Origin of the sequence: Vibrio sp. B172a, assembly GCF_030248355.1 — a bacterium.
GTDB classification, from domain to species: Bacteria; Pseudomonadota; Gammaproteobacteria; order Enterobacterales; family Vibrionaceae; genus Vibrio; species Vibrio owensii.
Map to the genome: position 1 here is coordinate 1 of NZ_JAHGAC010000007.1, position 115,343 is coordinate 115,343.

Annotated in this window: 98 protein-coding genes and 1 other annotated feature (1 of these 99 running past the window's edge); of the genes, 47 read left to right on the forward strand and 51 right to left on the reverse strand. The window is 46.4% G+C overall.

Features of this window, described 5'->3' with window-relative positions; translation table 11 throughout:
• Nucleotides 1-414: 414 nt before the first annotated feature.
• Genes pgsA through uvrY form a run of 3 tightly spaced genes read right to left on the reverse strand, consistent with a single transcriptional unit; the run spans nucleotide 415 to nucleotide 3,497 of the window.
• On the reverse strand, nucleotides 415-972 hold the full coding sequence (pgsA, locus tag KIT90_RS07995; protein ID WP_009706909.1) for a CDP-diacylglycerol--glycerol-3-phosphate 3-phosphatidyltransferase: 558 nt from the start codon (nucleotides 970-972) through the stop codon (nucleotides 415-417).
• A 46-nt stretch (nucleotides 973-1,018) separates the two neighbouring features.
• Nucleotides 1,019-2,851: an excinuclease ABC subunit UvrC gene (uvrC, locus tag KIT90_RS08000; RefSeq protein WP_285376131.1), complete on the reverse strand. Its 1,833-nt coding sequence runs from the start codon at nucleotides 2,849-2,851 to the stop codon at nucleotides 1,019-1,021.
• Nucleotide 2,852: 1 nt separating this feature from the next.
• Nucleotides 2,853-3,497: a UvrY/SirA/GacA family response regulator transcription factor gene (gene uvrY / locus KIT90_RS08005; RefSeq protein ID WP_005434947.1), complete on the reverse strand. Its 645-nt coding sequence runs from the start codon at nucleotides 3,495-3,497 to the stop codon at nucleotides 2,853-2,855.
• Nucleotides 3,498-3,930: 433 nt separating this feature from the next.
• Between uvrY and KIT90_RS08010 the strand changes: the two genes are divergently transcribed.
• A complete protein-coding gene (locus KIT90_RS08010; RefSeq protein ID WP_285376133.1) occupies nucleotides 3,931-6,294 on the forward strand; it encodes a DNA polymerase II in 2,364 nt (787 codons plus the stop codon).
• A 39-nt stretch (nucleotides 6,295-6,333) separates the two neighbouring features.
• Here the strand turns inward: KIT90_RS08010 and KIT90_RS08015 are convergent, their stop codons facing one another.
• Nucleotides 6,334-7,101 carry a nucleotidyltransferase domain-containing protein gene (locus tag KIT90_RS08015; protein WP_270050464.1) on the reverse strand — a complete coding sequence of 256 codons (768 nt, stop codon included), beginning with the start codon at nucleotides 7,099-7,101 and terminating at the stop codon, nucleotides 6,334-6,336.
• A gap of 187 nt (nucleotides 7,102-7,288) precedes the next feature.
• On the opposite strand from KIT90_RS08015, the gene yeiP reads away from it, so the two are divergent.
• Together yeiP and KIT90_RS08025 are read left to right on the forward strand one after the other, a co-directional pair.
• Nucleotides 7,289-7,855, forward strand: a complete 567-nt coding sequence (gene yeiP, locus KIT90_RS08020) for an elongation factor P-like protein YeiP (RefSeq protein WP_005431209.1) — start codon at nucleotides 7,289-7,291, stop codon at nucleotides 7,853-7,855.
• Nucleotides 7,856-7,857: 2 nt separating this feature from the next.
• Nucleotides 7,858-8,178 carry an HI1450 family dsDNA-mimic protein gene (locus tag KIT90_RS08025; RefSeq protein ID WP_005431208.1) on the forward strand — a complete coding sequence of 107 codons (321 nt, stop codon included), beginning with the start codon at nucleotides 7,858-7,860 and terminating at the stop codon, nucleotides 8,176-8,178.
• A 166-nt stretch (nucleotides 8,179-8,344) separates the two neighbouring features.
• On the opposite strand, the gene rluB is transcribed toward KIT90_RS08025, so the two are convergent.
• Nucleotides 8,345-9,283 (reverse strand): 23S rRNA pseudouridine(2605) synthase RluB, encoded by a 939-nt coding sequence (gene rluB / locus KIT90_RS08030; protein WP_005434955.1) that lies wholly within the window; start codon nucleotides 9,281-9,283, stop codon nucleotides 8,345-8,347.
• A gap of 346 nt (nucleotides 9,284-9,629) precedes the next feature.
• Here rluB and KIT90_RS08035 point away from each other — a divergent pair, with 346 nt between their 5' ends.
• The gene (locus KIT90_RS08035) at nucleotides 9,630-10,340 is read left to right on the forward strand and encodes a calcium-binding protein (RefSeq protein ID WP_009706913.1); all 711 of its coding nucleotides are present in this window, start codon (nucleotides 9,630-9,632) and stop codon (nucleotides 10,338-10,340) included.
• A gap of 96 nt (nucleotides 10,341-10,436) precedes the next feature.
• Here the strand turns inward: KIT90_RS08035 and KIT90_RS08040 are convergent, their stop codons facing one another.
• Nucleotides 10,437-11,057 carry an L-threonylcarbamoyladenylate synthase gene (locus tag KIT90_RS08040; protein ID WP_005434958.1) on the reverse strand — a complete coding sequence of 207 codons (621 nt, stop codon included), beginning with the start codon at nucleotides 11,055-11,057 and terminating at the stop codon, nucleotides 10,437-10,439.
• 38 nt (nucleotides 11,058-11,095) lie between these two features.
• Nucleotides 11,096-11,974, reverse strand: coding sequence for a PHP domain-containing protein (locus KIT90_RS08045; protein ID WP_208445036.1), 879 nt, complete (start codon nucleotides 11,972-11,974; stop codon nucleotides 11,096-11,098).
• Between the two features lie 95 nt (nucleotides 11,975-12,069).
• Between KIT90_RS08045 and KIT90_RS08050 the strand changes: the two genes are divergently transcribed.
• From KIT90_RS08050 to KIT90_RS08120, 15 genes are all read left to right on the forward strand, one after another.
• Complete coding sequence (locus KIT90_RS08050; RefSeq protein ID WP_009706915.1) at nucleotides 12,070-12,195, forward strand: tryptophan operon leader peptide family protein; 126 nt, start codon at nucleotides 12,070-12,072, stop codon at nucleotides 12,193-12,195.
• Nucleotides 12,142-12,245, forward strand: a sequence feature (Trp leader region). It overlaps the preceding gene by 54 nt.
• Nucleotides 12,246-12,371: 126 nt before the next feature.
• The gene (locus KIT90_RS08055; protein ID WP_285376138.1) at nucleotides 12,372-13,937 is read left to right on the forward strand and encodes an anthranilate synthase component 1; all 1,566 of its coding nucleotides are present in this window, start codon (nucleotides 12,372-12,374) and stop codon (nucleotides 13,935-13,937) included.
• Nucleotides 13,938-13,953: 16 nt separating this feature from the next.
• Complete coding sequence (locus KIT90_RS08060) at nucleotides 13,954-14,562, forward strand: aminodeoxychorismate/anthranilate synthase component II (protein WP_285376140.1); 609 nt, start codon at nucleotides 13,954-13,956, stop codon at nucleotides 14,560-14,562.
• A 37-nt stretch (nucleotides 14,563-14,599) separates the two neighbouring features.
• The gene (gene trpD, locus KIT90_RS08065) at nucleotides 14,600-15,610 is read left to right on the forward strand and encodes an anthranilate phosphoribosyltransferase (protein WP_285376143.1); all 1,011 of its coding nucleotides are present in this window, start codon (nucleotides 14,600-14,602) and stop codon (nucleotides 15,608-15,610) included.
• Between the two features lie 13 nt (nucleotides 15,611-15,623).
• The gene (gene trpCF / locus KIT90_RS08070) at nucleotides 15,624-17,063 is read left to right on the forward strand and encodes a bifunctional indole-3-glycerol-phosphate synthase TrpC/phosphoribosylanthranilate isomerase TrpF (protein ID WP_285376144.1); all 1,440 of its coding nucleotides are present in this window, start codon (nucleotides 15,624-15,626) and stop codon (nucleotides 17,061-17,063) included.
• Between the two features lie 64 nt (nucleotides 17,064-17,127).
• Nucleotides 17,128-18,318 (forward strand): tryptophan synthase subunit beta, encoded by a 1,191-nt coding sequence (gene trpB, locus KIT90_RS08075; protein ID WP_064368599.1) that lies wholly within the window; start codon nucleotides 17,128-17,130, stop codon nucleotides 18,316-18,318.
• Complete coding sequence (trpA, locus tag KIT90_RS08080) at nucleotides 18,318-19,124, forward strand: tryptophan synthase subunit alpha (protein ID WP_285376146.1); 807 nt, start codon at nucleotides 18,318-18,320, stop codon at nucleotides 19,122-19,124. The genes trpB and trpA overlap by 1 nt, the downstream gene beginning before the upstream one ends.
• A 336-nt stretch (nucleotides 19,125-19,460) precedes the next feature.
• Complete coding sequence (locus tag KIT90_RS08085) at nucleotides 19,461-20,720, forward strand: dicarboxylate/amino acid:cation symporter (RefSeq protein ID WP_009706921.1); 1,260 nt, start codon at nucleotides 19,461-19,463, stop codon at nucleotides 20,718-20,720.
• A 162-nt stretch (nucleotides 20,721-20,882) separates the two neighbouring features.
• Nucleotides 20,883-22,082: an acyl-homoserine-lactone synthase gene (locus KIT90_RS08090; RefSeq protein WP_285376149.1), complete on the forward strand. Its 1,200-nt coding sequence runs from the start codon at nucleotides 20,883-20,885 to the stop codon at nucleotides 22,080-22,082.
• Nucleotides 22,075-24,624, forward strand: a complete 2,550-nt coding sequence (locus tag KIT90_RS08095) for a hybrid sensor histidine kinase/response regulator (RefSeq protein WP_285376150.1) — start codon at nucleotides 22,075-22,077, stop codon at nucleotides 24,622-24,624. Before KIT90_RS08090 ends, KIT90_RS08095 begins: the two co-directional genes overlap by 8 nt.
• Nucleotides 24,625-24,718: 94 nt before the next feature.
• Nucleotides 24,719-24,961, forward strand: coding sequence for a hypothetical protein (locus KIT90_RS08100; protein WP_009706924.1), 243 nt, complete (start codon nucleotides 24,719-24,721; stop codon nucleotides 24,959-24,961).
• Between the two features lie 128 nt (nucleotides 24,962-25,089).
• Nucleotides 25,090-25,662, forward strand: a complete 573-nt coding sequence (locus KIT90_RS08105; RefSeq protein WP_005434973.1) for a septation protein A — start codon at nucleotides 25,090-25,092, stop codon at nucleotides 25,660-25,662.
• Between the two features lie 143 nt (nucleotides 25,663-25,805).
• The gene (yciA, locus tag KIT90_RS08110) at nucleotides 25,806-26,201 is read left to right on the forward strand and encodes an acyl-CoA thioester hydrolase YciA (RefSeq protein WP_009706926.1); all 396 of its coding nucleotides are present in this window, start codon (nucleotides 25,806-25,808) and stop codon (nucleotides 26,199-26,201) included.
• A gap of 120 nt (nucleotides 26,202-26,321) precedes the next feature.
• Nucleotides 26,322-26,618 carry a YciI family protein gene (locus KIT90_RS08115; protein ID WP_005434977.1) on the forward strand — a complete coding sequence of 99 codons (297 nt, stop codon included), beginning with the start codon at nucleotides 26,322-26,324 and terminating at the stop codon, nucleotides 26,616-26,618.
• Between the two features lie 3 nt (nucleotides 26,619-26,621).
• Entirely contained in the window at nucleotides 26,622-27,023 is a 402-nt protein-coding gene (locus KIT90_RS08120; protein WP_005434979.1) for a GspS/AspS pilotin family protein, read from the forward strand.
• A 94-nt stretch (nucleotides 27,024-27,117) separates the two neighbouring features.
• Here KIT90_RS08120 and metE read toward each other — a convergent pair whose 3' ends face one another.
• Complete coding sequence (gene metE / locus KIT90_RS08125; RefSeq protein WP_285376155.1) at nucleotides 27,118-29,400, reverse strand: 5-methyltetrahydropteroyltriglutamate--homocysteine S-methyltransferase; 2,283 nt, start codon at nucleotides 29,398-29,400, stop codon at nucleotides 27,118-27,120.
• Nucleotides 29,401-29,664: 264 nt separating this feature from the next.
• On the opposite strand from metE, the gene metR reads away from it, so the two are divergent.
• Nucleotides 29,665-30,576, forward strand: coding sequence for an HTH-type transcriptional regulator MetR (gene metR, locus KIT90_RS08130; protein ID WP_009706929.1), 912 nt, complete (start codon nucleotides 29,665-29,667; stop codon nucleotides 30,574-30,576).
• A gap of 22 nt (nucleotides 30,577-30,598) precedes the next feature.
• Here metR and KIT90_RS08135 read toward each other — a convergent pair whose 3' ends face one another.
• The 3 genes from KIT90_RS08135 to KIT90_RS08145 all read right to left on the reverse strand — a co-directional run bounded on the left by KIT90_RS08135 (nucleotide 30,599) and on the right by KIT90_RS08145 (nucleotide 34,239).
• A complete protein-coding gene (locus tag KIT90_RS08135) occupies nucleotides 30,599-30,799 on the reverse strand; it encodes a DUF4250 domain-containing protein (protein ID WP_009706930.1) in 201 nt (66 codons plus the stop codon).
• Nucleotides 30,800-30,983: 184 nt separating this feature from the next.
• Nucleotides 30,984-31,694, reverse strand: coding sequence for a hypothetical protein (locus tag KIT90_RS08140; RefSeq protein WP_285376157.1), 711 nt, complete (start codon nucleotides 31,692-31,694; stop codon nucleotides 30,984-30,986).
• Between the two features lie 88 nt (nucleotides 31,695-31,782).
• Nucleotides 31,783-34,239 (reverse strand): EAL domain-containing protein, encoded by a 2,457-nt coding sequence (locus KIT90_RS08145; protein ID WP_285376158.1) that lies wholly within the window; start codon nucleotides 34,237-34,239, stop codon nucleotides 31,783-31,785.
• Between the two features lie 413 nt (nucleotides 34,240-34,652).
• On the opposite strand from KIT90_RS08145, the gene KIT90_RS08150 reads away from it, so the two are divergent.
• From KIT90_RS08150 to KIT90_RS08170, 5 genes are all read left to right on the forward strand, one after another.
• Nucleotides 34,653-37,013 carry a YgiQ family radical SAM protein gene (locus KIT90_RS08150; RefSeq protein WP_285376160.1) on the forward strand — a complete coding sequence of 787 codons (2,361 nt, stop codon included), beginning with the start codon at nucleotides 34,653-34,655 and terminating at the stop codon, nucleotides 37,011-37,013.
• A 321-nt stretch (nucleotides 37,014-37,334) separates the two neighbouring features.
• Nucleotides 37,335-37,817 carry a hypothetical protein gene (locus KIT90_RS08155; protein ID WP_038895230.1) on the forward strand — a complete coding sequence of 161 codons (483 nt, stop codon included), beginning with the start codon at nucleotides 37,335-37,337 and terminating at the stop codon, nucleotides 37,815-37,817.
• A 378-nt stretch (nucleotides 37,818-38,195) separates the two neighbouring features.
• Complete coding sequence (locus tag KIT90_RS08160) at nucleotides 38,196-41,717, forward strand: T6SS effector BTH_I2691 family protein (RefSeq protein ID WP_285376162.1); 3,522 nt, start codon at nucleotides 38,196-38,198, stop codon at nucleotides 41,715-41,717.
• A gap of 3 nt (nucleotides 41,718-41,720) precedes the next feature.
• On the forward strand, nucleotides 41,721-42,668 hold the full coding sequence (locus KIT90_RS08165) for a hypothetical protein (protein WP_285376164.1): 948 nt from the start codon (nucleotides 41,721-41,723) through the stop codon (nucleotides 42,666-42,668).
• Nucleotides 42,669-42,671: 3 nt separating this feature from the next.
• Nucleotides 42,672-43,625 carry a hypothetical protein gene (locus tag KIT90_RS08170; RefSeq protein WP_285376166.1) on the forward strand — a complete coding sequence of 318 codons (954 nt, stop codon included), beginning with the start codon at nucleotides 42,672-42,674 and terminating at the stop codon, nucleotides 43,623-43,625.
• Nucleotides 43,626-43,706: 81 nt separating this feature from the next.
• On the opposite strand, the gene KIT90_RS08175 is transcribed toward KIT90_RS08170, so the two are convergent.
• From KIT90_RS08175 to KIT90_RS08210, 8 genes are all read right to left on the reverse strand, one after another.
• On the reverse strand, nucleotides 43,707-45,029 hold the full coding sequence (locus tag KIT90_RS08175) for a CoA-disulfide reductase (protein ID WP_017189417.1): 1,323 nt from the start codon (nucleotides 45,027-45,029) through the stop codon (nucleotides 43,707-43,709).
• 76 nt (nucleotides 45,030-45,105) lie between these two features.
• On the reverse strand, nucleotides 45,106-46,512 hold the full coding sequence (locus KIT90_RS08180; protein WP_020197900.1) for a cation:dicarboxylate symporter family transporter: 1,407 nt from the start codon (nucleotides 46,510-46,512) through the stop codon (nucleotides 45,106-45,108).
• A 40-nt stretch (nucleotides 46,513-46,552) separates the two neighbouring features.
• On the reverse strand, nucleotides 46,553-46,936 hold the full coding sequence (locus tag KIT90_RS08185) for a RidA family protein (RefSeq protein WP_005434996.1): 384 nt from the start codon (nucleotides 46,934-46,936) through the stop codon (nucleotides 46,553-46,555).
• Nucleotides 46,937-46,960: 24 nt separating this feature from the next.
• Nucleotides 46,961-47,629, reverse strand: a complete 669-nt coding sequence (locus KIT90_RS08190) for a transcriptional regulator (RefSeq protein WP_005434997.1) — start codon at nucleotides 47,627-47,629, stop codon at nucleotides 46,961-46,963.
• A gap of 552 nt (nucleotides 47,630-48,181) precedes the next feature.
• Nucleotides 48,182-50,278, reverse strand: coding sequence for a methyl-accepting chemotaxis protein (locus KIT90_RS08195; RefSeq protein WP_285376170.1), 2,097 nt, complete (start codon nucleotides 50,276-50,278; stop codon nucleotides 48,182-48,184).
• Nucleotides 50,279-50,668: 390 nt separating this feature from the next.
• Complete coding sequence (locus tag KIT90_RS08200; RefSeq protein ID WP_285376172.1) at nucleotides 50,669-51,091, reverse strand: GtrA family protein; 423 nt, start codon at nucleotides 51,089-51,091, stop codon at nucleotides 50,669-50,671.
• 4 nt (nucleotides 51,092-51,095) lie between these two features.
• The gene (locus KIT90_RS08205) at nucleotides 51,096-52,502 is read right to left on the reverse strand and encodes a glycosyltransferase family 39 protein (RefSeq protein WP_285376174.1); all 1,407 of its coding nucleotides are present in this window, start codon (nucleotides 52,500-52,502) and stop codon (nucleotides 51,096-51,098) included.
• Between the two features lie 2 nt (nucleotides 52,503-52,504).
• Nucleotides 52,505-53,545 carry a glycosyltransferase family 2 protein gene (locus tag KIT90_RS08210; RefSeq protein WP_285376176.1) on the reverse strand — a complete coding sequence of 347 codons (1,041 nt, stop codon included), beginning with the start codon at nucleotides 53,543-53,545 and terminating at the stop codon, nucleotides 52,505-52,507.
• 152 nt (nucleotides 53,546-53,697) lie between these two features.
• Here KIT90_RS08210 and KIT90_RS08215 point away from each other — a divergent pair, with 152 nt between their 5' ends.
• Both KIT90_RS08215 and KIT90_RS08220 read left to right on the forward strand, forming a co-directional pair.
• Nucleotides 53,698-54,375: a response regulator transcription factor gene (locus tag KIT90_RS08215; RefSeq protein ID WP_005389368.1), complete on the forward strand. Its 678-nt coding sequence runs from the start codon at nucleotides 53,698-53,700 to the stop codon at nucleotides 54,373-54,375.
• Nucleotides 54,372-55,670, forward strand: a complete 1,299-nt coding sequence (locus KIT90_RS08220) for a HAMP domain-containing sensor histidine kinase (protein WP_285376179.1) — start codon at nucleotides 54,372-54,374, stop codon at nucleotides 55,668-55,670. Before KIT90_RS08215 ends, KIT90_RS08220 begins: the two co-directional genes overlap by 4 nt.
• A 96-nt stretch (nucleotides 55,671-55,766) precedes the next feature.
• Here KIT90_RS08220 and KIT90_RS08225 read toward each other — a convergent pair whose 3' ends face one another.
• On the reverse strand, nucleotides 55,767-57,005 hold the full coding sequence (locus KIT90_RS08225) for a leucine-rich repeat-containing protein kinase family protein (RefSeq protein WP_285376475.1): 1,239 nt from the start codon (nucleotides 57,003-57,005) through the stop codon (nucleotides 55,767-55,769).
• Between the two features lie 221 nt (nucleotides 57,006-57,226).
• Between KIT90_RS08225 and KIT90_RS08230 the strand changes: the two genes are divergently transcribed.
• From KIT90_RS08230 to KIT90_RS08240, 3 genes are all read left to right on the forward strand, one after another.
• The gene (locus KIT90_RS08230) at nucleotides 57,227-58,123 is read left to right on the forward strand and encodes a 1-aminocyclopropane-1-carboxylate deaminase/D-cysteine desulfhydrase (protein WP_045412057.1); all 897 of its coding nucleotides are present in this window, start codon (nucleotides 57,227-57,229) and stop codon (nucleotides 58,121-58,123) included.
• 362 nt (nucleotides 58,124-58,485) lie between these two features.
• Entirely contained in the window at nucleotides 58,486-59,838 is a 1,353-nt protein-coding gene (locus tag KIT90_RS08235) for a LysM peptidoglycan-binding domain-containing protein (protein ID WP_285376181.1), read from the forward strand.
• A gap of 93 nt (nucleotides 59,839-59,931) precedes the next feature.
• Complete coding sequence (locus KIT90_RS08240; protein ID WP_285376183.1) at nucleotides 59,932-61,383, forward strand: hypothetical protein; 1,452 nt, start codon at nucleotides 59,932-59,934, stop codon at nucleotides 61,381-61,383.
• A gap of 81 nt (nucleotides 61,384-61,464) precedes the next feature.
• On the opposite strand, the gene KIT90_RS08245 is transcribed toward KIT90_RS08240, so the two are convergent.
• The 4 genes from KIT90_RS08245 to KIT90_RS08260 all read right to left on the reverse strand — a co-directional run bounded on the left by KIT90_RS08245 (nucleotide 61,465) and on the right by KIT90_RS08260 (nucleotide 64,090).
• Nucleotides 61,465-61,959, reverse strand: coding sequence for a GNAT family N-acetyltransferase (locus KIT90_RS08245; protein WP_285376185.1), 495 nt, complete (start codon nucleotides 61,957-61,959; stop codon nucleotides 61,465-61,467).
• Between the two features lie 82 nt (nucleotides 61,960-62,041).
• A complete protein-coding gene (locus KIT90_RS08250; protein ID WP_285376476.1) occupies nucleotides 62,042-62,518 on the reverse strand; it encodes a GNAT family N-acetyltransferase in 477 nt (158 codons plus the stop codon).
• A gap of 51 nt (nucleotides 62,519-62,569) precedes the next feature.
• Nucleotides 62,570-63,112, reverse strand: coding sequence for a hydrolase (locus tag KIT90_RS08255; protein WP_264403339.1), 543 nt, complete (start codon nucleotides 63,110-63,112; stop codon nucleotides 62,570-62,572).
• Between the two features lie 117 nt (nucleotides 63,113-63,229).
• Nucleotides 63,230-64,090 carry a LysR family transcriptional regulator gene (locus KIT90_RS08260; protein WP_038895249.1) on the reverse strand — a complete coding sequence of 287 codons (861 nt, stop codon included), beginning with the start codon at nucleotides 64,088-64,090 and terminating at the stop codon, nucleotides 63,230-63,232.
• A gap of 114 nt (nucleotides 64,091-64,204) precedes the next feature.
• Between KIT90_RS08260 and KIT90_RS08265 the strand changes: the two genes are divergently transcribed.
• From KIT90_RS08265 to KIT90_RS08275, 3 genes are all read left to right on the forward strand, one after another.
• Complete coding sequence (locus KIT90_RS08265; protein WP_285376189.1) at nucleotides 64,205-65,269, forward strand: HlyD family secretion protein; 1,065 nt, start codon at nucleotides 64,205-64,207, stop codon at nucleotides 65,267-65,269.
• 9 nt (nucleotides 65,270-65,278) lie between these two features.
• Entirely contained in the window at nucleotides 65,279-66,298 is a 1,020-nt protein-coding gene (locus KIT90_RS08270; RefSeq protein ID WP_020197915.1) for a DUF2955 domain-containing protein, read from the forward strand.
• 737 nt (nucleotides 66,299-67,035) lie between these two features.
• Nucleotides 67,036-67,539, forward strand: a complete 504-nt coding sequence (locus tag KIT90_RS08275; protein ID WP_045411627.1) for an ankyrin repeat domain-containing protein — start codon at nucleotides 67,036-67,038, stop codon at nucleotides 67,537-67,539.
• Between the two features lie 106 nt (nucleotides 67,540-67,645).
• On the opposite strand, the gene KIT90_RS08280 is transcribed toward KIT90_RS08275, so the two are convergent.
• The 3 genes from KIT90_RS08280 to KIT90_RS08290 form a co-directional block, all read right to left on the reverse strand.
• The gene (locus KIT90_RS08280) at nucleotides 67,646-68,674 is read right to left on the reverse strand and encodes a methionine synthase (protein ID WP_237303355.1); all 1,029 of its coding nucleotides are present in this window, start codon (nucleotides 68,672-68,674) and stop codon (nucleotides 67,646-67,648) included.
• 30 nt (nucleotides 68,675-68,704) lie between these two features.
• Nucleotides 68,705-69,679 (reverse strand): DUF1852 domain-containing protein, encoded by a 975-nt coding sequence (locus KIT90_RS08285; protein ID WP_285376196.1) that lies wholly within the window; start codon nucleotides 69,677-69,679, stop codon nucleotides 68,705-68,707.
• A 255-nt stretch (nucleotides 69,680-69,934) separates the two neighbouring features.
• Nucleotides 69,935-70,810, reverse strand: coding sequence for a LysR family transcriptional regulator (locus KIT90_RS08290; protein WP_285376198.1), 876 nt, complete (start codon nucleotides 70,808-70,810; stop codon nucleotides 69,935-69,937).
• A 112-nt stretch (nucleotides 70,811-70,922) separates the two neighbouring features.
• Here KIT90_RS08290 and eamB point away from each other — a divergent pair, with 112 nt between their 5' ends.
• Nucleotides 70,923-71,507: a cysteine/O-acetylserine transporter gene (gene eamB / locus KIT90_RS08295; RefSeq protein ID WP_285376200.1), complete on the forward strand. Its 585-nt coding sequence runs from the start codon at nucleotides 70,923-70,925 to the stop codon at nucleotides 71,505-71,507.
• A 238-nt stretch (nucleotides 71,508-71,745) separates the two neighbouring features.
• On the opposite strand, the gene KIT90_RS08300 is transcribed toward eamB, so the two are convergent.
• Entirely contained in the window at nucleotides 71,746-72,132 is a 387-nt protein-coding gene (locus KIT90_RS08300) for a hypothetical protein (RefSeq protein ID WP_052447890.1), read from the reverse strand.
• Between the two features lie 446 nt (nucleotides 72,133-72,578).
• The gene (locus tag KIT90_RS08305) at nucleotides 72,579-72,836 is read right to left on the reverse strand and encodes a hypothetical protein (protein ID WP_041058212.1); all 258 of its coding nucleotides are present in this window, start codon (nucleotides 72,834-72,836) and stop codon (nucleotides 72,579-72,581) included.
• A gap of 296 nt (nucleotides 72,837-73,132) precedes the next feature.
• Between KIT90_RS08305 and KIT90_RS08310 the strand changes: the two genes are divergently transcribed.
• A complete protein-coding gene (locus KIT90_RS08310) occupies nucleotides 73,133-73,747 on the forward strand; it encodes a PolC-type DNA polymerase III (protein ID WP_285376204.1) in 615 nt (204 codons plus the stop codon).
• A gap of 55 nt (nucleotides 73,748-73,802) precedes the next feature.
• Here the strand turns inward: KIT90_RS08310 and KIT90_RS08315 are convergent, their stop codons facing one another.
• The 11 genes from KIT90_RS08315 to KIT90_RS08365 all read right to left on the reverse strand — a co-directional run bounded on the left by KIT90_RS08315 (nucleotide 73,803) and on the right by KIT90_RS08365 (nucleotide 83,983).
• Nucleotides 73,803-74,495, reverse strand: coding sequence for an ABC transporter ATP-binding protein (locus KIT90_RS08315; RefSeq protein ID WP_285376206.1), 693 nt, complete (start codon nucleotides 74,493-74,495; stop codon nucleotides 73,803-73,805).
• Between the two features lie 22 nt (nucleotides 74,496-74,517).
• On the reverse strand, nucleotides 74,518-75,801 hold the full coding sequence (locus tag KIT90_RS08320; protein WP_045411645.1) for an ABC transporter permease: 1,284 nt from the start codon (nucleotides 75,799-75,801) through the stop codon (nucleotides 74,518-74,520).
• A gap of 2 nt (nucleotides 75,802-75,803) precedes the next feature.
• Nucleotides 75,804-77,018, reverse strand: a complete 1,215-nt coding sequence (locus KIT90_RS08325) for an ABC transporter permease (protein ID WP_285376209.1) — start codon at nucleotides 77,016-77,018, stop codon at nucleotides 75,804-75,806.
• A complete protein-coding gene (locus tag KIT90_RS08330) occupies nucleotides 77,015-78,286 on the reverse strand; it encodes a TolC family protein (protein WP_005443349.1) in 1,272 nt (423 codons plus the stop codon). Before KIT90_RS08330 ends, KIT90_RS08325 begins: the two co-directional genes overlap by 4 nt.
• Nucleotides 78,279-79,415 carry an efflux RND transporter periplasmic adaptor subunit gene (locus KIT90_RS08335; RefSeq protein ID WP_020197206.1) on the reverse strand — a complete coding sequence of 379 codons (1,137 nt, stop codon included), beginning with the start codon at nucleotides 79,413-79,415 and terminating at the stop codon, nucleotides 78,279-78,281. The genes KIT90_RS08330 and KIT90_RS08335 overlap by 8 nt, the downstream gene beginning before the upstream one ends.
• A 347-nt stretch (nucleotides 79,416-79,762) precedes the next feature.
• Entirely contained in the window at nucleotides 79,763-80,944 is a 1,182-nt protein-coding gene (locus KIT90_RS08340; RefSeq protein WP_199435903.1) for a carboxylesterase, read from the reverse strand.
• A 148-nt stretch (nucleotides 80,945-81,092) separates the two neighbouring features.
• Nucleotides 81,093-81,548 (reverse strand): GNAT family N-acetyltransferase, encoded by a 456-nt coding sequence (locus KIT90_RS08345; RefSeq protein WP_285376211.1) that lies wholly within the window; start codon nucleotides 81,546-81,548, stop codon nucleotides 81,093-81,095.
• Between the two features lie 75 nt (nucleotides 81,549-81,623).
• On the reverse strand, nucleotides 81,624-82,079 hold the full coding sequence (locus KIT90_RS08350) for a GNAT family N-acetyltransferase (protein WP_285376213.1): 456 nt from the start codon (nucleotides 82,077-82,079) through the stop codon (nucleotides 81,624-81,626).
• 50 nt (nucleotides 82,080-82,129) lie between these two features.
• A complete protein-coding gene (locus KIT90_RS08355; RefSeq protein ID WP_199435900.1) occupies nucleotides 82,130-82,600 on the reverse strand; it encodes a GNAT family N-acetyltransferase in 471 nt (156 codons plus the stop codon).
• Nucleotides 82,601-82,639: 39 nt separating this feature from the next.
• On the reverse strand, nucleotides 82,640-83,104 hold the full coding sequence (locus KIT90_RS08360) for an acyltransferase (RefSeq protein WP_039842259.1): 465 nt from the start codon (nucleotides 83,102-83,104) through the stop codon (nucleotides 82,640-82,642).
• A gap of 30 nt (nucleotides 83,105-83,134) precedes the next feature.
• Nucleotides 83,135-83,983 carry an MBL fold metallo-hydrolase gene (locus tag KIT90_RS08365; RefSeq protein ID WP_285376215.1) on the reverse strand — a complete coding sequence of 283 codons (849 nt, stop codon included), beginning with the start codon at nucleotides 83,981-83,983 and terminating at the stop codon, nucleotides 83,135-83,137.
• 257 nt (nucleotides 83,984-84,240) lie between these two features.
• On the opposite strand from KIT90_RS08365, the gene KIT90_RS08370 reads away from it, so the two are divergent.
• Together KIT90_RS08370 and KIT90_RS08375 are read left to right on the forward strand one after the other, a co-directional pair.
• Nucleotides 84,241-84,780, forward strand: a complete 540-nt coding sequence (locus KIT90_RS08370; RefSeq protein ID WP_171357652.1) for a TetR/AcrR family transcriptional regulator — start codon at nucleotides 84,241-84,243, stop codon at nucleotides 84,778-84,780.
• A 107-nt stretch (nucleotides 84,781-84,887) separates the two neighbouring features.
• Nucleotides 84,888-85,397 carry a GNAT family N-acetyltransferase gene (locus KIT90_RS08375; RefSeq protein ID WP_285376218.1) on the forward strand — a complete coding sequence of 170 codons (510 nt, stop codon included), beginning with the start codon at nucleotides 84,888-84,890 and terminating at the stop codon, nucleotides 85,395-85,397.
• A 60-nt stretch (nucleotides 85,398-85,457) separates the two neighbouring features.
• Here the strand turns inward: KIT90_RS08375 and KIT90_RS08380 are convergent, their stop codons facing one another.
• The 6 genes from KIT90_RS08380 to KIT90_RS08405 form a co-directional block, all read right to left on the reverse strand.
• Nucleotides 85,458-85,781 carry a helix-turn-helix domain-containing protein gene (locus KIT90_RS08380; RefSeq protein ID WP_285376219.1) on the reverse strand — a complete coding sequence of 108 codons (324 nt, stop codon included), beginning with the start codon at nucleotides 85,779-85,781 and terminating at the stop codon, nucleotides 85,458-85,460.
• A gap of 4 nt (nucleotides 85,782-85,785) precedes the next feature.
• On the reverse strand, nucleotides 85,786-86,154 hold the full coding sequence (locus KIT90_RS08385) for a hypothetical protein (protein ID WP_041058168.1): 369 nt from the start codon (nucleotides 86,152-86,154) through the stop codon (nucleotides 85,786-85,788).
• A gap of 249 nt (nucleotides 86,155-86,403) precedes the next feature.
• A complete protein-coding gene (locus KIT90_RS08390) occupies nucleotides 86,404-87,033 on the reverse strand; it encodes a class I SAM-dependent methyltransferase (protein ID WP_285376220.1) in 630 nt (209 codons plus the stop codon).
• A 106-nt stretch (nucleotides 87,034-87,139) separates the two neighbouring features.
• On the reverse strand, nucleotides 87,140-87,652 hold the full coding sequence (locus KIT90_RS08395; protein ID WP_038885079.1) for a protein disulfide oxidoreductase: 513 nt from the start codon (nucleotides 87,650-87,652) through the stop codon (nucleotides 87,140-87,142).
• Nucleotides 87,649-89,760: a protein-disulfide reductase DsbD gene (locus KIT90_RS08400; RefSeq protein WP_132698060.1), complete on the reverse strand. Its 2,112-nt coding sequence runs from the start codon at nucleotides 89,758-89,760 to the stop codon at nucleotides 87,649-87,651. Before KIT90_RS08400 ends, KIT90_RS08395 begins: the two co-directional genes overlap by 4 nt.
• A 61-nt stretch (nucleotides 89,761-89,821) precedes the next feature.
• Complete coding sequence (locus KIT90_RS08405) at nucleotides 89,822-90,220, reverse strand: hypothetical protein (protein ID WP_005438907.1); 399 nt, start codon at nucleotides 90,218-90,220, stop codon at nucleotides 89,822-89,824.
• Nucleotides 90,221-90,359: 139 nt separating this feature from the next.
• On the opposite strand from KIT90_RS08405, the gene KIT90_RS08410 reads away from it, so the two are divergent.
• Nucleotides 90,360-91,265: a LysR family transcriptional regulator gene (locus tag KIT90_RS08410; protein ID WP_285376222.1), complete on the forward strand. Its 906-nt coding sequence runs from the start codon at nucleotides 90,360-90,362 to the stop codon at nucleotides 91,263-91,265.
• 66 nt (nucleotides 91,266-91,331) lie between these two features.
• Here the strand turns inward: KIT90_RS08410 and KIT90_RS08415 are convergent, their stop codons facing one another.
• The 3 genes from KIT90_RS08415 to KIT90_RS08425 all read right to left on the reverse strand — a co-directional run bounded on the left by KIT90_RS08415 (nucleotide 91,332) and on the right by KIT90_RS08425 (nucleotide 98,531).
• Nucleotides 91,332-94,466 (reverse strand): HD domain-containing phosphohydrolase, encoded by a 3,135-nt coding sequence (locus KIT90_RS08415; RefSeq protein WP_285376224.1) that lies wholly within the window; start codon nucleotides 94,464-94,466, stop codon nucleotides 91,332-91,334.
• A gap of 178 nt (nucleotides 94,467-94,644) precedes the next feature.
• On the reverse strand, nucleotides 94,645-96,018 hold the full coding sequence (gene melB, locus KIT90_RS08420) for a melibiose:sodium transporter MelB (protein ID WP_005438913.1): 1,374 nt from the start codon (nucleotides 96,016-96,018) through the stop codon (nucleotides 94,645-94,647).
• A 395-nt stretch (nucleotides 96,019-96,413) separates the two neighbouring features.
• Nucleotides 96,414-98,531, reverse strand: a complete 2,118-nt coding sequence (locus KIT90_RS08425; protein ID WP_285376228.1) for an alpha-galactosidase — start codon at nucleotides 98,529-98,531, stop codon at nucleotides 96,414-96,416.
• 837 nt (nucleotides 98,532-99,368) lie between these two features.
• Between KIT90_RS08425 and KIT90_RS08430 the strand changes: the two genes are divergently transcribed.
• The 3 genes from KIT90_RS08430 (at nucleotide 99,369) to KIT90_RS08440 (ending at nucleotide 104,738) form a co-directional block, all read left to right on the forward strand.
• Nucleotides 99,369-100,610 (forward strand): carbohydrate porin, encoded by a 1,242-nt coding sequence (locus tag KIT90_RS08430; protein ID WP_285376229.1) that lies wholly within the window; start codon nucleotides 99,369-99,371, stop codon nucleotides 100,608-100,610.
• Between the two features lie 69 nt (nucleotides 100,611-100,679).
• Complete coding sequence (locus KIT90_RS08435; RefSeq protein WP_285376231.1) at nucleotides 100,680-101,555, forward strand: MalM family protein; 876 nt, start codon at nucleotides 100,680-100,682, stop codon at nucleotides 101,553-101,555.
• 90 nt (nucleotides 101,556-101,645) lie between these two features.
• A complete protein-coding gene (locus tag KIT90_RS08440; protein ID WP_285376233.1) occupies nucleotides 101,646-104,738 on the forward strand; it encodes a beta-galactosidase in 3,093 nt (1,030 codons plus the stop codon).
• Nucleotides 104,739-104,834: 96 nt separating this feature from the next.
• Here the strand turns inward: KIT90_RS08440 and KIT90_RS08445 are convergent, their stop codons facing one another.
• A complete protein-coding gene (locus KIT90_RS08445) occupies nucleotides 104,835-105,434 on the reverse strand; it encodes a response regulator transcription factor (RefSeq protein WP_005438923.1) in 600 nt (199 codons plus the stop codon).
• Nucleotides 105,427-107,319, reverse strand: a complete 1,893-nt coding sequence (locus KIT90_RS08450) for a sensor histidine kinase (protein ID WP_285376236.1) — start codon at nucleotides 107,317-107,319, stop codon at nucleotides 105,427-105,429. Before KIT90_RS08450 ends, KIT90_RS08445 begins: the two co-directional genes overlap by 8 nt.
• A 172-nt stretch (nucleotides 107,320-107,491) precedes the next feature.
• Here KIT90_RS08450 and dsrO point away from each other — a divergent pair, with 172 nt between their 5' ends.
• From dsrO to KIT90_RS08480, 6 genes are all read left to right on the forward strand, one after another.
• Complete coding sequence (gene dsrO, locus KIT90_RS08455; RefSeq protein WP_285376237.1) at nucleotides 107,492-108,259, forward strand: sulfate reduction electron transfer complex DsrMKJOP subunit DsrO; 768 nt, start codon at nucleotides 107,492-107,494, stop codon at nucleotides 108,257-108,259.
• Nucleotides 108,256-109,353, forward strand: coding sequence for an NrfD/PsrC family molybdoenzyme membrane anchor subunit (gene nrfD, locus KIT90_RS08460; RefSeq protein ID WP_285376239.1), 1,098 nt, complete (start codon nucleotides 108,256-108,258; stop codon nucleotides 109,351-109,353). The genes dsrO and nrfD overlap by 4 nt, the downstream gene beginning before the upstream one ends.
• A 17-nt stretch (nucleotides 109,354-109,370) precedes the next feature.
• The gene (locus KIT90_RS08465) at nucleotides 109,371-112,463 is read left to right on the forward strand and encodes a tetrathionate reductase subunit A (protein WP_285376241.1); all 3,093 of its coding nucleotides are present in this window, start codon (nucleotides 109,371-109,373) and stop codon (nucleotides 112,461-112,463) included.
• 175 nt (nucleotides 112,464-112,638) lie between these two features.
• On the forward strand, nucleotides 112,639-113,262 hold the full coding sequence (locus KIT90_RS08470; RefSeq protein ID WP_045405752.1) for a c-type cytochrome: 624 nt from the start codon (nucleotides 112,639-112,641) through the stop codon (nucleotides 113,260-113,262).
• Nucleotides 113,259-114,320 carry a c-type cytochrome gene (locus KIT90_RS08475; RefSeq protein ID WP_285376244.1) on the forward strand — a complete coding sequence of 354 codons (1,062 nt, stop codon included), beginning with the start codon at nucleotides 113,259-113,261 and terminating at the stop codon, nucleotides 114,318-114,320. Before KIT90_RS08470 ends, KIT90_RS08475 begins: the two co-directional genes overlap by 4 nt.
• Nucleotides 114,321-114,470: 150 nt before the next feature.
• Nucleotides 114,471-115,343, forward strand: partial view of a substrate-binding domain-containing protein gene (locus tag KIT90_RS08480; protein ID WP_039984366.1) — the 5' portion only. 132 nt of this gene lie beyond the right edge of the window; only the first 873 of its 1,005 coding nucleotides appear in the window; its start codon is at nucleotides 114,471-114,473; its stop codon lies beyond the right edge, outside the window.

Here is a 115,343-nt window from a genome sequence, read left to right on the forward strand (position 1 = left end):
CTGCCAAGGCGCCTCATTTGTGAAGTAAGCATTGCTTCTTTCACCACCCTTTCAAGCTGTGCTCTCTTGGGTACGGAATGCATTCTACGGATTCGGACGATCGAGTCAACACTATTTTTATTTTTTTAAATCGTTTGACCAGAATTTGTGCGAAAGACGGTAAATTGATTAGTTTTAATACTGAGATTAGCCCAAATACTCTTGTTTATCATGAATATCGAGCTACACCTTTCACCTATTCCGTGGTGTTCCTTCTTGTATTAACTATCGATAATTAAAGGAACAAACCGCACTAAGCGTTTAGTCGGATTAAAAACAAGACTTATGTCACATTTTTCTTCATCACAAATCCGAGGCATAAAAAAAGCAGGCTATATCGCCTGCTTCTTAAAATGCTATTTATGTGTTGTCTGATTAATGGTGTTCTTCGTTGAGCAAATCATCCTTCGCTGCCGCTAAGTATTGAACCATCGACCAATACGTTAGGAAAGTCGCGATATAAAGAGCGCCAAAGCCTAGCCATACCATCCAATCATCGTAACGCCAAATCAACACCCACAATGCGAACATTTGAGACACGGTTTTTACTTTACCGACCCAAGAAACCGCAACACTGGCTCGTTTGCCGATTTCTGCCATCCATTCACGCAATGCAGAGATGATGATTTCTCGCGCTATCATAGTTACCGCAGGAATGGTTACCCAAATCGTGTGGTAGTGCTCCGTAATCATAATCAGAGCAGTGGCGACTAAGACCTTATCAGCGACTGGGTCGATGAAGGCACCAAAACGAGAGGTTTGGCCTAACTTACGAGCTAGCATGCCGTCTAACCAATCGGTAAACCCTGCAACCCAGAAAACCATTGCTGCTGCAAAAGGAGCCCAAGAGTAAGGTAGATAGAAAACAACCACAAAAACTGGGATTAGGAACAGTCTTAGTAGAGATAGAATGTTCGGGATATTCAAACGCATTTTATTATTCTCTTACACATTGCGGCTTAATGTTGCGGGATTTTCCTTATTGTTTCAATGCTTGGAAAATAATTTCTGCCAAAGAGTGACTAATTCCCGGTACTTTGGCGATTTCTTCGACACTTGCACGCTTTAATTCCTGTAAACCACCCATGTATTTGAGCAAAGCTTGACGACGTTTTGGTCCAACGCCTTCAATTCCCTCTAAAGCACTGGTACGACGCGTTTTTCCACGTTTCGCTCTATGCCCTGCGATGGCATGGTTATGGCTCTCATCTCGAATATGTTGGATCAGGTGCAACGCTGGTGCATCACTTGGCAAGTTGAATTCTTCACCATCTACGGTAATTAAGGTTTCAAGACCTGGTTTACGTGTCACCCCTTTCGCGATACCAATCATAGTCGGACGCTTTGGCCAATCTCCCCAATACTGCGAAATGATTTCATGAGCACGATTCAATTGCCCTTTACCACCATCGATAAAGATAATGTCAGGTATCTTCTCTACATCAAGTTGCTTCGAATAACGACGCTCTAATGCCTGTCCCATCGCCGCGTAATCATCACCACCCGTAATGCCTGTGATGTTGTAGCGACGATACTCTTGCTTGACTGGACCTTCACTGTTGAACACCACACAGGAAGCAATAGTGCTCTCGCCCATCGTATGCGAGATATCGAAACACTCCATGCGAGCGATGGTTTCCATACCTAAGACTTCTCTCAGTGCTTTGAAACGCTGATTGATGGTCATCTTGTGATTGATCTTAGTGGTAATCGCCGTCAACGCATTGGTATTGGACAACTTGAGGTAACGACCACGCGATCCTGTCGGTGAGGTGTGGAATTGAACCTTACGCCCCGCTACGTCACTCAGAGCTTGCTGAATAGGCTCTATATCGCCACCTAGCTCTTGATTCAAGATAATGCGAGAAGGAATAGTACGCGCCTCGTTATGGCTTAAGTAGTACTGAGTAAGGAAGCTATCAAACACTTCTTGCTGACTGGTGTTCTGTGGAATCTTAGGGAAGTGACTGCGACTGCCTAGCACCTTACCCTGACGAATCATCAAGATATGGATACAAGCAATGCCGTTTTCTTGGGCAAAACCAAGCACGTCCATATCATCCATGCTGTCTTCTGACACGTACTGTTGTTCTTGTACGCGTCGAATCGCTTGGATCTGGTCGCGGAATTTGGCCGCATCTTCAAAACGAAGTTGTTGGCTTGCCACTTCCATCTTCTCAATGAGCTGCTCAAGTACTTGCTTATCTTTACCCTGTAAAAACAAACGAACAAAGCCCACCAGCTCGGCGTATTCTTCATCCGAAATAATCGTGCTCACACATGGGCCTGCACAGCGACCAATTTGATACATCAAACATGGACGGGTTCGGTTGGAATACACTGTGTCTTCACACTGGCGAACAGGGAGGGTTTTCTGCAAAAGGTGCAAGGTTTCTCGTACCGCGCCCGAATCTGGATACGGTCCAAAGTATTCACCTTTACGCTTTTTCGCACCACGATGCATAGACAATCGCGGATGTTTGTGACCGCTAATGAAAATATAAGGGTACGATTTATCGTCACGCAGAAGTACGTTGTATTTCGGTAAGTATTGCTTGATGTAGTTATGCTCAAGGATGAGCGCTTCCGTCTCGGTATGAGTGACCGTGACATCAATCTTAGCAATATTGCTTACGAGAGCGCGCGTTTTCTCGCTATCTACTTTTTTACGAAAGTAGCTTGAGAGGCGCTTTTTGAGATCTTTGGCTTTGCCTACATAAATGACAACAGCCTCGGCGTTGTACATTCTGTAAACGCCGGGCTGATGAGTTACTGTCTTGAGAAAGGAAGCCGAATCGAAGGGTTGATTCACACTAAAGGGTCTCGGTGTCCAGCATTCCGTGGCGGATCGCTAAGTGTGTTAACTCAACGTCACCATTAATGTCCAGTTTGCTAAACAGTCGGTAGCGGTAACTGTTGACTGTTTTTGGACTTAAATTCAATTGTTCAGAAATATCCGTTACTTTCTGGCCTTTGGTGATCATCATCATGATCTGCAGTTCGCGTTCAGAAAGGTCTTTAAATGGGTTTTCTGAGGCAGGTGAGAATTGACTCAATGCCATCTGCTGCGCAATCTCTGGCGAGATGTAACGCTGCCCACTGTTAACCACACGAATTGCGTTAACCATTTCATCAGGACCCGCGCCTTTAGTTAAATAACCAGAAGCACCCGCCTGCATCACTTTAGTTGGGAACGGATTTTCCGTATGAACGGTTAGTACGATGATTTTTACATCAGGATTCACGCGAAGAATCTTTTTCGTGGCTTCCAAGCCGCCTATTCCTGGCATGTTCATATCCATTAAAACGACGTCAGCATGATTACTACGACACCATTTTACTGCTTCTTCACCGCTGTCAGCTTCTCCTGCTACGTTCATTCCACGGACGTCTTCAATAATACGTCGTATCCCTGTGCGAACCAGCTCGTGATCATCTACAAGGAAAACATTTATCAAACTTGTATCTCCACACTTTTATTGGCTCTGCACCCACATAACATTTGTCAAATGTGGATATCAGTATGAGTGCCTATATACTAACGCATATGGCAAAAAATTGCTTTCTATGAATATGTGCTTAAACGCAAAGTTTGGCAAGAACTTATTCATAAACCACTCTATTATTTGAGTGCGCTCTGTGCAAAGCCGAATTTTAAGACAAGCTAATTAACAACATAAGCTCCAATAAATCAAGCAGCTAGATTTCACTTTGCTCAGCAAAACGCAATATCACCCATAAATGGTTATTTCATAAGCGACATATCTCAGCTTTTGTACACCCACGGCATCACGATTTAACCAGCAAAATAGAGCATTACTTTTCACTGGTTATTTTTACAGTTCTTAATGATAGAATACGTTCTTCACTGATTTACAAGGTTTCTCTCTATTGAACATCCAACAAGGCTTCCTTCTCACTCGCCAAGCCCGAGACATCAAAGGTCAAACTCAAATAGAGTTGTGGCTTTCGACCGAGAATGGTCCGACCCAATTGTTGATTCAAGGAGAAAGACCTGTCTTCTTTATTGAACAAGCGCAAATCGAACAAACCAAACAATTTGCCGCTGCTAAGCAAATTGCTGTCGACATACGCCCGCTAGAGTTAAAGAACTTCCAACTAACACCTTTAGCCGCCTGTTATACCCAGACCACAAAAGACGCGTTCGCCCTACAAGATGAACTTAAGCAAAATGACATAGTCCATTTCGAGGGCGATGTACGGCTTGCCGACCGTTATCTGATGGAACGCTTTATAAAAGGCAGCATGGAGTTTACCGGGAATCTGCAATCTCGAAACGGGTTCCAACGCGTCCAAAACGCAAAGTGCCGAACAGGTGAATACCAACCTAAGCTGCATGTGGTCTCTCTAGATTTGGAATGCTCAGAGAAAGGCATTCTTTATTCGATTGGTTTAGATAGCCCTGTTGATTCACGCGTGATTATGATTGGCGAACCGGAACAATCAGACACGCCAATTCAATGGGTAAAAGACGAGAAGGCTTTGCTCGATGCTTTAATCGCGTGGTTTAAGCAGTTCGACCCAGATGTGATTGTTGGGTGGAACGTTATCGACTTCGATTTTCGCCTGCTGCATAAACGCGCAGAGTGGCACAATATGAAGTTGATGTTAGGCCGAGCAGACCAACCGAGTTTTTTCCGTAGCTCCGCGCAAAGCCAACAAGGTTTTATCTCTATACCCGGTCGTGTAGTGCTGGATGGTATCGATACGCTGAAAACCGCGACGTACCACTTCCGCTCATGGTCATTAGAATCTGTCTCACAAGAACTGCTTGGCGAAGGTAAAGAGATCCATAACGTGCATGACCGAATGGATGAAATCAATCGCATGTACCGTTCAGACAAACCATCTTTGGCTAAATACAACCTGCAAGATTGTGTGTTGGTGAACAAGATTTTTGACCACACTCACCTACTCGACTTTGCGATTGAACGCTCTCGCCTCACAGGTGTAGAACTGGATCGCGTCGGAGGCTCAGTGGCCGCGTTTACCAATTTGTATTTGCCGCAAATCCACCGAGCCGGTTATGTTGCGCCAAATCTGCATCCAGAAAACTGGATAGCTAGCCCGGGCGGCTATGTGATGGACTCTATCCCTAACCTTTATGACTCCGTATTGGTGCTCGATTTTAAGAGTCTGTACCCCTCTATTATTCGCTCATTTCTGATTGACCCTATGGGCTTAGTCGAAGGTTTGCAGCTTGAAATCGGCAAAGCAGAAGATGAAGCCGTGCCGGGATTTCGTGGCGGTCAGTTCCATCGTTCAAAGCATTTCTTACCAGAGATGATCGAAAAGCTCTGGGCAGCGCGAGATGTTGCCAAGAAGAATAATGAGAAAGCCTTCTCACAAGCCATCAAAATCATCATGAACTCTTTCTATGGTGTGCTTGGTTCTTCCGGTTGTCGTTTCTTTGATACCCGCCTTGCTTCTAGCATCACCATGCGTGGGCACGAAATCATGAAGCAAACCAAAGTTCTGATTGAGGACAAAGGTTATCAAGTGATCTATGGCGACACCGACTCAACCTTTGTATCTTTAAATGGCGCATATAGCCAAGCAGACGCAGATAAAATTGGTAATGAACTGGTCGATTACATCAACCAATGGTGGAATGATCATCTGCGCAGTGAGTACAACCTCAACTCGATTCTTGAACTTGAATACGAAACCCATTACCGCAAGTTCTTGATGCCAACCATTCGAGGTGCGGAAACGGGCTCGAAAAAGCGCTACGCAGGCCTGATTGGTGAAGGCCAACAAGAACGCATCATCTTTAAAGGGTTAGAGAGCGCACGTACAGACTGGACACCGCTGGCGCAGCGATTCCAAAACACCTTGTACCAAATGATCTTCCACGGTGAAGACCCTAGTGATTACGTACGAGAGATGGTTGAGAAGACCAATGCCGGTGAGTTTGATGATCAGTTGGTGTATCAAAAGCGCTTGCGACGCAAATTGCATGAGTATCAGAAAAATATTCCGCCGCAAGTACGCGCTGCGCGTTTAGCCGACGACATCAATGCCAAACTCGGTCGCCCTCTGCAATATCAAAACCGAGGTCGAATAGAATACTTAATTACAGTGAATGGGCCTGAGCCACACGAGTATCTCAATAGCCCTATCGACTACCAGCATTACATTGATAAACAGCTAAAGCCGGTTGCGGATGCGATTTTGCCGTTTATTGGCACAGACTTCGAGCAGTTATCTGCGCCGCAGATGGGGCTGTTCTAAATCAGCTTCTAGATTGAATGGAGTTAACGCTAGCTGACGTTACCCAATACGAAATTCGGTCTTTTGGTACTGAGCCACCAACCACTCACCAAAACCGTCAATTAAACCAATCACAGAACGTTTCGGGATAGCACGACCAGAGAGCAAAATGCCAAGGCGTTCTATCTCAAGCTGCTTTTCTGGATGGTATCGTAAAAATTGCTCCCCGCATTCAAGCGGATCATCAAACCAACGTTTGTCTCGATACATGACAAGCGAGTACGACGCACGAAGTAACTTCTTAGCGATAGTCACTTGGGCACTGACCAGTTCTTCAATGCTTTGTGCTTGTACTATCTTAGTGCGATACACCGATAGCCAGTCTTCGACATCCATGTTCCAGTGCTTCGCAATCTCCCAACTTGGCACATAATCGCCAAAACAATCCGCCAGATCATCTCCGTAAACGCACACGCAGCAGTGTTTGAGCATAAAGCCCCAAGTAAAAATGCTGTCTAGGTTTGCGACCTCACTCACCAAGGCGGTACGAATCGATACCCCTTTAACGTGAGGGTACCCCTGTTGAGCACGCCATTTGATGGTGTTCAACAAAGTAGCGCGATTGTTTTCAAAGCTCGACTTAGTGACAACGACCATATCGAGATTCGATTTTCCTGCAACCGCCGACTTGCGTGCCACACTGCCATAGACGTAGACACTATGAAGATTGGCCCCTAGCCCGCCTTTAAGGCACGCCAGAACTTCTCTTAGCAGAGGTTCAAATTCAGGTTGGAATGGATGCTTTGGGTCGATGACAGGGAGAGACATTGAAGAAAACGCGATCTCAAGTTTTTAACGGACGATGGGCTATATGATCCACTAGCCTAGCGTTTGAATCAAGCCCATTAAAGCCCTTATTGACCTGCAAATTACTGTGCGGAATTTTGATGCCAGACAAGCAACTTAGCGCTATAATCACCAAGTTTTGCTTAATAAGTGTAAATAGGAAAATACAATGCCAAAGGCAAGTGAAATCAAAAAAGGCTTCGCAATCGAGTCTAATGGTAAAACTCTTCTAGTAAAAGACATCGAAGTAACCACTCCAGGTGGTCGTGGCGGCGCTAAAATCTACAAAATGCGCTGTACAGATCTAAACACTGGTGCGCGTGTAGACGAGCGTTACAAGTCTGATGACGTTGTTGAAACTGTAGAAATGAACAAACGTGCAGTTGTGTACTCATACGCTGATGGCGATGAGCACATCTTCATGGATAACGAAGACTACTCACAATACACATTCAAGCACAACGAAGTTGAAGATGAGCTTCTGTTCATCAACGAAGACACTCAAGGTATTCACCTTATCCTAATCAACGGCTCTGCTGTTGGTATCGAGCTTCCTTCTTCTGTTGAGCTAGTGATTGAAGAAACTGATCCTTCAATTAAAGGTGCATCTGCATCTGCACGTACTAAGCCTGCACGCTTTGCTTCAGGTCTTGTTATTCAAGTTCCTGAGTACATCGCGACTGGTGACCGTGTAATCATCAACACGACTGAACGTAAATACATGAGCCGAGCATAAGTATGTCTGATTTGATTTCTTACGACGACGTTATCGACGCTGCGTACGACATCTTCCTTGAGATGGCTCCAGATAACCTAGAGCCAGCTGATGTCATTCTGTTTACTGCGCAATTTGAAGATCGTGGTGCCGCAGAACTTGTTGAAACTGGTGATGACTGGGTTGAACACGTTGGCTTCGATATCGACAAAGAAGTGTATGCAGAAGTTCGAATCGGCTTAGTAAACGAGGAAAATGACGTACTTGATGACGTTTTTGCTCGTATGCTAATCAGTCGAGACCCAGAACATAAGTTCTGTCATATGCTTTGGAAACGTGATTAACGATTTCCTCATCATGATCAAAAACACCAGCCTCACGCTGGTGTTTTTTTATGCCTACGATTAACAGTTATTTGTGATTGGCAAAAACGAAAGATTGGGAACGCGAAACGCTAGATAAGAAAAAGGCTTGCCAATGTGGCAAGCCTTTCTGATTTTCTGCTATCGATTAACGATGCTTGTTACGTGCGCCTTGGTCACCGGCAGCCTTCTTCGGTTTACGACGAGAAGGATTGTTGCTGCGACCTTTTGGTGTGTTAACACGCTCTTCGTGACGCTTAACTGCGCGACGAATTTTTTGGCTACGAGCACGTTCACGCTTACGTGATGTGTTGTCTTTATTTAGATCAAGCATGGTTTCTTTCTCTGGACGAAGTTCTACAAGCTCACGCAGGTAGTTTACTTCTTTCAGGTCTAGTTCCATCCAACCGCCACGAGGCAGTTTCTTGTCTAGGAAGATATCACCGTAACGAACACGTTTTAGACGGCTAACCGTACATTCTTGAGATTCCCACAAACGACGAACCTCACGGTTACGACCTTCGTTAATCACTACGTAGAACGTGTGGTTCATACCTTCACCACCCGCATGTACTACGTCTTCAAAACGAGCCATACCATCTTCAAGTTCAACACCACTTACTAGGTTGCGAACTTTCTTTTCGTTCACTTCACCAAATACGCGTACTAGGTATTCACGCTCAACCTGGCGGCTTGGGTGCATTAGGCGGTTTGCCAACTCACCATCCGTTGTGAAAAGCAGCAGGCCAGATGTGTTCGCATCAAGACGACCAACTGAAATCCAACGAGAGCCACGAATTTTTGGCAGACGATCGAAAACAGTGCGACGACCTTCAGGATCGTGACGAGTACATAGTTCACCTTCTGGCTTGTAGTAAGCCAATACACGACAGATCACTTCTTCTTGTGCCTTCGCAGACACAATGTGACCGTCGATACGAACTACGCTGTTCTCATCTTCTAGTCTTTCACCAAGTTTAGCTACGATTCCGTTCACGCTAACGCGACCAGATTTAATTAACGATTCAATCTCACGACGAGAACCGTGTCCAGCACGTGCTAATACTTTTTGTAACTTTTCGCTCATTTATCTACCTATGTGTCGTCTTCACAGACGTCGAGACCAGAATTGGTCTTCAATTGTGCAAGTTACCCAACCTATTGGGATTTTTTCGGTCGGACATTATACGAGATTCTCTGATTTAATGTAAGCAAAATCGTCGATATTGTCACTGCAGAATGTCCTTCGGAAACTCACACTAAACTCATCATCTTCTCCAACTTAGTACCAGACTCATCGGCAGTAGAACCGCACTATTATGGGTCTGTGTCCACCTCTTAAAAAATCCCCTACCTGATAAAATTGTCAGGGCTATAAGAAAGATAACCCTACAGCTTGCTAGCTCCCTTAATCAGATGAAAAGGAATAATAAATGTCTCATACAAATCTTGACCTAAATTGGATATTTGGCACCTCAGAAGATGACAATATGACCGGCACAAAAGGCTCAGACACGACTGATATTTTTGTCGGCTTTGGCGGCGACGATAAGTTTGTTGGCTTTGGTGGAAACGACTATGTTTTCGGTGGTCGTGGTGACGATACCCTACTAGGTGGCAGAGGGAATGACCTACTCTCAGGCGGTTCAGGCGATGATTACTTGTCTGGCGGCTTAGGTAATGACCTATTATTTGGTGGTTGTGGTGACGATACAATTTTCGACTACTCAGGCAACAACTTTATCAATGCGGGATGGGGTGACGACACCGTAGTTGTCGGTGATGGTCATTCTGTGATTGCGGGTGGTTGCGGCGATGACACGTTCGTAATGACCAACCGTCTTGCTGTTGGCGTTCCCGATCAGCCTGTTTCTTCAAACGACATCGAAGTGAAATCAGAAATTCTCGACTTCAACATTTGTCACGACAAGCTTGTCTTTGATATGGGTTTAGATACTAACAACGATGGTATTCGCGATACATTCTTGGACTCGGCAGACGACTTAACACTGTCTTACAACGACTTTGGTTGGGCAGTCTACTCAAGTGACGAATTTAATGTAGAAGTGACACTGAAAGGTATTGATGCAGGCTACATCAACTACATTGAGCACCACGGCATCGACATCTTCGATTTCGCCTAAACTGACACCATTCCATTGAATCAAAAATAAGCGGATTCAAAGTAAAAAGGGAGGCATTCACGCCTCCCTTTCTTGTTTTGTTAAGAGTAAAACCAGTTACTCAAATGGTGCCGGGTCGCCAGAACCAACACGAGCAACAACCGCTTCACCTTCACTGAAGTCGATAACCGTTGTTGGTTGTTCACCTAAGTAACCACCGTTAAGGATCACGTCTACAGCATGCTCTAGTTTGTCACGAATATCTTCTGGGTCCGATTCCGTCACATCGCTTCCCGGTAGGATAAGTGACGTAGACATCATTGGTTCACCAAGCGCTTCCAACAGGTCTAGTGCAATGCGGTTATCGGGTACACGAATACCGATGGTCTTACGTTTTGCATTCATCAAACGACGCGGCACTTCTTTTGTGCCCTTGAAGATGAAAGTGTAAGGACCCGGCGTGTTATTTTTCAGTAGTCGGAATGCCGCGTTGTCTACGCGTGCGTACAAAGAAAGCTCCGACAAATCACGACACAACAAAGTAAAGTTGTGCTTATCATCCAGACGGCGGATCTGACAAATACGTTCCAACGCCTGTTTGTTTTCTAACTGACAGCCTAGTGCGTAACCTGAGTCGGTTGGGTAAACCACTACACCGCCGCTACGAATGATTGCTACTGCTTGATTGATCAAGCGAGCCTGTGGGTTTTCTGGGTGAACGTAAAAAAACTGGCTCATTGTAATTCCTCATTATCGAACCTCTCGGCTCTATATTTTTATAGGTTCTCGATTTCGTCTTGTTGAGCGTTATCCAACGAAGGATCAATACCCCAATCTTTCCAAACTGGTTCTACGCCCGCGGGTAACCAGAGGTTTCTTCCCAATTCCATCCACGGAGATGGATAGTGAAAGTCGCTGCCTTGAGAAGCTAATAGTTTGTATTGTATAGCATAATCGGCCAAGTTGCGTCTTTCTTGTTGCGCTTGTTGAGGCTGTGCCACTTCCATTGCATCCCCGCCCGCTTCAACAAACGCGGCTAATAGGCGTTTTACCCACTTCGCAGTCAGTTGATAACGACCCGGATGCGCAAGAACAGCAGAGCCTCCAGCAGCATGAATCGCATCAACCGCATCTTTCATGGAACACCAATTTGGTGGCACGTAACCTGGGTTAGAGCGGGTTAGAAATTTCTTGAACACCATCTGCATGTTTTTGGCATAACCATTATCCACCAACCACTTGGCAAAGTGTGCACGAGTGATCGGCGCATCACCCGCGATTTGCTGAACTTCTTCTAGCACACCTTCGCGAGTCGCTTTTTGCAAACGTTCAGCAATCATCTCTGCTCTGGCAACACGATGCGCTTTTTGCTGTTGAATCAGCTCAGCCAGCGCAGGACTTTCGGGATCGATGTTCAATCCAACAATATGGATGTCTTTGTTCTGCCAAACAGTCGAAATTTCTATACCGTTGATGATTTTTATCGGCAGATTATTCTCTTCAACGTACTGCTTGGCCGGAGCTAAGCCGTCAACCGTATCATGATCCGTGATCGCCAAAACCTCGATATCAAAACTCAATGCCCTATCCACTAAATCGTGTGGTGCAAATCGACCATCTGACGCGGTGGTGTGACTGTGTAAATCAATTCTCATCTTTTTGTCGTTTTAATGCTGTTTTGGGGTTGACTTTTCACCTCTGCACTAGTTAACTAGTACACAAATACGAAGTACCTAATTTAAGGCTCACCATGTTACAAGAATTTAACCAAAACCAGGAAGCGAAAGTTGCAGTTCGTCTGAATAAGATGAAATCTGCTGACCTTGCTTGGTGGCGCACTTGGACAAGTTCTTGGTGGGCGAACGTGTACTTCTAGTTTAGAGAATTAAATGTCACAAAGCCCGCTACTTCAGCGGGCTTTTTGTTTTGTCGTCCATCTCACATTCAACTGCTCAAACATTCATCGGATATGACCAAAACTTGATTGGGTGAACGTTTGCTTTATGCGACTATGTACGGCAGGAAGATGTAAAACAGCTATAAGGAGGTCTTGTGAACAAGGCCATTGAAATTAAGAAACTTGGACAGCTTGAAGTGCTAACGGCTTCCGTCCCTTATACTCAAGACCCGACTCGTTTGTTCCACACTTTATGTGAGAACAAAACTGACAGCCTGTTGCTGGAATCTGCTGAGATCGATTCGAAGCAAGATTTGAAATCCCTGCTGATCGTAGATTCAGCGGTTCGCATTGTCTGCTTTGGCCACACTGTTAGCATGCACGCCTTGACCAACAACGGTAAAAACCTACTGTCTCACCTAAACCAGAACATCCGTGGTGATGTTGAGAGTAAGTTCGATGGCGAAACGCTAACTTTGGAATTTAGCCAGCCATGCGACACGTTGGATGAAGACTCTCGCCTACGTGAAGCCTCTTCTTTCGATGCGCTGCGTTTGGTTCAGCATAGTTTTGATATTTCACAGCAAGACAAACACGCGATTTTCCTTGGTGGTCTGTTTGCCTACGACTTAGTCGCCAACTTCGAGCCGCTTGGTAATGCAGAAGCAACAAACCAGTGCCCAGATTACGTTTTCTACGTCGCGGAAACACTACTTGTTGTCGACCATCAAACGGAATCTTGCCAGCTTAAAGCGACGTTGTTTGTTGATGGTTCAGAGAAATCAGCGTTAGAGACTCGTATTGCAGAAATCAGCGCTCAGTGTGCAGCGCCAAAACTACTGCCAAGCGCAAAACAAATCGCTGACGTAACGGTAGAACCAAGCGTATCTGATGCAGACTTCTGCCAAACTGTTCGCGACTTAAAAGAGTTCGTAGTGAAAGGCGATGTATTCCAAGTCGTACCATCTCGCCGATTCACTCTACCTTGCCCTTCTCCACTAGCGGCTTACAAAGAACTGAAACAAAGTAACCCAAGCCCTTACATGTTCTACATGCAAGATGAGCTGTTCACTCTGTTTGGCGCATCACCAGAAAGTGCGCTTAAGTACGAAACCGACACTAACCAAATTGAAATCTACCCAATCGCAGGCACTCGTCGCCGCGGTAAGCGCCCTAACGGCGAGATTGATTTCGACCTAGATAGCCGCATCGAACTTGAACTGCGTACCGACATGAAAGAAAACGCAGAACACATGATGCTGGTTGACTTAGCGCGTAACGACGTTGCTCGTATTGCTCAAGCTGGTACTCGCCACGTAGCAGACCTTCTAAAAGTCGACCGCTACAGCCACGTAATGCACTTAGTATCTCGTGTGGTTGGTCAACTGCGTGAAGACCTAGACGCGCTGCATGCATACCAAGCATGTATGAACATGGGCACGCTCACTGGTGCACCAAAGATTCGTGCAATGCAGTTGATTCGCGATGTAGAAGGCGTACGACGCGGAAGCTACGGCGGTGCTGTGGGCTACCTCACTGGTGAAGGCACACTCGACACATGTATCGTAATTCGCTCAGCTTACGTAGAAAACGGCATTGCTCAAGTTCAAGCTGGTGCTGGCGTGGTGTTCGACTCTGATCCACAAGCGGAAGCAGACGAAACGCGCGGCAAAGCCCAAGCGGTAATCTCTGCTATCCAAGCAGCGCATAAGTCACAATAAGGAATAGGGTTCAGAGATGGCTAATATCATTTTTATCGACAACTTTGACTCGTTCACCTACAACCTTGTGGATCAATTCCGCTCGCTAGGTCACTCAGTCAAGATTTACCGAAACAACATCCCAGCAGAAACCATTGAACAAGCGGTAAACGCGCTTGAAAACCCAGTGGTCCTGCTATCGCCAGGCCCAGGCGCACCGTCAGAGGCAGGCTCAATGCCAGAGCTTATCCAACGCATGAAAGGCAAAGTGCCGATGATCGGGATTTGTCTTGGTCACCAAGCGATTGTTGAAGCATACGGCGGCACCGTTGCTGGCGCAGGCGAAATCATTCACGGTAAGGTCTCTATGATGGAGCACCAAAACCATGCGATTTACCAAAACCTACCATCACCACTTGCGATTGCACGTTACCACTCGCTGGTTGCGACCAAGGTTCCTGAGAGCCTAAACATCACAGCAGAAGTAGATGACTTGGTAATGTCTGTTGTACATGAAGAAGATAAAGTTTGCGGGTTCCAGTTCCACCCGGAATCTATTATGACGACCTACGGAGCAACACTGTTGGCCAATGCCATTGAATGGGCACTTGAAGAACAAACTTCAGCGAACCCACTCACTGCTTAAAAAGCACTTGGCACATAAGAAATTTAGGAGAGGAAATATGGAAGCAATCATCAACCCTATTATTACCAAACTGTACGAGCAAGAATCGCTTACTCAGGAAGAGAGCCAACAGCTATTCGACATCATTATCCGTGGTGAACTAGACCCAATTTTAATGGCGTCAGCACTGACTGCACTAAAGATCAAAGGCGAGACACCAGATGAAATTGCGGGCGCAGCGAAAGCACTGCTGGTAAACGCAAACCCATTCCCTCGTCCAGATTACGATTTCGCAGATATCGTAGGTACTGGTGGCGACGGTCACAACACCATCAACATTTCAACCACTGCGGCGTTTGTTGCTGCAGCATGTGGTCTAAAAGTAGCGAAACACGGTAACCGCAGCGTTTCAAGCAAATCTGGTTCTTCTGACCTTCTTGATTCATTTGGTATCAACCTAGCTATGAGCGCAGAAGATACGCGCAAAGCGGTAGACGATATTGGTGTCGCTTTCCTATTTGCACCTCAATACCACGGTGGTGTGCGCCATGCGATGCCAGTGCGTCAAACCATGAAAACACGCACCATCTTTAACATTCTTGGCCCACTGATTAACCCTGCTCGTCCTAACATCGAATTGATGGGCGTTTATAGTGAAGAACTGGTTCGTCCTATCGCAGAAACCATGCTACAAATGGGTATGAAGCGCGCAGCTGTAGTACACGGCAGTGGCTTGGATGAAGTGGCGATTCACGGTGAAACAACCGTTGCCGAAATCAAAGACGGTAAGATCACAGAATACAAACTAACGCCTGCAGATTTCGGTCTTGAAGCACACCCACTAGAAGCGATCAAAGGTGGCGATCCTGAAGAAAACAAAGCAATCATTACCAATATTCTGACGGGTAAAGGTACAGACGCACAATTGGGTGCAGTGGCAGTAAACGTTGCTCTGCTAATGCGTCTATTCGGCCACGAAGATTTAAAAGCCAACACGCAACAAGCGATTGAGGCAATGAATTCAGGCAAAGCGTACCATTTGGTACAACAACTTGCCGCACACGCTTAAGGAATTGAAGAAGATGACTGACTTCAACACTCAGCAAGCTGACAACCTGTCTGAACACGTTTCTAAGAAAGAAGCAGAAATGGCAGAAGTACTGGCGAAAATTGTCCGCGACAAATATCAGTGGGTAGCAGACCGTAAGGTGTCTCAACCGCTAAGCACATTTCAGTCTGATTTGCTGCCATCGGACCGCTGCTTCTACGATGCTCTGAGTGGCGAAAAGACGGCATTCATCACCGAATGTAAGAAGGCATCTCCTTCTAAAGGTTTGATTCGTGATCACTTCGACTTGGATTACATTGCGTCGGTTTACAACAACCATGCTGATGCGATTTCAGTCCTAACAGACGAGAAGTACTTCCAAGGCAACTTTGACTTTCTTCCTCAAGTGCGTGGTCAAGTCAAACAACCCGTTCTGTGCAAAGACTTTATGGTAGATACCTACCAAGTTTACCTAGCACGTCATTACAGTGCTGATGCTGTGCTATTGATGCTTTCTGTCCTGAATGACGAAGAGTACAAAGCGCTAGAAGAAGCAGCACACAGCCTGAACATGGGTATCCTGACCGAAGTGAGCAACGAAGAAGAGCTTCATCGTGCCGTTAAGCTAGGCGCACGCGTTATCGGCATCAATAACCGTAACCTTCGCGACCTAAGTACCGATTTGAATCGTACTAAAGAACTGGCACCGACAATTCGCGAACTAGCACCAAACGCGACGGTAATTTCAGAGTCTGGCATTTATACCCATCAACAAGTTCGTGATTTAGCGGAATACGCAGACGGCTTCTTGATTGGTAGTTCACTGATGGCGGAAGACAACCTAGAACTTGCTGTACGTAAAGTGACGTTAGGCGAAAACAAAGTCTGTGGCTTAACGCACCCAGATGACGCAGCAAAAGCATATCAAGCTGGCGCAGTATTTGGTGGCCTGATTTTTGTCGAGAAGTCGAAGCGTGCGGTCGACCTTGAAGGTGCGCGCTTAACCATGAGCGGTGCTCCACTGAACTACGTAGGCGTTTTCCAAAATCACGATATCGATTTTGTTGCTTCTGTCGTGACCTCTTTGGGTTTAAAAGCAGTGCAGCTGCACGGTCAAGAAGACCAAGCTTACGTAAACCAACTCAAAGCCGAACTGCCAGCAGCGGTAGAAATTTGGAAAGCTTACGGCGTGACTGATGCCAAGCCAGAACTACTTGCAGACAACATTGATCGCCATCTATTAGATGCGCAAGTTGGCACTCAAACTGGCGGAACCGGTCAAGTGTTCGACTGGTCACTGATCGGCGACCCAAGTCAAATTATGCTAGCGGGCGGACTGTCGCCAGAAAATGCTCAACAAGCAGCGACACTAGGTTGCTTGGGATTAGATTTAAACTCTGGTGTAGAAAGCGCACCAGGCAAAAAAGATTCACAGAAGTTGCTCGCGGCCTTCACCGCTATTCGCAACTACTAAAGCTGGATATCAGCTAAAAAATTTAAAGCTATTCGTAGCGAAAAATACGAGAAGGAATATAACGATGGCAAAACTGAATGCCTACTTTGGCGAATACGGCGGTCAGTACGTTCCGCAAATTCTAGTTCCAGCACTGGAGCAACTAGAGCAAGCGTTTATCGACGCGCAAGAAGATCCAGAATTCCGCAGTGAGTTCATGACGCTTCTTCAAGAGTATGCGGGCCGCCCAACGGCTTTAACTCTAACTCGTAACCTAACCAAAGGTACGAAAACCAAACTGTACCTAAAACGTGAAGACCTACTTCACGGTGGTGCCCACAAGACTAACCAAGTGTTGGGTCAAGCGCTACTTGCGAAACGCATGGGTAAAAACGAAATCATCGCAGAAACAGGCGCAGGCCAACACGGTGTTGCAACCGCACTAGCATGTGCACTACTTGGCCTTAAGTGTCGCGTTTACATGGGTGCAAAAGACGTTGAACGTCAAAGCCCGAACGTATTCCGTATGAAGCTTATGGGCGCAGAAGTTATTCCTGTCCACTCGGGTTCAGCGACACTTAAAGATGCATGTAACGAAGCGCTACGCGACTGGTCTGCAACTTATGAAGATGCGCACTACCTACTGGGTACAGCGGCAGGTCCTCACCCATTCCCAACCATCGTGCGTGACTTCCAACGCATGATTGGTGAAGAAACGAAGAATCAGATTTTGGCACGTGAAGGCCGTCTTCCTGATGCGGTTATCGCATGTGTGGGCGGTGGTTCAAACGCGATTGGTATGTTTGCTGACTTCATCGAAGAAGAAAGCGTTCGCCTGATTGGTGTTGAGCCAGCAGGTAAAGGTATCGATACTGACCAGCACGGTGCACCACTTAAGCATGGTAAAACAGGCATCTTCTTCGGTATGAAAGCGCCATTGATGCAAGATCCAAACGGCCAAGTTGAAGAATCTTACTCAGTATCTGCTGGTCTTGATTTCCCTTCAGTTGGTCCACAACACGCACACCTAAACGCAATTGGCCGTGCTGAATACGACAACGTGACAGACGATGAAGCGCTAGAAGCATTCCAGGAAATTGCGCGTAACGAAGGTATCATCCCTGCTCTAGAATCTTCTCACGCACTGGCTCATGCACTGCGTATGGCTCGTGAGAACCCAGAAAAAGAGCAATTGTTGGTTGTTAACCTATCTGGTCGTGGTGATAAAGATATCTTCACTGTACATGCCATCCTAGAAGAAAAAGGAGCAATCTAATGAGCCGTTATGAGAAGATGTTTGCGCGCCTAAACGAAAAGAACCAAGGCGCATTTGTACCGTTCGTAACGGTTTGCGATCCAAACGCAGAGCAATCTTACAAAATCATGGAAACACTGGTTGAGTCTGGCGCAGATGCCCTTGAACTTGGTATTCCATTCTCAGATCCGCTAGCCGATGGCCCAACCATCCAAGGCGCTAACATTCGCGCGTTAGATTCAGGCGCAACACCAGATATCTGCTTCGAGCAAATTGGTAAGATCCGAGCTAAGTACCCAGAGTTGCCTATTGGCCTTCTGATGTACGCGAACCTTGTTTACTCTCGTGGTATCGAGAACTTCTATGAGCGTTGTGCAAAAGCAGGTATCGATTCTGTTTTGATTGCAGACGTACCAACTAATGAAAGTGCTGAATTTGTTGCTGCTGCAGAAAAGTTTGGTATTCACCCAATCTTCATCGCACCACCAACGGCAAGTGATGAAACACTGAAGCAAGTATCAGAGTTGGGTGGCGGCTACACTTACCTACTCTCTCGTGCAGGTGTTACTGGCGCAGAAACCAAAGCAAACATGCCTGTAGGTCATATGCTCGATAGACTGAACCAATTTGGTGCACCACCAGCGCTACTTGGTTTTGGCATCTCTGAGCCTGCACAGGTGAAACAAGCACTAGAATCTGGTGCGGCTGGTGCAATTTCTGGTTCAGCCGTGGTAAAAATCATTGAAGCGAACGTTGAGCAGCCACAAATTATGCTCGACAAGCTAGGTGAATTCGTTTCTGCAATGAAAGCTGCAACACAAAAATAACGTATCACTAATTTAAAAATATGAGATCGATTCCTTATCAAACATTCGGAATCGATCTTTTTTTTAACATTCAGTTTCTAAAGCCGCCCCTCTATTACCATCCATTTTATAAACAATACCAACCAAAACCATTACCTCAAACAATAGCAAACGATTGCCATTGGTTAAAAAACTATCGTCAATCAATAAATTCTCAATTAGTCGGTGAGTTTGTACCGGAATTGTATTGCTAATTGTGAATGATAAGTGTAAAAAGCAAGGCGATATAATTATCCAAATAACAACTTTAGATTGGTGGGTAATTTTAGGATTTTACATTTTATTAGCACAGAGGTTATGGAAGTGTTAAAACAAAAGAGTTTGCTAAACAACATTGGCGTGCAAGTCGTCATTGCAATGATCGTAGGTACTGCCGTTGGTGCCTTTATGGGTCAAAGTGCGACTGTATTCGCGCCACTTGGTGCAATCTTTATCAACCTGATCAAGATGCTTGTGATCCCTTTGGTCGCAGTAGCGCTTATCTCAGGAGCAGCAGGTCTAGGCAACAGCCAATCTGCAGGTAAAGTGGGCTTGGTAACCCTAGGTTACTTTGGTCTGACATCCGCTCTAGCAGTAGCACTTGCGCTAGTCATGGGTGAAGTATTCCAACCGGGCATGGGTATCGACGTCTCTGGCGTTGAGGGCATGTTCTCAGCAGAATACGCTTCAAAAGGTGAGCTACCTACTTTCTGGGCAACCATCACTGGTATGATCCCAACTAACGTTTTCCAATCACTAAACGAAGCGAACATCCTTCAGATCCTTGTGTTCTGTATGTTCTTCGGTATCGCGATTTCAAAACAAGAAAAATCACGTCGCGAGCCAATCATCAATGGTGTTAACTGCATCGTTGACGCTATGGTTTGGATGATCAACAAGGTGATGATCATTGCTCCTATCGGTGTATTTGGTCTGATGGCTGAAGCGGTAGGTACGTTCGGTTTTGGTGCTCTGATGGTGGTATTCAAACTGTTCGTTGTTTACGTAGCGGCAATCCTAGTGTTCGGCTTCGTGGTTTACCCAGCAATGGTGCACGTGTTCACTAAGACATCGGCGAAGAAGTTCGTTTCAGCAATGAAAAAGCCACAAGCCGTTGCACTTTCTACAGCTTCTTCAATGGCGACACTGCCAGTAACAATGGATACGTGTGAGAAAGAGCTAGGTGTTCGCAACTCAACAGCATCATTTGTTCTGCCTCTTGGTGCGACAATCAACATGTCTGGTAACGCGATTTACTACGGCCTAGTAGCCATTTTCTTCGCGCAATTGTTCAACATCGACCTAGGCATGGGCGCATACATTGCGATCATCGTCACTTCTACACTAGGCGCTGTAGGCCAAGCTGGTGTTCCAGGTCCTTCATTCCTTGTTGTGGCTGTACTTCTAGCGGCAGGTATCCCAATTGAAGGTCTACCACTATTGTTCGCTCTTGACCGTATCTTCGATATGATTCGTACCGCACTAAACATCACCGGTGACGCAGCATGTGCCGTTATCGTTGATGCGCTAGTGGAAGAAGAAGCACAACAAGTTGAGCTTCAAAAGCAAGAAGCTTAAGCCTGAATGTAATTTAAACAAGCCGCTCAAAAGAGCGGCTTTTTTTCATCCCAAACCTGCCTTACGTAACCGTTTAAATAGAAACTGGTAGCATATTTTTTCTTTAGTGATATAAGGACGACACAAACATAAAAAATCAATAAACCTAGGCTAGGTTGTCCCATGAAATTAACCTTATCTTTAGGCTCACTGTCGGCTAACAGTTTGTCTATCGAACAAAAACAGCAAGCGCTGCTCGATCTTGTGATCAACGCTTATGAACCACATGAGCGCACCGCGCTTTTTCAAACCATTACGGATTACCGTAAAAACCAACTCACCTCTCTCTTCCCAGAGCATCAGCATAAAAGCTATTCCGTTCTCTTTGAGTTAATGGATTATCGCGATCTTATTCAACGCTATCCAAGCACACTATCAGAAGAAATTGCTCTACTTGAAGACGTTGTAGGACAGTGCTACATGCATTGGTTGGACTTTTGGTGTGAGTGTGAGATCGCTGCGATTAAAGCCAAGTTTCCATTAGAAGAATACGCTTCAACAGCACCCAAACTGCCCTTTGAAGACAGCGCTTATTACGGTGCGCTAATTGAGCGCGTAGAAGATGCTCAACTTATGGTACAAGCTCCGAGCCATCCGCAGGCAATGCCATTGAGTGATGCGATTGCACTCAGCAATCTTGAGCTTTTTATACAAGGTGAAAAGTGGTACGAAATGCTGCCACTGTTGTTTTTGTCCCAAGTTGGCAAACACTTCATCGTGTTAAAGCACCCAGACCAAGAGCCTTGCCCTACTCTCGTTGCTTCTGCACTTATCCAAGATTGGTCCATTCGTGATACTTGGCTCAGCTACGCGCCGCAGTTTAGTAATGAACAGTGGAATTACTGCTTTCCTAGTTATGGCTACTCCGAATTCACGCGTTTACAGCTATTTACACCATCTGCACTGTTAAAATGTTACTCTCTCCCAGAATTTGATAGTGAATTCAAGTTACAATTGGCTGATACGCAAGCCGTATGTGAAGTGCTGCGCCTGACAGTAAGTGGAAATGCTCAACAAAAACTCTACTTCCTCTATCTCGCTCAAAAAGAACTTATGAGTGTGTTGCATCAAACAGGTTATAAAATCGGCTTCACCATTATCGAGCAACCTTTCATGCTCAACTTTTATCAAGCCATCGACGCAAAAGCGTATTTCCATTCAGGTTATTGCGACTTAAATAACGATGGCAAAGAGACGTACCGTGGATTCTGGAATTTTGAAATGATGGTCAAAGCATTCAGTGATACCGACTTTCGAGGCTATAAACGTGCCGTTCGAGAGATCAGAAAACGTGGTTCCCTAGAAAGAGATGAGCATGTTTGATTTTAGCTTAGAGGCAATAATCTACGCCAAGGCCGTGACGCTCCTCGCGACTGTAGCCGTGGTTATGATGTGGCTCTTCTATTATTGCTATCGCCTGAAACAAAAAAATGAAGTGATCTTCGGTACACACCACGCGCCCTACATCGCGTATTCGGTGTGTATCATTGCGTGGATCAGCAGCAACGCTTACTTCCATACTGACTTATTGCCTCAGCTTGGAGCAACGGCAGGTATATTCATGGCAAAGTTTGCCAACCTCGCCTCGTTTTTTGCCTTTGCGTTTGCGTACTACTTCTCTTGCCAACTCGCGGCAGAACAGCGAAAAGGCAAAGTCCATCTATGGCAGCAAGCGATTTTCGTTACCCTTACGGTGTACTCACTGTTTATCAATTTGCGTCCCGATTTGACGGTTGAACATGTGGACATCGTAGGGCCAAGCCAATTCGTCATTGAGTTTGGGCCTCATACCTCGTACTTCTTTATTGGTCTTGTCAGCTTTGTTGTCCTCACGCTAGTAAACCTTGTTGCAATGAGAACCAACAGCAGCAAGCTAACCTTAGCGAAGACGAATTACATGATCGCCGGTATCTTGGTGTTCATGCTGTCTACCGCAACCATTCACCTTGGCATGACCTATTTCATGGGGGATTTCTCACTCACTTGGTTACCACCAGCCTTGTCCATTAGTGAGATGTTGTTTGTCGGTTATGCCTTGTTGACCTCTCGTTTCTACAGCGTGAAATATCTGGCCTACATGTGCCTGAGTGCACTGCTCGTTTGTGCTATATTTGTTCTTCCGCTGGGGGCAATATTTATTCCGCTAACGGACAGCAACCAATGGCTTATCGCCACACCTATCTGTGCGCTCATCGGTATCACATGGCATTTACTCTACAAACGAGTGAGTCGTTACGCTTCTTTCCTAATTTACGGCAACAAAAAGACGCCTGTGCAACAAATCCTAGCGCTAGAAGAAGATTTTAAACTGTCGATCGATGAGGCTATGCGTCACCTTGGGAATCTACTGCAGATTCCAAATGACAAGTTGCGCCTCGTGACCAGTAACTACAACGAGACCTTCTACGAAGATTACCTCTCTTCTAATAAGTCAGTGTTGGTTCTTGATGAGCTTTCTGAAGAGTTGGATTACAAGGTTTCCGCAAAAGGCTCGCTCAAAGCCCTCTACGACAAGATGAGCTCTAACGACACAGCTTTAGTGATGCCTTTATTTGGTCAAGGCAAATCGGTGACGCATTTATTGGTTTCTCCACATAAGAGCAACAATCAAATGTTCTCTAATGAGGAGATCTCTGCGCTGCAGACCTTGCTCACGCGAGTCCAAAGTACCATTGAGGCCGACCGCCGCATTCGTCAAAGTCGTGCTTTAGCAAACTCAATTGCCCATGAGATGCGCAACCCTCTTGCTCAAGTTCAATTACAATTTGAAGCCCTTAAGCAGCATATCGAAGATCAAGCCTCTGTCGAGCAGATCAAACTGGATATTGAGAATGGCCAAGCGGCGATTCAACGTGGCCGCCAACTTATCGATATCATTTTGCGAGAAGTGAGCGACAGCTCTCCGGAGCATGAGCCTACCGCGATGACCTCGATTCACAAAGCCGTCGACCAAGCCGTCAGTCACTACGGTTTTGAAAATGAGAAGATAATTGAAAGAATTCGCTTACCGCAACACACTGACTTTGTTGCAAAACTCAACGAGACCTTATTTAACTTTGTCATTTTCAATCTGATTCGTAATGCAATTTACTATTTTGACTCTTATCCAGACAGTCAAATTGAGATAAGCACCAAAACGGGCCCTTACGAAAACATTCTCGTCTTCCGCGACACCGGTCCAGGCATTGACGAGACTATCTCTCACAAGATCTTTGATGACTTTTTCTCTTACCAAAAGAGCGGTGGTAGTGGCTTAGGTTTAGGTTACTGTCAGCGTGTAATGCGTTCATTTGGCGGCAGAATTGAGTGTGAATCTAAGCTTGGCGAATTTACCGAGTTTCATTTGTACTTCCCTGTTGTACCAAATGCACCAAAAGCCGAAACCTTACGCACGCCTTACTTCAATGACTGGAAACACAGTAAACGAAGCACTGAACATAAAGTCACGGCCAACGTACAAATAGAGAGCCACGCACCAACAGTGCTCATTGTCGACGATAAAGAGGTGCAACGTGCACTTGTACAAATGTATTTGAACCAATTGGGCGTCAACAGCTTACAAGCGAACAACGGTGAAAATGCAGTAGAAGTATTTAAAAACAACCACGTAGATTTGGTTCTAATGGACGTGCAAATGCCTGTTATGAACGGGTTTGATGCAAGCCAAAGAATCAAGGCGCTTTCTTCTCAAACGCCTATCATTGCTTTGTCGGGCGAGTCTGGCGAGCGCGAATTAGACATGATCAAAAAGCTGATGGACGGGAGACTAGAAAAGCCAACGACATTGAACGCTTTGCGTCATGTTTTGAACAACTGGTTGAATAAAGATGCCGCGCCTAACTCTTTTGAAAAAGAGAACGAATAGTTGGCATCTGATATGCATTGCTGAAGTACAAATCGAATTATCCACAGATTCAAGTCCTCTACAGGATGGAGGGGCAGCTTGATAAGGAGTGAACATGATGCTTCATCGACACACATATTACGGCTTGATTCACCACGGTATCAAAACACTGTTGCTTGATCGCGTCGGTCATTACACCGAAGAAGAATACCACCAGTACCTAAGCCTAATGACCGGAAAATCAACGTGTTTTACCATGTCTCATGATGAGTTAGAGGCGACCGTCGATAACCTTCTGAGAGAGGGTTACCTAGAAGACGTTAAGACATTAATCACGCGCTATCAAAACGTCGCGTAGCCACTACTCCTCTCAAAAAATTGCCGTATTGATTACGGCAATTTTTGTTTCCACTAAGCTATAAATGTTCACATTGCCTCAGATTTCGCTAGACTGTCCTCAACTCAACAACTCGGTATTTTTGCAGCATGAAGCAAATCCTTGATTTTATTCCACTCATCGTCTTCTTTGCACTTTATAAGATGTACGACATTTACGTTGCGACTGGTGCTCTTATTGCCGCGACTGCCATCCAGATTGTGTTGACGTTTGTACTGTACAAAAAAGTAGAGAAGATGCAGCTGATCACTTTCGCTATGGTGGCCATCTTTGGCGGTATGACGATCTTCCTCCATGATGAGAACTTCATCAAATGGAAAGTGACCATTGTTTACGTGATATTTGCTGTGGGCTTGGCTGTCAGCCATGCGATGGGCAAATCAGCAATCAAAGGCATGTTAGGTAAAGAGATAACGTTGCCGGATGCGGTTTGGACCAAGATTAACTGGGCATGGGTCGGCTTCTTTTCGTTCTGCGCAGGCTTGAACGTATACGTTGCGTTCGAACTCCCATTAGATGTTTGGGTGAACTTCAAAGTGTTTGGTTTGTTGATTGCGACATTCGCTTACATGATCGCAACGGGCTTTTACATCTATAAACACATGCCAAAAGAACAGAAAGAGCAAAAAGAGAACTCATCCGATGTATCGGTTGATGATTAAAAACTCAGTTTTGCTATAATTCGCTCATATTGATTATTCACAGCGACCTTTGGGTCGCTGTTTTGTTCTTGCTGTCTGGACTTTTGGTGTTGCCTTATTGCAATCCACCCAGACTAGCTTTGCTAGAGTTAATGGATGTCAAAATGAGTCAGGAAATTCAATCCCCTCGCGGCCAATTGCTGCTTCGTACCCTCGCTATGCCTGCCGACACTAACGCCAATGGCGATATTTTCGGTGGCTGGATCATGTCTCAGCTCGATTTAGCGGGCGGTATTCTTGCTAAAGAAATCTCCTCTGGTCGAATCGTAACGGTCTCAGTATCAAGTATCACTTTTAAAAAACCCGTTCGAGTCGGCGACGTTGTCTGTTGTTACGGCGAGTGTACTAAAATCGGTCGCACTTCAATGAGCATCGATTTAGAAGTTTGGGTTAAGCCAATCAAAGAACACGGCATTGAAGACCGTTTCATGGTTTGTGACGCCACCTTCAACTATGTTGCGATCGATACTGAAGGCAAACCACGCCCAATTCAGAAGTAATCAAGTACGCCATAACCAATAAATGCTAGGAAGAACCTCACAATTTTTCATGTTCGCTTGTGAGTGACACAAAAAAGGCGTTAAATTAAGACTTTACCCTACCAATTAAGGAAATATGCTATGTGGTACGTCATCTTTTCTCAGGACGTCGAGAATTCATTGGAAAAACGTATGAGTGTTAGACCGCAACACCTTGAGCGCTTACAACAGCTTCAAGACGAAGGCCGACTACTCACAGCGGGTCCAATGCCAGCGATCGATTCTGATAATCCAGGTGAAGCGGGCTTTACAGGCTCAACCGTTATAGCAGAGTTTGCTTCTTTGGAAGATGCTCAAGCATGGGCTGATGCCGATCCTTATATCGCGGCGGGTGTTTACGAAAATGTCATCGTAAAACCGTTCAAGAAAGTGTTTTAAGTTATGAAAAAATTACTGTGTCTATTCCTCGCATTTGGTGCCTTAGCTGGCTGTTCATCGAACGATGATAAACAGCGCCAGCTCGAATTGATGGCCTCAAACCGTGCGGGTGTTCTTTCTGCGGGCTTACCGCTTGAATACGGTCCTCTCAAGATTTTACGCATCTCATCTAATAAGAATGTGGTTGAGATGATGATGATCTACAACGACGATGCACTGGGTGCTAAACCGTTAAACCAAGTTTTGAATACCAGCATTTACACCTACTGCAACACGCCTTCCGTTCGTGAGCAAATCGATATGGGCTTGATGTACCGCATTAAGATCCGTAACTCTCGCGGCCAATTAATGGCAGATGAGCTAGTATCAGAGCAAACTTGTACTGCGACTCAACAGCCACAGTAATGCGCTTATTCGTTCACTAGAATGAGTAAGAGATCAGATAGAAAAAAGCGAGGCTCAATGTCCTCGCTTTTTTATTTTCATTCGCTAGTAATCATTAAGCGAGCTCAGTGCGTAACTTTTTCGCGGCTGAGACCAGATTTGCTAACGCCGCTTCTGTCTCTGCCCAGTTTCTCGTCTTCAAACCACAGTCTGGATTCACCCATAAGCGCTGTACTGGCACCTTCTCTGCTGCCTTCTTCAACAGACCTTCAATCCACTCTTGTGTTGGAATGTTCGGTGAGTGAATGTCGTAAACGCCAGGGCCGATTTCGTTTGGATAATTAAACTCTTCAAACGCTTTGAGTAATTCCATGTTCGAGCGAGATGTCTCAATGGTAATGACGTCCGCATCCAACGCTGCTACCGAATCAATAATCTCATTGAACTCGCTGTAACACATGTGGGTGTGGATTTGCGTTTCCGGTTTCGCGCTTGCCGCAGAGATCTTAAACGCATCAACAGCCCATTGCAGATACGCTTTGTGGTCACGCTTCTTCAAAGGTAGACCTTCACGTATTGCAGGTTCATCAATCTGGATAATATTGATGCCTGCATCTTGTAGGTCGGATACTTCATCACGTAAAGCAAGCGCTAGTTGGTCTGCAATTTCCTTACGGGTAATATCTTCTCGCGGGAATGTCCAACATAGTATCGTCACCGGACCTGTGAGCATGCCTTTCATCTGCTTGCTGGTTAATGACTGCGCGTAGGTAGACCACTCAACCGTAATCGGCTTTTCGCGTTCAATATCTGCCACAACAATGGCTGGTTTCACACAACGAGAGCCGTAGCTTTGTACCCAACCAAACTTTGTGGTTTGGAAGCCTGCCAAGTTTTCAGCAAAGTATTCCACCATGTCGTTACGCTCTGCTTCGCCATGCACCAAAACATCAAGGTCGAGCGCTTCTTGGCGTTTTACCGCATCAGCAATGTGCCCTTTAAGCGCTTGGTGATACTCAGCTTCTGAAAGCTTGCCAGTGCGATATGCGCTACGCTGAACACGGATTTCCCCTGTTTGAGGGAAAGAGCCAATGGTCGTCGTCGGAAGTAGCGGCAAATCAAGTACCTCAGCTTGGTGGGCAGCACGCTCAACATACGGTGCACTTCGCTCACCGAGTGACGCGGTAATGCTATTCAAACGTGCCTGTACCTGAGGTTTGTTCACATGAGTGGCTGTCTTACGATCCTTAATTGGCTGGCTGTAAGTATCACAAGCGAGAATGGCGTTTGGGTCACCATCTAGCGCACACCCAAGTAGTGCCACTTCCGTCACTTTTTGCTTCGCAAACGCAAACCAACTTTTCACTTCATCACTCAAAGAAGGCTCAAGATCGAGGTCGACAGGGCTATGTAACAGTGAGCAAGAGCTCGCAACCCATAATCGGTCACCAATTTTATCTCTAACGGGCTGTAAACGTTCCAACTGTTTGCTTAAGTCAGTACGCCACACATTACGTCCATTCACCACGCCCGCAGACAATATCCAACCCTCTGGCAACTTAGCGACAACTTCATCCAGTTGCTCTGGTGATGCAGACAAATCAATATGCAAGCCATCCACTGGCAGCTCAATAATCTTATTCAGCGTATCACTAACAGAATCAAAATAGGTCGTCAGTAGAACTTTCACATCGCTACGAATCACCTGATATCCGAGCTTGAATGCGTCAGCCCATTTGTCTTCAAGTTCAAGTGAAAGAATAGGTTCATCAATCTGCACCCACTCGACACCTAAACCTGCCAGCTTAGAGAGAATGACTTGATACGCAGTCAAAATTCTCGGTAATAGCGTTAGGCGGTCAAAGCCCTCTTCCACTTCTTTGCCTAAATACAGATAACTCAATGGACCAAGCAGAACCGGCTTCACTTTATGCCCTGCTTTAATCGCATCGTTCACTTCCTCAAAAAATTGCGGCCAACTGACTTCAAATGAATCATCCTTACTGAATTCAGGAACAATGTAATGATAATTAGTGTTGAACCACTTCGTCATATCAGAGGCAGCAGCTCCTTTGCAATCACAGCCAGCTTGAGACTGCCCACGGCCAACTTTGAATAGCGTGTCTAGATCTGGAAATCCATTGGCGTGACGCTTTGGTACATGCCCAAGCAACAAAGTGGTCGTAAGCACATGATCGTACCAAGCAAAGTCACCAGCGGTAGCGAAGGTTAAACCCGCTTCCGTTTGCATGTTCCAGTTCTTCTCACGTAATGCAGCACCAACTTGTTTGAGTTCGTTTTGATCTATTTCTCCTCGCCAGTATTTCTCCTGAGCAAATTTGAGTTCGCGTTTTTCACCAATGCGTGGGTAGCCAAGAATATGCGTTGTCGTCGCCATGTCCGTATTCCTTATTCAGTGTCTGATGTTTGAGTCAGAGCATCGAGGATGAAACTCACCAAGATGTCTGGATGGCTAAAACTATCTCTCTGACAGGCGAATTGAACAACATCCAATTATTCAACTTGTTTATTAAATAATTTCATAGTGAGGGATCTCACTCGCACTCAACCAAAACAAATGGACGTCTAGACGTTTACATATCCATTTTTTATCGGTAAGTTAATAAAGCTCATGGCAGACACATAAGGATGAATGGGATTCATGATAGAGTTGAAACACTTACGTACCCTCACCTCGTTACGAGATACCGGGTCACTCACAGCGACAGCGACAGCTTTGCATCTAACGCAATCAGCCCTTTCTCACCAAATCAAAGATCTCGAATCTCGTATTGGCGGTCAGCTATTCTTGCGTAAAACTCGCCCAGTGAAATTTACGTCTGAAGGTGAAATCTTGCTTCGACTGGCCGATGACGTTTTGCCAAAGCTTGCCAGAGCCGAGAACGAGCTCGCGAGTCTTAAAGAAGATGTGAATGGCCGCTTGCACATGGCAATCGAATGTCACTCTTGCTTTCAGTGGTTAATGCCTGCGCTTAAGGAGTATCAGATCACTTGGCCAAGCGTCACGCTCGACTTCTCGTCTGGTTTTGGCTTTGAGCCTCTACCTGCATTACTCGCCGGAGAACTTGATTTGGTGATCACTTCCGACATTCAACCTCGCTCTGAAGTGCACTATGAACCACTGTTTGATTTCGAAATGCGCTTGATCACGTCCACCAGCCATCCCCTTGCCAATAAAGAGATCATTGAACCTGAAGATCTTGCCGATCAAACCATGCTTTCGTATCCAGTTCAGAAACAAAGATTGGATGTGGTGAAGCACTTCTTACAGCCAGCAGGCATAGAGCCAGCAAAATGGAAACAAGCAGATAACACGTTAATGCTCGTACAAATGGTGTCAGCAGGCTTGGGCGTCGCGGCATTGCCTAACTGGGCTATTTCGGAGTTTTCACGTCAAGGACTCATTACCAGTAAGCCGTTTGGTGATGGATTATGGCGTCGCTTATTTGCTGCAACACGAAACTCAGAAAAAGATAAGCGTTATTTACAAGCCTTCTTTGCAACCGCGCGCCAACAATGCAAAAGCCACCTTGACGGTATCAAGATGGCTTAAAAATTCGGAAAGCGAGACGAATTTAACGTTCGTAAGATTTGAATTGATTAGTGAGTGGGTCGTATTGATAGCCAAGCATATCAAGCTTGCCCACCAGCGATTCCACATCCATTTCGTACATGGAAACGAGCTCTTCAAAGCTGTCGCACTCTAAGCGCAGCTTTTCATTAACGATACCCAGCAAAATAATGCTGTCCCAGTTACTAACATTGCTTAAGTCCATAGCGACACTCCTCTAAGACAAGGTATTCGACCTCAATTCTGTTGAGCACATGCGTCTTGGCGCACTCTAAACGAATAGAGGCTATATCTAAAGCGTAGACTTAATCGGATGATTTGAAAGTGAGCTCGGTCTAAATCCCGAGCTCATTAAGCAGAATTCTGAGAGGATGTAAGGTCACTGAGGCTTATGCGCTAAGTAAAAATAGACCTTGAAGGCTGGTCATTGAAGCAAGAGCCAGTAATAGCGCCGCCGCCAACTGAACTTTATTCGGCGCCTTGTGAGTAAAGATATGCCAGCACCAAACGACAATGGCCATAATCAGCATCGCCAATGACGCTAAGATGTGTTGCGTCACCGAGTTTAGCGTCGCTTCATCCAATTGATACGCCGAGAATAAGGTCATCACGACCAGCAACATACCAGAAACCACGCCAGTCACAGGCAAAATACGGTGGAAAGCTTGCAGACGGCTGCGTGCAATAACCAGAAGCAGTTGAGCAAATGCCGCACCCAAGAAGAAGATCATCAGCGCCATCGAAGCCGAGGCTGCCCAATGCGGTTGCTCGAACACTTGAATGCTCACATAAGCAAATGCCAAACCGTTAGCGAGGTGCAGCGCCCATAGCGGACCTTTTTCACGAGTCTTTTTAGTCTGAACTTGAGAGTAGAAATAGAAGATCGCGAACACGACCATAAACGCTTCAATACGTAGCGAAGCCACTGCCAACCAAAGAATACCAATTGATGGCAACATCTTATGCAGACGACCACGTTGACCCGGACAGATATCGCCTTTAATCAAAAGCAAAGTCAACAGCGCTTGCGCGCCAAACAGCATTGGAGGAAAAGTTAACAGCAGTTGTTGAATCATGTTGAATGCAAACTCAAAAGTCATTTTGGGGTGGCGATAATAGCAAATCGCCTACCGCCAAACCACCTAAACACAACATGGCTTTTCGTTATTACTTATGGGTGAGCATCCATTACAGTGAGGCCAAATAACTCAACACATCCTCTTGCGTCAGCAAACCGCGATATTCCTTTTGCGAGTCACATAAAATCCAAGGGAACTTAGTGCCTGCTTTGACTAAAGCTTTCACTTCAGAAACCGGTAGGTTTGCATCCACTCTCTCAAGCTCTGTATTCATCACTTGGTTCACTGGTCGCTTCCAAATGCGGTTCTCTCTTTCTGATTCCAGATCCGTCCCCATCGCTGGTGTTAAATGCAAATTGACCTGTTCCTTAGTAATCAGACCAACACAGCACTTTTCATTGATCACAACTAATGGTGCGTCTGGGCTAAGATTCATGTACTCGACCGCCAATGACAATGGCTCTCCGGGGTCTAAACGTCTCACATCACGATGACTCAGTGAAAGTAAAGATTCATCACGTGTTGGCTTGATCGCTACCCCGTTAAATCGCTTCTTGTGACATTGCGGCTTGTCCAATAAAACCACAGGAATAGCTTGAGAAAACAAGAACCCCTGCATGTAATCGACGCCAACACTGGCAAGCACTTTTAGCTCCTCTTCTGACTCAACCCCTTCGGCAACCACTTTGACATTCAGCTTATGGGCGAGCTCAGTGATCATCTTAACAATGCTGTATTTTGTGCTGCCCTCTTCGATGTTCTTCACGAACTTGCGGTCGATCTTGAGTAGATCAAACTGGCCTTTTTCGAGATAGGAAAACGAAGAATATCCCGTACCAAAATCATCAATCGCAATCTTAATGCCCTGCCCGCGCAATTCTTCCAACGCGACTGTGTGCTCTTGGTCTTGTTCGAAATATGCTGTTTCAGTCAGCTCAATAGTAATACGGCTTGGGTCTACACCACTCTCTGCAATTAAATCTAATGAGCTTTGCAGAACTTGAAGGGAATCGAATTTGGTATTTAACGAGCGGTTAAGCGTTAAGCCAATCTCCTCACCATAGACTTTTTGAATATGAGGCAATTGCTTCAGTGCAGTTCTGCACACCACGTCGTCCAGCGCAGCGATCAACTCAAGATCTTCCACCACTGAAATCATCTCTTGGGTGTCGTAGGTTTTGTTCTGGTGATAGAAACGAGCTAACGCCTCAAACTTCACGATTTTGCCAGTGCGCGTTTCAATAATCGGTTGAAAGTACACATCGACCAATTGGCTCTCAATTTGCGTTCTTAAAAACGCTTCCAGATGATGACGCTTGACCAGCTCATCATGCAAGTCACTGTTGTAAAAACTAAAGTAACTTTGGTCGCCTGTCGGTGCAGAGACCATCGCTTGCGCGGCATGCACCAAAGCTTGTCTTGGATTATTGGTATCGTAACCCAGTACTGATACCCCTGTTTGACCTTCTACAATCACATCATGCATGCTCGAACCCAGCTCACTTCTTAGTTCAACAAAAAAGCCTCTCAACGCAATCTGAATCAGCCTCAAAGGGCTAAGCCATTGACAGCGCGGCGTCTGCAAACAAACGACAAATACATCTTTGGATAACTGACCTGCTATGCTCGCGTGTCGACTACGCATCATGAAATCCGCTAAACCGAGCTGTTGCTCAAGCAAGTTTTTACGCGAGAAATTAGGACGTAACGTCATGACGATGTTCAAATCTTTGTTGCCATTTTCTCGTGCTAGATTGGCAAGCTGAGATTCAAATTCGTCACGAGGAGGAAGAAAGGCCGACCATTGTTGAGCTTGTTCTCCCGCTTTTTTCATCCAAAGCAGGGAGGCAGAGATATCCGTCGAAAAGCCAAGGAACAGTGTTCGACCAGAGGTAAAATTAAGACGATAGATACACAAATGGTGGGCTTGATTACTTCCGTTTGAAGCACGACTTAATAGATTGCCACTCCAGTAACCCTCTTGGCCAATCTGGTCCCAGATATCATCGTAGAAGGCTTTACTGTGATGGTCAGAGCTAAAAATGTTAGTTTTCAAACCGACAATATCGCGATTTTCATATCCCATTTGTTGCTCAAAAGCACGGTTACAACCAAGGATTCGCGTCTCTTGATCAGCAACTAAGATACCTACGTTAGGTAAATCGAAGATGGTTTCGAGGATTTTTGCCAATTCCTCACAACCGGTGATACTCAATTGTGGAATAACATTGCCTTGAACTATGTGATCATTCAGGCGTTCAAAGCTCATATCGACATGAACCAACATGGCCTCGTTCGGCATCAAACAACACGACAAATTGCCATGCCCGCCATCACGTTCAATTTGCGCTATTTTTTCCCGTGCGACATCTTGTTGGCCTAACAACATATGTTCAAGCAAGTCGTCTAATCCGCTAATGGGTTTCTTTAAGCCGAAAGCGGCCATCATGCCCTTCTGGTCACATTCAAATTCTCGGGTCTCAATATCGTAAGACCAATCGATAACCTGAGAATGACCGGACGCTGGCTGCACTTCTCCTTGTGCAATAGACAATAGTTCACTCATTACCTAGCCCCCTATTTTTATCAGCCATTGCCTCTTTTTACTGATTACCCATGGTGTCGCCTGATTTTGCTGTAGTTTTATGATTGCAAAGTGGTCATACACAATTTGGAACGTCACGGCGTTCGGTCAGTATTCAGAGTCAAAATGACGTATGCATTAGCATGCACTTAAATAAATTATAGGAAGAGTTTTCAATAAGCACACCATTGCTTATCAATAAATTTTCACCATTAGCAAAGCCAATAACCACAAGGCTTTGAAGGACATAACGCAGTAAAAAACACCAATGCAATTGCGAGTAGTTTTCATCTACGAATAAAACTTACTGAACTAAGCTTGATAAGGGAACTTGGGTATAGATACCTGATTATCAAATCGCTATAATTCGCGCTCCCTGGAACAGAGAGCAAAATATGACCAACGACATTACTCCTATTCATGAGTACAAAAAATACTGGGCTGAGTGTTTTGGTACGGCACCCTTCTTGCCTACCAGTCGCAAAGAAATGGACGCCCTAGGATGGGATAGTTGTGACATTATCATTGTCACGGGTGACGCGTATGTAGACCACCCGAGCTTTGGTATGGCGATCATTGGCCGTCTATTGGAATCTCAAGGTTTCCGTGTCGGTATCATTGCTCAACCAGAATGGCAAAACAAAAATGCTTTCATGCAACTTGGTAAGCCAAATCTGTTCTTCGGGATCACTGCGGGCAACATGGACTCCATGATCAACCGCTACACTGCTGACAAAAAGCTTCGTCACGATGATGCTTACACACCTAATAATGAAGGTGGTAAACGTCCAGATCGTGCAACGTTGGTGTACTCACAACGTTGTCGTGAAGCTTACAAAGGCACACCTATTGTTCTTGGTGGTATTGAAGCGAGTTTGCGTCGTGTGGCTCACTATGACTACTGGTCAGACAAAGTTCGCCGCTCTGTTCTGTTTGATGCAAAAGCAGACATCCTATTATTTGGTAACGCCGAGCGTGCTCTTGTTGAAGTAGCGCACCGTTTAGCCGATGGCGAAGACATCACCAATATGACCAATATCCGTGGTACCGCGGTTAACTTACCAGCAGAACCAGAAGGTTACACGGTTATCGATTCCTCTCGTATTGAGAAACCTCGTAAAGAAGCGTTCGTGCCTAAGAACCCATACGAAGTAGAAACTCAGTGCGACACCAAAAAAGAAGAACCAGAAGCGAAGCCAATTACGATTCGCCCATCACGTCATGATGCTGCGAACACCGCGGTGCGCTTACCTGCCTTTGAAAAACTAAACAACGACCGTATTCTGTATGCGCACGCAAGTCGTGTTATGCACCTAGAGACCAACCCGTACTCTGGTCGTGCCCTATTGCAACGTCATGGTGACCGCGAGCTTTGGGTAAACCAAGCGCCAATCCCGTTGACGACAGAAGAGATGGACTTTGTATTTGGCTTGCCTTATGCGCGTGTTCCTCACCCTATGTATGGCAAAGCAAAAATTCCTGCTTACGACATGATCAAAACCTCGGTTAACATCATGCGTGGCTGTTTTGGTGGTTGTTCTTTCTGTTCGATTACCGAGCACGAAGGCCGCATCATTCAAAACCGTTCTCAAGATTCCATCATCAATGAGTTAGAAGAGATCCGCGACAAGGTTCCAGGCTTTACCGGTACGATTTCTGACTTGGGTGGCCCTACAGCAAACATGTACCGTCTTGGCTGTAGCGATCCAAAAGCGGAAGCAAACTGTCGTCGCCCTTCTTGTGTGTTCCCAGGTATCTGTAACAAACTGAATACCGACCACAAACACACCATCGATCTTTACCGCGCAGCTCGCAAAGTAAAAGGTGTTAAGAAGGTCATGATCGCATCTGGCGTCCGTTACGACCTTGCAATTGAATCACCAGAATACGTGAAAGAGCTTGTAACTCACCACGTCGGCGGTTACCTGAAGATTGCACCTGAGCATACCGAGAAAGGTCCACTGGATCTGATGATGAAGCCGGGCATGGGCACTTACGACCGCTTTAAAGAGATGTTTGAGAAGTACAGCGCGGAGGCAGGTAAAAAACAATACCTGATCCCTTACTTCATCTCGGCGCACCCAGGTACAGAAGACGAAGACATGCTGAACTTGGCTCTATGGCTGAAGAAGAACAACTTCGAGTGTGACCAAGTACAGAACTTCTACCCATCGCCAATGTGTAACGCAACGTCGATGTACTACTCAGAGACTAACCCTCTGAAGCGCGTAAAATACAAACAACGTGAAGATGTGCCAGTCGCGAAAGGTGAACGTCAGCGTCGCCTACACAAAGCCCTACTTCGCTACCACGATCCAGCGAACTGGCCAATGATCCGCGAAGCGCTGATCAACATGGGCAAAAAACACCTGATTGGTGATAAACCAAACTGTCTGGTTCCAGCAGAAGACATTGATGCGCAAACACCAGCACAACGTCGTAAGTCTGGTCGTCACGGTGCAAACCGTTTTGCGACCAAACACACCAAGAACCAACCGGGCTTCGGTGGTCACTTGAATAAACGCTCTGAAGGTGGCTCGCGTGATGGCAAGCCATCTGGTAACCGCAACGGTTCAGGTAAGCAAGGCGGACAAAACGGCCAAGGTCGTGGCAACCAAAACGGTCAGCGTCCTAATACGGGATCACGTCCTGGTAGCAACAACCAAAACCGTTCAAGCGGTACGGGCTCACAAGGTCAAGGTCGCCCTCAAGGACAAGGCAAACCAGCGGGTCAACGCAAACCTAAGCGCCGTTAATTCAATAGAGCTTGAACAGTAAACTTGAATAGAAAAAAGGGCTTCAGAGGTTACTCTGAAGCCCTTTTGTTTTGTCTTTAGTTTGCAATTATCACTGCGATGCCATTAAGAACTGCACACTAGAACCCCCCCCCTCCGAAAGCCGCCTTTCTAGAGCATCCGATTATCCCTTTCTATAATCGGATTAAGGTAAGCGAGCACGTGATATCTGGTCATGTATATGAGCGCAGGAATACAAATTACTGAATTGACGCAACATTGACATAATTGATCTAAATCAATTTTACTGTGTGTCGCATAATTAAAACAGGAAGTCTAAGTATGTCAAACAAGAACTACGTAACCACCTTAATGCTGTTGTGTGCCTTTGCCTCAAGTGCGAATGCGGAAAGCAAAGATGACATTGATAACATTAAAAACAAAATAGGCGATATCCAAGATAGCCTCTCTCAATCGCAAGACACCATGCAATTCGTGAGATCGGTTTCTGGGTCAACCTTTGTGCCGGAACCGAAACACAGTAAAGATATGCCTTCTTACAGTTACTTCACGATAGAGAGCTACGACATATTCAGCAGCCCTTCTGGCAAGCGTATGATTCAAGCCGTTATCACCAACAACTCAGGTGGTGGTATTAAGCTCAAAACATCTCAAATCAAAGCGTACTTTGGTGGCCAAGTGTACTTATCCCCTTCTTCGATTGAGCAGGATGATAAATTCGCTCAAGGAGAAACGAAGTCGGTCACTTTGCATTTTGGTGAGAATAGCGCTTCTATCCTTGGTTTGATGACCAGAAACTACTAAGCGATTTGGGGCTAAAGCTCCCCTACAGCAATCGATGGTAATTAAACTGATGTTCTAAACTTCATATTCCCTTTTAAAGCCATCAGCTTCCCCAAAAATCGTACTAGATACAGATACTAGAGAGGCTCCAGAGGTAACTCCGGGGCCTTTTTTTGTATACAGCTCTCAATAGTCCCTATCACAACTTACAATTAGGCTCTAAGTCACCCTTAAGCCCTATCGATACAAAAAATGGTATACGCCAACCAACTTATTGGAAAAACAAACAACTTTTTGGTTAAAGCAGAATCACGCAAGAAATAACCCACTGATTTTTAGTCTTTTTATTTTGGTGCGATATTTGCCTAATGGAGTAAAACTTTTAAACATAGGCTGACGATGAGTAATCCACTTCCTCCAAAAACTTCGATGTTTTGGCACGACAACAGCTATACCCACGAAGAAGCTGTTCAGGCATTTGAAAGCGATGGCACGTTGAAATCTCTGAATACCGTTCCAACCACCGCATCCGATGATATGGCTGGCTCACCTCCAGAGCGCAGCATGTTTTGGGAGGGAGAAACAAAAAAAATCGATCCGCCACCGCCGTCTGAACCAGAACCTCTCAATTTAAAAACCGAGAAAGAACCAACGGAGGCTTTACCGGCACACTTCATCCCTGTTCGCTACGCTATCGATCAGCTAGAAACAGAAGAAACACAACCTTTTGGTTTGCCTGATGAATGGAAAGGCCAAGGCCCAGCCAAACTCAATACCATTGGCTACACCCTGCGTCAGCTTCGTGATGGTTGGTTGTATGTCTATGATGCAATCAACAAAAGCCTAGACGAATACGAAATCAAAGGAACGCAATTCACGCTCTACAAGCTAGGAGAGTCGGAAAGCCCAGAGTCCGAACAGCGTGGGACACCAGAAGGCGCAAAACCTTTCCTTACTTACGAAGACGGGAGCGTGCTGTCGATTTGTTACTCTGAACACCGCTGGACATGGAACATGTTCATGCGCGTCCTTAACAATCCAAGTAATCATATCGATCGAATGCAGACTGTTGTTCTGTCTGCAAACGATAATCAGCCCAACATTGCACCAATCGATAAGTTAACTCAAGTGGCTGATATTGAACCTTCTGCCGTTGATGATGGGCGTTTTGCAGATTCTGGCATCGCCACCAAAGCTGATGAAGACGGTTCTATCTTTAAACCTGTCGCAGCCGAGGGTGATTTAACCTCTGCGATTCCAGAAGAAGAGTCAGGCTACTTCGTCGCGATAAAAGATTACGCCGCAGACATTCAAGATATGTCGCTGCATTTTGTTGGTGCCGCAAGCCCCTACCGCCTTTTCATTGACCAGTTTTCAAACCAGTGGAACTTGATGCAGACCGCCATGCAGCTGTGCATGTTCGGGGCAAGTGACGAGATAGACATGCCAGCTAGCGTTAAGCGTAACGGCGAAGAGCTGTCGTTTTATACCGACATGGCAGAATATTATGACTCATCTAGTCAACTCGATTTGGCAGAACAAAACAAAAGCTCAGTTCAGTCCGGCTATCCTGCCAAGTTTTCTGCCGGAGCGATTGAATCACACCAACATACCCAAAGCGACATTGCCAAAGCAATACAGGACAAATATCGAATTTCTGCAAACCGATTTGGTAAATACGAACAATGGATAGCGACTGAACGCTGGCGTAAGCAACTCAACTGGAAACAAATGCTGAGCGAGATGCAAGAGCTGTCAGAACAAAAAGAAACCATGCTAGCCCAAGTTGTCTCGGTAAAAAGGGACTTTATTGCTGTAATGGAATCTTTGACACCGCATCATCTCGAGAGAACCTTCGACCTATACAGCGAAGATACGCAGTACAGCTTGTATCAACTTCATAAACAAGCGGTCGAGTCATTTACTCTGGTGATGCAAGAAGAAGACCGCCAATGGGCTGAAAGCCAATGGGAGAAACCAACCAGTTTACTTGCTCTCTACACTTCCGGGTTTAGTCGTAGCCTCTTTAAACAAGTGGAGAAGTTAATTCCTGAACAAGTTTCAAATCAGGTAGGTGAAGTAGACGTCGCCAAAATTGCTCCAGACACTGAAAGCTCAGACAAACAATTTATGGACTACGTTTCGGCAGCAAGTAACCGTGTGGGTATGTATGCAAAAGTAATGGACTTTATTTCTAACCCAAATACTGCAGAAACCGAGTTTTTAAGAGATATAGCAAAAGGATTCGATGGGCTAGATACTATATTCAAAGCGACTAACAGTGCTTTACTGAAGGGGGCAATAGAGGTTGGTGTTAGCCTTACAGCCCAAGCGTCTATCTTAATGATATCTCTATTGTCAAAACCGCTAACCCGAACAAGTTTTTACATAAGAGCTGCCGTTGTAGAACGTTTATCGATAGATACTCCGCTCAATGTCAACAAAGGCTACGCACAAAATTTTGGTTCTTGGAAATCCAATCATGATAAAAAACTTATCGCATCCAACCAAAACAAGGAAGTTTTAGCAGCCTTCAACAAGGGTGATAAAACTATATCAAACACGCAGTATAAGAAGGCTCTCCAGCAACAGCGGCACCTTCAAAAAAGCTTAGCCGTTGCGACGTTTGAATACCCACAGTACGTAGAGCTTCCAGATGACGTACTTGAGGCAACAATTCAAATGCGTAAAGACATATGGGATAACAGATTAAACAACCTTAATAAACGGTTTGAAAATGTAGGCGGTCTAGGCTTCTTAGCTCTGATTTTCAACTGCCTCGCACTTGCTGATGCAATGAACAGTATTCAAGAAACAGGGTTAATGTCACAAGATGATTTCTTAGATATTCAACAAAAGCTGTTTTACACGGCCGGTGCTTGGACGGGCATTCGAACAGGGAAGTTATGGGATAAAGTTAAGGGAAATGACGAACTCAGAGAGCACTCGCTAAAAACTCTTAAAAAGTTAGTAGAACGAAATACGAAAGGCTTTGAAAACCTGATTCTTGATGACTTAAAAGTATTTAATAAATGGCTCGCGATTACAGGGGCTTTAGGTGCGCTAGCTTCAGGTATAGAGGCTTACCGTTCTTGGCAACGAGAGGATGAGTTGTATGGTCGAGAGTTAGTGTTTCAAAGGTTGAGTACAGCTAGTTTAAGCGTAACAAGCGCTATCGCCACGTTGCAATTTGGAGGCGCATTAACAGGGTGGCTCTCACCTAACATAACATTTGGTGCTCCAGTTATGGCTGCTTTAGTTGTAGTAACGATTATTACTTTAGTTGCCAATCACGTTCTGAGTAAAGTAAAACAAGATGATTACCAAAAGTGGTTAGATAAACTACCTTGGGGTTATCACCCTGCTCGCACTCAGTGGAGCCAATCTGCAAGCTTGCCTGAAAGAGAAAAGCATAATTCAGCATTAGTGCAGCAAGCCCTGTTTGACCTGCAATCCATTATTCAACAGCCAACGGTATACCATCAGCCTATTGAAAAAATACAGGCTTATCCTGGCTATACACATCGTGAGTTAGTTGGTTTGGAAGTGCATGTTCAGCTTCCACGACGAGCTGCAACGAATGGTGTTACAGTGCGTACTAACACCAAGACAACAGAAGATGATTTAACGTCAGGCTCGTGGCATCAGAACGCAGATTTGGTCACGCTACAAACTCAGAGCCAAGCTAGCAAAGAGTTATTGGTGTATAAGGTAACATTGCCAATTAAAGAGGCCGATCAATACCTTGCTATGCAAGTAGCTTATGATGTGGAAGATGACGCCCCAGCTAAGCGTGAGTATTGGTTCCAAAACGGCATAAAACAGAGTGCAACTTATGGCGCGATTTCAGACAATACCAAACAAGACATCATTAAAAAAACACTCACCCCCGTTGTTGGCACATTAGTTTTTCAGGAGTAACCCTTGGCATATTCACCATTTTATATCACCCCAGAAGAATTGGCGGTTTATCAAGAGGCGCAAGAGCAAGAAATTCTCACAGGGGACAATTTAACAACGTGGCGTAAGTACGATATTGAAGAACCAAATCGATACCTTTATTTGTTCATTTCGATTGTGGCAATGTTGCCGATAATTGTATTTTTCTACTTCCTTGGCTTTTGGTCTAGAGGGTGGGTTAATGATGCCATATCGGTACTTGTCACATTTTTTGTGTACTCGTTAAGCTACTACATGTATGGACGAGACTATCGCTATGACTACATTTTTTCAGATAAAGGCTTTGTGATGAAAAAGCGTCGCAATATGCCTAAATGGATAAATACCGCCGCACAAGCTGTTGGCTGGATAGGTGCAGTGGTATGTGTGGTAATGGTAGCGGTGGTAGGCCCGATGGCGTTAGCGGGAGCTGGTGCTCTTATTTTATTCTCATTCGGTATGTTAAAACGCCAGCCTGATGAACGAACAGAAGTGAGAGTGGGCGAACGAGAAGATTGGCTTTTTGCGGACTACAACAAGAAAAGGAAAGTGATCCAATTCTATTTTAAGTATGACATATGCAGATATCGAGATACTGCTCATAAGACTATCTTTCGCTCACAAGATAGATCAGATTGTTATGTTTTCTTTAAAACTGCAGCGGATTTAGAAACCATGGTCGCGCAACTGTCAAAGGTCTACAAACTGAATTGTACCGAGGTTGATGACCATAAAAAGTTGTTTGAAGCAAAGCCAGAATCAAGGCTCTTTAGTATTCCGGTTTGTAGTAAAGAATATCAAACCGATGAGGTATTTGATTTTAGGGCTTCGAAAACCCCGCTCCCAGAGCAAGAATACCTTTACAACGGCAAGTGGCAAACCGAATCTGAGATTGAAAAGTCTAAATCTGAACTAACAACAGCCAAGGAGTAACCCTTGGCATATTCACCATTTTATATCACCCCAGAAGAATTGGCGGTTTATCAAGAGGCGCAAGAGCAAGAGATTCTCACAGGGGACAATTTAACAACATGGCATAAGTATGATGTAGAAGAGCCATTTCGCTACCATTACAAGTTAACGGCTTTGCCATTTATGAGCTTCTTATTTGTAATTGTATTTTTGACACACTCAAGTGATACGCTTGTCGTGACCTTTTTTGGCCTTATCTTGTCAGTAATGATGGCCGGGATCTTTTATCTTACGATTGGCCTCGACTATCGCTATGACTATATTTTTTCTGACAAAGGCTTTGTGATGAAAAAGCGTCGCAATATGCCTAAATGGGTAAATACCGCTACGCAAACTGTTGGCTGGATAGGTGCAGTGGTTTGTGTGATTATGGTAGCACTGGTTGGTCCGATGGCATTAGCGGGAGCAGGTGCCTTCATTTTGCTTTCATTTGGTATGTTAAAACGCAAGCCTGATGAGCCAACAGAAGTGAGAATTGGAGAGCGTGAAGATTGGTTGTTTGCCGACTACAACAAAAAGCGCAAAGTGATCCAGTTCTACTTTAAGCAGGATAAGTGTGAATATATCGATATGGAACACAACACTATTGTCCGTTCACATAGTAGATCTGATTGCTACGTATTTTTCAAAACTGTGTTTGACTTAGAGTCTATGGTCAATCAGCTAGCGACGGAATATAAGCTTGACTGTACAGAAGTCGCAGACCACAAAAAGATATTTGAAGCCAAGCCAGAGGCTAGACTGTTTGGTACGCCAGTTTGTTATAAAGAATATCAAACCGATGAGGTATTTGATTTAAGGGCGTCAAATGCCCCGCTCCCAGAGCGAGAGTACCTATACAACGGTAAGTGGCAAACTGAATCAGAAATCGAACGCTTAAAAGCGGCTGGTGAACAGCAGGCTACTTCCGTTTCATAGTTCACAACAAGCATTAAAAAAGGGCTCCTGAGATTACTCTGGAGCCCTTCTGTTTTGCCTGAATAAACTTGGATAGCTAAATTATTTCGCTACGTTACCTGCAACGTTTAGTGCATCCCAAGTACGTGCAAATGGTGGTGCGTAGCAGAAGTCCATATAGCCTAGTTGCTGTGTGGTCATCTTCGCAGTGATGGCAACAGCGAGTGCGTTGATTCGGCCCACTGCGCCCTTCTTACCAACGATTTCACCGCCAAGCAGCACATTGGTTTCTGGGTGGTAAACCAGCTTCACTTTAATGTCTTCTTGGCCTGGGTAGTAGTCGGTTTGGTTCTTATCTGAAATGGTTGAAACCTTCACTTCCAAACCGTGTTCTTTAGCTAGAAGTTCCGATACGCCCGTGCATGCAAGTTCGTAGTCCAGCACTTTCAAGCAAGACGAGCCCAAGAAACCACTCATGTAAGTGTCTTTGCCTGCAAGTTTGTCAGCCATCATGCGCGCTTGCTTGTTGGCAGTGGTTGCCAGTGGAACATACACTGATTTGCCTAGCGCCATGTGGTGAACCACGGCACAGTCGCCAACAGCGTAAATGTGCGCATCTTCTGTTGCGCCAAACTCATCGACTAGTAGTGCGCCGTTCGCTGCTTTTGGTAACTCGAATGCTTCTGTGTTTGGTTTGAAACCAAGTGACATGATCACAACGTCTGCTTCAACATTGCCGTTGTCGGTTTCTACGATGTAACCGCCCTGCTCTGCGTCGCGAATGGCTGATACGCTGCAACCGGTTTTAAGCTCAGCGCCAGATTCACGAATCGCGCCTTCTACCACTTCAATCATTTCAGGGCTGAACTGACGACTCATCACGTGTTGTTCACGCTCAATAATGGTGACGTGTTTGCCTAGTAGGTGCGCTGCATCGAATACTTCAAGACCGATAAAACCACCGCCGATAACACAAATGCGTTGTTTGTTGCTGTCCTTAAGCGCTTCTTTTACTGCCAAACCATCTTCCATGCTGGTTAGCGTGTATACGTGCTCTGGGTTGAACTCACCGAACGATGGCACGATTGGGCGTGCGCCAGTGGCAATCACCAACATATCGTAATCGATGGTGCTTTCTTCACCTTGGTGACGAACTTTAATCTGTTTTTCAGTGCGGTCTAGTGCCACCATTTCAGTTTCAATGCGCACGTCTAAACCAGATTTAATCGCTTGCTCTGGCGTACGAGAAATCATGCGCTCAGTGTCATCAAACATGCCACCAGCAAAGTAAGGTAAACCACACGCACCGAACGAGATGTAATCGCGCTTATCCAACACAATCACTTCATCTGATGGCTGATTACGTTTGTATTTCGCTGCGAAACTCATACCTGCAGCGCTACCGCCTACGACAACAACTTTCATATTTATTACCTAAATAACCTGAACTCAGGAAAAACGGAGAGCACCCGCGTTGGGTGCTCTTTATTAAGTTTGGAAATTACACTGCTGCTTCTTTTGTTACTGTTGCAGTAACGTCAGCATTGTATTGCTCAGTGTTTAGTGAGCCATTCTTCTTCGCGGTTAGTACACCTGACAACATTGAGCCAGAGATGTTAAGCGCGGTACGAGCCATGTCGATAAGCGCTTCGATAGAAACCAGAATCGCCACAACTGTAATATCTAGACCCATGATGGTTAGTACCGCTACTGCTGCGAACGTTGCACCGCCACCAACACCTGCGATACCGAATGAAGCAATCGCGATGACAGCAATCAGTTGTAGGATAAAGCCTAGGTCAACTGGCATACCCATTACTTGAGCCGCCATGATAGCTAGCATTGCTGGGTAGATACCCGCACAACCGTTCTGACCGATACTGGTACCGAATGTTGCTGACATGTTTGCTGTTTCTTCATCCACACCTAGACGTTGAGTTTGAGTTTCAACGTTTAGTGGGATTGCCGCCATGCTTGAGCGAGAACCGAAGCCAAATACTAGCACTGGCCAGATTTTCTTCATGAATTTCGCAGGAGACAGACCGAACATAGACACCATCACGAAGTGGATAGCGAACATTACACCGATTGCCACGTAGCTTGCTAGTAGGAAGCGACCCATTTCTGCTAGTGCGAACAAATCGTTTGTCATCATAAACGTGGTCATCAGAGCGAATACACCGTAAGGCGTCAGCTTCAGAATCTCACGTACCATTGAAAGTACCACTTCTTTTGCAGAGTTGATGAAATCAACGAAGTTTTGCACTTTCTCTGGCTTACGGTTTTTCACTTGCAGGATACAGTAGCCAAGGAACATACCGAACAATACCGTTGATAGCGTCGAAGTACGTTGAGAGCCCGTTAGCATGTCAAAGATGTTGGTTGGGATGATAGACAGCGCCATACCTGATAGACCGCTGCTCGCCATCGCATCTTGTGTTGCAATCAGAGAGTCACCACGTGCTTCGATAGCGCTGTTAGTGCCGATAGTGCTGACTAGCGCGTTAGCATCGATACCGAATAGGTAAATACTTGCGATGCCCACTGCCGCAGAGATAGCACAAGTGAAAAGTAGAATACCGATGATTTTTGGTGCGATGCGCGATAGTGCGCCACCGCCTTCTACGTTCATGATCGAAGAGATCATCGCCACAAATACTAGCGGGATTACGATCATTTGTAGAAGCTTGATGTAGCCTTTACCGAACACAGAAATCAGTTCAGCAAAACCTGCCGTCGCAACGTTGCCTACACCGAATACGAGCTGAATCGCACCGCCGAATAACAGGCCAGCAGCAAGCGCACTCAGTACGCGGAAGTTAAAGCTTTTCTTTTGTTTTTTGAAGTTCGCAAGCAATGCGTAGAACCCAAAGAACAGGATGCTCAATCCAATAAATGAAACGCTCATGAGAATCTCCTATTGATACCCATTTATGTCCGAAAATCGGTTACTTTTTGTATGCAATGGCTTCAACTTCAACCAATGCGTCTTTTGGTAGTCTTGCTGCTTCAACACAAGAGCGAGCTGGTGCGTTTTCTGTACCAAATACCTCTGTGTACACTTCGTTAAATGCGGCGAAGTTTTCCATATCTGATAGGAAGCATGTCGTCTTCAATACTGTGTCTAGGCCAGCACCGCTTGCTTCTAGAACCGCTTTTAAGTTTTCTAGAGACTGACGAGCTTGCTCTTTGATGCCGCCTTCAACAAACTGCATGGTTTCTGGAACCAGTGGTAGTTGGCCTGATGTGTAAACCATGTCGCCGTAAGACGTCCCTTGAGAGTAAGGACCAATAGCGGCAGGTGCTTGTTCAGTGGCAATGATCTGTTTCACGATATAACTCCTAAGTTATTAGTTTTATTCTGATTTAAATTCGCGGATAAACTTGTAGACCGCCTGACGGCTGATCCCAAGTTGCTCTGATACTTGTGTGGTCGTCTCTTTTAGCTCAAATACACCGTTATCAAACAAACAACGAATGATGGCTTTATTACGACCTTTTGCGGAAACCGTCTCGTCTTGATCCACCTCTTGCATGGCAGCGCTCAGTGCCTGCTTAATCACGTCGTTCGCGTTATTGCTGAAGGTTTCACTCACCAAGGTTTGCGATACGTGACACTGTGGCATCAGCGTCTTGACGATTTCTGGGAATGGGAAAGATAAGTTCATGTTGATGCACAGCATGCCAATTGGCTTTTGCTCCGGGCCAGCCAAAATGCACGTGGTCGATTTCAGTAGCGAGCCATCGGCAGCATTGGTGAAATAGCTCTTCGGAGAGACTTCGCCCGTTTTCTCGAATGTGCTCCACATACGTAAGCCCAAATCGGTGATTGGCGAACCAATTTCACGCCCGGTATGATGACCATTCACGATCTTCACGACTGAATTTTCTAGGCTTTCAAATGAATGAATAACCACTTCACAGTACGGTCCGATCAAATCGGCAATCGTGTCTGCTAAACGAAAGTAGTTGCTTAAACACTCTCTGTCTTCGTCGGTGAATCGAACTTGCTTTACACTCATCATTTCGGTTTACATTTTTGAACTCAATGACTGCAAACTACTCCTTTCGGGTGAGTTCAGCAATACAGAGTAAACTTCTGTAAACCTAAAAAATACGCTTAAAACACCAACAAATTACCAAGAATTGATCGAAATCACGCACAATAGTTGAACAAGATCACCAAAAACATATGAGTCAGGTTTAATTTCTTAAACCACATCAAAGTTTAAATATTTAAAATCAAAGATTGCGTTTTTGAACACTTTAATGATCTAGAACAAGTTCCAAAACTCAGTAAAAACCGCGTACGGTAATAATCAATTTGAAGCGCAACTTGATTTATAAAATCGGCGTCAATTACAGCACTCTCAAAAAGGCATTAGATGAATAAAACATCACCATGCACACATCACTTAATTCCGTTCCATGCCTATAAGACGAAGTCATTTTCAAAAAGACGCAACGAAAGAAGAAAAAGTTGAACCGAATAGTTTGGGTTAGTGTTATTGGCACGAACAAAAAAGCCGAGCGCATAATGCACTCGGCTTGTAAGGGAGACTCAATAAATGAAACGATTAAGACAGCTTGAACTTACTCAGTTCGCCGTGAAGATCGCTGGCTTTTACCGTCAACTCGTTACTGATTTCTACTGAAGAGGTCATCGTATCCATCACCTCTACTGCCGTGTCGTTGATGATCACAACGTTACGGTTAATCTCTTCCGATACTGAGCTTTGCTCTTCTGCTGCCGAAGCGATTTGGTTGTTCATGTCATTGATGACTTCAATCGCTTGGTTGATTTCAGACAGAGCCAAATGCGCTGCTTGAGTCTCGCCCTTAGTATCAATGGCTTGTTTTTGGCTTTGCTCCATCAGCACTACGATAGATTGCGTCTCTTGCTCTAGTCGAGCGAGCATAGCGCGGATTTCTTCTGTCGAACCTTGAGTACGATTAGCCAGATTACGAACTTCATCGGCAACGACTGCAAAGCCTCGGCCTGCCTCACCTGCGCGAGCCGCTTCAATTGCAGCGTTTAGAGCCAATAGGTTGGTTTGTTCTGCAATGCCACCGATCTCGCTCAGAATGCCTTGAATTGCCGTGCTGGAGTCGACCAAGTTCTGTGTTTGTTGCTGCGCATCATTCACTTGCATTGCCAAGCTATCTACTGCGTTTGCAGCATTATCCATGCGTGTCATGCCGTTCAAGCTGTTGCTTTGTACTTGGCTTGCCGCCGCTGCCGCTTGAACCGCTGAGTTCGCGACCTCTTGCGCAGTCGCACTCATTTCATTGATCGCGGTTGCTAGCGAGTTCACCTCATTTACTTGAGCATTCAATTGGTCACGAGAAGCTGCGGCACGCGTCTGGCCCTCTGTGGCGTTCTTATCGACTTGATCTGCCGTTGCCATCACAGTCAGCAGCATCTCTTGCATACGTGATAGGAAAGTGTTGAACCAATGCGCCAATTGCGCGGTTTCATCTTTGCCTTTCACTTCAATACGGTAAGTCAGATCACCCTCACCTTGTGCAGCGTCTTTGAAACGTTCAACCAAGTTGTTCAGAACTTTACCAAGCGAGCTTGCAATAAATGCCATTGCAGCAATGCCTAGAAGAGCAGCGATGATCCCCGCCCAGATACCTTTTTCAAGCGCTTCTGAATTCTGGTCATCACTCCATTGTTGGTAGTCGTCGACGCTTTTTGTAAGGTGGTTGCTGGGAACTGACACCATGACTACCCACGGTGCATCACTCGTATCGATAGCCGTGATCGCGTATTCATCACCACCAAAGGTCACCAAACCTGCGCCATCACGTTTCGCAATAGACTGGATGTTTGACCATTCTGCAGCAAGCTCAGACGATACTTTCTTACCGACCATATCGGCAGCACGGCTGTTCGCGAGCGTAATGCCTTTCCAAGACGTGATAAGGATTTTGCCTTCGCCATCAAACAGGTTGTGCGCAAAACGTTCACTCTGGCTTTGCAGCTCATGCAGCGACAAATCGAAGCCTAAAGAACCGATGATGTTGCCATCCTGCTTAATGGGTTGGCTGATGGTCGTGATCAGCTCTTGTTTGCCTCTTACTGGATAGAAGTAAGGCTCCATGACAAACGTCTTGCCCGTTTCGTAAGGCATAAGGTGCCAATCATCTTTGCGCTCACCATTGCTGTTGAGTTCTGTATTGCTGAAGCTTTCCATGGCGACCGCATCAAAGCTGTCGTGCTCGTTCGGCGAGAAAAACGGCGCAAGATAACCTTGGCTGTTAAACCCATCTTCTGCGTTGAACGTCACTTGCTGTGGCCATGTTTTATCTTGCCAAACCATGTAACCAGCAAATACGGCTTTATTCTGAGCCTCTAGCGCGGCAGTAAACTGTTTAACAATAAGGTCTGCGCTTGCGTTACGTTCTGCGCTTAACTCAATAATAGAGCGCGCTTGCTTTAGGTTTGCCAAAACAGGATCAAGCTGGTTAGCGATATTCAAACCTTGCTGAATCGCGGTATTTTGCAGATCCGTGTTGGTCGCATCGGTCAATTGCGCTTTCACTTTTTCGTTAATTTGCTTGTTCACATCCGTGAAAGCGTTGGTGGTCATGCCCATTGCAATCAACAAAGTGAAAGCCATTGCTCCACCCGCACTCACTGCAATTCGCGTACGTATACTGTTAAACATATTAGCCTCTATGACTGATAATAAATTGGCGTTAGCTTTTGAAATTTCGTGGATTTTAAACAACAGAAGTGAATAGAAGACGCCAAAATATGAACAGAAAGAGAACAGAAAGATCTGCATTATTAACAGAGTTACGGCGAAGGGCGGTTTTATATTTTCGAAGCATGAGCCGCACAATAAATAAAGTGCATCAGAAGAAAGGCTAAGCTCTTGTATTTATAGAACTTAACCCTTAATAACAAAATGGTTTTTATATGAAAATAGAGAGATATCAGAGCGCATGGATAGAAAGAGATAGATTACTCAATACGTGATATAGATCACACTTAAATTTCATCCATCTCCCTGTTTTAAATGGAATTATCGTCATTCTCGACAACCCCACCCAACTTACCCTTGGCGAAACACCCATTTTGCACTGAGCAAATAGTTGCTCACCATGCCTGTCAATATGCCTAAGATCAAAGCCAAATAGACCATCACCCCTTGCGTTCCTAGCGCGAGTGTTAAGCCTTTGAAAACAATAAAATTCGGCAAAGCACTGATACAGGCACTCGCCATAAACTTTTGCCATTGTGCGAAAGGGTTGGTTTTTTCTGCTTGAGAGAAAGTCAGCCAGCGATTGCCAAGCCAAGTCGTGGTTGCTGCAAACAAAAATGCTATCCCACGAGCCAGCATCAGCTCCAGACCAAACCAATGGAACAACACAGAAAAGATAAGGGTGTCGACCATAAAGCCGAAACCACCTACCAGAGCAAACCTTGTTAACGAAGCAAACCTTTCCAGCGAAGCAAATTTTGGTAATTTGCGCATTCCGTTATCCAATCACACAAGTGTAGAGTGAGCGTTTCGATTTTGCTGTGAACTCATTGGTACAACTCAACGCATTTTCATGAATCATGCTATCCACTTGCTGCGATTTACCAATCAGGTGGAATTTCTTCAGATTGTTTAAGTCATTCTTGTCTTCAAGCTTTTTCGCCTGACCATGACTATAGAACTGGCCTGAGAACGGGCGCTTACCAATATAAAAGACCGGAGCGTTGTCATTAATTTGCGCGAAGATGATGCGGTCGCTGCGGCTATCTGCTTTGCCCATATTCAAAACCAACATCGCAATCATAAGCAGGGCAGGCAACACTGCTGCCGTTCCGGTCAGCCATTTGAAATCGTGTTTATCCACCAGCATTGCAATCAAGATACCCAATGCAGGCACACCCGGTAGTACGTAAGCAGGCAAAATATTCCCAGCCATGGTGAACAAGATCATTGGTGAAATCAGCCAACACATCAGGAAGCTAAATAGACCTTGATGATCGGTTTCAATGGCTTTGAGCACCTTACGACGTTTCCACGCCAAGATAGGCAATACAATTGACCAAGGCGCAGCCGACTGCAGCCAGAATACCCAGATCATCCCACGTGGTTGATCATGAGCAGAGCCATACAGGTCCCCTTCCCAACCGCTGACAACAAAACGCTTAAAGTGCTCGCCAACAATGAAGTAATCAATAAATCCAGGCGTCGCCATTTCAGCCATGATGTACCACGGTAGAGCAATCGCCAGCATGAGCGCCAACCCCGATACAATTGGAAAACGCTGCCACAGGGCTTTGAAGGCCCCGAAGAAACCATGTTGAATCACAAGCCAAGGAAACACTGCGATACCCATGATCACGATCGCCACCGGACCTTTTGCTAACAGCCCGCAAGCCAAGCCAAAGAAACCGAGATAACCCCACAATCGGCTGTGTTTGTCTTTGCCAAGCCAGCAGTAGTAAAAGCCGACCATCGCCATCGTCATTGCCAACGTCAGTGCCATGTCTGTCATCACCGCACCCGCCGCAATTGAAAAGATGCCACAGGTCGCCAGTACCAACGCTGCGATGACTGCATTAAAGCCAGCGCGATGCGCCATGAAAGCAACAAAAACGATCGTCGCAACACCCGCTAACCAATGAGGCGCGCGCACTGCAAATTCATTCAATCCAAACAGCTCAATGCCGTAAGCACTCATCCAAGTGAACAAGGGTGGCTTCCCCCAGAAAGGCACGCCGTAATCAAACTGTGGGGTAAGCCAATTGCCGGTTTCCACCATTAAGCGCGCCATTTCGCCATAGCGGGCTTCTGTGGTGTCCATCAAAGGGTAAGCGGCAAGTGAAATAAGACGGAGTAAAAGAGCAAACGCCAACAACAACCACAAATGGGTTTTATTAATACTCATGATTACGCGGTTTCTCCCAGTTTAAACTTCATGGTTTGGATGGATTGATGTTTTGCAGGCTGCTCGTAAACAGACTGAACAAGATAAAGAGGACGTTGCTTGGTCTCGACAAAAATGCGGCCAATGTATTCCCCCAAAAGGCCAATCGACAGCAGTTGCACACCGCCTAATGCAAGTTGGACGACCATCATGGATGGGTAGCCAGTGACAGGCTCACCAAACACTACGGTTTTCATCACAATGAATGCGCCATAGATAAAGGCACTGAACGCCACTAACGCACCGGCAAGTGTCGCTAAGCGCAAAGGACGAATGGAAAACGAGGTAATGCCGTCCATTGCAAGGCCAATCAGCTTGAGGTAGTTCCATTTGGTCTCACCACAGAAACGAGCGTCACGCTCAAACTGAACCGTCACTTGCTTGAAACCCGGCCAAGAAAAAATGCCTTTCATGTATCGGTTACGCTCTGGTAGCGCATTGATGTGTTTAACCACTTTTGCGCTCAGTAGACGGAAATCGCCCACGTTCTCCGGCACATCCAATTTCGCCATGCTGTTAAGCACTTTGTAAAAGCATGCGGCCGAGAAGCGTTTGAACCAAGTTTCACCGTGGCGTTCACTGCGCTGCATGTTCACCACGTCATACCCTTCACGCCATTTTGATACCATTTTCGGGATCAACTCAGGCGGGTCTTGCAAGTCGGCATCAATCACGATCACCGCTTCACCTTGGCAGTGTTCCAGCCCCGCACTCATGGCGGACTCTTTGCCGAAGTTACGGCTTAGTGCAATACAACGAACGTCGCTAGAAGATTGAGAAAAGTTTTGCGCGATCATTAGGCTGTCGTCTTTGCTGCCGTCGTCGACATAGACGATTTCGCAGCGTTCTGGCATTTCATCCAAAACGGCGGCTAAACGACGATGAAATTCAGGCAAGACTTCTTGCTCGTTAAAGAATGGCACCACAACAGACAAAACTGTTTTAGGCTCAGTGTGTTGGCTCACCTTTGAAAAGGTTGCAGCGTGAATGTTGAAGGTTGACATGCTACTCTTCCACTAAATCCGATGAATGAATCCAGTCTACAAACATCAATGTGAAAGAGATGTTGTTGACATCTTTTTCACGTTCTTAGTGAATAATGTTCGGTTAAGACGAAGTCTTATTTTCGAAAACCCGCCCACTTGGAGAGAAATACATGAAACGCGTACTTTTAGTCGAAGATAATCGAGAAATCGCAGGCATGCTGTTCGATTATTTTGAGTGTGCAGGTATGGAACTCGATTATGCAGACAACGGCGAGCTCGGCCTGAAACTGGCGATGGAAAACACCTTCGACATCATCTTGCTCGATCTCATGCTGCCACGCATGGATGGCCTGACCATGTGTAATAAACTTCGCGACGCGGGCAACAACACACCGGTACTTATGCTGACTGCACTCGATAGCCGTGACGATATGCTCAAAGGCTTCCAACACGGCGCCGATGACTATCTGACCAAACCTTTCGATCTGGATATTCTAGAAGCGCGTATGATGGCGCTGATCCGACGTTACCGCGGCACTGTCGCGTCGAGCAAGTTGGAATATGGCGAAGTCTCTATCGACCAAAAAACGCGTAAAGCTTACCGCCAAGATAAACTGTTGGCACTAAACCCAACCACTTACACCATTCTGGAAATGCTTGTGAAAAGCGCGCCAGACGTGGTGACACGCGAAGAAATCGCCTTCCAACTTTGGCAAGAGAACGAGCCGAACAACGACGTTCTGCGCAGCCACATTTACCAACTTCGCAACCAACTTGATAAGCCATTTGAACAGCATGTGCTTATCACCGTACCGAAAGTTGGCTTCCGCTTGGAGACTGGTGCATGATCAATCGCTTACTTGCTAGCACGCAAAGCACACAAAGTATGACAGGGCGACTCGCTCTGTTTTTCTCTTTTGTGTCGGTCGTGATTGGCATCTTCTGCTTTTTGTTGATTACCGGCTCCCTGCTCTGGTCTGAAGACCGCGTGGGCGAGCGTCGTATTATGGTCGACAAAAAAGAAGCGATTGAACATTTCCAATCCCACCCAGAGCAAGGCAGTATTCAGCTTGACCTGCTCACCACCGCATACAACGACATCTCATTGGTTGCCGAGCGCTACCAAAAATACCTGATTGGTCAAAAGCACTTTCTTGATGAAGTAGAAGACGGTGAATACTCGCGCATGGTTTACATGAGCACTTACACCTATAAAGGCGTTGAACATCCTGTGATTCTGGTTTCCTTAATTGATGAAATCGAGATCACCTCAGAAGAATTCATTCTCGTCGTCGCTATGGTGTTATCGATTGTCGCCGTGCTGGTGTTTCTGTTTGGTAGCCTGCTGCTGCGTTTGTCACAGCGCTTAATTGAACCCGTCAATGCGCTCAAAACTCAACTCGATCATCACCAAGGCGATGCCACGCAAACTTTTAGTGTGCCTGAAGGCTCAGCCAAAGAGTTCCAAACTCTTGCGGATGAGTTGAATGAGTACCGCCACAAAATCAACCAAGTCATCAAGCGCGAGCAAGCCTTTGCACGATACGCGAGTCATGAACTGCGTACACCGTTAACCGTGATGAAAGGCTCAAGCAGCTTACTGGCGAGAAGTGCGAACACGGATTTCCAGACCCGCCAAGTGAACCGAATTCAGGATGCCACGCAGCAGATGTCGACTATGGTGGATGCCCTACTCGGCTTAGTGCGTTACGAGCGTAATGCAGATGACTCACCAGTACGAAGCATCACCGAAGAAGAACTCAACCAAATCATCTTCCAAAGCCAAGCTCAGGCGGACGAGAAAGCACTCAGCTTTAACGTACAGATCGACGGCAACCCAAGAACGCGCGCAACCAATGCCGTGTTGACTATTATTCTTGGCAACCTGATTCGCAACGGCATCGCTGCGACACCTTCGGGAGCAATTCATATCAATATGGATGTAAACACCATCTCGGTGCGCGATGAAGGTGAAGGCTTTTCGACCATTCCGCACTCAGATGGGCACGGATTAGGTTTGATGATTGTGGACGATTTGTGCCAACGCTATGGCTGGCAATTTAAGATTGGTACACATCCAGAAGGTGGTTGTGAGGCAGTAATTGATCTTGCGTCAGAGCATCAAGAGGCTTGCTCAGAGTAACTCCCCCAGCGACTAGTTCAATTGAGAGGTATCTACTTTGCTCAGTATTAAATCGAGCAATTCGATACCTCTTTCTAATTTCGATTTAATGAAACCTTATGCTGCAAGCGCTGCTAATCGATTGAATGCTTGCGATGCCGATTCTGACGCTTCACACACAGAAAACATATCTTCGATAAAGCACTTCAACGCTCTCGATTCAATGGTTCTGATTGCCGCTTGCTGCTCGTCAGATAAGTAACCGTAAATGCTCGCCGCACCAAAGTCGCCGAAGATCATCTCACCTTGCTCATTCACCAAAGTGTTGTGCGCATACAAATCACCATGGCATACCTTGTTGTCGTGCAGGTGATTAAACACGTCCACCATTTGCTCCACAATGGAATTAACTTGCTCGACCGTCAGCGTAAACCCTTGAGGGAATGTATCTCGGGTGCAAGTTTCCAGTGTTGGCGGTAAACCCAAGTTGTAGTAGCTGTTTGGGATCAGCTCCATCACCAAAGCAAGCTCATTACCGTCATCCACTTGCGCGATGGATTTCACCAAGTTGTTGTGATGCCCGGCTTGCAAACATGCTTCAAGTTCATCATGCGGGTAGCCGTCACTGGTCACTTCACCCTTGAACACTTTCACCGCCACTTCGTTCGGGAAGTCGTATTGAGCGTCAGTCCAATTAGCATGAGAAATCACACCACTCGCACCTTGGCCAAGAACATGGTTAAGTGAGTAACTGTTTGTCGTCACTTTAGGCACGCTGTCTAACGAAGATGGGTGTTTGCAGAATGGGTTACCTGCGAAAGCAAACCATGCCAACTTAGGCAGCTTCATCAACACATCCGGGAAGTGCTCTAACTGGTTCGCAGATAAACGAATCAATTCTAAATTGACCAAGTTTTCCATGCTGTTTGGCAGTTGTTTGATGCGATTGCCCGCCAATGCAAGCTTTCTTAGGCGTGGTCTTTCACCCAGACTGTTTGGGAGAACTTCAATCTCGTTATCCGTCAGAATCAACCAAAGTAACTGAGTTGGTAGTGAGGCTTCACTCACCACTTTAATCTTGTTGGTTTTAAACCCAACCATCTCAAGGTTTGGCAATTTACCCAAGACCTCTGGCAGATGGGTGAACTGGTTGTTGGAAGCAAAGATGATTTTTAGCTTGGTCAGCTGTTCCAGTTCTTGTGGCAAATCTGACAGTGCGTTACCAGACAAATCTAACACTTCAAGCGTTTCTGCAAGCTCTAAAATTTCCATAGGAAACTCAGTTAGCCCTTCTGCCAACTTCAGTTGTTTCGTTCCTACTAATTGTCCTGTTTTTAATTGTTCTAGAGTTTGCAAAACCAAGCCTTCTGATCGAGTTGAAATAAGCGGCGTAGTGTACGTGGCTTGAAGCAGAAAGGCGAGCCATTGCATTACAGCCCCAGTAAAAGCGCATCAAAACATCAGGAATAACCGAAATGGATGTACTGAAACCCAGACTTTTTATCTGGGTTTAATGGCGTTACACTACGCGCCCTTTTTAACGGCAAGGTCGCGTGGTTGGACACGTCAGCAGTAGCATGAAACTCTCTGAAAGCCCGATAACTCAACACAACTTCAACGGTCATACGTTTTTTCTTAAGCGTGATGACATGCTGCATTCTCACTTTTCTGGGAACAAAGCACGTAAGTTTATGGCGTTGATGGAAACGCAGAACAGCGACATCAAGACCCTCATCAGTTACGGTTCTGCTCAATCCAACGCGATGTACTCACTTGCCGCTCTGGCGCAAATCAAAGGCTGGAACTTCGAGTTCTACGTTCAACATATTCCGTCTTGGCTTAAAGACTCCCCTATCGGCAACTATCGTGGTGCGCTTGATTTGGGTATGAGTATCACAGCGATGCAGGACATCGAATCCGATTTGCATCCAACCGAATATATTGAACAGGTTCGTGGCTTGGACGACACGACCTTGGTGGTTCCAGAAGGCGGTAAAGCGAAGATTGCTGAAGCTGGAGTAAAGCAATTAGCGCGCGAGCTGCTTGATTGGACTCGCCTTGAAGGCAAAAAACAGTTTGTTGTGGCACTACCATCAGGTACTGGCACCACTGCGCTGTACTTAAGTAAACATTTGAAGCCACACGGAATCGAGGTTGTTACCTGTGCTTGTGTCGGTGATGCTCAATACCTCACTGAACAATTCAACACGCTAGAAACAGACAATCACCCAACCATTTTGTCGGTACGCGATAAGCACCATTTCGGTCGTTTATATCAAAGCGATTACGAGACGTGGAATGCACTCTACGATCAAACCAACCTAGAATTCGATCTACTGTATGACCCTTACATGTGGCAATGCTTACAACCATGGTTGGCAGAAAATGAAGATAAGACGTTGATTTACATCCATCAAGGTGGATTGCTTGGCAATGAATCCATGTTGCCAAGATACCAAAGAGAGTTTGAGTAAGCTTATCGGTTTTTCCAATAGGCCACAGCGCTAGTTAATGGTTATGATTCGCTATCGGTTATTAAACTGTCAGTTCTTAACTGCTAGTTATTAAGCTTTCGTCATTAATAACCAATAATTAGCGCTTCATGCTTTCCTAAAATAAACCATCAATATATCTACCCACCCTTCGCATTAATATTATTTATTGCACCATCCTCTCGTTTTAATAAACATTATTATCACTAAATCCCTTACCCTGCGTGACTTTCGTTCTGACTATAGATTTAGTAACTAAGCAAAAAGAATTGGTTGTTTTGTCTATAGTGCGTTCTTTTATTTGCCGCTAAGCTATCACCAATTAAATCCAAGAGGCGATATTAATGAAGCGTCCAACATCAACACGTGTGAGGGGAGCTGGCTACTCGCCACTTATCGAATCCACGTCAACTACGTCAGACAAACTCTCAACCGCTAGCCGTCATTCGAACACAAGTAACCAATCGCGTTCACAGAATAATGCGCCAGCAAGCTACAGCTCGTTAGTCCACGACTATCAATCTCAGGCAGAGGCGGAATTCGAATGCCGAATTAAAATCCATGCGCCAAAAGACGATTTAAATACACTTCGACCGGGTGTTTTTTCTCTGGCAAAAACGGCAAAAGAACCGCTTATTAAACGCTGGGGAAAATTAGAGAAAACCCAACCGTCGCCCTGTACTGTATTATCAGCAGCATGTTTCGAAGCCGAAGACAAAACCCTTTTTCACGAACTTTTTCAAGACGTCGGCTTACAACAAAAATACACTGTCACGCCAAAACCGCTCGGCAGTGAATATACCAATGCTGAATTCATTCCTTTTATTCCTGCCGTCGAGACCAAAGGTCTACTGGGTTGGGCTGCGCAAGGCTTTTACTATTATTTCCATGATGGAAAGTTAATGCATGAAATGGCCATTCTTGGTAACGACAAGTTTTCTTGGCAAATGACCACTTCCAACGCCCATGGCATTACAGAAATACTGGCTAGCTCCAAAACATTCAACACCATACTGGTGCCGGTCGCAATCGAGGGTAAGAAAGCCGCACCCCAGCATATTTTCTACCGCCAAGAGAAGCTCACCAACGATGAGCTTGCCGAGATTAACCCAACTTGGTTGGAGCAAAATGCTACGCTCATTGATATCGCTGCGCTTAAAGCGATTGTGAAACAGTCTTTGCTACCAAGAGAAAATACAGCGACACAATCGAACAACGAAACAAGCAAAGCGAAGACTCATAAAGTCAGTACCAACGACGATGGGACGCCGGAACTCTGGACGGATATTGCGCCTCAATATGGGTTGTCTGCAAAAGCATTGCTCAAGCTTAATCCAAGCTATGAAAGCGATCCTATCGCACTCAAAGTTGGTGATGTATTGAATGTCAGTGCGGCTCAACAACCACAAAAAGCGACCAATGCTGAGCAAACCTGTCCTCAAGAGACTTTTGCAGTTGGCCAAGCCTACCCGCTCGGAGACGTTTGGGGAAACTACGCAAAACGCGATGTATGGGGTGAATACTCGGACTTAACGCAGCCCTCTTCAGTGATCAATATATTTAATCACTCGGGATTGTCGCAAAACACGCCGGTATTGAATGTGCAAAAAATTGAAAGCCGCGTATTACGAGTGGCCGTTTCTTTCGTCGAAGACGACATACAGTTGACGCACATAACCAGCCTGTCTTCAGTCTAGTTTGCAAGACTTGCTGATCGACAAGGCAAATCAAGATGCCACTTGAGGGAGAACCTCCCTCATCACTCATATTCAAAATAAGTGAACACACGCATGTACGGTGAAACGAACACTTCGGCGGCTACCTCAAGCCAAGCGAAAAAAAGAAAGAATGATGCCTCCAACTCCTCACAAGGAGGTTCAGCAACTAAGCGCTCGCGCGAGGATCAGACAAAAGAAAACGCCGACAAGTGGGAAGCGTTTCAACGAGATTGGCAAAACCACGTTGAAGAGAACAACCTCACTATCGCAGACCAAGCCGCTGAAGCGCTAATACGCTTTAACTACCGCTACGTGGTTAACGACAACACAGGTGCGCTCAAGTATGAACCTGTCACTGTCGATCAGGTTTTGAATAACTATCGCGAGCTAGAGCGTGTTTACTACCGCCGACAAATTCACGACCCAAGTCCGGTGCAAACTCGACAACAAAGCCAACAATCAACGTCACCAAGCGCCTCTCATTTTGAAGTAAGACTAGAGCCTCAATCCACCACGGGCACTGCTTTAATCGTTCCCTCCGTCGGTATGCCGAAAGAGTTTAAGATCAAAGAAAAACTGGAAGAGTTATATTGGTATACAGAAGGCAACGACAGACCCGTGTACTTGTTTGTGCACCAAAGCGAACTGAACTTATATCACGAGCAAATGGGGACACTTCTTCAAGCAGCTGGCGTAGGTTTGGTTGGGTGGGCGTTCGAATATGGCACTGTTGGTTTTGGTGCAACAAGAAAAGCCGTCGTCGATTTTTGCAAACTCAAACAACTCAAAAAAGTCACCATGATGGACTGCAATGTGTTGATGTCTGAAATGGATCTTATCTCCGCGGCGGAAGAAGCCACATCGGAAGTAAAAGATGACACCACCTTGTACATCTCACTTGGTGTGACAAGTGGAGACACCTACGAAAAAGGCTCAAAAGCGCCGAAAGGATTGCTTAACGAGGGCGCGGTAAAAGGCCGACCAATCGAGCAGTTCACCATGCTCAACCGCAATGTATTGTTTGACCCTGCGTTTATCTCTTCTTCCGAAGACATTGATGTGTCTAACGACATGAAATTCTTCAACAGCATCAATCAGCAAAAGTCGATTGCTCTAAAAGACTTAAAACTGCACCAAAAACTTAAGGATGAATTGGCGAGTCAATACCCGAGAATCAACAAGCTCCGATTAAGCCCAACATCTCAGGTTTACAACGAGCGGTTCACAGCGCATCTGACTCAAATTGCTCAGAAAGAGCAGAACATGGTGATTGAAGTCAAAACCGGAACCGAATCAAACGCGCAAAAGCACAAAGTGACGGTGAAAGCGCTCAGTGAATTTATTGCCGAAAAACTTGGGAAAGATGCTCTTCGCATTCAATCTCTGATCATTGAAAAGATGCTGGTGAAGTACAAAGACATGAGCATGAGCTCGGGCTATCAATATGAAGCGGAAGAGCTGGAAGAAACACAAGCGGCGCTGTCCTCTAGCAAGCGATCATCGAATAAGAACAGGGATGCCTAAGTAAGCACAAGAGGCCGATGTCCCTTGGTAAGCTGTTTAAGAAAATCAGGTTATCAAGGGAGGAGGTTTTAAAGTTCGAGGTTAAGCATTCAATTCCAACTGCCAATACCCGACAGATTTCTTCTCGCCGAACTTGAGCCCGATATTAGGAAACTCCCCTACCTTCTTGAAACCCAGTTTCTCATGCAATCGGATACTCGATTCGTTAGGCAACGTAATCACACCAATCACGTTCTTAATCTGTTTCTCTTTCAGGTTGTCGAGCAAGTGTGAATACAAAGTGCTGCCAATGCCTTTGCTGGTGATGCCCTGCTTCACGTAGATAGAAGGTTCAACGGTAAAGCGATAAGCAGAACGCGGCTTCCATCGATTGGCATAAGCGTATCCCAATACTTGGCCGTCGACCTCGGCTACCAACCAAGGTAAACCTAAACTCAGCACTTCTTCTATTCGCTGCTGCATCACCTCGACGGAAATCGGTTCTTCTTCAAAAGAAATCGACGTGGACTCCACATAGTAATTATATATTTCAACAACTTGAGCTGAATCCGTGTCTTTAACTTCTCTAATTTCCATTCGTCATCCTTAATACCTAACACATTTCCAAAGTGAGCCAGGAGCTAAACTCCAATGCTCTTTCTCCGGCTTTAAACCTTTTCTACAGTCGCTTTTCCATAAGTAAAAGATCCCAAACCTCGTTATCAAAACAACGGGTTCCTGATTCATAAGAAGTCACTTTGAAACCAAGCGACTCGTAGCAGTTTTTCGCGACAGTATTACGCTCAAACACCGCCAACGACAAGATTTGAGCACGGTGCTGAGTTTGAGACAGTTCGATGAGCTGCGTGAGCATGACCTTTGAAATGCCTTGCCCTCGAAACGCGTTGGCAATGAACACGCGACAAATACGAAAGTGTGAATCTGAGACTTTGAATAGCTCAACATACCCCGCCTTCTTTTCGTCGCAAATAAGGATAAATGGGAAGACCTCAGGTTTGGAGCAATGAGCAGAGATTTGTTCATCATCCAAAGGGAAATGAAAGTTTGGGCCTCCCCACTGGTAGTTCAATTGGTCTGAATCAATCCAGCGGATGAGTACCTCGTAATCTTCCTTTTCAAATGCTCTCAGTTCCATCTTTGTCTCTGCCATGTTTCACCGTAACAATTGTCTACGGCTGCGATTGTGCTATTTAATGAGCCCTAAGATCTCTTTAAACTCTGGTGCTCGGCAATCTTCTACCATTTCATACAAACACATTTCGACGCCCGTTAGACCAACGCCATTCGCGGTCAGTTTTGCAAGCGCTAACGCTTTGTTCGCTGGCGTTCGGGAAGAGACACAATCGGTCACCAATTCCACTCGGTAACCCATTTGACGCAGCGACACCGCGGTTTGATACACACAAATGTGCGCTTCGATACCACAAACTAGCCAAGTGTCGACTTTGGCATTTTCTACCGCGAGTTTGAATGTCGGTTCTTTGCAACCATCAAAGGTGTACTTAGCGATGGGTAAGTGATCTTTCGCGAGCACTTCACGAATCGGCTCAACCGTTGGTCCTAAACGATCTGGGTTTTGCTCCAACCACACTATCGGCAAGTTAAGCGCTTTTACGCCTTTGACTAACTTGGTGGTGCTTTCAATCAGTGCTTCGCTTTCGTGCATGAGCGTTGCCAACTTACCTTGCACATCGACAACAATCAGTCCGGTGGTGTTTTTCGATAACATTCTCATCTCCTATGAGTGGCTTGAACATCACTCTGCTCAAGCCTTTGAATAAAACGAATGTACCAGAAGCGCAGGATAATCAGATGGGCAAATTCGCAAAGTTATTGTCCGCTCACGCTATTTGAATCGTTCTCGAAACAGTTCAATCAGCACTTTTACCTTGTTCGGCAAAAACAGATTGGATGGATAAATCAGAGTCAGGTGCTGCTTAGGATGCGTAAACTCTGGCAGCACCTCTACCAGCATGCCGTCTTCCAATGCCGGCTTGGAATGCACTTGAGGAATAAACGCAATGCCGTTGCCTGCGATCGCCATAGAGCGAAGCAAATTCAAATCGTCTGATTTCAATGCCACATGCAGTTCAGAGTCGAGTAAGTCCGCGTTGTAACGGTTGGTGAGCAAACGATGGTGCTTTAAATCTTCCATGGTTTTTAATGGTGAATGCGCCTCTAGGTAGGCTTTAGACGCCACAAAATGGCTGCGGTAAGGCAACAAGCTGAACTGAACATAACTGTCGTCCGAGACTTTCGCCACGCTAGGAAGAAGCTGAAGATCAAATGCCTGACGCTTAAGATCGACACTTTCTTGGTGGTTCTCAATCTCCACCGACATCTCAGGGTAGCGCGTGGTGTATTCGTTAATGATCCAGTTAAACGCGGCTGAGCTCATCAATGCAGACGGAATCGCGACGCGCACTTTGCCCGTCAGTTCTTGTTGATATTCGTGCATTACATTCAAGCCTTGCTGAATATGCTCAATCGGTTGTCCCACCAGCTCAAACAGACGCTTGCCGTGCTCGGTCAACTCAATGGTTCGCGTGGTTCTAATCAGCAATTGGCAGCCTAATGCTTTTTCCAATTCCTGTAGTCTGCGGCTCACTTTGGAACGCTGTAACTGGTTAGCGTCTGCGGCAGCACTGATGCCTCCGTGTACAACGGTTTGGCTAAACAGGTGAAGATCATCAAAACTTACGTTCATTGTCCTACTTTTAGGTCATTCATGCACTTAATGTCATTCTACTGAACTGTGACCAACTTCTCTATAATCGCCTGTCTTATTTGCTTGTTAGCGCCATAAATTCAGGTATCTCTTATGACAGCGGATCATAAATTCAAACACTGGATGCGAACACTTATTGTCCTGTTCATTGTACTCTTTTTCTACATCATCATTGCTGACCGTCACGCGCCAATCACCACCGAAGGGCGAGTTCAAGGTTACGTGGTTCAAGTTGCGCCAGAAGTCTCTGGCAAAGTGACCGACGTGCTTATCGACAACAACCAATCGGTACACAAAGGCGATGTATTATTCAAAATCGATGACCGCAAATACAAAATTGCCCTAGAGCAAGCGGAGTTGTCACTGCAATCGGCTTACGAAAAAGAAGCCACCCTTTACTCACAACGTGAAGCAGCATTGGCGAACATTGCACGAGCAGAAGCGACCTACAATAACGCACACCGTGAATACTCTCGTTTGCAAAAGCTGTCGAAACAGAAAGTGATTTCTCAATCCACGTTGGACAATGCTTTCGCACAAAACCAAGTGTCACGAGCTGCGCTCAAAGCAGAGCAGCAAAACTTGAAAGTGATTGAAGCGCAACTTGGCGATAAAAAAGGCCAAAGCACAGCAGTTCGAATTGCGAAAAACGGCATTGAGAAAGCACAGCTAGACCTAACCAACACCGCAGTCCTAGCTCCGAGTGATGGCGTGGTAACGAACCTGCAATTGGAAGTCGGCACCATGGCAAACACCAACATGCCATTGCTCACGTTTGTCCCAACAGGCTCAATGTGGGTGGCAGCGGATTTCCGCGAGAAGTCTGTGGCGGGAGTAAGCAAAGACTACCACGCAATGGTAGCATTCGATGCTAATCCAGGTTCTGTCTACGACTTCGAATTATCGAGCCGAGATTACGGTGTTGCGGCCGCACAACAAACTCCAAACGGTGCACTGACCAAAGTCGAAGTGAACAACCGTTGGGTGCGTGATGCGCAGCGCACTCGCGTGAATCTTACTAGCGAAGAAGCATTGCCTTCCTCTCTGTTCGTCGGTTCTCGTGCCACCATCGTTCTTTACCCAGATAACAGCCCGCTCTGGGCAATGATGGCACAAGTTCAAATCTACCTTGCTAGCTGGTTCCACTTTATCTACTAGGCGGCTACGATGAAAACCTTACGCATTTGGTTCGGCTGCTCAATGGGTTTAGCGTTGAGCATGATCTTTGGTTGGTCTTACGGTTTCTTTGCCGTCATGCTGCCACTGTTCGTGCTCGGCCGTATGGACCACTTCAGCCTACCATTGGTATTGATGGTGCTGTTCTCTGCGGTTTGGACGACGGTTCAAGCCACCTTTATTCTCGAATACTTACAGTTCCATCCCACTCTGATGTTCGCGGCAGTGGGCATTATGATGCTATTTAAATGCATCGCAATGATGAACCCGAAAACCTACTTGTTTGGTTACATGGGATTGTTGGTTGGCTCGATCGTGCTCAACTTTGCGAGCTACGATTTCATGGATATTGAAGAGTTCAACGTCAACCTTTGGGTGATTTCGTTCAGTAATATCTTCGTCTGTGCCCTCGCCTATTGGTTATTCCCAGAGCCAGAATCGAAGATCTTACAAACAGAAATGACCACGCCAGTAAAAAGCGACATAGACTACATCAGCCAAGTTGCTATGGGGTGGGTGGTAGCGATGGCGGCGTTTTTGGTGTTCCAAATAGGTGACTTGTATGACTCACTTTCAGCACAAGCTTCGATCCTCATTATCCTAACGCCAATGACACTGGCAGGCTCAATGGCCATGGCAAAGATCCGCATCATCGGCACTGCACTGGGTTGTATCGCAGGTATGGCGGTGCAGTTAATCTTGGGCAGTTGGTTTGGTCATGGGTTACTGTTCTGGCTAGCGTTTACTATCGCTATGGGGCCATTCTGTTTGTGGCTAACGAAAGGCCAAGTCAAAGCCGCCATTGCGTTCTCGGCGATGTCTGCCCTGTCTGTTCCACTGACCACGTCATTAGTGCCTGAGCAGAAAGACGCGTTCTTCTCCATCTTGTACCGATTCAGTTCGATATTCGTGGCAGTGCTGCTGACCGCGATGGTGATGTGGGTGGTACACCACTGGATTCGCGTGATGTTATTGAAGCATCCTGAGATGAAGAATGTGGAATTGAATTAACGGGAAACGGGAAACGGGAAACGGGAAACGGGAAACGAAGCATGCCGCTCACTTTACTGTGATCGGCATTTTTATTTAGAAAAGTCCTAATGAACAGTTAGGGACAAGGTGATTCAGGATCTACGCTCCGGGAGCTGTGAAGTTCAGAGGCTATCGCCACTTCCCAGCGAGTTGTTAGCAGATTCCTAGTCTCGTCTAGACTCGCTGGAATGACCCAACTTTAGATACATACCAAATATAAGAATATCGCGAGCAACGTATCTACTAACGTCCGTCATCCTGAACAGCGAGGAACGAGCATGATTCAGGATCTACCCACCGAATGCTGTTAAGTCCTGAGGTTATCGCCATTTCCCAGCGAGTGGTTAGCAGATTCCTAGTCTCGTCTAGACTCGCTGGAATGACCCAACTTTGGATACACTCCACATATAAGAACATCGTGAGCAACGTATCTAACAACGTCCGTCATCCTGAACAACGAGGGACGAGGTGATTCAGGATCTACCCGCAAAGTGCTGTTAAGGTCTGCAAACTACTGTACTTTTCAATGCGTGCTTTTGCGCCTTACGATGTGCGATGAGATTACGTCCCCTGTGAAACGATAACTCTATTAGTTTCAACATTCTTACAAGCTCTTCGCACTATGGCAGAAGCGTCCTTCTTTCTTATTTACTTGTCGCCTCAATCCGTCTAAAAATCCATCCATTCACCACAAAACTCAAACTCTGGGCGTAGCTATGCTAAAAAAGTTAACTGCAATTTTGGTTGTCGTCGCTGCCACGGTTACCGTCTTCGCGAGCTCAGTTGATGATGAAAGACTTGTGCTCTGTGCTTTAGGTAGCAATATTGCCCTCTTCAATGACAGCGCCTGCTTAACCTATATCGAGACCTTCAATCTGAGTGAAAGCTATATTGATTCAATCAACTCTGAGCTTGGCATTATGACGATATTGAACTCAGATCATGAGAATAAGTTCAAAGTCGCCAATGTGCTGTTACAACAAGGGGCAGATATCAACAGCATCAACACCCTAGACGGACTTTCTCTTCCACCTTTACACAGTGCCGTTTTATCTGACGATTATGAGTCGTTTCTATACCTCATTGATCATGGAGCAAGCGTTGAAGCTCTAAGCTCGCAAACTAGCGAAAGCTTGTATGACTTCACGGACAGGCTACTTAAGCAAAATCCGACACCGGCAAGAGCCAATATGTTGGAGTTTATACAAAGAATGATTTAGAGAAGCTTGTCATTAATCATCGTTCGCAAACAGAAAAACCAAGAGTCTGACTCTTGGTTTTGTTTATCTAGGGGTTGATAACTGAATATTGAGTATTGCTAAAGACTCAACCCACCAACTCTTTTCGAATGATCTCTGCGCCTGCGCTGAGTGCATTAAGCTTTGCCGTTGAAACTTCACGAGATAGAGGCGCCATGCCGCAGTTGGTGCATGGGTAAAGTTTGTCGGCATCGACGTACTTAAGTGCTTCGCGCAGAGTTTCTGCAACCTCTTCTGGTGTTTCAATCTCGTTGGTTGCCACATCAATTGCGCCAACCATCACTTTTTTGCCGCGGATAAGTTCTAATAGTTCGATAGGTACGCGCGAGTTGTGACACTCAAGTGAGATAATATCGATATTGGACTTTTGTAGCTTTGGGAATACCTCTTCGTATTGTCGCCACTCAGTGCCCAATGTTTTCTTCCAATCCGTGTTGGCTTTGATGCCGTAGCCATAGCAGATGTGCACTGCGGTTTCGCACTTGAGTCCTTCAATGGCGCGCTCTAAACAGGCAATGCCCCACTCGTTCACATCATCAAAGAACACATTAAATGCGGGCTCGTCAAATTGGATAATGTCGACGCCTGCCGCTTCAAGCTCTTTGGCTTCTTGGTTAAGGATCTTTGCGAATTCCCAAGCCAGTTTTTCACGGCTGCCATAGTGATCATCATACAATGTGTCGATCATCGTCATTGGCCCCGGAAGCGCCCACTTGATCGGTTGTTTGGTTTGCTGACGTAAGAACTTCGCATCTTCCACAAACACAGGTTTGGTTCGGCTTACTGGGCCAACGACCGTCGGTACACTCGCGTCATAGCGGTTACGAATGGTCACGGTTTTGCGGTTCTCGAAGTCTACGCCGCTAAGGTGTTCAATAAAGGTCGTCACAAAGTGTTGGCGAGTTTGTTCACCGTCACTGACAATATCGACCCCAGCCAATTCTTGCTCTTGCAAAGAAACACGCAGCGCATCGCGTTTGCCATCAATCAGTTCGTCGCCTTGCAGTTTCCACGGTGACCAAAGCGTCTCTGGTTGAGCCAGCCAAGAAGGCTTAGGTAAGCTGCCCGCCGTTGAAGTCGGTAATAATGTTTTCATCGTCATTCCCTTCTAGATTCTCGTTTTCGATTACGCGTAGTTTGCAGACCATTGCTCAAGGATCGCTTGATAAGGCTTGATGAAGTGCTCCTCAGCAAACTTCCCTTGCTCTTTCGCAAGCTGGCTGCGCTCTTCGCGGTCATAAACGATTTGGGTTAACGAGTGATCAAGATTCTTCAAGTTCGGTTGGTAACACTGGCCGGCTACCGCGTTCGCGTTGTAAATCTCTGGGCGATAAATCTTTTGGAACGTCTCCATGGTACTGATGGTGCTGATAAGCTCTAGATTCGAGTAGTCATTCAACAAGTCACCGAAGAAGTAGAACGCTAACGGAGCGACACTGTTTGGCGGCATAAAGTAGCGTACCTGTAAGCCCATCTTTTTGAAGTACTGCTCGGTCAATGACGATTCGTTTGGCTGATATTCAAAACCTAACACTGGATGCTGGTTGTCAGTACGGCGGTAAACCTTGTTGTCCGACACACTCAAACAGATAACAGGCGGCTTTTGGAAATGTTGTTGGTACGATTCCGACTTCACGAACGCTTTAAAAAGCTTGCCATGCAACTCACCAAAATCAGCAGGAATGCTAAATTGAGACTGGTCTTTGTTGTGGTCTAACAGCAGAACACTAAAGTCGTAATCGCGCACGTAAGAAGAGAAGTTGTTACCGACAATGCCTTCGATACGTTCATTGGTTTTGCGGTCAATAATGTTGGTTTTAAGCACTTCAATGGAAGGGAACGCTTCACCACTGCCTTGAATATCCATATCCACAGAGATGATTTCCAACTCGACACTGTAACGATCGCCATTTGGGTTATCCCAATGTGCCAAGGCATTAAAACGATTATCGATCATACGCAGTGCATTGCGAAGGTTATTCTGGCGGCTGTCACCACGAGCTAGGTTGGCAAAGTTGGTCGTGATTCGCGTGCTGTCTGATGGTTGGTAGTTCTCATCAAAACGGATGCTCTTAATAGCAAAGTTGAAATCGTTATTCATGGTGAGTTGGTATCCTATTTCCTTAGATAAACGCTGACTGATTCCTAACTCTGTTCTTGGGGATAGTTGTGTTTTTTGATTTTCCCAATCGTCAGTGTGTGCAGCGTTTACTTCGAAAATTCAGTTCAAAAACAGCTGTCACAGTGCCTAACACCAGAGCAGTCTGTTTTTTATACTTGCTTCGTTACTTGAATAACATTGGTAATACTTCACGTTGAACATGAAGGAATTTCATGATTTGAGGAAAAAGCCTGTCTAATGCGCGTTACGCATACAGTCGATAAAGACTTCCATTGCAGGCGTAACACACTTTCCGGCATGGTAGCCACACAGCGGTTTGATCATTTGCGGTGCATCGGTAAACGCGAGCTCTTGCAGACTGCCCTCTTGCAGTTCTTTTTCAACAGTGAAGCGAGGCAGATAAGAGATACCGATATTACTCTCTACACAGTTTTTGATGGTGTTAATGCTGCTCAGCTCAATCATGTTATCGATGCTGATGTTGCGCTCTTGGATGATGCTCTCAAAGGTCTGACGGAAAAGGCACTTAGGGCCATTGCTGATGAATCCCAAATCAATGTGTTGATCTCTTTTCTGCAAATCCAATCCTGTTAAAAGCGGCGAAGCAACAAGGACTAACGGCTCTTGTTCAAACTCATGCACCTTGAGTGATTCATCATTACCGACACGATAAAACACACCCAAATCGGCTTTATCAGCAATCAATTCATCACGAATCTTATAGCAGTTTTGTGATTGCAGAGAGAGTCTTACTTTCGGCGCTCGTATTCTGAATTCCTTCAAAACATTAGCCATTTTGTAAGCAAGCTGAGTTTCTGCGATTAAAACCTTCAACTCCCCTGTCGGCTCAGAACTCTCTTGTTGTGCCGTGCCCTCAATGTTTTCCATCACTCGTGCGAGCTCATAAACGTACGGAAGGATCTTTTCTCCCGCCTGAGTCAGCACCATTTTTCGGCCGATCTTTTCAAACAACTGCAATGAGAGATCTTGTTCTAACTGTTTGATCTGAAAGGTCACTGTCGACTGAGTGCAATAAAGCTTTTGCGACGCTTTAAGAAACGAGCCTTCTTCAACAATGGTTTTAAACGTAAGGAAACGCTTTAGATTCATGACCAAACTCCTAACTTAATAGTTCGAAAAATTAAAACTCTTAGTTTAAATATATTCAATTTTTTAATTGATTAACGCCGAGTATAGTGCACAAAAAACAGGAGAGATAGAGATGAGTGCCATCTACACCGCATTTTTCACCTACGTCATCATTACTTCGATCACGCCGGGTCCCAACAACATTTTGTCGCTCAGTGTTGCAACACAGCACGGGCTAAAGCGTTCGACCAAAGTCATTTCTGGGATGTTCTGCGGCTATATTGTTTTGATGCTGTTGTGTGGCGTTTTCACTTACCACATGGTCAGCCTGCTTCCTGTAATTACACCTTGGCTCACATGGGTGGGGGCGGCTTACATCATTTGGTTAGCTTGGGGAATCGCGACAAGTGATATCAAAACTACATCAGAAAATTCTGAGGGCATCACTTTCTTAACAGGTTTTGGTTTGCAGTTCGTGAACGTGAAAATCATTCTTTACGGCGTAACATCCATCTCGACATTCGTGCTGCCTTACACACAAAACATCTACTGGATCTTGGCCACCAGCCTAGTACTCGCGTTTATCGCATTGGTGAGCAACTTAATCTGGGCAATAGCAGGCAAGCTGCTTCAATCGCAATTCCAGAAATATGGCAAAGCGATCAATATGACCTTAGCGGCTACGTTACTTTACTGCGCGGTACAGTTGTTTGTTTGAGGTTGAGGAGATGAGACGCAATGATTTCTGCGTCTCAAATTGTAGGCGGAGAAGTGGTTGGCTTTGAGTGTGCTGACTCAAAGTTGGACAGAAGCGTTCTATGGACTTTACTAGTCTAGTGGATTTCGGATTGCTTTTAGTATGGCAAGTTAGGATTATCATTGTTTGTCGCCCCCCAAAGTGTCGTCAACTCTCAGGATATTCTCTCAATTTACCTACATAGGGAGATCGGGCATGTTCAATACTTGGAATTAAATGTATTTTTATAGTTGATGACTTCTGTCGCTATTATAGAAAACTTCGCAAAATCATCTGCTTTACTACTATGACTTAATGTACCCCATTGATTCCCAGCATCGTCTGAACTTTTAAATAACGCTCTTAATTCGTATTTCTTAGCAGTAACCAACGCAAAGAAAACACCAATAACAAATGATGCAGCAGATATTGCTGGCGAGAATGCCCATCCGACTAAAGAAAACAAGAATGCTAGTGAAAGCGCCCGGGTGCTATGGTTTTTAGCTGTCAAATGTCTTGCTTCAATTTCTATAATACTCTGGAGGTTGTATTCATCTCCATTGAGTATTAGCTTCCTACTATTAACTTCAAAATGTTGTATTTTCATGGCACCTCTATTCATGTAACGTCAAGCTAATGAGAACAAGACACCAAAGCTAAACCTAGCCATTAACTCCGTAGACACCAGATTTAAACTTTTACACTAAATTTGACCTGCGTTTGTCTCCTCATTTAGTGCCTAATTAGCTTTACTCCAAACGACTAACGCTTGCTAAAATTTATATCTTTAAATGAGTCGAAATCGGATTCAAGCTTGGCAAACTCTTTCAAGCAACGAACCAACTATTTATATATGAAAAGTTCATTCGCCTTTATTCTTTTGATAATCACTGTATTTTTTTGCTATCCACTGATGCACATGAAGCCCCGTGTTTCGCTTTAGGTACACATCGACACCAGCTAAAATCAATAATCCAATTACTGTTCCCATCGTTTTCCCCAATCTATATCTACAATTCTCAGTTAAATTAATAGAAGCCTATGAAAAACAAATTAATCCATTGATTTCATGAGCTTATCTATATTCAGTCCACCAAGTTCCTCTAGATTACTTTTAATCTCTTCATCTATTGATAGATGGTGTTCAACTTTCTTTACCTCCTTCTCAAGGAATTTTTCAACTTCTTGAGATACGTTGAACATCAACCCCTGTTCACGTGCTGCTTTTCTGGCTCGTTTAAGACGAAAATCTAAGTCTGAAGAAATTTTAATGTTTAGTGATACTTTGGCTTGTTTTCTCTGTAATGGCATATCGATCCTCAACTCAACTTCAATAATACTACATATTTTTCTACCTTTTTAGCAAGAAAAATTAACATTGATTGTGACTAATTTGGAGTCATATCTGATAAAATGACTGTATATGAATAAAATGTATAGAACCCTTTCGAGCATTTCTGTCCCCCCCCCCCATTAGAGCACCTATAGATACCTATTGTTTATCTCGACTTTCTCAGATTTCTCACGTAACTAACGCTCTCCCCGACTTCCCTTTTCCACCACTTTCAACGATACTCTTGCGCCCTATTGTTCAGTTGGAAAACTTCATGCCTCAAGCTAACTCCGTTGTCGTACTCGACTTTGAAACCACAGGTCTGTCTCCGAATATGGGGGATCGCGCGATTGAAATCGGTGCGGTTAAGATCGTTGATGGTGAGGTGGTCGATAGTTTTCAGCAACTTATGAATCCTGGATTTCGTGTGAGCTCATTTATTGAGGGCTACACAGGCATTACCAATAACATGCTGCGCACCGCGCCGAGCTGCGATGAAGTGATGGCTTCGTTCAGTGAGTTTATTGCGGGTGAGAATCTTATCGCGCACAACGCGTCGTTCGATAAGCGCTTTCTGGATGCGGAACTGGAGCGAATTAACTGCGGTTATTCTGGCGAGTTCGCGTGTTCTTTATTGGTAGCAAGACGCCTTATTCAAGATGCGCCGTCACACAAGTTGGGTGAGTTGGTTCGTTACAAGAACATCGAAAACGACGGTGTATTCCACCGCGCGTTAGCCGATGCACAGGTAACGGCAAAGCTATGGTTGTTGATGGTGGAAGAGCTTGAGCAATCGGGCATTGCAGCACCAAGCTTCAAGTTTATGCAGACGGTAAGTAAGACAGCAAAAGGTAAAGTGGATCAGCTACTGGCTAAAAGCCGCGCTTAATCCACTCGGGTATTCACGCTTCATCGTTCGAGAGATTATCTCCAACGCTGGAGCGTTATTGCGGCACTCTATCCGAAATCACCTTGCCATCTTTAATGGTGATGATGCGTTTGGTGCGCTCTGCTAGGGCGTTATCGTGCGTCACGATGATCAATGTTCTGCCTTCGGCGTGGAGTTGATTGAACAAGGCTTCAATCTCCGCGCCAGATTTCGAATCCAATGCCCCTGTAGGTTCATCCGCTAAGATGATTTGCGGATCGTTGACCAAGGCTCTTGCAATCGCGACCCTCTGTTTTTGACCGCCAGACAGCTGGTTTGGTTTGTGGTCGAGGCGATCCCCTAGCCCCACTTGTTCTAACAACTTCGCGGCACGTTGGCGACGCTCTTTGGCTTTGATGCTAGAGTAAACCAACGGCAGCGCCACGTTATCCAGCGCCGTTGCGTATTCCAACAAGTTGAAGCTTTGGAAAACAAACCCAATCTTTTGGTTGCGAATACCCGCTAGCTCGTTCGCGCTTAAACTTGCCACGTTTTGACCGCCCAGTTGGTACTCGCCATCGGTCGGTTTATCTAAGCAGCCGAGCATGTTCATCAATGTGGATTTACCCGAACCAGACGGGCCAAGAATCGAAAGAAACTCACCTTGATTGATGGTTAAGTCAACGCCGTCTAGTGCACGAACTTCCGCCTCTCCGCTTGAGTAGTATTTGCAGATGTTGGTTAACTCAACAAGTGGTTTGTTCGACATCTTCTCTCCAGAACTCTTATTATTATTCACTTTGCAGTGCCTCCAACGGGCTCACTTTGGCAGCTCGGTTTGCAGGTAACCAAGCGGATGCGACGCCGATGATCACTAAGGTGGTAATCACAATCGCGACGACAATCCATGACAGCTCTGGGACAGGTTTGCCAAGGTGCTCATAAAACACGTTACCTTCTAGGTTGATGGCGCTGATTGCCGATACCAACGCGTAAGTCACGCCTAACCCCAAAACGCCACCTAACATCATGGTCATCAGTGATTGCACCAAGTAGTGCAAGCGAATCGCCGTTGGTGTAGCACCGACCGCCATTCGTACGCCGATGTCTCGGGTTGAACGCTTCACGGTCGCGTACATAACGTTGGCAATCCCCACACCCGCTACGGCAAGGGTGACAAAACCGATGATGCCAAGGAAGCTTTGCAGGCCAATCAAGAACTGCTGCATGCTTTTCTGTTTGAGGAACATGTCTTCCACTTGCACCACTTGCTCATCACTGACGCTAGCGCCATGTTTGCGAGCAATGACTTGGCGAATGGTCTCTGCGAGCTTTTTGCGGTCGGTGTTGGTTTGTGGCTCCACGTTGATGCCACCAATATCGCCATTGGTATGAAAGCGTTGCCACGTTGCTAACGGCACAAAGCTGGAATAGTTGATTTGGTCGCCCTGCTCGATCTCGGCACTGCTTTTCTTCAATACACCAATCACAGTGAATTCTTCGCTGCCAATCTTGACCTTTTCCCCAACGGGATCGGTTTGCAGTGTCACTGGCGCAAACCAGCTGAAGTCATCGACAGGATTGAACAAGTCAGCCGCGAGCGAATAACCCAATACGACCACTTTACGCATCTGCTTTTGATCGAGTGGGTTTAGCCAACGTCCACCATCCATTGGCGTTAGGTTGGTCATTGATGCAAAGTCTGTAGTGACGGCTAATGGTTCTTGCCATGAACCTCGGTCGCCCACGGTAATGCGCTCATTCCAAATTGCGGTCGGTGCAACGCTCTTCACTTCTGGAAGGGCTTTAACCACATCGGTATCGTCGACTTTTAAGGTTAAGAACTTGCCTTGGTGAAAAGCGCCATAATCGACCGTCGCCATCCCACCCGTTAGGTAAATCAGGTTCCCGTTACCATTTTGCGCAGTTCTTAATACGCCCTGACGAATGCCCTCGCCCACGGCCAGCATTGCGGCGATACACAAGGTTGCCCATGCCACAGCAAGAATGGTTAAGCCCAAGCGAAGCTTTTCTGCCGCCATTTCCTGAAAGATTTGTCTCATTGGTAGCAACATGATTATGCCCTCGCGCTCAAAGCGATTACCGGAGTGAGTCGCGATGCTCGTCTCGCCGGGAAGTAAGACGCCAACAACGCCAGCACTAACGTCACCAACAGTGACCAAGCAATGGAATCCGGTGTGATAACAGGGAAACCTAGCCACTCCGGCAAAGTGATGGAGCCTAACAACGCGACCACCATATACGCGACTAATAAGCCAAGTGCCGTGCCAACAGCCACCAAGAACAAGCCTTCAAGAATGAACTGACTGAGGATGGATTTTTGTGTCGCGCCTATTGCCAAGCGCACGCCGATTTCTCGCGTTCGCTCGGTTACAGATAGGAACATAATGTTCGCGACACCGAGCGCCCCAACGGCCATGGTCATTGCGCCACTTGCCCCAAGGAAGATTTGAATGCCTCGGAAAATACCCGTGATTAGCGCAGCACCTTCACTAAAGTCCGGTAGGTTGATCGCTTCTTTATCGGTTGGGTCAAAGTGCAATTGTTTGGCGTAGAAGTTGACGATGGCTTGTCGGAAAGCGGGACCATTCATACCCTCTGTTGGCTTAAGCAGTAGCATCCACGGTTTGGCATCCCACAAATCGAGATACGTGGTTTGCGGAATAAACACTTTGCGGCTGTCGCCGAATGAAATGCCGGCGTCTTCATCTTTGATGATACCAATCACCAAGAAGGGAATACCGTTCACTTTAACCATTTGCCCGATGCCGATTTCACCCATCTTAGCAATTTGATCACCAAGCACAGCAACACGCGTATGGTTAGCGATATCAGTTGGTGACAGGTTGCGTGAGCCAGACTCCAACTTACGTTGAATGAGGGAGAAGTAAGACGGATCAATACCACTAACGTTACTGGTCAGGTTCTGGCCTTTGTCATTGGTGACGCTCGCATCCCATTTGGCATAAACGCTCGATGCAGCTTCGACAAAGCCGGACTGCTTGATCATATCGACTTTGTCTTGCGGGATATGAATTTGACGCCTTGAAGGTAAGCCGTGCCATGGCTTGCTGGTGCTCGACGGAAACGCGATTTGAACGTTGTTGACCATAAACGACAGCTGCTGGGTTTGATGGCGATAAAAGCCCTCACCCAATGCAATCAGCACCACCACGGATATCACGCCCCAAGCAATGGCAATGATGGCGAGCATGCTTTTCATGCGATGCGCCATCAACGTTTGCCATGTTTGTTGCAATAAACTGGTCATGAATTAAAAGCTCGGGAGATCAGTGCCATGGTGTCGTCGTCTAGCTTGCCTGCGGTTTGCAGCAGACCGATGCGCTGACGCCAGTAGTTGTACAAGTTGCTTTGTAGGCTATTTTTGGCCTCGAACAAGTTGTTGTGCGCGCTAATGACTTCCGATACTTCTAACATCCCCGCATCGTAAAGTTTCTCTTTGCTGCGCAGTACTTTCTCACGAGAGATAACGAGTTCGTTTGCCATCAAGACTTGGTTCCAGTTGATGTCGACTTGGGTAAACTGCTGGATAACGCGCTTTTGAATGTCGATTTCGACTCTGCGTAAGTCTTGTTTGGCACTGAGGATGTTCAAGGATGCTTCGTCGACTCTTGCGCGCGTTGCACCATTCAGATCGATCGGCACGCTTAGTGTAATGCCCGCGTTGAATTCGCCATCTTTGCGTCGGTCATCATCGTTGTAGCCGACGTTCCCTTTTACCGTTGGGTAGTAACCACCTTGAGCTGAGTCTTTGGCAAACTCACTGGCTTTCACATTTTGCGCAGCCACTAACAGTTCTGGACTGCTGTCTTTGGCAAGCTTTAGCCATTGCTCTTGAGAATCCACCATCATTGGCGGTTGAATAAGAGAATCGGTGCGAATTTGGTCAACGCTTTGTGGGATCTGATTGATCAACGCGGCAAGCTCGGCACGTTTGACTTCCAAATCAGATCTTGCGCTCAAGATCCCCGCTCTATCAGCGACTTGAGTCGCACGGATCTCTTCGACATCAACGGATTTCACCTTACCAGCGCGGTAACGCTTCTCGATGATCTTCAGCAGTTTGTTGCCTTCTTCCAATTTGGATTGCGCCAATTGCAAATCTCCTTGTGCGCTCGCGACATCCAAATACGATGAAAGCAGTCTTTGTGCTAATTCATTGTGCGATTGAGCCAGTTCTAATTGAGCCTTGATGTAGTTGGCATTGGCTTGGTCTAGATCGGACCACAAGCTGCTGTCCCAAATGGTTTGAGAAAGCGATGCACCGTAGCTGTTGGTGTTATCGGCAGATTCGCTCCAATCCGCCGATGCCGTCGCACTCAAACCTGGCAGTAATGAACTGCGGCTCGCATCCACACCCACTTCACCGAGTTGCACGCCAATCTTGGCTTTCTCGTAATTTGGGTCACTCTGTTTCGCTTGTTGCCATGCTTGTTCAATTGAAATCGCATAACTTGGTAAGCTGAGTGTTGCGGCTAATATCGCGCAACCAATTTTAGACAAATGCAGCTTAGCCATGCGCGGCTCCCATCATCATGCTGTTATCGATGATCTCTTCGTTTAGCTCAACGCCATCCAATACTTCTACATTGATGCCATCTGACAAACCAAGCTTCACCTTCTGTTTGTGGAAGCCTTGTTCTGAACTATCTGGAATCAATACGTTTGGTGTATCGCCATCAAATTGCAGCGCACGCTCAGGCAGCGTTAAGACGTTCTCTGATTTCTTCAGCGTGATTTGCGCATTGGATGAGAAGCCCGAGCGAAGCAACACTTCTTGTGGGATCTTCAGCTCACCTACTTCAACTTCAAAACCGTTATCGAAGCTTTTTGCCGACGCATTACCTTCTGGCGAGTTTAGGTTCTCTGATTGAATTGCAACTTTAGTCAGGACGCCGGAGATTTCCACATCAGGATACGGCGCAACGGTCAGCAATACCGGCATACCCGGAGAAAGCTGCGCGGCATCATGCTCGCTTACGCTGCCTTTGAAGATCAGGCTGTTCATGTCGGCCAGAGACATCATTTCTGTCGCGGCTTGGCTGGATTCGGTTGAGATGATTGGCTCACCCACTTCCACTTTGCGGTTCAATACTGTGCCGTCAATCGGTGCGTAGATGGTCGAGGTCAGACGCGCATTGCCAATCGACGCTTCACCGCTGCGGATCAATTCTAGGTTCTGGCGTTTTTGAAGCACGTTCGCTTGAGCCGATTTCACTGTCGAGCGCGCGCTAACGTATTCATCGTAGTTGCTTGGAATGATGTCTTGCTTCACCAAGCTCTCTAAGTTGGCGAGCTTTTGCTTAGCGGATTCGAGGTCTGCTTCGCTGCGCATCAAATCCGTGGACGCATCCGTAAGTGCCTGTGGCGTCGGGTTCGGACGAACCTTTATCAATGGCTGGCCTTGTTTCACTTTCTCGCCAACTTGGACGTAAATCTCGCCGACGATACCGTCAATTTGCGACTTAATCGAAACTGAGTGTGCAGGGACAATATTGCCGACTGCGACCGCTTGTTTCTCAATGGTTCCCTTTTCCACTGCCAGAGTCGGAAATGCCTCTGGTTGAGCCGAAGATTGCAGATAGAAATACGCACCGCCGCCAAGCAATGCAACGCTCACAGCAGCGACAAGCCAAGTTTTTGCCATCATTGATTCCAATTATTGTTTTGTAGTCTTGTGACCATCTCATGAACATTAAGTTCTAAGGATATCGTGGTTTGAAGCCGCTAAGATTGTCATATTTAGTAAGGTTTTGTCAGGGCGCTTTGACAATAAGCAGGATGAATAGCTGAAATCGGCGTTAAACGCTTAGATTTTGTACTTATTTGAGCAAGAGGGAACTCGCTTCCCTAGCTTACGATAAGAACTCGCAGAGATGACGCTAATCTAGAACCTAGAAATAAAAAGACAGAATAAAGAAAACCTCAAGCTCACGCCTAAATGAACTTGAGGTCTAGTTTTAAGCTTTGGGAATAAAGACTTAATGAATGGGCTTAATGAATTGCCGCCGTCGATTGAGTTTGGTTTCCGGTGACTTCTGCCAAGCTTTGCGTGAGTTGTTGGTAATACGGGTTCCAAGTCAATCTCGCGTAGACCTTGCCCTCTTCTTCATGTCCCCAAGCAGACCACCAAACTTCTCCGCCGTTTTCGCAGTAAGCGGTTGCCTTCTCGTCCATGCTATTCATACACATTCTGTGCTCGCCATGTTGGCCATAGTATGTGTTTTCAGGTGCGAACAACGGGCTCATGTGTGACCCTGTGCTGATTCGCATCGAGTCGAGTTTCATGGTCAGCGACGTTGCAGAAGGCAGCGCAATGTCCGATTCACCATACCAAAGCAGTTGATTGGCCGGGTTAACAAAACGCTCTTCGTAAAGGGTTTTGACGGCTTTTGGATCAACCACGCTGTCGGCTTCGCTCAACACGATTAATGTTGGTACCTTAACGGTGTTTTCTTTGAGCAAGCTTCTTAATTTGGTCGCGCTTTCTGAATACGCGATAGCCCCATTCAGCGGCGCAGAACTGTAGCGCGCTAAGTTATCTTCTTTGGTTGTGTAGCCATCGACAAACAGTGAAGCGAACGGCGCAAACTTCTCTAGTATCGGCGCTTTAGATTGAAAGCCCGGAGAGAACAGCAACAAACCGTCGACGTTGCCTTGTTCAATAGCGTTGATGGTCACCAAGTTTCCACCAGTAGAAAAGCCGCCCAACCAAACTTCATCGTAATCTTGCTTTAGTAAAGCCGCATAGTGATCGACCATAGTTTGCCAATCGTTGTAGGTTGGCAGCATAAGATCCGATGGCTTACTGCCATGACCCGGTAGCAAAACGCTTTGCACATAGAAACCCTGCGCTTGGAGTGTTTTACCAATGTCTGAGAAGCTATAAGGCGAATCACCCAGTCCGTGCACGAGTAAGATCGCTTTGTTGGACTTGTGCTCTGGCTTCAACTCAAAAGGCATGTTCATCGCGATTTCTTTGTCATGATCATCACTGATGTAACCACGATGTTCGACTAACCAATCCTTGGTCACCGACAAGTAGTCGTCAAATGTCGGTTGAATGTAGTTGTAGTACTGCTCTGATTGATTCAGCGCGACTGGCGGCTTTGACGCACACCCCACCACAGAAACAACCAGCCCGAAAAGCAGTGCCATAAGTACGATTGGTTTCATCTCTATACCCGTATCAAAAGAAGATATGAGCATAGTAAAGCGAGTTAAGCACCAGGTCAGTACACAAAACTACAGAAGTTGTATACAAAACTACAGGATTTCAGTTTTTGGGGTTTTGTATACTCATGCTCCACATTTGGCGCTTGGATTAACGTGTGAAGGACTTGACCATATCGTACTGATGCAGCCCTTCGCCAAAGCCATTTTCAACAATGCTCACCTTCGTGAATCCGTATCGATTGAAGAGTTTTTCCATCAATTGTGTGGTGCTGATGTGAATATCATAGAGATGGCCTTCTGCTCTGATGCGCGATTCCATCTCTCGATAAAAACGGTCTGCTGTTGAAAGCAGTTGACGATGCCCTATCGAACCGTGACGAAACATTACCCACGCAATACCATGAGTTTGACCTTTGGTGTAGTGTCCACCACAACCGATCACTTGTCCGTTTTCTTCAGCCACGAGGTAGTTTTCATCGGCGTAGTTATCTAAAAAATCGACCAAATCCGCCTCATCACTTTCGATGAAATATTTCGGACAGTTGGACAGCAGAATGTCGATAACCGCTTGCTTGTCTTGTGGGGTGTAAGTTCTGAATCTCATCGCTTTGTTCTTTATCGCCGTTGATTGCGCTTGGTTGCACTACCGTCGAGGCTTAACTCTCTGGTTAGTAAGTATTTACAACGCCAGTTTGAAGCCTTCGTGCGTTGCTTTAAAACCCAGTTTTTCGTAGAAGCGAAGCGCATCAGGGCGTTGCTTATCACTGGTCAATTGAACGAGTTGACAACCTTTGTCTTTCGCCAGCTTTATCGCGTATTCGAACATCTGCTCACCAAAGCCACGTCCGCGATAATCTTGATGAATTCGGACGCCTTCAATCAAGCAACGCCAACTGCCAATGTGGGTCAGATAAGGGATAAAAGTCAGCTGTAACATGCCAACCAAAGCACCTTCAAGTTCTACCACCAGCAATTGGTTGTTCGGGTCTTTGTCGATCGCTTCAAACGCAGAAAGGTAAGCCTGATTCAGTGGCGAGCTTGCGTCTTCCCTCTTGCTTCCTAACGGGTCATTAGCCAGCAATGCAACTAAGCTGGTTAAATCTTCAAATGTCGCGCTGCGGTATGTCAGTGGCATCGATTCTTCCTTGTGTTTTTGCTTTTCGTGTTGTGTTAAGCGAGAGTGTCTTACTTCGTTCGTACCATTTGAGGAAAACCGCTTTGCGCGATTTCGTAGGTGACGAATCCAAATTTCTCATACAGCTTTTGTGCGGCTTCGTTTTTAGGATGAACGCCGAGGCGAATACCATCACAAGTGCCTTCAACTCGCTGTAATAGTGCTTTCATAAGTGCAGAAGCGACGCCTTTGCCGCGATGGCTGGCATGAACCGCCATTGCCAATTCAGGATACTCAGCATATTGAACGGTTTGACTCGATTTGTAACGAATCTGGACGATGCCGATTGGCTCATCGAATTGGTTTAATGCAAATAATCCGAGGTCGCCCGCTTTGCCCCATTCTTCAAAATAGGCTTTGATATGCGCCAGTTCGAGCACTTTCGGATCGTGGTCAGGTTCATCATCCGGCGTCCAAAGCGCCACCAACAATAGCTCTTTTTGCAGCGCTAAATCAGACGCTGTGACTTCTCTAAACTTCATTTTTTTTCGTGGTTCTTCCGTGGATGCTCGTGTTCTTCGTCAGGGTAAATCTCTCAACTTCTTCGCTGGATTCCCTGCATAGATGCCTTTCTCTGTGATGTCTTTCGTCACCACGCTACCTGCGCCAATAACCACACCTTCACAAATGTTCACGGCAAGTATCGTGGCATTCGAGCCTATGGTTACGTTGTTGGCAATAACGGTGCGCCCCCAGCTGTCTGGATTCGCGTCTGGTTTTCCGTCTTTGAACAGGTCGTTGGCAAACATTACCCCATGACCAACAAAACAATCACTGCCGATGGTCACGTATTCGCAAATAAAGGTATGAGATTGGATTTTAGTTCGCTCCCCAATGACTGTGTTCTTCTGGATTTCGACAAAGGGGCCAACGAATACGCCTTCTTTTAGCTCGCAGCCATAGACGTTTGCTGGCTCGATAATGGTGACGTTTTCACCACAAGTCACATCTTTGATTTGTGCGTGTAAGACTTTTGGACTGTACATCTATTCTCCAAAATAAAAATGAGCGATTGATTAGATTTCGACACGACGACCAGTTGGTAAATGCTCTAAACGATCATCAAGTGCTTCTTTCAGCAAATGATACGCTTTCATGCCTGTGCAGTGGCCCGTGTAAAACTTCTCAATAGGGTATTCAGACAGGGCTTTACCTAATGCTTTGATGTCGTCTTTAGTACCGCCGATGCCATTAAATACAGGTAAGCCCACAAGATGAAAGCCACCCACTACCGCTTTGATTCTGCAGTTTGGAAATAATTCAATGGCGGTTTCAATCATATTCAATACTCCGCTGTGCGCACATCCTGTGAACACAACCAAGCCATCTTCTTCCTTGACCACCAAAAGTAACTCGTGTTCAAAAGCGTCTTGCTCATAACCGCCATCTTTCGATTGGGTATAGAGGTACTGATTTCCTTTGGGTTGTGGGTACTTGTCGCTGATCTTGGTAATCACATGAACATTTGGAGCAACTTGCGTCGTTTCGCTTACCTGCACTATGCGGTCATTGGTTGTGTCTAACAAAGCTTTGTCGATACCAACATCACTCTTGAAACCAAAAGCTCGAAAGTAATAGTCCTGATCTCCACACGATTTTAAATAGACTTTGGCTACATCGTTTTTCTCTAGAAAGTGAGAAGTACCGTTGCAATGGTCATGATGCCGATGAGAAATAACCGCGAGATCAACTTCTTGGATATCGATGTTTAGTAAAGGTGCGTTGTCGAAAAACGTTCGCCCACTGCCCATATCGAACAACAGTTTGGTTCCTTCTGTATCGATATGCAGCGATAAACCGCGCTCAACACAGAGATCGGCTCGATCCTCAACGCGAGAATTATCAACGAGAGTGGTAACGATCATGGTGTCTCCTAATGACGTTGAACCGCTTTAGTGGATAAGACAATAACGAGGTTTGATGCTTGTAGAAAAAAGTAATGGTAATTGTGTGATTAGACAGAGGTTTACGGTGTTCGTTTTCAATCATGCTTGATTTTCGCTTCCCTCTTAAAACATCAATCAAGCGATTTTGATCCTATTAAGACTTGACGGAAGATCAATAAACGCACTATCATTCGTAAAACTGACCAGTTGGTCAGTCTGTATGTAGAGTGAACACAATGGACAAAAGACAACAGATCATTGAAGTTGCAACGCAGTTATTTGCAGAACACGGTTTTGAGAAAACGCCCGTCTCCACCATTTGCGAGAAGGCTGAGATTTCAAAGGGTTTGGTGTTTCACCACTTCAAAAATAAAAACGAACTGTTGAGAGAAGTTTTTGTTCATATCACTCAGATTATCGAAGAAGCCGATAAGAATGATGAACACGTAACCGAGAGTGACGATCGCCTAGAAGCCATGATCAACTCGATCTTCGATGGCATGACGGTTCCTGAACATCGCAAGATTTACCAGTTCAACTTTAGTGTGATGGTTCACCCGACAACCAGAGCGATTGTTGTCGACCTGATAGACGAACGCTACCAAGGTTTGCAGGCATCCACTGAAGAAGTCTTCCGCTCGCTAGGGCACGCGAACCCAGCAGTGGTGACAAAAATGTTCATCGCAGAGATCGACGGCATTGCCATGAACTACTTACTGAATGAGGACTTCCCTATCGAAGAAATCAGACAAGAGTTCATCAAAAAGTACTGTTAGAAATACCAAAAATCATGCACATATCGATGCATGATTTTTTTGGTCAAACACACTGACTGCACGGTCAGTCAGTATGTTCATTCAATTTAAAAACGAAGGAGAAACCAATGAATACACCTTATCAAATTCAATACGAAGCGTTCGCAAAAGCAGGTGGACTATATGATGAGAGACACGCCAAACTCTATGCAGAATTTGCCGACAATCTTATTGCAGATGGGAGCTTTTCAATCGTCTACGAAGGCGTGGCACACGCGTGCTATACCCCTATCGTGATTGACGCAGCACCACACCTAAAATGCTTTGTACTTGCGCCACTAGCCGTACTACCTGAATACCAAGGCAAAGGCTACGCGACAAGATTGATGGAAGAAGCAGAAAAACAGTTAGATGCTGACGTTATCTTTGTGATGGGCGAGCCGTTCCACTACGGAAACCGCTACAACACGTCGCACAATGTGTTGCCACCAGTAAGAACTCAAGCTCCTTTGGAGTGTTGGTTTGCACGTGAGCTTACACCTGGCGCACTAGATGGTATCGGCGAATCAACCTCATCCATCAAAGGTCCTTACGCAGAACCATTGATGTGGGGTCATCCAGACGAGCAGGTCGCCTAATATACACATCAATCTGTCATGCCCAGAGCACACTGCTTTGGGCATGCAGCGTAACCCAGTTTATCTCAATAAAATCATTGCAAGCGCACCGACCAATACACCAAACGTAAACATCCCTACACCAATAAATATAAGGTTAGAAGAATTGCTAAAAGATGAGGGGTCATTACTCCCGCGGCTATCAGGTTTGGCATTTACCAAAAGTGCTGTGTATTCAGTATCAAATGCAGCCGCCAGAGAACGCCCCGTCTCCAAAGAAGCGCTTCCGTGAAGCTCAACACGTTGTATGGTGCGTAAACTTAAGCCACAGATATCAGCGAGTTGCTGTTGAGTCCATGCTTTGTGCTGCCTTAGGTGGCGGATTTTTGAGGTATCTAATTGCATCCATTCACCCTTTCCCACCAAAAAACACAGCAGTAGTTACAAAACCAACAATCAAACCACATGCAAAAGCAACACCAATGCCTTTGAGAATTTGGAGATGAGTTAACCCAAATTCATACTCATCAATACTTCGATAACCCTTTTTCAGGAAGACCGTTATCATCCACTTACCGTTTAAGCAAATTTGGACTTCCAATTTCTCTCCTTCAATCTCAATCATATGACTGGATTTAAAGTACCAATTGGACTTTTGGGATACGAGTTCGCCATCGACGTAAACCCACTCTTTACCACTTAACATTGAGATTTGAACAGTAATGTCATGTCCTTTCCATTCAAAGTAACTGGTTAAAATTGTTTTCCCTGTTTGCATCACATATCCCTATTCATTCAATGATGTTCACATCGTGCCGCAATATCGACGCTATAAAAACGACGCACAGACGACAGTCGCCTTTTTGTCATGTGACACCATGGCGACAATGGCATGACAGTTCTTTATTTTCAATAAGTTAATGAATTAATTGGAGGGCAATGTCTACTGTTTTCATTACTCCATATCTACTATTTGGGGCATAGAAAAACAACGCTTGTGCTTCTAGAAGCGCTCCATGAAAGTTGATTAACTTGGCTTTCTTAGCTCTAAGAGAAGGTAACGGCATACATAACCTGCACCTGATGTGTAGCCGACGAGGTTTTCCAAAGACACCACTTCTAGCCCTGCATTTTGGCTGAATTCGCGGACTTCACTCTCGGTGTAAGCGGTATGTACAACGGTGCCGCTGTAGGTGTTTCTTGGCAGGTCTTTTCCATCTGGGTCGTGACATTGGAAACTGATAAAACAGTGTCCGTCAGCATTGAGCTTGTTGGCAACGCATTGAAGTAGCGATTGGGGATTGGTAAGGAATTCAGTAAATCCGAGAGCGGTGATGATGTCGAAGGTTTGATTGAAAACCGGAGAGAAAGGTTGGTCGAGATTATGAACGTTGACGCTTTTATAGAGGTTTGTCTCGCGTGCTTTATCAACCATTTTGGATGAGATATCCAAGCCGTGTAGAGTAACGTCTGGATAGTGAGATTTAATGACTTCCCCAATACTGCCTGTGGCACAAGCCAAATCAAGAGCAGAAGCTTGTTGGAGATTGAGCGTTTTTAACTTCCCATCTATCCAGCGCGGACCAACGTATTGACTGTCTTCGATTAGTTTCTGATAGCGCTCAGATACTTCATCATACATTTTAGCAACGTCCATGACTCCTCCTTGATCTTTGAACGTTTGCCAATGTAGCACGCCATACTCACCTGCACACTTATGTCATTGTAAAAGCGTGAAAAAAGTCGACGTGCTACGCATTGATTTAGGCCATCCAGATCCTTGCCAGAATGCCCATTGGCGTTGTAACGCCCGTGGTGATTGAGCTCACCTCTCCATCTTTTAACACATAGATGGTCGGAGTCACGCTGATGCTCCATTCTTGCATGATGGCACTTTTCGGATCGTTGATGTTATCGAACTGGTAGTCTTTAGACTGCATGAACTTTTGCACCCGTTCTTGCGGGCCAGACGCGCCAGATACCGCAACCACCTCATAATAATCACTCAACCAACTCACGCTTGGGCTAACAAACTTACACGCTGGACACCAAGTTGCCCAAAAGTACACCACAACGGGTTCTTCATGGCTTTTGGCAATCACATCGACAAATTCGCCATCGGCCATGATCGCACTCAGAGGCGGCGCTTGCTCTTTAGGGATGTCTTTAGTGCGATACCAATCCATGGCGACCGAAATCACAGTCACCATAAGGACGAGTTGTAGCGCTTGACTGAGCCAGTATTTGAGCGACTTGCGCTTTTTTACTGTGTTCACTTAATCGCGCCTCCACTTGCTTGTTCGATTGCTTTCACCACCACATCGTCAGTCAGAATTACTGGCAGAGGAATCCCCTCTGGTGCTGCTGGGCCATATACGATGTTAAATGGCACACCAAAGCGACCATGCGCACGCAAGAAGTCGGTCACTGAGCCGTTCGGATGTGTCCAATCGCCTTTCAGCGTCGCCACGTTCGGACTTTGCAACAGTGAGTAAACCGGATCTTGCCAGATCACGCCGATCTTGTTGGCTTTACAAGTCACACACCAATCAGCAGTCACATCGACGAACACCACACGGCCATTCTTCACGTGGTCTGCAATCGCTTCGTTTGATAGTTTTTCCCAAGCCAAATCTTCTGGCAATGGCGTCGCCCAATGATTTGCAGTCACACTGCCTAGTACCAAACCACCAGCAATCAGAATCAACGAAACCGTGCCAGAAATCGCCAACGCTTTATTGCCATAAATACGCTTAACACGCGCCATAATGACGATGAACGCAACTAGGCCAATCAGAATGACCCAAAATACCGGCAAGTGATTCGCCATCAATGACAACAACCACGCACTGGTTGCCAACATCATGATGCCGAATACGATTTTCACGACATTCATCCATTGGCCTGGCTTTGGTAGCTTGAGTGCAATCCCCGGGAAGATAGCCACTAAGATCCAAGGCAGAGCCATACCCAGCGCTAACGCAGTGAAGATAGCAAACAGAGTCACTACGTCTGCACCCAGTGCAAACGCCACCGCAGTGCCTAAGAAAGGAGCAGAACAAGGCGTTGCCAACAGAGTCGCGAACATACCTTGAACATAATGCCCAAGTAGTGAGTTATCCCCTTTTGAAGCTAGCCAAGTGTTCGTACCCGAAGACAAACGAATTTCAAACAAGCCAAGCATGTTGGCACCAAACAATCCGGTCACCAACAGCATTAGACCTAAGAACCAAGGGCTTTGGAATTGAACGCCCCAGCCGATGGCATTACCAGTGAGCTTCAACATTAAAATAAAGCCAGCCAGTAACCAGAACGAAGTAAGAATACCTAGCGAAGAAGCCACGAACTGAGTGCGAATTTGACGACGCTCAACCCCTTGCGCCGCTACGATGCTGCTTAACTTCATGCCGAGAACTGGCAATACACAAGGCATGATGTTGAGAATCAAACCACCGAGTAACGCGAACAAGAAAATGTTCACCAGTGATGTACTTGGTAAGGCTTCAGTAATCACACCTGCTTTGGCTTGCGCGGTTTCTTGCGCCAATAAGTTGTTGTCTTTGATTGAGACATAAACCGATTGGTTATCCAGCTCTACGTCACCCAACCAAGTATTCACTAGGTAGTTGGCAGTAAGCGTGTTGCCCTCTTGATGCAGCCCTTCTAATTTGAAGCTGTAATCGCTGGTTGCTTCGTCAACGCCATCAACCAACACTTCTGGTTTTTGCCAACCTTGTGAGTTAGTCAGTTTGATTTGTAGCTTAGATTGGTTTGCATCCCAGTTCGCTTCTGTCACTTCAACAAATGGTGAAGCTTGAGGCACACTGCTTACCGCTTGCGCGTAAGTGAACATCACATCTTCATCGACTTGTAGATCGGAAGGTAGGAAAGACAGTTGAATGTGGTAATCCGTCAGGACACAAATCGTTGTACATGAAGACAGCGTCAGCGTCGCATCAATCGTCACTGGCTTGTTCATGTCTTCGACGTGCAACGTCATTGGAAAGACAGTGTCACCTTTGTAACCGAGCGTCTCGATGCCAAGCAATTCGTACTTCTGTGGGTACGGCCATTGCCAATCCACTTTGGTCAGGTTTTGTGATTTTTCCCAATCAATGGAAGGTGCAACACCGCCCTCACCTGGCGAACGCCAATAGGTTTTCCAATCACCAGTCAGTTTGACATCAAGGTAACCTGTGATGGTGTTGGTATTCGGGTCTTGCTGTCCGGTTAAGACAAAGCGTGTCTGCACAGGTGGGTGCTGAGGATTGGTCAGCCAACCTGTGTCCGTCGTTTGTGCTTGGGCGAACAGTGAGAATAAGCTCAGTGCCAACGTCATGATGAGCATCAACGCGGCTTGAGTCGTTTTTTTCATGTGGTTCATAGTTATTCCTAGTTAAAACAAGTGTAGAAAATCGCTGACGAAACTCGTCAGAAATCACTTGTCATTCACGGAATACACACAGGGTGAGATGGACTCGATACTTTCGGGCTATCGGTTCGGTCCATTGCCTTTTGCTGGCGAACGCACAACAGCGCCACACGACAAGCGCGAGAATGCCAACAAACAAAACAACGACCAAGGTTTCCAGTTGTTGCTGAGCAAATTGAATCAGCTTTTCAGACAACTCACACTTACCAGATTTGTGTCCGCTCTCTGCTTTTACGATTTTGACTTCATCACCGACGACCGCAGAAGTAGAGCTCGCGTCATATTGCATAGCACAACTGAACATCAAGCCAGAATTTTTCATCAGACACACCACGATCACCCAGCCAATTAACGCTAGGAGCCATTTGCCCTGTTGTCGTGACGCAGCAGATTGTGAGGTGGATGAATGCATTCTAACTTCGATAAATGTGGAAACGCCGGAAATCATACGCAAGTTAGCATAAACCTCAAGTGGTATGATTTTTTGCGTCGCCCTCATTGGTAACTAATTATGATAGTCTTATGACTACCGTTTCCGTAAATAATTCAACATGCTCAATAAAGTTAATCTTGCTGATATTCGCTCGTTCGTTTTGATCGCTCAACTGGGTAACTTCACTAAAGCGGCAGAAGCCCTTTCGGTGTCGCGTTCTCATGTGTCTCGCCAAATCAGTGGGCTTGAAGCGCAAATGGGGGTGACCTTGCTGACCCGCACGACAAGGACGCTGCGCCTGACTCATGCCGGAGAGCGTTTCTATCAAGAATGTGAAAAAGCACTGCACGATATCGACCAAGCGTTGATCGCCGCGGTCGATGACACTCAAGAAGTGCGCGGTTTGATTCGCGTAAACTGCGTGGGTGGTTATATCGGTGAAGACATCATTGCTAAATACGTCAATGAGTTCATGTTGGAATACCCGAACATTACGGTCGATCTCGACTTCTCTTCGCCACGCATTGATTTGATTGAAGATCAGTTCGACGTTGCGATTCGCATGGGCGAGTTGGAAGACGCTGGCTTTGTCGCACGTAAGCTGATGATGATTGATATGGTGACGCTTGCAAGCCCGAAATACTTGAAGACCTATGGCGAACCTATCACCCCAAAAGAGTTGGCGAAACATCGCACACTAACGGGCTCAGTCACTCGTTGGAGTTATCGTAACGTTGCTAACCCGAAAGAACACAGCGATGTAATTGTGAAAGGTAATCTGCGTTGCAAGAACGGCCGCGCACTTGTGATGGGCGCACTACACGGTAACGGAATTATTCGCGTGCCATTGAGTTACTGTGACGAGGAAGTCGAACAAGGCCAACTGGTTAAAGTGATGCCGGAATGGGAGATCCCATCGGTGCCGCTATCCGCCATTTTCCATCGTGATCGCTACCAACCTAAACGCCTTCGTACCTTCATCGATTTCGTCAAAACCAAATTTGAACAAGACTTTGATGTTTAAGTTTGGCGCATAAAAAAGTGCGTGAGAACCGAAGCACTTACGCACATTTTTTAAACTTGATGAAGGCTAAGATAACTTCTCTAAATAGCCCTCAATATCGACATCATCAATAAGCTCATCTGGCAGATAGCGTTTGGCATAACTTAGATAAGTGCCACTGGTTAGCAGCAGCTTAAATACGTCTTTATCAATGTGCCCACCGAGTGCCATTTTCGACATAATACTGATTGCCTCACTCAAGGATTTGGCTTTCTTGTATGGTCGATCAGCAGCGGTTAACGCTTCGAAAATATCCGCTACCGCCAAAATGCGTTCAGGGATCGATAGTTCCTCTCCCATCAAACCTCTCGGATAACCAAAACCTTCCATCGCCTCGTGGTGCGTAGTAGCGTAGCGAGGAACGCGCTCAAGTTCGGGTGGGAACGGTATGCTTTCGAGCATCTTGATTCCGCTGATCATGTGCTCATTAATCTTAAAGCGCTCTTCTGCTGACAACGTGCCGCGCTGTACGGCTAAGTTATACAGCTCGCCATGGTTGTAGAGCTTCTCTGGCACCGTCATATTGATGCCAAACTCAGGGTCGAGATCAAACGGCTGTTCACGCTCAATCACATGCTCAGGACGATCAGAAAGCAGCTTCTCTGTTGCTGGCGTTGGTTGTGGTTGGTAGCGCGTTTCTTCTAATGGCGATAAACCAAGTCCACAATCGAAGTAACGCGTCCACTCTTTCTCAGCCAACTTGTGTAGACGTTCGATGTCTTGCTCCGACATAAACTCCGCCCCCACGTTCGCATTGGCGACAAATTCGAACTCTTCTTTCAGCGCCGCAAATTCTTGTTCCAATGCTTTCTCAGGTTGCTCATCCACACCCATAGCTTGTAGCTTTTTGAGTAGATATTGAATCTGCGCATCTCGCCACAGCACTTCGAATCGCATGCGAACTTCGTGAATGCGGTTGTAGTTAGTTTCTAGCTTACTGCCTTTATCAACCACATACTCAGGCGTCGCGATCTTGCCACAATCATGAAGCCAAGCAGCGATACGGAACTCACGACGCTCTTCATCGCTTTCAAAAGCGAACGACTCAAACGGCCCTCGATCTGACTTCTCGGCCTCTTCCGCCAGCATCAAAGCAATCTCCGGCACACGGTTACAGTGCCCTGCCGTGTACGGAGACTTTTCATCGATCGCGCGTGCGATAAGCTGAATGACAGATTCAAAGAACTCATTTTGTCTTTGTTCAAACTGTTTAAGCGAGTTGCTGCCTCGCATCACTGAAAGACCAAGTTGGTGAATCTCTTCAATGCGAGAGTGAACACGCTGCACTTTGTCGTATTCGCGATCGCGTACAAATCTGACTTGCTTTCTCAACATATTGATTGGCTGAGAGATTGGTTTCGCCATCTCCCATGCAACGGGAATCAACAACGCAAGAACAAACAAGGATGCGCCCACAGCATATAGCGTCACTTCATTTACACCGGACATGACGTAAGCTTGTGGAATCACGACAGCAAAGTAACGCTCTTCCTTATGAGTGAGTTTGGAGACGAAAACATATTTGTCTTTCCCATTGATCTCCACCAGTTGAACCGAGTTGATGAACTCAGGATCTTTAGCAAATTTCACCAACTCTTCGTATGGCGTAAAGGTATAAGTCGACAGTGCTGCCTTACCCTCAAACCATTTTTCGCGCAGCTCTTTTCTTTGCTCTGGCGTAATCGCATCAATGGCGCGGTTAATGATCTCAACTAGAGGTCTTTGTTCCTCATTCGCCAAGTAGTAAAACGCGTTGGAGAGGTTGGAACCCTTAACTAAAGTGATGGCTAAGTTCTGACGGAATGTTTCGCGTATTTTGTTGACCAATATTTGACGAATATCGAGCACAGCGACGATGTCACCGTTCAATACCCCATCGATCGCATCGTGCAAAGAAGCGTAATTGACGATGGTCATTTGCGGGTAAGCTTCTAACAAGTCATCTTGAATGCTCCATCCTTTTAGCAAGCCAATTCTTTCGTTCTTCACTTGCTCTAAGGTATTGATGTGCTTGTTCTCTTCTGTGGTGAGTAACGCAAACTTTGCGTGATAAAGAGGCTCACCTACTACACCGATACTCGAAAGATCATCTTGGTCGGCAATCGATTGAAGAATATCAATATTGCCATTTTTAAAGTCGTTGACGAGCTCATTCCAACTTCGACCGTTCACAAACTTAAACTTTAAGCCGGTCATTTCCGAAATCATCTTAAACAGATCAATTGAGAAGCCATTTGGGCGACCGCCAACGGTGTAGTCAACCGGAGCCCAGTTATTTTGGTTCGACACTTTCAACTCTGGCGTTTGGGCCACCAGCGCTCGCTGCTCATCCGTTAAGTTCACCGGTGAAACCAAGGGCAGACGCTCTTCGATGTCGATCATCTTGTTGGTCGCAATCAATCGACCGTTCGCTTGGTAGATAAACGCTTCCGCTTCTGACGCTTGCTTGTTTTCGATAAAACGATTGGTGAGTTGAGCCTCAAGCGAGGAGAGAAGAATGTCCACCCCCACCACGGTATCGGATTCAGGCACCTTAATGGAGAAGGTTTCCCCGGAGACTTTTAGCGTGTTAAACAGATACGGAGAGGTGTTGTAAGTATCATCGTAATCGGCATTTTCAAACCAGCTACGCTGAGTCGGGATGAAGTTACTGAACTCGTCTGAAGCATGGCGTGATACGAAGTTTTCATCGTAGTAAATACTCACCTTACGACGATCTCGCTTCACGCCACTATGAACGACCAACAACCATTTATCGCCGGGGTGCGCTTCCACACGGGAACGTATTTCTTCTGAAGAAAGGTTGATCAGTTGGAAGAAGTCATTGTTCGCTTTGGCAACAAAAATACTGTGAATACTGGGTTCTCTTACCAGCAATTTAGACAAAGGGATGATGATGCTCTCTTCGGGCGTATCTACCCCGATGAGCGACACCAGTTGCGCGCCACTTCGTGTCACGTTCTCTGCTAAATTTTGTAGATTGGATAGATGACTCGATACCCCTGTTGCGATGGCTTGATATCGAGTGAGGGTGTGTTGCAGCTCAGTTTTTCTTGCAAAGTGGTATTGCAAAACTATCGCCACACCTACTGTCACTAGGGTACAGAAGACAAACATCAACCCTAGCACTGTCCTTAACGAAATGCGTTTACGTTTTTTCATCGTTTTATCTTGGAGTAATCCAAGCGCCTTAATCCTTTAACCAACTGAAATTATTGTCTAAAAATTGAATTTCAGCCAATCAAAAAACTTTATCGAAGCAAACAAAAACGCCTCCATCTGGAGGCGCTTTATCTTAGTGACTAAATTGAGTTGGGGTACTTAAGTGAAAACGTAACGATTACGCTTGTGCTGGTACGCTTTCAACTTGAGTTTGTTGCTCAGCTTCTTCTTTGTTGAAGCCTTCGTGTAGATGGTAGTAACGTTGGTAAATCACGCCACTGATGGTCATCATGATTGCAGGTAGACCAATCATCATAAATTCTAGGCCCATAATGGTGCTTGCTGATTGCTCTACGTTTGGTACGTAACCCACAACAGACAGACCAACACCCACGATGAAGCCACCTGCTGCGCCTGCGAATTTCACAAGCATGGTTTGTACTGAGAAGATAACGCTCTCGCTACGACGACCTGTTTTGTGCTCACCGTAGTCCACAACATCAGCCAGCATTACGGTTTGCAGCGCGTTCGCGATACCCACACCGAATTTAATTGCCGCACCCGCCATACCAATCATTAGCGCATTTGCTGGAGCGATGAAGCCCATCAATAGTAGAAGTACACAAGATAGAATTGGGAAGCCACAAGCGATAGGCCATAGAAGCTTACGTGGTAGTAGAGAAGCAATACGAGGGAACAAGAACACGCCCGCCACTTCTGCTGCACCTGCTACCGCCATGTAAACCGGGAATAGCTCTGCGTTACCCAGTGCGTAAGAGAAGTAGTAAATCGCAAAGCCACCAACCAATAGGTTCGCAATTTGGAAAGAGAGAACCGTGCCGATTAGCGCTTTAAGCTGGTCGTTTTTACCGATGATAGTCAAAACGTCTTTGAAGCTGAATTTCTCTGCTGGTTTTGCGTTAGCTGGTGCTGCTTTCTCTTTTACGTTACGAGCAATCAAGAATGCGCTCATTACAAACAGAACCGCAATCAGCATCGCAACATTGAAGAAACCGTCGCCTTGGTTGCCGTTACCTAGCTCGCCCACGATGTGCAGACCGTAAGTACCAGTAATGAACCATGCAAGGCTCGCGAACAGACGTGGCCATACCACCAGCTTTTCACGTTCTTGGCGAGAGCTTGATAGCGCTGGAATCATTGACCAGTAAGGAATATCCATAATGGTGTACGTTAGACCCCAAAGGATGTATGCCGCTGCTGCGTAGATGTAAAGCGTAGTACCTTCAAACATGTGAGTACTGAAAAGGCCAACCAGTACTACTGCGTTTAATAACGTACCAATCACAATCCAAGGACGGAATTTACCGAATTTTGAGCGCGTGTTGTCTACGATCACACCCATCATTGGGTCAGTAATCGCATCAATAATACGAGCGGCTAAGAAGATGGTACCAACGAAAGCAGCAGACAAGCCGGCTACGTCAGTGAAGTAGAACATTAAGAAGATGTAGATAGGTGCACAGGCAAAGTCTTTACCGAGTGCGCCAAGACCGTAGGACAGCTTGGTTTGTAGCGTAATTTTATCAGACATAATAGTTCCTTAGTGTCGTACTGCTATTCATTCCCCTAACTAGAATTCATAACGTCGACGTCTTTTATTTATATTTCGATGCTAATGCTACTCACACACTGAATGCCTTACTGTGATCAAAAACCGCTTTATGGAAACGTTTACAGGCAAGTTTTCAAAATGAGACATCGAACAATATTTAGACCTATTAATGCGAGGAGATCGTGTTATTTACGCCATTTTATCAACACTTTACGCTCATTAAGCATGAGAACGATTTCAAAACGTTCATTTAAAACCAACGCAAAAAGCCGTACAAACCTGATGTTTGTACGGCGATAGAAAACCAATGAGAAACGATGAAATCGTCTAAATAGCTATGATTCTAAATAGGCAAGGTTCTAAATAGATATGGCTTAGTGAATACGTTCGAACTTCACCAGCATGGCACTTTCCGCATCGAGGATTGGCATGGTTAAGCCAACCTCTTCACACCATGCGCCAGATAGCTCACAACCGGATTCAGTCCAAGGCGGTTGGTAATTCACGATGTCATCGTAGTTAGACGGTTTGTCCAGTACCGTCACTCGATATGTTGCTTGTGGATCCAAGCCCGGTACGCGCAAATGCCCACTTAAAGAGTTCGTTGGCATCGCGAGCTGAGCGATCATCACCACGGCTTCCGATTGATCGTTTGAAACAACCGCATGAATTTGATGCGCTTTATCGTCCGTTGGGATTCGCCAAGTTCTGCCGCTGTGTAGCAATGGGCGCAGCATCTTGTGCAGCTTGATGTAGCGCTCAAAGCCTTCTTTTTCCGCTTGTTCTTCTTTCACTGGGTCAAGCTCAATCCCCATATGACCGAACAGTGCCGTAAGCCCGCGGAACTCAATACTATGGCGGCGGCGCGTACTATGACAGTGGCTAGCACCAATATGGCTGCCCATCACTTCTGGCGGGAAGAAGTAGCTCATACCGCGTTGAATGGTTTGACGCTCAAGTGCGTCGTTATTGTCTGAAGCCCAGAAGCGATGCGTGCGTTTCAGAACCTCAAAATCAATACGACCGCCACCAGCTGCACAAGATTCAATCTCGACTTTCGGGTGCTTTTCACGAACTTTATCGACTAACTGATAGTAGCGTTGGGTTTGATTGTGCGCCGCAGCCTGACCTAAGTGCGCAGGCTGAACGACTTCACGGTTCATATCCCACTTGATGTAAGCAATGTTGTAAGTCGAGAGGAAATGATCCAATCGCTCAAACAAGAAGTTAAAAGCCTCATCGTTTTGTAGGTTAATAACATATTGGTTGCGACCGGTTGGCTGATCGTAACCGTTTACAGCCAATAACCAATCAGGATGCGTACGGAACAATTCGGAATCTTTGTTGATCATCTCCGGCTCAAACCACAAACCAAATTCCATGCCCAATTTGTTTACGTGTTCCACAATCGGGTGCAAGCCATTTGGGTACTTAGCTTCACACAGGAACCAATCCCCTAGCCCTGCTTTGTCACCGTTACGCCCTTTGAACCAGCCATCATCAATGATAAAGCGTTCTACACCCATCTCTGCCGACTGAGTTGCCATCGACATGATGTATTCTGGATCGTGGTCGAAGTAGATGCCTTCCCACGTGTTGAGGTGGATTGGGCGAGGTTTGTCCGTGAAATCACTCGGCAAAATCGTTTCGCGTACATGAGAGTGGAAGTGATGACTCATACCATTCAAACCACAATTACTGTGGCTCGCGTACAACCAAGGCGTTGTAATGCTCTCACCTTCTTTTAGCGCTACTTCACCAGGCAGGTAAATGACTTCAGCTTGCATGTAACGGCGGCCATCAGCTTTCACGTCTACACGCAATCTGTGGTTACCACTCCATGCGAAATGGAAGCCCCACACATCGCCATTCATTTCATCAAAGTGAGTCGTACCGGCAACAAGCGCAGGATAATGCTCATGAGAAGTACGTCCACGACGGTTTTCTTGTTGGTAGCCGCCTTGCAGCAATGGCTGGCGCACCGTTTGGAACTCATGAACCCAACGGCCGTAGTAAGTCATCAACTCATTCGCACGAGCTGGCAAAGGCAACGTATTGGCAAGACGGTTCACATGATAAACGCCTGCTTTTTTGTTGGTGAGCGTATGACGCGTTTTCACCACATCGTTGCTATCAAGCTTAAGCTCAGTTTGTAAACGAAGACCTGCGATTGCATCTTCGCTCTCAATCACAATACTGTCTTGCTGTTGTTCAATATGGGAGATGACAAACACTGGAGCCCAATCTTGACCATCGCGATGCCCTTCCACACCAGGGCTGCTGAAAACGCCACGACCAAGCTCTGGGTGTAGAGTCATGGATACGTCGCTGTCCAAACGACCGTATGGCACGGGACGATGTAAAGCCATGCGGAAACCACTAAGGTCACCACTCACTTTTTGTCCCCAATGCAGAATCTCTGCATATTCGCCCAACTCTACAATCAATTGAGTTTGCTGACCGGTTAGCTCAATCAGTGTTTTGTCCGTCATCTTGTCTTACCTTGAAACTGGAAATTACGCTGCATCATAATGAAAAAAACAAAAGAATCTGTGAGCCACACCAAAATCATGGAAACGTTTACAGTTAATTTTTCAAACTTGTGCCATCGCCCGCTACGCCTTATTCCTTCTTATATTACGCAGCGATCAGCTCCAAAAACCTCAGATTCTTTGGTGACTGAGTTCTTTAAAGCACTGCACGTAAAGTCGAATACCAAACTGATTTATAAAGAATTTTTCGTTATTTAATTCATTACCTTACAACAACAAAACCATAAATAAGGTTACAGACCGCTCAGTTGAACTCCTCACCTCTTGAAGTGGTTAACCGACAACCGTATTCTTGAGGCTTCGAGATTCTTTATGAAGTGTCTCTCTTGGGTCCTAACTCAAAATCCCAGTTTGACGATACCGCAAATGCTCGTGTGCAGTGCGCCCGCGAACCACTTGTTGTATATGCTTCCTTGTCTCACATGCCCAGTTGATTTCAATTGGGCTCTCTTTCCTCTTCTTCCTAATAACTTCCTTTTCTTAGAAAAATCCGATTTAAATCATAACCTTAAATAACATCGACCCCATTATCCAAACCCAAACACAGCCCAACCAAAGTAAACGATTCCAACCCATACGGTCAGAAATCAATCTAAAATCGTGCTTAGAATCTCAATTTAAGAGATCAAAATCACACAAAACAGTAATAAACCCCTCATTACGACAAAAATGCCAACCTCATCATGAAAACGTTTCCAGAGTTTATTTACACTGCGCAGCGAGTTAGGACTCAAACCAATAAAAAATAAATCCATAAAAATAGAATGGAGACACTTCATGAAACAAAAGACGCTTGTAAGAGCGCTTGGGTTAACCCTCGCCCTAGCACCGCTTGCTGGTATGGCTGCAGTGGAGAACATCACTTACTTCGGCTACGCCAAGTGGGGCAACATTTACACCGATAACGATGAACACAATGGTGGCAAAGGCGAACGCAACGATGTGATTCGTGCTGGTCAAGGTTACGGTAACTACCGTTTGGGTAACGAACTGAACTGGTGGGAAGCAGGCCTCAAAGCCGACGTTTGGCAACAAGGCGACGCGTACTTTGATACCACACTTTACCTCGGTAGTGGCGAAAGCTGGGGTGACGTTAGCTTGATCCAAATGTGGTCAGCAGGTCATGGTCTGTTTGAAGGCCAAGCGGATGCCACCGTTTGGGCGGGCGAACGTTTCTACCGCCGTCATGAAGTGCACATGATCGACATTAAATACTGGGACACATCGAGCACAGGTATCGGTATTGAAAACTGGGATCTTGGCTTTGCTAAAGGCCACATCGCATGGATGGCGCCAAACTCTAGCGCAGATGGCCGCAGCTTACACAACATCGACGCACGTTTGAGCGGCATTGAACTGAGCGACAGTGCAGATCTTACGGTCGGTTTGAACTACGTGTTCACACAAAACTCTAGTTATGACGAAAGTGATATCACCACTTCTGGCGCCATGCTTTCTGCACTTTACCGTCAAGCTTGGAACTATGGTTCAAACACATTCGCTTTCCAATACGGTACGGATGCGCTTGCGGGCGGCTTGATGAGTGCTGAAGGCGGCTCAAACCGTAAATACAACACAGGCGTTGAACACGATGGTTACAGCTGGCGTATTTTCAACTCCGGCGATCTCAACGTGAATGAAGAGTTCCAAGTGATGTACTCCATCGCTTACCAAGACAAAAACCTGGATAACAACGAAGGTGAGAAATGGTTCAGCGTGGGCGCTCGTCCTCAGTACAGCTGGACAGAATACATGGCAACCGCACTTGAAGTTGGCTACGAATCAGTAGAAGCACAAAACGGCGCTGGCACCAACGACATGTACAAAGTAACGGTGGCGCAAATGTTCCAAGCAGGCAAAGGCGTTTGGGCTCGTCCATCACTGCGCTTGTTCGCAACCTACTCAGAGAAAACCGATGAGTGGAACCGTGGCGGCGAAGTCTACGGCCATGCTCGCAGCACTGGTGGACAAAACGTCGACGAAATCACCTTCGGCTTTAACGTCGAAACATGGTGGTAATCCAAACCCGCTACTATTTATGAACCCAACGGGGTGAGTAATACGCTCACCCCACAAAGGACAACGCAGATGAAACTAAAACCGCTAGCAACTCTATTCATGGCTCTGTCTCTTGGCGCGTGCAGTGGATTACCAGAGCAAACCTTTAATATTGATTTGAGCCAACCACAATGTTGCTCAACGTTAGATGCTTTGCCTCTGACCGCCCTATCGATTCCTTTCCACCAGCAAGTGGTTATGGATGCAAATCTGCCAAGTGTTAGCAGTGCGGTTTTACTTTCTTCAGATTCAGCTTCATCCAAACCGCTCCCAGTGATGAGCTATCAAATCACTTCTGACGCGCCATTCTCGCTACTTGTTCGCTCTTATGTTGATAACAATGCGTTATTTGCTGTGAACGTTCTTATTTATGACGCGAAATGGCAGCTTCTATCCGATTACTCAGCAAAAGACTTTAACTACCACACAACGGGCATGCGCGGTTTAGAGCGTGTTGAACAAGTGATCACAGTGAACCCACAACTTAAAGGCGCGAAATACGTGGTCATCGCTTCAGATTCGACACTGCTTGGCACCGAATTGACTCGCAAGCACCCAGAAGAAGTTTACGCAGAAACACAAAACGTCATTGGTAGTAAACAGCTTCCGCTCACAGCGCAGTTCCAACCTTTTGGCGTTATTGATGTTACGGCGAGTGCCTCTGACAACAACGCGGTATTAACGCTTTTGGCGGAATTGGGTACACAAACCAAGGACACCGCAAAAGCAGAGTTAACCCCTGCCGCATCGCCTGAAGCACAAGATGAATGGACGTTGTACCAATCTCAAATCGATGCAGCGCTCAAAGACAACGACGTAAAACAAGCTGCGGCGATTGCTAACCAAGCAGCTGAGCAAGGCTTTACCCAAGCAAAAGATTATCTCGTGAAGCAATTAGCAAAATAACGCTTCACAACAAGAACAAAGACACTCTCGCTACGGGCTCAAACTCCGTAGCGAAACAAGATTAGAAACAAAAAGTTAAGTAGGAAAACCATGAAGGCATTTTCAGAAATTCTCCAAAGACGCGACTGGGAAAACCCGCAATCAGTGAACATTCACTGTCTTAAGGCTCACAGCCCTCTTTCCAGTTTCCGCGATATTGACCATGCCCGCGACGGTATTCAAGCCCAGCGTCAATCGCTGAACGGACAATGGAAATTCAAACTGTTTGATGCGCCAGAGCAAGTTGACGGCGAGTTCATCGAGTCACAATTCAATGACAAAGACTGGGATGAGATTACTGTCCCTTCAAACTGGCAAATGCAAGGTTACGACAAGCCTATCTACGCCAACGTGAAATACCCATTCGAAGTAAACCCGCCGTTTGTACCAAGTGATAACCCAACGGGTTGCTACCGCACTACCGTGTCACTTTCAGCAGAAGACTTAGCCAATACGCAGCGCATTATCTTTGATGGCGTGAACTCGGCTTTCCACCTTTGGTGTAACGGCACTTGGGTTGGCTACAGTCAAGATAGCCGCCTGCCTTCTGAATTCGATCTAACGCCTTACCTTGTTGCGGGTGACAACAGCCTAGCCGTCATGGTGATTCGTTGGAGTGATGGCAGCTACCTAGAAGACCAAGATATGTGGTGGCTAAGTGGTATCTTCCGCGACGTGACTTTGCTATCCAAACCACAACACTGCATTGAAGATGTGTTCATCACACCGGATTTAGACGCGTGTTACCGCGATGGTTCACTTTCGGTTGTGACTTCGATTTCTGCGCCGGACACCTACCAAGTTCAAGTGCAGCTGTTTGATGGCGAACAAGCCGTGACAGAGCCTTGCATCGACCATCCGCACAACCGTCGCATTGACGAACGTGGCACGTGGGATGACGTAGTATTCCAAACATTGCACGTACGCGAGCCAAAGAAATGGACGGCGGAAACACCGAACCTTTACCGCTTAGTTGTTTCACTGTTGGATGAAAATGGCACGCACTTAGAAAGCGAAGCGTACCCTGTGGGCTTCCGTAAAGTCGAAATCACCGATGGCCAATTGAAGCTAAACGGTAAGCCTTTGTTGATCCGCGGCGTGAACCGTCACGAACATCACCCAGAGCTTGGTCATGTGATGACGGAAGAAGACATGATCCGCGACATCTGCTTGATGAAACAATACAACTTCAACGCGGTACGCACAGCGCACTACCCGAACCACCCTCGTTGGTACGAATTGTGTGATCAATACGGCTTGTACGTGTGCGATGAAGCGAACATCGAAACTCATGGCATGCAGCCAATGAACCGCCTATCGAGCGATCCTCAATGGGCGCACGCTTACATGAGCCGCTACACCCAAATGGTGATGCGCGATAAGAACCATCCTTCGATCATTATCTGGTCTTTAGGTAACGAATCCGGTCACGGCAGCAACCACAATGCCATGTACGCTTGGTCTAAAAACTACGACCCGTCTCGCCCAGTACAATACGAAGGCGGCGGTTCAAACACCACGGCAACCGACATCATTGCGCCAATGTACGCGCGCGTGAACACGGTCATCGAAGACGAAGCCGTGCCTAAATGGGCAATCAAGAAATGGGTGTCGTTACCTAACGAAACTCGCCCTTTGATCTTGTGTGAATACGCACACGCGATGGGCAACAGTCTGGGTAGCTTTAATGATTACTGGGATGCGTTCCGCGATTACCCTCGCCTACAAGGTGGCTTTATTTGGGATTGGGTCGATCAAGGCTTGAGCCAATGGGACGAAAACGGTCAACATTTCTGGGCTTACGGTGGCGACTTTGGTGATGAAATCAATGACCGTCAGTTCTGCATCAATGGTTTGATCTTCCCAGATCGTACGGTTCATCCAACGTTGGAAGAAGCAAAATACTGCCAACGTATGATCACCGTATCACTGCAAGAACAAACCAAAGACGCTTGTACACTATTGGTGACTAACGAGAACTTGTTCCGAGCGACCGATAACGAGCAATTGAACTGGTCTCTGTTGGAAGATGGCAAAGTTATCCAAACGGGTTCGCTCACGCTTAATGTAGACGCGGACAGCCAAGCACATATTGAGATTGCCCTTAATTTCACACCAAAAGCGGAAGCGCAATACCACTTAAATACCGACATTACTCTGATTGCTACAACACCTTGGGCAGACGCAGAACACGTCGTCGCCTCTGAGCAAATGTCACTACGTAATACAGCAGGCCTTGTTCTACCTACATTGGAAACGCAACCAGCGCCAATGTTAACGCAGCAAGACAACACCGTTTTGGTGTCTAGTTTGGATGAAAAACATCAATGGCGTTGGGACAGCCAAACTGGCTTGATGACCGATTGGCGTGTCGATGGTGAAGTACAAATGCTTGCAGCACCACAAGATAACTTCTTCCGTGCACCACTGGATAACGACATCGGCGTGAGCGAAATCGACAACGTCGATCCAAACGCTTGGATGTGTCGCTGGGACATGGCGGGTATCGGCCAGTGGGAACGCCAATGCGTCGCTTGCCACAGTGAAACTCTGGCGCATGCAGTGAAAGTGACTTCGACGTTCGCTTACCACTTTAATGGTGAAGTACAAGCGATCACGACTTGGACGCACACCCTGAGCAATAACGGTGAGATGGCATTGGCTGTCGACGTGAAATTGGCTGATGATTTACCACCAATGCCACGCATCGGTTTGGAATTTGAACTGCCGTTGAATGAGCAAAACGCTCCGATCACATGGCAAGGCTTAGGTCCGTTTGAAAACTACCCAGACCGTTTGGCAGCGGCGCGCTTCGGCCAGCACACACAAACACTTGAGCAAATGCACACACCATACATTTTCCCAACCGACAGCGGTCTGCGCTGTGGTACGCAATGGTTGAAGGTGAATGAGTTAGAAATCTCGGGTGACTTCCAGTTCAGTGTGAGTCAGTACGCTCAGCAGCACTTAGCAGCAGCGAAACACACCAATGATTTGGTCGCAGAAGAGAAGATTTACGTGCGCCTAGATCATAAACACATGGGCGTTGGCGGTGATGACTCTTGGAGCCCAAGTGTGCACAAGGAATTCCAGTTAACGGAAAATCAATACGCTTACAAAGTGACGTTTAAACCTGCTCAGTAATCGATTGATACCCTAAACATAAAACACGTCAGTGTGGCTTAATCCCCAAGTTTCGGCTTGGGGATTTTTTATTTGTGCATAAGTTTTATGCCTGTCTTATTGAGCCAGTTTTCCGTAGATGTAAGCCAGCTCTGCCACGGTTTTCGCTGAAAACTTTTTCAACAGACTTGCGCGATGCACTTCCACCGTTCGCATCGCAATACACAACTCATCGGCAATGCGAATATTACGCTTACCCGCGATGATCAAACGCAGAATGTCTTTCTCTCTTGGCGTCAGCGATTCATACGCCGCTTTCGCGCCCGCAATATCCAAATTCGCCGCAGATTGAACTTGGCCTTTCAAAATCGCTTGTGCCAGTTCATCCCCTTTTACTGGCTTTTGGAAGAAATTCACCGCGCCAGCTTGCAGCGCATCCACCGCCATTGGGACATCGCCATGTCCGGTTAAGTAAATCACGGCCAATGGACTTTTGGCTTCATTGAGAATTTGATGCACTTGTTGGCCACGCAAATTAGGCATTCGGCTATCCAGAATCACGCAGCCCGCTTGATGGATATCCACGCCATCGAGAAATGCCTGCCCATCGGCAAACGTCGTCACAGAGAAGTCATGTTCTTCGAGCATAAACGCCAACGAATCTCGCACCGACTCATCATCGTCGACCACAAATACGGGCAGTTGCTTATCACTCATTCACTTCTCCTGTGTTTCTTTTTGTTTGCTCTTCTTCGTTGCGTTTTGTATTGGCGGTTTTCATGGTTTGATACGGCAAGGTTAATACCACCAAACAACCGTGTGGCTGAGTAGATTGGATAACGAAATCACCACCATGCATCTCCATCACATCACGACAGATCGCCAAGCCCAGACCTAACCCTTCCTGTTTTGTACTCACAAAGGCGGCGGTTGGGTTCTCATGCTCCAAACCCGTACCGTTATCGAACACTCGAATCGACATACTTTGCGCTTGATAATCCGTGTGAAGCGCAATTTTGCCTTGGTAACTGTTAGGATGATTTTCTGCGTACATCACACAAGCATCTATCGAGTTGTTCATCACGTTCACCAACACTTGCTGCAGACCTACGGCATCAGCTTCGACCCATTGGGGCTGTCCTTCGGTGCTGCGAACTACTTCAATGCTTTGCTTCTGCAAGCGGAAATTCAGCAGCTCAACCGTATCAGAAATCAGTTGCTCCACATCGCACGCAGCCATGTCGACGCTGCGCTTTTTAATCAAGGTTCGAAGGCGACAAACGATCGCATCGGCACGTTCTACTTGCGTCTGGATCTTTTCTAATACTGGCACGATATCTTCATGAGGACGCTTCTTAGCTAATCGTAACAAACCACCTTCACTGTAGTTTCGGATCGCCGCCAAAGGTTGGTTAATCTCGTGCGCAAGACTGCTGCCTAATTCGCCCACAATAGCCACTCGTTGTGAGTGCTCTAGCATTTCGCTCTTCTCTTTTAAACGCAGTAAGGTTTTCTCTAGCGCTTGTTTACTCTTACTGAAACGATACTCCAGCCAGAAGTGGTAAATGTTCAACACAATCACAAACAGAAACAACGCCCACGCCCATTCTTGATGGAAACGCAGCCAGCGTAGCGCCTCTTTCCACCAAGGTTGCTGCAATGGGTGCAAGTCCATCGCTTGGTAGAGTTTGTCTATCGACAACAAGCTGACTGGCGATGTCCAACCGGATGCTTTGGCTGCAATCGCTGCGGGATTATCGGCAGGCATCGCAAGTAACGCTCGACTGATCTTCTTGGCTAATTGGGACGATCCACGCTCCGTTTTCGCAAAGGACCAGTTTGGATACAGGGGCGTCGACACTGCACACTCGGTTTGAGGAAGTTTAAGCGGACTTAAAACCCGCAGCTGCCCCTCTTCCAATAGCCCTTCACCTTCCATTTGCTCAACCAAACAAGCTGGAACCACCGCGGCTTCCACATTGTGGTCACGCAGTTGGTAGAGGTTGGCATCGATTGGGAAACCCAAAAAGCGCACGTCCGAGAAGAAGTCATTCGGATCTAACCCTTTCTCTAGCACTTGATAACGTAATGTGAGGTAACCACCAAAGGCTTTCTCTGACACCGCTGCAATCGGCAAACCGGACACATCATTGAGTGTGGAGTAATGCGAATCAGAACGCACCACCAGCGCCGATCCAATGCCGTAATTGGAGTTTTCTGGCGCTTGGCTGGTCAACGTCGCTATCCAAGACAACGCGTACTGACGCCCCAAACGCACTGCTTGTCCGGGGTTAGTGAGAATGAAGTCCATGCTTTGGTCTTCGACTGCTTTGGTCATGCCATCGAGATCTAGCGGATGGAGAACAAACCGCACTTCAGGGATCTGTTGATTGAGCCAGTAAATCGTCGGTTGCCAACGCTGCTCCGCATATAAATGGCCGCGTATGGCTAGCACACCCACATCGACTTGCGGTTTAGAGAAAGCGCTGGAATCTAAGGTCTGCGTTGGTGCTGCATGTGCAAAAGAAACCGTGAGGCAGCCGAGCATAAGACTGATAAAAACAATCCATAAGCGAATGAAGTGTAGCGATTTTTTCAGCATGAATTGTTTCTTAATCCTCGGTATTGGGAAGCATCAGAATAACAGCAACATAGCGGAATCCACATTTGTTTTAGATCAACTTTGCTCTCGGTATGTGGAAATCCACTATATCGGCAAAGGGCTGCAATTCTGACAATGAAAACAAGCTCTAATCAATCTTAGCAGGTGAGTTATGGATTCCACCAAACGCCGTTTTCTCAGTGCCGTTACCGCCGGCGCTGCGCTGATTCCGATCGCTGGAATTGGCACAGCCACAGCAGGCACAGTGATCAGAAACAACAACGAACCCGACCGCAAAGGCCAAGTCGGTAAACGCTACGCCATGGTTGTCGATTTGCGTAAATGCGTTGGCTGTCAGGCTTGTACCGTCGGTTGCAGCATCGAGAACCAAGCCCCTATTGGCCAGTTCCGAACCACAGTAAAACAATATGAAGTCACCCTCAATGATGGCTCAACCGCGACAGAAGAAGTGAAGTCTTTCATGTTGCCGCGCTTGTGTAACCACTGTGATAACCCGCCGTGTGTGGCCGTTTGTCCGGTGCAAGCCACCTTCCAACGAGAAGACGGTATCGTGATGGTCGATAACAGTCGCTGTGTAGCATGCGCTTACTGCGTTCAAGCCTGCCCTTACGATGCGCGCTTCATCAACGAAGAGACCCTAACTGCGGACAAATGTACTTTCTGCGCACATCGCCTTGAAGAAGGTTTGCTGCCGGCTTGTGTGGAAACGTGCGTCGGTGGTGCTCGCGTGATTGGTGACATCAACGATCCGAACAGCGAAGTTCGCCGCTTGATGACCCAGCACCAAGACGACATCAAAGTGCTTAAACCAAACGAAGGTACCAAACCTCACGTGTTCTACATCGGCATGAATGAACGCTTCACTCAACACATTGAAGGTCAGCCTGCGATTTACGATCCACAAGGAGAAAAAGCATGAACATAACCGAAGTGCTCGTACAGCCTCAGGCCATCGCTTGGCTTCCGTGGGCAGTGCAATATTTCTTCTACATAGGCTCAGCTTATGCGGCGGCTATTTTGTTCTTAATCGCGCTGTTGTTTGAATCTCACACCAGCCATCGTCTGCGCGCTGCATTGGTGCTGACTCTGGCGATTGGCGCGATCGTTGGCCCGCTCGCGTTAACAGGCGATCTCCACCAACCGGGACGTGCTTGGCATTTCTACGCACACCTAACGCCATGGTCTTGGATGTCATTAGGTTCGTTGTTCTTGCCACTCTTCTCAGGCTTGGCTGTGACAACGGCATGGCTATATCTGCGTAATGATTTGATCAACCTTGAAAACCAACCGGGTAAGGTATTTCCGCTTCTTGCGAAGCTCTCGCTAGGTCGTTGGAAAACCAGCCGTAAGCTAATGATGGCAGCATCGATTGTGACCGTCTTATCTGGCCTCACCATCGCGCTTTACACTGGCGCAGAGATTGCGATCGTGAAATCTCGTTCGTTGTGGCATCAACCTGCATCGCCTGTGCTTTGGTTTGTGACTGCGTTTATTGGCGCGGTCGGCTTTACCCTACTTATTTGGCTTTTGATTCCATCGAAGTCGGATCGCCTGACCTTCGGAGATACTCGTTTACTGCGTCAGACGACCGCAATTAGCGGCGCATTATCGTTGCTGTTGATTCCTATCTGGGCTTCGAACAATGCCAGCTCATCCCTTTACGCTTCTCCATTATGGGTACAGCACATCGCATTACTAACGTCTTTGCTGCTGGGTAGCGTGCTGCTTGCACTGTTTACACTGCGTGATACTAATCGTCACTTCATTCGAGTGTTATTCATGTCTGGGATGGCACTGACCACAGCGTGGACGGTTCGTTGGGTCACCATGATGGAAGTACAAACCATCGCTAAATTCGATGTTGGCCCATATCCATATGACTTGCCGATTGGCAGTAATGGTCTGCTCGGCATCATCGGCATGTTTGGCCTGTGGATTGCGCTGGCATTACTTGGTTCCGAACTGATTCAACCAAAGCGTGAATCGGCACCTTCAACCCTAAATCAACACTGATCTAAGAGGATTTCATTATGGATAACAAACGCCGTCAGTTTTTGAAATCTGGCCTTGCAGTGGGCGGGCTTGGAGCCTTTGCTGCAGGCTACGCAACCACCACCAAACACATGGTAGAAGGTGCCATTCACGGTACAGCGGGTGAGAAAACCCGTGATATTCACCACGGCAACTCACTGGAGCCCGAATACAAGGTGAACGACAAGGGCAATTTAATCCCGAATCCGAATCAGCGTGTTGCGCCATCAATGTGTTTTGGTTGTTGGAGCCTATGTGGTTTGCGCGTTCGTATCGACAATCGTAACGATGAGATCCTGCGCATTTCGGGCAACCCATACCACCCACTATCACATCAGCAGCACATTCCATTTGAGACGCCAGTCAAGGACGCTTACTTGAGCTTGGCGGGTGAAAACGGTTTAGAGGGCCGTTCTACAGCGTGTGCTCGCGGTAACGGTATGATGGAAATCCGTAATAGCCCTTATCGCATTACCCAACCACTTAAGCGTGTGGGCAAACGTGGTGAAGGCAATTGGGAACCGATCAGCTACGAGCAATTGGTGGACGAAGTCGTCAACGGTGGCGATCTGTTTGGCGAAGGTCATGTTGAAGGTTTGAAAGACATTCGTGACCTAACGACGCCTGTTGATCCACAAAACCCAGAATACGGCCCGAAGGCTAACCAACTGTTGATGACCAACGCCGGTAACGAAGGCCGTGACGACATCTTCAAACGTTTTGCTTTTAATAGTTTTGGTACGCGTAACTTTGGCCATCATGGTTCTTACTGTGGCTACGCTTTCCGCGCAGGCAGCGGCGCGTTCATGAACGATTTGGATAAGAACGCCCACTTAAAGCCAGACTTCGATAATGCCGAATACGTTATTTTTATTGGCATGTCACCAGCACAAGCGGGTAACCCGTTCAAACGTCAGGCTCGTCAGTTAGCCAAAGCGCGTACCGAAGGCAAACTGGAATACACCATTATCACGCCGAGCTTGCCAGCAGGTTCATCCAGCCTAGCTGCGGGTGATAATAACCATTGGATGCCAATTAAACCGGGCACCGATTCTGCTTTGGTTCTTGGCATGATTCAGTGGATCATCGCCAACGAACGCTACAACAAAACCTTCCTTGCGCAGCCAGGAGCAACGGCGATGCAAAGAGCGGGCACGGCACATTGGTGTAATGCCACTCATCTTGTGATCAGCGATGAATCCCACCCACGCTACGGGCACTTCTTACGTGCGTCGGAAATGGGCATGCCATTTGAAGGGGAAGCACTGTCAGAGACTGATCCATACGTGATTGTCGATGCGCAAAGCGGCGAGTTGAGCGTACACAAGCAGGCAGGTGAAGCATCGTTGTTTGTCGACCAAGATGTAGAGCTGGCGTCTGGTGTCGTTCGCGTTAAGTCATCATTGCAACGTTTGAAAGAAGAAGCGTTTAAATACGATCTGGACTTCTACAGCGAGCAATGTGAGATCCCTGTGGATCAAGTCATCGCGCTAGCAAAACGCTTTACCAGTCATGGCACTAAAGCGGTGGTTGATACTCACGGCGGCAACATGCACACCAACGGTTTCTACAACGCCTTCACCATCATGATGCTTAATGCTCTGATTGGTAACATCAACATGAAAGGCGGCGCAATGGCGAAAGCGGGTGGTTATCCGACATCTGCCGCTGGCCCTCGCTACGACTTCACTAAGTTTGAAGGCAAGGTGGGACCAAAAGGCGTGTTCCTTTCACGCAGCAAATTCCCTTACCAGAAAACCAGCGAATACAAACGTCGCGTGGAGTCGGGAGAATCCCCTTACCCGACTCGTGCACCTTGGTATCCGTTTGCAGCTCCTTTGCTTACCGAGCATCTCTCGGCGGCGATCGATGGTTATCCATATCGAGTGAAAGCGTGGATCAACCATATGGCAAACCCAATCTATGGCGTGCCGGGTTTAAAAACGCTGCTTGAAGACAAGCTAAAAGATCCAAAGCAGCTTGGTTTGATTGTTTCTGTCGATGCCTTTATCAACGAGACAACAGCACTATCGGACTACATTGTGCCAGATACCGTCACTTACGAAAGCTGGGGCATGGCATCACCTTGGCATGATGTTCCAGTGAAAGCAGTGACGGCTCGCTGGCCAATCGTGGAAGCGCGCACAGAAAAAACCGCCGATGGTCGCAGTATTTGTCTGGAGAACTTCCTGATTGATATCGCCAAAAAGATGCAGCTAGGCGGCTTTGGTGACAACGCCATCAAAGACACGCAAGGTCGTTTACACGGTATTCACTCTGCTGAAGACTTCTATCTTCGCTCGGCAGCCAATCTTGCCTACGTGAAAGGTGGCGTTCCGGAAGTGAGTGCAGAAGACATTGCTTGGTCTGGTCTTGAGCGCCTATTGCCAAGCATGCAAAAAGCACTAACACCAGATGAGATGATGCGCGTCGCATACATTTTTGCTCGCGGTGGTCGTTTTGAAAACGCCACAGAAGCCTACAAAGGTGAGCAAATGAAGTACAAGTGGACACGTCCTGTTGCGATTTGGAACGAGCGTGTTGGCAGTGCAAGAAACACCATGACAGGCGAGTTCTACAGTGGCTGTCCGACTTGGCATCCACAAAAGCTCGCAGATGGCACACCACTTGAGACTCAGTACCCGAAAGCCGAGTGGCCATTCAACCTGACCAACTTTAAATCGAACATTCACAGCGCGGTATCCAATTTGTCACCACGCTTGAACTCAATTAAAGGCGTTAACCCTGTTTACATCCATCCAGCAGATGCCGCTGCGGCTGGCATTCAAACTGGCGATCATTTCGTGATTGAAACTCCAGGAGCCAGCACCACAGCGCTTGCAATGGTCATGTCTGGTATTCGCCAAGGTACGCTCGGTTTTGAACATGGCTTTGGCCACACAGAGCTAGGTCAGCGTGCGCACTGGATTGGTGATAAACAACAACCAGTGAAAACCAGCGGCAATGATGGCGTCAACATCAACGACGTAGGTTTGATTGACCCTACTCGTGAAGGTAAAGGTGTGATGCTGGATTGGGTGGTGGGTGCAGCAGCTCGTCAATCTCTGCCTGCGAAGATTCGCAAAGCGTAGCGATTCAGCCACCATTTGTTTGTTAGGCTTCTTCCCTTTTTGGGTGGAAGCCTTTTTTGTTTCTGCAGCAAGCCGCAATGCCTCTCCACAAGATTTATGTGGATTTCCACAATAGCCACAACTAATAACAATACTCACAATAATGCGCTCAAATAATAATCAAATGTGAGTCAGCATGTTTCGTAACTTATCTTTGGCTGCGCTTTGCCTGAGTGCCGCCTCTTTCGCAGCTTATTCTGCCCCACTCCCCGAACACGGTGAGATCTGTACCGGATGCCATGGTGTCGACGGTAAAGGTCAAGCAGGTATCGCACCTATGCTTGCCGGACTGAATGCCGACTATATGGAAAGTCAGCTCGAGCTGTTCTCGAACGACAAGCGCCACAATGTCATCATGAAAGGCATGGCCGATGAGCTCAGCGACCCGACACTTCGTGCAGAAGTTCTGCAATATTTTGCTCAATTGCCGACTTGGGAATTTACCGACCTTGAGCAGCGCGGTGATCAAGCGGATATCAGTAATCCTTATCGAAAGTTGGTTTATCAAGGAGACTGGGATAGAAACATTCCCGCTTGTTCAACTTGCCACGGCGCAAGTGGTATGGGCGTAGACAAATTCCCGCGCCTTGCGAGCCAACAAGCCGATTACTTACAAAACCAACTTCATGCTTGGAAGAACGGCACACGTAGCGGTGATCCGCTCAATATGATGGGCAGCATTGCGAAAAAGCTCACCGATAAAGAAATCGAAAACCTGTCTTACTACTTCGCTTCTTTGCGTTATGAGGAGTCGAAATGAAACTGATTTATTCCCTGCTGCTTGCAAGCATCTCTACCCTTGCACACACCAGTGATGCAGCAAACAATGAACTGCCAGATCGCCAAACCGAATTGCCAGCGGTACAAAAGCACGCTGACACACAGTACCTTAAACCTCGCGATTTAAGCACCATCGAAAACGACGAATTTGGTCAGAAAGTAAAATACGGCTACTCACTGTTTGTGAACTCACAGCAAATGCGTGGAAGTTATGTGGGTAACGAGCAAAACTGTGTGAATTGCCACATGGAAGCCGGACGTAAAGCCAACGCCGCGCCTCTGTGGGCTGCTTATATGGCCTACCCTGCTTATCGTAAAAAGAACGACAAAGTAAACAGTTACGCCGACCGTATTCAAGGCTGTTTCACCTATTCGATGAACGGCAAGCCACCAGCAAAAGACTCAAAAGAACTAGAGGCGCTCAGCGCTTATGCCTATTGGTTAGCTATGGGAGGCTTGCTGGACCAATACGGTATGCAAGATGAGCCGGTTCCTGCCATCAGCACTGAACAATTATTGACGGGCGGTAAGGCGGAAGATTTCCCGTTGCCAGAAAAAATCGCTAACGCTTTGCCTGCGGAGAAACGTGGCAACCTAGCAGGCCGTGGCTACCCAAAAATAGATAATCCAGAGCTTAAGCCTTCACCAGAGCGTGGCGCGCAAGTATACGTCGACAACTGTGCGGCCTGTCATGGCGAAAGTGGTCAAGGTATTCACGATAAAAACGGCCGCTCTTACATTCCACCTTTGTGGGGCGAATACGCTTACAACTGGGGCGCTGGTATGCACCGCATCAACACTGCGGCTTACTTCATCTATGAGAACATGCCTTTGGGCAAAAGCGTTCAATTGAGTAAGCAAGATGCATGGGATGTCGCGGCTTATATCAATAGCCACGAAAGACCACAAGACCCTCGCTACAAAGGTGATTTGCAAGCGAACGCGGCGAAGTACCACAACCACCAAGGGTACTACGGCAAAGAAGTGAATGGCCATGTTTTAGGCAGTAAAGCCTTCCCGCCAACCACGGTAGATTAAGGCGCAACTTCAATTCGACTAAAAGCGTGTTCACCTGAGCACGCTTTTTTGTTTTAAAACCTTGATACACCGCCACTATTCTCAATTGGGTGTTTGAGTTCATTCGCTGTGCATTGTTAAATGAAGCAAATTTCAGATCCTGAGTTCCCTATGGCTACCATCAAAGACGTCGCAAAAGAAGCTGGCGTATCCATTGCAACCGCATCTCGCGTCATCAATGACGCCCCACACACCAGTGAATCCGCGATTGTCGCCGTCAAAGAAGCGATGAAGAAACTGGGCTATCGCCCGAATGCCAATGCGCGTGCACTGGTCAGTAAATCGTCCAATGCGATCGGGGTATTGGTGAACGACGTTTCTGCGCCCTTTTTTGGCACCATGGTTAAGGCCATCGACACCATAGCTAGTGAACAAGAGAAACAGCTTCTGATTGGCAGCGGCTATCATGATGCCGTGAAAGAGCGCAACGCGATCAACTTGCTGATCAACAGTCGCTGTGAATCTTTGGTCGTGCACAGCAAAGGCATGACGGATGCCGAGCTAACCACGCTCGCTCATGAAATTCCGGGGATGGTGCTGATCAACCGTATCGTGCCAGACATCGCTTCACGCTGTATTGCTTTGGATAACCGCAAAGGCTCTTACATTGCCACTGAACATTTGATTCGCAATGGACACGAACACATCGGCTACATCTGCTCAGGCCATGATATAGAAGATGCAAGAGATCGCCGCGACGGTTACCTTGATGCTTTGCGAGATAATGGCATCAAGATTCGTGAAGAATACATCGAATACGGTGAGCCAGATGAAACCGGCGGCGAACAAGCTATGGTGAACCTAATGGCGAAGAACACGCCCATCACTGCTGTTGCTACCTACAACGACTACATGGCTGCGGGCTGCATGACCTTGCTGCAAGAAAATGGCATCCGTATTCCTGAAGACATGTCAGTGATTGGATTCGATGATGGTCATATCGCGCGCTACATTTACCCTCGCCTCACGACCATTCGCTACCCA

Bases quoted from the DNA above. Each gene is read 5' to 3' on its own strand.
- pgsA (WP_009706909.1), bottom strand. From the start codon at position 972: ATGCGTTTGAATATCCCGAACATTCTATCTCTACTAAGACTGTTCCTA.
- KIT90_RS08015 (WP_270050464.1), bottom strand. From the start codon at position 7,101: ATGTCTCTCCCTGTCATCGACCCAAAGCATCCATTCCAACCTGAATTT.
- yeiP (WP_005431209.1), top strand. From the start codon at position 7,289: ATGCCAAAGGCAAGTGAAATCAAAAAAGGCTTCGCAATCGAGTCTAAT.
- KIT90_RS08025 (WP_005431208.1), top strand. From the start codon at position 7,858: ATGTCTGATTTGATTTCTTACGACGACGTTATCGACGCTGCGTACGAC.
- rluB (WP_005434955.1), bottom strand. From the start codon at position 9,283: ATGAGCGAAAAGTTACAAAAAGTATTAGCACGTGCTGGACACGGTTCT.
- KIT90_RS08035 (WP_009706913.1), top strand. From the start codon at position 9,630: ATGTCTCATACAAATCTTGACCTAAATTGGATATTTGGCACCTCAGAA.
- KIT90_RS08040 (WP_005434958.1), bottom strand. From the start codon at position 11,057: ATGAGCCAGTTTTTTTACGTTCACCCAGAAAACCCACAGGCTCGCTTG.
- KIT90_RS08045 (WP_208445036.1), bottom strand. From the start codon at position 11,974: ATGAGAATTGATTTACACAGTCACACCACCGCGTCAGATGGTCGATTT.
- KIT90_RS08050 (WP_009706915.1), top strand. From the start codon at position 12,070: ATGTTACAAGAATTTAACCAAAACCAGGAAGCGAAAGTTGCAGTTCGT.
- KIT90_RS08060 (WP_285376140.1), top strand. From the start codon at position 13,954: ATGGCTAATATCATTTTTATCGACAACTTTGACTCGTTCACCTACAAC.
- trpD (WP_285376143.1), top strand. From the start codon at position 14,600: ATGGAAGCAATCATCAACCCTATTATTACCAAACTGTACGAGCAAGAA.
- trpCF (WP_285376144.1), top strand. From the start codon at position 15,624: ATGACTGACTTCAACACTCAGCAAGCTGACAACCTGTCTGAACACGTT.
- trpB (WP_064368599.1), top strand. From the start codon at position 17,128: ATGGCAAAACTGAATGCCTACTTTGGCGAATACGGCGGTCAGTACGTT.
- trpA (WP_285376146.1), top strand. From the start codon at position 18,318: ATGAGCCGTTATGAGAAGATGTTTGCGCGCCTAAACGAAAAGAACCAA.
- KIT90_RS08085 (WP_009706921.1), top strand. From the start codon at position 19,461: ATGGAAGTGTTAAAACAAAAGAGTTTGCTAAACAACATTGGCGTGCAA.
- KIT90_RS08090 (WP_285376149.1), top strand. From the start codon at position 20,883: ATGAAATTAACCTTATCTTTAGGCTCACTGTCGGCTAACAGTTTGTCT.
- KIT90_RS08095 (WP_285376150.1), top strand. From the start codon at position 22,075: ATGTTTGATTTTAGCTTAGAGGCAATAATCTACGCCAAGGCCGTGACG.
- KIT90_RS08100 (WP_009706924.1), top strand. From the start codon at position 24,719: ATGATGCTTCATCGACACACATATTACGGCTTGATTCACCACGGTATC.
- KIT90_RS08105 (WP_005434973.1), top strand. From the start codon at position 25,090: ATGAAGCAAATCCTTGATTTTATTCCACTCATCGTCTTCTTTGCACTT.
- yciA (WP_009706926.1), top strand. From the start codon at position 25,806: ATGAGTCAGGAAATTCAATCCCCTCGCGGCCAATTGCTGCTTCGTACC.
- KIT90_RS08115 (WP_005434977.1), top strand. From the start codon at position 26,322: ATGTGGTACGTCATCTTTTCTCAGGACGTCGAGAATTCATTGGAAAAA.
- KIT90_RS08120 (WP_005434979.1), top strand. From the start codon at position 26,622: ATGAAAAAATTACTGTGTCTATTCCTCGCATTTGGTGCCTTAGCTGGC.
- metE (WP_285376155.1), bottom strand. From the start codon at position 29,400: ATGGCGACGACAACGCATATTCTTGGCTACCCACGCATTGGTGAAAAA.
- metR (WP_009706929.1), top strand. From the start codon at position 29,665: ATGATAGAGTTGAAACACTTACGTACCCTCACCTCGTTACGAGATACC.
- KIT90_RS08135 (WP_009706930.1), bottom strand. From the start codon at position 30,799: ATGGACTTAAGCAATGTTAGTAACTGGGACAGCATTATTTTGCTGGGT.
- KIT90_RS08140 (WP_285376157.1), bottom strand. From the start codon at position 31,694: ATGACTTTTGAGTTTGCATTCAACATGATTCAACAACTGCTGTTAACT.
- KIT90_RS08145 (WP_285376158.1), bottom strand. From the start codon at position 34,239: ATGAGTGAACTATTGTCTATTGCACAAGGAGAAGTGCAGCCAGCGTCC.
- KIT90_RS08150 (WP_285376160.1), top strand. From the start codon at position 34,653: ATGACCAACGACATTACTCCTATTCATGAGTACAAAAAATACTGGGCT.
- KIT90_RS08155 (WP_038895230.1), top strand. From the start codon at position 37,335: ATGTCAAACAAGAACTACGTAACCACCTTAATGCTGTTGTGTGCCTTT.
- KIT90_RS08160 (WP_285376162.1), top strand. From the start codon at position 38,196: ATGAGTAATCCACTTCCTCCAAAAACTTCGATGTTTTGGCACGACAAC.
- KIT90_RS08175 (WP_017189417.1), bottom strand. From the start codon at position 45,029: ATGAAAGTTGTTGTCGTAGGCGGTAGCGCTGCAGGTATGAGTTTCGCA.
- KIT90_RS08180 (WP_020197900.1), bottom strand. From the start codon at position 46,512: ATGAGCGTTTCATTTATTGGATTGAGCATCCTGTTCTTTGGGTTCTAC.
- KIT90_RS08190 (WP_005434997.1), bottom strand. From the start codon at position 47,629: ATGATGAGTGTAAAGCAAGTTCGATTCACCGACGAAGACAGAGAGTGT.
- KIT90_RS08195 (WP_285376170.1), bottom strand. From the start codon at position 50,278: ATGTTTAACAGTATACGTACGCGAATTGCAGTGAGTGCGGGTGGAGCA.
- KIT90_RS08200 (WP_285376172.1), bottom strand. From the start codon at position 51,091: ATGCGCAAATTACCAAAATTTGCTTCGCTGGAAAGGTTTGCTTCGTTA.
- KIT90_RS08205 (WP_285376174.1), bottom strand. From the start codon at position 52,502: ATGAGTATTAATAAAACCCATTTGTGGTTGTTGTTGGCGTTTGCTCTT.
- KIT90_RS08210 (WP_285376176.1), bottom strand. From the start codon at position 53,545: ATGTCAACCTTCAACATTCACGCTGCAACCTTTTCAAAGGTGAGCCAA.
- KIT90_RS08215 (WP_005389368.1), top strand. From the start codon at position 53,698: ATGAAACGCGTACTTTTAGTCGAAGATAATCGAGAAATCGCAGGCATG.
- KIT90_RS08220 (WP_285376179.1), top strand. From the start codon at position 54,372: ATGATCAATCGCTTACTTGCTAGCACGCAAAGCACACAAAGTATGACA.
- KIT90_RS08230 (WP_045412057.1), top strand. From the start codon at position 57,227: ATGAAACTCTCTGAAAGCCCGATAACTCAACACAACTTCAACGGTCAT.
- KIT90_RS08235 (WP_285376181.1), top strand. From the start codon at position 58,486: ATGAAGCGTCCAACATCAACACGTGTGAGGGGAGCTGGCTACTCGCCA.
- KIT90_RS08240 (WP_285376183.1), top strand. From the start codon at position 59,932: ATGTACGGTGAAACGAACACTTCGGCGGCTACCTCAAGCCAAGCGAAA.
- KIT90_RS08245 (WP_285376185.1), bottom strand. From the start codon at position 61,959: ATGGAAATTAGAGAAGTTAAAGACACGGATTCAGCTCAAGTTGTTGAA.
- KIT90_RS08250 (WP_285376476.1), bottom strand. From the start codon at position 62,518: ATGGAACTGAGAGCATTTGAAAAGGAAGATTACGAGGTACTCATCCGC.
- KIT90_RS08255 (WP_264403339.1), bottom strand. From the start codon at position 63,112: ATGTTATCGAAAAACACCACCGGACTGATTGTTGTCGATGTGCAAGGT.
- KIT90_RS08260 (WP_038895249.1), bottom strand. From the start codon at position 64,090: ATGAACGTAAGTTTTGATGATCTTCACCTGTTTAGCCAAACCGTTGTA.
- KIT90_RS08265 (WP_285376189.1), top strand. From the start codon at position 64,205: ATGACAGCGGATCATAAATTCAAACACTGGATGCGAACACTTATTGTC.
- KIT90_RS08270 (WP_020197915.1), top strand. From the start codon at position 65,279: ATGAAAACCTTACGCATTTGGTTCGGCTGCTCAATGGGTTTAGCGTTG.
- KIT90_RS08275 (WP_045411627.1), top strand. From the start codon at position 67,036: ATGCTAAAAAAGTTAACTGCAATTTTGGTTGTCGTCGCTGCCACGGTT.
- KIT90_RS08280 (WP_237303355.1), bottom strand. From the start codon at position 68,674: ATGAAAACATTATTACCGACTTCAACGGCGGGCAGCTTACCTAAGCCT.
- KIT90_RS08285 (WP_285376196.1), bottom strand. From the start codon at position 69,679: ATGAATAACGATTTCAACTTTGCTATTAAGAGCATCCGTTTTGATGAG.
- KIT90_RS08290 (WP_285376198.1), bottom strand. From the start codon at position 70,810: ATGAATCTAAAGCGTTTCCTTACGTTTAAAACCATTGTTGAAGAAGGC.
- eamB (WP_285376200.1), top strand. From the start codon at position 70,923: ATGAGTGCCATCTACACCGCATTTTTCACCTACGTCATCATTACTTCG.
- KIT90_RS08300 (WP_052447890.1), bottom strand. From the start codon at position 72,132: ATGAAAATACAACATTTTGAAGTTAATAGTAGGAAGCTAATACTCAAT.
- KIT90_RS08305 (WP_041058212.1), bottom strand. From the start codon at position 72,836: ATGCCATTACAGAGAAAACAAGCCAAAGTATCACTAAACATTAAAATT.
- KIT90_RS08310 (WP_285376204.1), top strand. From the start codon at position 73,133: ATGCCTCAAGCTAACTCCGTTGTCGTACTCGACTTTGAAACCACAGGT.
- KIT90_RS08315 (WP_285376206.1), bottom strand. From the start codon at position 74,495: ATGTCGAACAAACCACTTGTTGAGTTAACCAACATCTGCAAATACTAC.
- KIT90_RS08320 (WP_045411645.1), bottom strand. From the start codon at position 75,801: ATGTTGCTACCAATGAGACAAATCTTTCAGGAAATGGCGGCAGAAAAG.
- KIT90_RS08325 (WP_285376209.1), bottom strand. From the start codon at position 77,018: ATGACCAGTTTATTGCAACAAACATGGCAAACGTTGATGGCGCATCGC.
- KIT90_RS08330 (WP_005443349.1), bottom strand. From the start codon at position 78,286: ATGGCTAAGCTGCATTTGTCTAAAATTGGTTGCGCGATATTAGCCGCA.
- KIT90_RS08335 (WP_020197206.1), bottom strand. From the start codon at position 79,415: ATGGCAAAAACTTGGCTTGTCGCTGCTGTGAGCGTTGCATTGCTTGGC.
- KIT90_RS08340 (WP_199435903.1), bottom strand. From the start codon at position 80,944: ATGAAACCAATCGTACTTATGGCACTGCTTTTCGGGCTGGTTGTTTCT.
- KIT90_RS08345 (WP_285376211.1), bottom strand. From the start codon at position 81,548: ATGAGATTCAGAACTTACACCCCACAAGACAAGCAAGCGGTTATCGAC.
- KIT90_RS08350 (WP_285376213.1), bottom strand. From the start codon at position 82,079: ATGCCACTGACATACCGCAGCGCGACATTTGAAGATTTAACCAGCTTA.
- KIT90_RS08355 (WP_199435900.1), bottom strand. From the start codon at position 82,600: ATGAAGTTTAGAGAAGTCACAGCGTCTGATTTAGCGCTGCAAAAAGAG.
- KIT90_RS08360 (WP_039842259.1), bottom strand. From the start codon at position 83,104: ATGTACAGTCCAAAAGTCTTACACGCACAAATCAAAGATGTGACTTGT.
- KIT90_RS08365 (WP_285376215.1), bottom strand. From the start codon at position 83,983: ATGATCGTTACCACTCTCGTTGATAATTCTCGCGTTGAGGATCGAGCC.
- KIT90_RS08370 (WP_171357652.1), top strand. From the start codon at position 84,241: ATGGACAAAAGACAACAGATCATTGAAGTTGCAACGCAGTTATTTGCA.
- KIT90_RS08375 (WP_285376218.1), top strand. From the start codon at position 84,888: ATGAATACACCTTATCAAATTCAATACGAAGCGTTCGCAAAAGCAGGT.
- KIT90_RS08380 (WP_285376219.1), bottom strand. From the start codon at position 85,781: ATGCAATTAGATACCTCAAAAATCCGCCACCTAAGGCAGCACAAAGCA.
- KIT90_RS08385 (WP_041058168.1), bottom strand. From the start codon at position 86,154: ATGCAAACAGGGAAAACAATTTTAACCAGTTACTTTGAATGGAAAGGA.
- KIT90_RS08390 (WP_285376220.1), bottom strand. From the start codon at position 87,033: ATGGACGTTGCTAAAATGTATGATGAAGTATCTGAGCGCTATCAGAAA.
- KIT90_RS08400 (WP_132698060.1), bottom strand. From the start codon at position 89,760: ATGAACCACATGAAAAAAACGACTCAAGCCGCGTTGATGCTCATCATG.
- KIT90_RS08405 (WP_005438907.1), bottom strand. From the start codon at position 90,220: ATGCATTCATCCACCTCACAATCTGCTGCGTCACGACAACAGGGCAAA.
- KIT90_RS08410 (WP_285376222.1), top strand. From the start codon at position 90,360: ATGCTCAATAAAGTTAATCTTGCTGATATTCGCTCGTTCGTTTTGATC.
- KIT90_RS08415 (WP_285376224.1), bottom strand. From the start codon at position 94,466: ATGAAAAAACGTAAACGCATTTCGTTAAGGACAGTGCTAGGGTTGATG.
- melB (WP_005438913.1), bottom strand. From the start codon at position 96,018: ATGTCTGATAAAATTACGCTACAAACCAAGCTGTCCTACGGTCTTGGC.
- KIT90_RS08425 (WP_285376228.1), bottom strand. From the start codon at position 98,531: ATGACGGACAAAACACTGATTGAGCTAACCGGTCAGCAAACTCAATTG.
- KIT90_RS08430 (WP_285376229.1), top strand. From the start codon at position 99,369: ATGAAACAAAAGACGCTTGTAAGAGCGCTTGGGTTAACCCTCGCCCTA.
- KIT90_RS08435 (WP_285376231.1), top strand. From the start codon at position 100,680: ATGAAACTAAAACCGCTAGCAACTCTATTCATGGCTCTGTCTCTTGGC.
- KIT90_RS08440 (WP_285376233.1), top strand. From the start codon at position 101,646: ATGAAGGCATTTTCAGAAATTCTCCAAAGACGCGACTGGGAAAACCCG.
- KIT90_RS08445 (WP_005438923.1), bottom strand. From the start codon at position 105,434: ATGAGTGATAAGCAACTGCCCGTATTTGTGGTCGACGATGATGAGTCG.
- KIT90_RS08450 (WP_285376236.1), bottom strand. From the start codon at position 107,319: ATGCTGAAAAAATCGCTACACTTCATTCGCTTATGGATTGTTTTTATC.
- dsrO (WP_285376237.1), top strand. From the start codon at position 107,492: ATGGATTCCACCAAACGCCGTTTTCTCAGTGCCGTTACCGCCGGCGCT.
- nrfD (WP_285376239.1), top strand. From the start codon at position 108,256: ATGAACATAACCGAAGTGCTCGTACAGCCTCAGGCCATCGCTTGGCTT.
- KIT90_RS08465 (WP_285376241.1), top strand. From the start codon at position 109,371: ATGGATAACAAACGCCGTCAGTTTTTGAAATCTGGCCTTGCAGTGGGC.
- KIT90_RS08470 (WP_045405752.1), top strand. From the start codon at position 112,639: ATGTTTCGTAACTTATCTTTGGCTGCGCTTTGCCTGAGTGCCGCCTCT.
- KIT90_RS08475 (WP_285376244.1), top strand. From the start codon at position 113,259: ATGAAACTGATTTATTCCCTGCTGCTTGCAAGCATCTCTACCCTTGCA.